Origin of the sequence: Candidatus Villigracilis affinis (assembly GCF_016705895.1) — a bacterium.
Classification (GTDB): Bacteria; Chloroflexota; Anaerolineae; order Anaerolineales; family Villigracilaceae; genus Villigracilis; species Villigracilis affinis.
The window spans coordinates 1-115343 of record NZ_JADJKT010000006.1 but is presented as its reverse complement, the minus strand read 5'-3'; the positions used below and the strand labels follow the sequence as shown (position 1 = coordinate 115343).

Annotated in this window: 113 protein-coding genes and 7 pseudogenes (1 of these 120 running past the window's edge); 51 read left to right on the top strand and 69 right to left on the bottom strand. The window is 49.9% G+C overall.

Features of this window, described 5'->3' with window-relative positions; genetic code table 11:
* Positions 1 to 25, bottom strand: partial view of a glycerate-2-kinase family protein gene (locus tag IPI86_RS04385; protein WP_345296767.1) — the beginning only. The gene continues 968 nt to the left of window position 1, outside the view; 25 of the gene's 993 nt are visible here — the first part of the coding sequence; its start codon is at positions 23 to 25; its stop codon lies off the left edge, out of view.
* Between the two features lie 86 nt (positions 26 to 111).
* Here IPI86_RS04385 and IPI86_RS04380 point away from each other — a divergent pair, with 86 nt between their 5' ends.
* From IPI86_RS04380 to IPI86_RS04370, 3 genes are read left to right on the top strand one after another with little or no spacing between them, the layout of a single operon-like run.
* The gene (locus IPI86_RS04380; protein WP_345296766.1) at positions 112 to 2487 is read left to right on the top strand and encodes a hypothetical protein; all 2376 of its coding nucleotides are present in this window, start codon (positions 112 to 114) and stop codon (positions 2485 to 2487) included.
* Entirely contained in the window at positions 2484 to 3431 is a 948-nt protein-coding gene (locus IPI86_RS04375; protein WP_345296765.1) for an ABC transporter ATP-binding protein, read from the top strand. Before IPI86_RS04380 ends, IPI86_RS04375 begins: the two co-directional genes overlap by 4 nt.
* 16 nt (positions 3432 to 3447) lie before the next feature.
* The gene (locus tag IPI86_RS04370) at positions 3448 to 4398 is read left to right on the top strand and encodes a hypothetical protein (protein ID WP_345296764.1); all 951 of its coding nucleotides are present in this window, start codon (positions 3448 to 3450) and stop codon (positions 4396 to 4398) included.
* Positions 4399 to 4472: 74 nt separating this feature from the next.
* Here the strand turns inward: IPI86_RS04370 and gltX are convergent, their stop codons facing one another.
* The 9 genes from gltX to IPI86_RS04325 form a co-directional block, all read right to left on the bottom strand.
* Positions 4473 to 5954 (bottom strand): glutamate--tRNA ligase, encoded by a 1482-nt coding sequence (gene gltX / locus IPI86_RS04365; protein WP_345296763.1) that lies wholly within the window; start codon positions 5952 to 5954, stop codon positions 4473 to 4475.
* An 80-nt stretch (positions 5955 to 6034) separates the two neighbouring features.
* Positions 6035 to 7162 (bottom strand): FtsW/RodA/SpoVE family cell cycle protein, encoded by a 1128-nt coding sequence (locus tag IPI86_RS04360; RefSeq protein WP_345296762.1) that lies wholly within the window; start codon positions 7160 to 7162, stop codon positions 6035 to 6037.
* 116 nt (positions 7163 to 7278) lie between these two features.
* On the bottom strand, positions 7279 to 7530 hold the full coding sequence (gene minE, locus IPI86_RS04355) for a cell division topological specificity factor MinE (RefSeq protein WP_345296761.1): 252 nt from the start codon (positions 7528 to 7530) through the stop codon (positions 7279 to 7281).
* 1 nt (position 7531) lies between these two features.
* Complete coding sequence (gene minD / locus IPI86_RS04350) at positions 7532 to 8329, bottom strand: septum site-determining protein MinD (RefSeq protein WP_345296760.1); 798 nt, start codon at positions 8327 to 8329, stop codon at positions 7532 to 7534.
* Positions 8330 to 8351: 22 nt separating this feature from the next.
* A complete protein-coding gene (minC, locus tag IPI86_RS04345) occupies positions 8352 to 9032 on the bottom strand; it encodes a septum site-determining protein MinC (RefSeq protein WP_345296759.1) in 681 nt (226 codons plus the stop codon).
* 95 nt (positions 9033 to 9127) lie between these two features.
* Positions 9128 to 11332 carry a penicillin-binding protein 2 gene (gene mrdA / locus IPI86_RS04340; RefSeq protein WP_345296758.1) on the bottom strand — a complete coding sequence of 735 codons (2205 nt, stop codon included), beginning with the start codon at positions 11330 to 11332 and terminating at the stop codon, positions 9128 to 9130.
* Positions 11329 to 11829 carry a hypothetical protein gene (locus tag IPI86_RS04335; RefSeq protein ID WP_345296757.1) on the bottom strand — a complete coding sequence of 167 codons (501 nt, stop codon included), beginning with the start codon at positions 11827 to 11829 and terminating at the stop codon, positions 11329 to 11331. The genes mrdA and IPI86_RS04335 overlap by 4 nt, the downstream gene beginning before the upstream one ends.
* A 17-nt stretch (positions 11830 to 11846) precedes the next feature.
* Complete coding sequence (mreC, locus tag IPI86_RS04330) at positions 11847 to 12683, bottom strand: rod shape-determining protein MreC (RefSeq protein ID WP_345296756.1); 837 nt, start codon at positions 12681 to 12683, stop codon at positions 11847 to 11849.
* 38 nt (positions 12684 to 12721) lie between these two features.
* A complete protein-coding gene (locus IPI86_RS04325; protein ID WP_345296755.1) occupies positions 12722 to 13795 on the bottom strand; it encodes a rod shape-determining protein in 1074 nt (357 codons plus the stop codon).
* 197 nt (positions 13796 to 13992) lie between these two features.
* Here IPI86_RS04325 and IPI86_RS04320 point away from each other — a divergent pair, with 197 nt between their 5' ends.
* The 10 genes from IPI86_RS04320 to IPI86_RS04275 all read left to right on the top strand — a co-directional run bounded on the left by IPI86_RS04320 (position 13993) and on the right by IPI86_RS04275 (position 22285).
* The gene (locus IPI86_RS04320) at positions 13993 to 14844 is read left to right on the top strand and encodes a DegV family protein (RefSeq protein WP_345296754.1); all 852 of its coding nucleotides are present in this window, start codon (positions 13993 to 13995) and stop codon (positions 14842 to 14844) included.
* A gap of 58 nt (positions 14845 to 14902) precedes the next feature.
* Positions 14903 to 15577 (top strand): Crp/Fnr family transcriptional regulator, encoded by a 675-nt coding sequence (locus IPI86_RS04315; RefSeq protein ID WP_345296753.1) that lies wholly within the window; start codon positions 14903 to 14905, stop codon positions 15575 to 15577.
* A 73-nt stretch (positions 15578 to 15650) separates the two neighbouring features.
* Positions 15651 to 15848, top strand: coding sequence for a DUF2892 domain-containing protein (locus IPI86_RS04310; RefSeq protein WP_345296752.1), 198 nt, complete (start codon positions 15651 to 15653; stop codon positions 15846 to 15848).
* Positions 15849 to 15898: 50 nt separating this feature from the next.
* On the top strand, positions 15899 to 16399 hold the full coding sequence (trxA, locus tag IPI86_RS04305; RefSeq protein ID WP_345296751.1) for a thioredoxin: 501 nt from the start codon (positions 15899 to 15901) through the stop codon (positions 16397 to 16399).
* 66 nt (positions 16400 to 16465) lie between these two features.
* On the top strand, positions 16466 to 17092 hold the full coding sequence (gene udk / locus IPI86_RS04300; protein WP_345296841.1) for a uridine kinase: 627 nt from the start codon (positions 16466 to 16468) through the stop codon (positions 17090 to 17092).
* Between the two features lie 28 nt (positions 17093 to 17120).
* Entirely contained in the window at positions 17121 to 17630 is a 510-nt protein-coding gene (locus IPI86_RS04295; protein ID WP_345296750.1) for a peptidylprolyl isomerase, read from the top strand.
* A 28-nt stretch (positions 17631 to 17658) separates the two neighbouring features.
* On the top strand, positions 17659 to 18369 hold the full coding sequence (locus IPI86_RS04290) for a VTT domain-containing protein (protein ID WP_345296749.1): 711 nt from the start codon (positions 17659 to 17661) through the stop codon (positions 18367 to 18369).
* A gap of 17 nt (positions 18370 to 18386) precedes the next feature.
* Positions 18387 to 19745 (top strand): M20/M25/M40 family metallo-hydrolase, encoded by a 1359-nt coding sequence (locus tag IPI86_RS04285; protein ID WP_345296748.1) that lies wholly within the window; start codon positions 18387 to 18389, stop codon positions 19743 to 19745.
* A 107-nt stretch (positions 19746 to 19852) separates the two neighbouring features.
* Positions 19853 to 21259, top strand: a complete 1407-nt coding sequence (locus IPI86_RS04280; RefSeq protein ID WP_345296747.1) for an S-layer homology domain-containing protein — start codon at positions 19853 to 19855, stop codon at positions 21257 to 21259.
* Positions 21260 to 21643: 384 nt separating this feature from the next.
* Positions 21644 to 22285 carry a CBS and ACT domain-containing protein gene (locus IPI86_RS04275; protein ID WP_345296746.1) on the top strand — a complete coding sequence of 214 codons (642 nt, stop codon included), beginning with the start codon at positions 21644 to 21646 and terminating at the stop codon, positions 22283 to 22285.
* Positions 22286 to 22367: 82 nt separating this feature from the next.
* Here IPI86_RS04275 and IPI86_RS04270 read toward each other — a convergent pair whose 3' ends face one another.
* The 19 genes and pseudogenes from IPI86_RS04270 to IPI86_RS04180 form a co-directional block, all read right to left on the bottom strand.
* Complete coding sequence (locus IPI86_RS04270; RefSeq protein WP_345296745.1) at positions 22368 to 22817, bottom strand: hypothetical protein; 450 nt, start codon at positions 22815 to 22817, stop codon at positions 22368 to 22370.
* Positions 22818 to 23164: 347 nt separating this feature from the next.
* Positions 23165 to 23623: a hypothetical protein gene (locus tag IPI86_RS04265; RefSeq protein WP_345296744.1), complete on the bottom strand. Its 459-nt coding sequence runs from the start codon at positions 23621 to 23623 to the stop codon at positions 23165 to 23167.
* Positions 23624 to 23649: 26 nt separating this feature from the next.
* Positions 23650 to 24063 carry a S4 domain-containing protein gene (locus IPI86_RS04260; protein WP_345296743.1) on the bottom strand — a complete coding sequence of 138 codons (414 nt, stop codon included), beginning with the start codon at positions 24061 to 24063 and terminating at the stop codon, positions 23650 to 23652.
* A 76-nt stretch (positions 24064 to 24139) separates the two neighbouring features.
* Positions 24140 to 24329, bottom strand: a pseudogene (locus IPI86_RS04255) (transposase); the annotation flags it as partial.
* 310 nt (positions 24330 to 24639) lie between these two features.
* Complete coding sequence (locus IPI86_RS04250) at positions 24640 to 25617, bottom strand: alpha/beta hydrolase (RefSeq protein WP_345296742.1); 978 nt, start codon at positions 25615 to 25617, stop codon at positions 24640 to 24642.
* A complete protein-coding gene (locus IPI86_RS04245) occupies positions 25614 to 26060 on the bottom strand; it encodes a hypothetical protein (RefSeq protein WP_345296741.1) in 447 nt (148 codons plus the stop codon). The genes IPI86_RS04250 and IPI86_RS04245 overlap by 4 nt, the downstream gene beginning before the upstream one ends.
* A 4-nt stretch (positions 26061 to 26064) precedes the next feature.
* Positions 26065 to 26805 carry a GNAT family N-acetyltransferase gene (locus IPI86_RS04240; protein ID WP_345296740.1) on the bottom strand — a complete coding sequence of 247 codons (741 nt, stop codon included), beginning with the start codon at positions 26803 to 26805 and terminating at the stop codon, positions 26065 to 26067.
* A 220-nt stretch (positions 26806 to 27025) separates the two neighbouring features.
* The gene (locus IPI86_RS04235; RefSeq protein WP_345296739.1) at positions 27026 to 28936 is read right to left on the bottom strand and encodes a serine hydrolase; all 1911 of its coding nucleotides are present in this window, start codon (positions 28934 to 28936) and stop codon (positions 27026 to 27028) included.
* A gap of 71 nt (positions 28937 to 29007) precedes the next feature.
* Positions 29008 to 30411: a DJ-1/PfpI family protein gene (locus IPI86_RS04230; RefSeq protein WP_345296738.1), complete on the bottom strand. Its 1404-nt coding sequence runs from the start codon at positions 30409 to 30411 to the stop codon at positions 29008 to 29010.
* A pseudogene (locus IPI86_RS04225) lies at positions 30408 to 31392 on the bottom strand (NAD(P)-dependent alcohol dehydrogenase). The gene IPI86_RS04230 and the pseudogene IPI86_RS04225 overlap by 4 nt, the downstream one beginning before the upstream one ends.
* Positions 31393 to 31454: 62 nt before the next feature.
* The gene (locus IPI86_RS04220; protein ID WP_345296737.1) at positions 31455 to 31859 is read right to left on the bottom strand and encodes a hypothetical protein; all 405 of its coding nucleotides are present in this window, start codon (positions 31857 to 31859) and stop codon (positions 31455 to 31457) included.
* Positions 31860 to 32077: 218 nt separating this feature from the next.
* Positions 32078 to 33376 carry a serine hydrolase gene (locus IPI86_RS04215; RefSeq protein WP_345296736.1) on the bottom strand — a complete coding sequence of 433 codons (1299 nt, stop codon included), beginning with the start codon at positions 33374 to 33376 and terminating at the stop codon, positions 32078 to 32080.
* A 160-nt stretch (positions 33377 to 33536) separates the two neighbouring features.
* Positions 33537 to 34184: a response regulator transcription factor gene (locus IPI86_RS04210; protein ID WP_345296735.1), complete on the bottom strand. Its 648-nt coding sequence runs from the start codon at positions 34182 to 34184 to the stop codon at positions 33537 to 33539.
* Positions 34185 to 34275: 91 nt separating this feature from the next.
* Positions 34276 to 35337, bottom strand: coding sequence for a PAS domain-containing protein (locus tag IPI86_RS04205; RefSeq protein WP_345296734.1), 1062 nt, complete (start codon positions 35335 to 35337; stop codon positions 34276 to 34278).
* A gap of 195 nt (positions 35338 to 35532) precedes the next feature.
* Positions 35533 to 35802 (bottom strand): hypothetical protein, encoded by a 270-nt coding sequence (locus IPI86_RS04200; RefSeq protein WP_345296733.1) that lies wholly within the window; start codon positions 35800 to 35802, stop codon positions 35533 to 35535.
* Entirely contained in the window at positions 35768 to 36694 is a 927-nt protein-coding gene (locus IPI86_RS04195) for a cytochrome c peroxidase (protein WP_345296732.1), read from the bottom strand. The genes IPI86_RS04200 and IPI86_RS04195 overlap by 35 nt, the downstream gene beginning before the upstream one ends.
* A gap of 51 nt (positions 36695 to 36745) precedes the next feature.
* Positions 36746 to 37228, bottom strand: coding sequence for a FixH family protein (locus tag IPI86_RS04190; RefSeq protein ID WP_345296731.1), 483 nt, complete (start codon positions 37226 to 37228; stop codon positions 36746 to 36748).
* Positions 37229 to 37355: 127 nt separating this feature from the next.
* The gene (locus IPI86_RS04185) at positions 37356 to 38027 is read right to left on the bottom strand and encodes a DUF2179 domain-containing protein (protein WP_345296730.1); all 672 of its coding nucleotides are present in this window, start codon (positions 38025 to 38027) and stop codon (positions 37356 to 37358) included.
* A gap of 617 nt (positions 38028 to 38644) precedes the next feature.
* Positions 38645 to 39190 (bottom strand): DNA-3-methyladenine glycosylase I, encoded by a 546-nt coding sequence (locus tag IPI86_RS04180; protein ID WP_345296729.1) that lies wholly within the window; start codon positions 39188 to 39190, stop codon positions 38645 to 38647.
* 680 nt (positions 39191 to 39870) lie between these two features.
* Between IPI86_RS04180 and IPI86_RS04175 the strand changes: the two genes are divergently transcribed.
* From IPI86_RS04175 to IPI86_RS04100, 16 genes are all read left to right on the top strand, one after another.
* Complete coding sequence (locus tag IPI86_RS04175) at positions 39871 to 42630, top strand: LuxR C-terminal-related transcriptional regulator (protein ID WP_345296728.1); 2760 nt, start codon at positions 39871 to 39873, stop codon at positions 42628 to 42630.
* Between the two features lie 177 nt (positions 42631 to 42807).
* Entirely contained in the window at positions 42808 to 43512 is a 705-nt protein-coding gene (locus IPI86_RS04170) for a DUF6326 family protein (protein WP_345296727.1), read from the top strand.
* A 24-nt stretch (positions 43513 to 43536) separates the two neighbouring features.
* Positions 43537 to 44235 carry a DUF4386 domain-containing protein gene (locus IPI86_RS04165; protein ID WP_345296726.1) on the top strand — a complete coding sequence of 233 codons (699 nt, stop codon included), beginning with the start codon at positions 43537 to 43539 and terminating at the stop codon, positions 44233 to 44235.
* Positions 44236 to 44366: 131 nt separating this feature from the next.
* Positions 44367 to 44804 (top strand): hypothetical protein, encoded by a 438-nt coding sequence (locus IPI86_RS04160; protein ID WP_345296725.1) that lies wholly within the window; start codon positions 44367 to 44369, stop codon positions 44802 to 44804.
* A 157-nt stretch (positions 44805 to 44961) separates the two neighbouring features.
* The gene (locus IPI86_RS04155) at positions 44962 to 45540 is read left to right on the top strand and encodes a DUF4386 domain-containing protein (protein WP_345296724.1); all 579 of its coding nucleotides are present in this window, start codon (positions 44962 to 44964) and stop codon (positions 45538 to 45540) included.
* A 179-nt stretch (positions 45541 to 45719) separates the two neighbouring features.
* Positions 45720 to 46202 (top strand): hypothetical protein, encoded by a 483-nt coding sequence (locus tag IPI86_RS04150; RefSeq protein WP_345296723.1) that lies wholly within the window; start codon positions 45720 to 45722, stop codon positions 46200 to 46202.
* A 10-nt stretch (positions 46203 to 46212) separates the two neighbouring features.
* Entirely contained in the window at positions 46213 to 46674 is a 462-nt protein-coding gene (locus IPI86_RS04145; RefSeq protein WP_345296722.1) for a hypothetical protein, read from the top strand.
* Positions 46671 to 47654, top strand: a complete 984-nt coding sequence (locus IPI86_RS04140) for an NAD(P)-dependent alcohol dehydrogenase (protein ID WP_345296721.1) — start codon at positions 46671 to 46673, stop codon at positions 47652 to 47654. The genes IPI86_RS04145 and IPI86_RS04140 overlap by 4 nt, the downstream gene beginning before the upstream one ends.
* 64 nt (positions 47655 to 47718) lie before the next feature.
* Positions 47719 to 50295, top strand: coding sequence for a tetratricopeptide repeat protein (locus tag IPI86_RS04135; protein WP_345296720.1), 2577 nt, complete (start codon positions 47719 to 47721; stop codon positions 50293 to 50295).
* Complete coding sequence (locus IPI86_RS04130; protein WP_345296719.1) at positions 50244 to 50489, top strand: LuxR C-terminal-related transcriptional regulator; 246 nt, start codon at positions 50244 to 50246, stop codon at positions 50487 to 50489. Before IPI86_RS04135 ends, IPI86_RS04130 begins: the two co-directional genes overlap by 52 nt.
* A gap of 328 nt (positions 50490 to 50817) precedes the next feature.
* On the top strand, positions 50818 to 51099 hold the full coding sequence (locus IPI86_RS04125; RefSeq protein ID WP_345296718.1) for a hypothetical protein: 282 nt from the start codon (positions 50818 to 50820) through the stop codon (positions 51097 to 51099).
* A 678-nt stretch (positions 51100 to 51777) separates the two neighbouring features.
* A complete protein-coding gene (locus IPI86_RS04120; protein ID WP_345296717.1) occupies positions 51778 to 52176 on the top strand; it encodes a DUF6326 family protein in 399 nt (132 codons plus the stop codon).
* A gap of 78 nt (positions 52177 to 52254) precedes the next feature.
* Positions 52255 to 52959 carry a DUF4386 family protein gene (locus IPI86_RS04115; RefSeq protein WP_345296716.1) on the top strand — a complete coding sequence of 235 codons (705 nt, stop codon included), beginning with the start codon at positions 52255 to 52257 and terminating at the stop codon, positions 52957 to 52959.
* Between the two features lie 87 nt (positions 52960 to 53046).
* Positions 53047 to 53982, top strand: a complete 936-nt coding sequence (locus IPI86_RS04110; protein WP_345296715.1) for an NAD(P)-dependent alcohol dehydrogenase — start codon at positions 53047 to 53049, stop codon at positions 53980 to 53982.
* Positions 53979 to 54962 carry an NAD(P)-dependent alcohol dehydrogenase gene (locus IPI86_RS04105; protein ID WP_345296714.1) on the top strand — a complete coding sequence of 328 codons (984 nt, stop codon included), beginning with the start codon at positions 53979 to 53981 and terminating at the stop codon, positions 54960 to 54962. The genes IPI86_RS04110 and IPI86_RS04105 overlap by 4 nt, the downstream gene beginning before the upstream one ends.
* A 310-nt stretch (positions 54963 to 55272) precedes the next feature.
* On the top strand, positions 55273 to 55752 hold the full coding sequence (locus tag IPI86_RS04100; RefSeq protein ID WP_345296713.1) for an FTR1 family protein: 480 nt from the start codon (positions 55273 to 55275) through the stop codon (positions 55750 to 55752).
* Positions 55753 to 55868: 116 nt separating this feature from the next.
* Here IPI86_RS04100 and IPI86_RS04095 read toward each other — a convergent pair.
* The 20 genes and pseudogenes from IPI86_RS04095 to IPI86_RS04000 form a co-directional block, all read right to left on the bottom strand.
* Positions 55869 to 55958, bottom strand: a pseudogene (locus tag IPI86_RS04095) (hypothetical protein); the annotation flags it as partial.
* Positions 55959 to 56057: 99 nt separating this feature from the next.
* On the bottom strand, positions 56058 to 56363 hold the full coding sequence (locus IPI86_RS04090) for an NAD(P)H-binding protein (RefSeq protein ID WP_345296712.1): 306 nt from the start codon (positions 56361 to 56363) through the stop codon (positions 56058 to 56060).
* Complete coding sequence (locus tag IPI86_RS04085; RefSeq protein ID WP_345296711.1) at positions 56344 to 57081, bottom strand: hypothetical protein; 738 nt, start codon at positions 57079 to 57081, stop codon at positions 56344 to 56346. Before IPI86_RS04085 ends, IPI86_RS04090 begins: the two co-directional genes overlap by 20 nt.
* Before the next feature lie 24 nt (positions 57082 to 57105).
* Positions 57106 to 57921, bottom strand: a complete 816-nt coding sequence (locus tag IPI86_RS04080; RefSeq protein WP_345296710.1) for a DUF6544 family protein — start codon at positions 57919 to 57921, stop codon at positions 57106 to 57108.
* A gap of 23 nt (positions 57922 to 57944) precedes the next feature.
* Entirely contained in the window at positions 57945 to 58685 is a 741-nt protein-coding gene (locus tag IPI86_RS04075; RefSeq protein ID WP_345296709.1) for a DUF4386 family protein, read from the bottom strand.
* Between the two features lie 158 nt (positions 58686 to 58843).
* Positions 58844 to 59683, bottom strand: coding sequence for a class I SAM-dependent methyltransferase (locus IPI86_RS04070; RefSeq protein WP_345296708.1), 840 nt, complete (start codon positions 59681 to 59683; stop codon positions 58844 to 58846).
* Positions 59680 to 60483, bottom strand: coding sequence for a 2-oxo acid dehydrogenase subunit E2 (locus tag IPI86_RS04065; protein ID WP_345296707.1), 804 nt, complete (start codon positions 60481 to 60483; stop codon positions 59680 to 59682). The genes IPI86_RS04070 and IPI86_RS04065 overlap by 4 nt, the downstream gene beginning before the upstream one ends.
* A gap of 1 nt (position 60484) precedes the next feature.
* Positions 60485 to 61747, bottom strand: a complete 1263-nt coding sequence (locus tag IPI86_RS04060) for a glycosyltransferase (RefSeq protein ID WP_345296706.1) — start codon at positions 61745 to 61747, stop codon at positions 60485 to 60487.
* Positions 61748 to 61749: 2 nt separating this feature from the next.
* Positions 61750 to 62382 carry a type II CAAX endopeptidase family protein gene (locus tag IPI86_RS04055; RefSeq protein ID WP_345296705.1) on the bottom strand — a complete coding sequence of 211 codons (633 nt, stop codon included), beginning with the start codon at positions 62380 to 62382 and terminating at the stop codon, positions 61750 to 61752.
* Between the two features lie 49 nt (positions 62383 to 62431).
* Positions 62432 to 62689, bottom strand: a complete 258-nt coding sequence (locus IPI86_RS04050) for a hypothetical protein (protein WP_345296704.1) — start codon at positions 62687 to 62689, stop codon at positions 62432 to 62434.
* A gap of 32 nt (positions 62690 to 62721) precedes the next feature.
* Positions 62722 to 62952 carry a flavodoxin domain-containing protein gene (locus IPI86_RS04045; RefSeq protein WP_345296703.1) on the bottom strand — a complete coding sequence of 77 codons (231 nt, stop codon included), beginning with the start codon at positions 62950 to 62952 and terminating at the stop codon, positions 62722 to 62724.
* A gap of 13 nt (positions 62953 to 62965) precedes the next feature.
* On the bottom strand, positions 62966 to 63475 hold the full coding sequence (locus tag IPI86_RS04040; RefSeq protein WP_345296702.1) for a hypothetical protein: 510 nt from the start codon (positions 63473 to 63475) through the stop codon (positions 62966 to 62968).
* Positions 63476 to 63488: 13 nt separating this feature from the next.
* Entirely contained in the window at positions 63489 to 64286 is a 798-nt protein-coding gene (locus IPI86_RS04035) for a hypothetical protein (protein ID WP_345296701.1), read from the bottom strand.
* A 327-nt stretch (positions 64287 to 64613) separates the two neighbouring features.
* Positions 64614 to 66122, bottom strand: coding sequence for a diguanylate cyclase (locus tag IPI86_RS04030; protein ID WP_345296700.1), 1509 nt, complete (start codon positions 66120 to 66122; stop codon positions 64614 to 64616).
* 741 nt (positions 66123 to 66863) lie between these two features.
* Positions 66864 to 68042, bottom strand: a complete 1179-nt coding sequence (locus IPI86_RS04025; protein ID WP_345296699.1) for a hypothetical protein — start codon at positions 68040 to 68042, stop codon at positions 66864 to 66866.
* 113 nt (positions 68043 to 68155) lie between these two features.
* A complete protein-coding gene (locus IPI86_RS04020; RefSeq protein ID WP_345296698.1) occupies positions 68156 to 68683 on the bottom strand; it encodes a cytochrome b/b6 domain-containing protein in 528 nt (175 codons plus the stop codon).
* The gene (locus IPI86_RS04015) at positions 68683 to 69003 is read right to left on the bottom strand and encodes a cupin domain-containing protein (protein ID WP_345296697.1); all 321 of its coding nucleotides are present in this window, start codon (positions 69001 to 69003) and stop codon (positions 68683 to 68685) included. Before IPI86_RS04015 ends, IPI86_RS04020 begins: the two co-directional genes overlap by 1 nt.
* 81 nt (positions 69004 to 69084) lie before the next feature.
* Positions 69085 to 69768 carry a Crp/Fnr family transcriptional regulator gene (locus tag IPI86_RS04010; RefSeq protein WP_345296696.1) on the bottom strand — a complete coding sequence of 228 codons (684 nt, stop codon included), beginning with the start codon at positions 69766 to 69768 and terminating at the stop codon, positions 69085 to 69087.
* Positions 69769 to 69771: 3 nt separating this feature from the next.
* The gene (locus IPI86_RS04005; RefSeq protein ID WP_345296695.1) at positions 69772 to 70857 is read right to left on the bottom strand and encodes a hypothetical protein; all 1086 of its coding nucleotides are present in this window, start codon (positions 70855 to 70857) and stop codon (positions 69772 to 69774) included.
* Between the two features lie 216 nt (positions 70858 to 71073).
* Complete coding sequence (locus IPI86_RS04000) at positions 71074 to 71250, bottom strand: hypothetical protein (protein ID WP_345296694.1); 177 nt, start codon at positions 71248 to 71250, stop codon at positions 71074 to 71076.
* Between the two features lie 36 nt (positions 71251 to 71286).
* Between IPI86_RS04000 and IPI86_RS03995 the strand changes: the two genes are divergently transcribed.
* The 8 genes from IPI86_RS03995 to IPI86_RS03960 all read left to right on the top strand — a co-directional run bounded on the left by IPI86_RS03995 (position 71287) and on the right by IPI86_RS03960 (position 81416).
* Complete coding sequence (locus IPI86_RS03995; protein ID WP_345296693.1) at positions 71287 to 72885, top strand: ATP-binding protein; 1599 nt, start codon at positions 71287 to 71289, stop codon at positions 72883 to 72885.
* Between the two features lie 7 nt (positions 72886 to 72892).
* Positions 72893 to 73552, top strand: a complete 660-nt coding sequence (locus tag IPI86_RS03990) for a response regulator transcription factor (RefSeq protein WP_345296692.1) — start codon at positions 72893 to 72895, stop codon at positions 73550 to 73552.
* A 160-nt stretch (positions 73553 to 73712) separates the two neighbouring features.
* Positions 73713 to 73865: a hypothetical protein gene (locus IPI86_RS03985; protein ID WP_345296691.1), complete on the top strand. Its 153-nt coding sequence runs from the start codon at positions 73713 to 73715 to the stop codon at positions 73863 to 73865.
* A 23-nt stretch (positions 73866 to 73888) separates the two neighbouring features.
* Positions 73889 to 74413 carry a cytochrome C oxidase subunit II gene (locus tag IPI86_RS03980; protein ID WP_345296690.1) on the top strand — a complete coding sequence of 175 codons (525 nt, stop codon included), beginning with the start codon at positions 73889 to 73891 and terminating at the stop codon, positions 74411 to 74413.
* Between the two features lie 11 nt (positions 74414 to 74424).
* Entirely contained in the window at positions 74425 to 76152 is a 1728-nt protein-coding gene (locus tag IPI86_RS03975; RefSeq protein ID WP_345296689.1) for a cbb3-type cytochrome c oxidase subunit I, read from the top strand.
* A gap of 81 nt (positions 76153 to 76233) precedes the next feature.
* Positions 76234 to 76899: a sulfite exporter TauE/SafE family protein gene (locus IPI86_RS03970; RefSeq protein ID WP_345296688.1), complete on the top strand. Its 666-nt coding sequence runs from the start codon at positions 76234 to 76236 to the stop codon at positions 76897 to 76899.
* A gap of 16 nt (positions 76900 to 76915) precedes the next feature.
* Positions 76916 to 79315: a cation-translocating P-type ATPase gene (locus tag IPI86_RS03965; protein WP_345296687.1), complete on the top strand. Its 2400-nt coding sequence runs from the start codon at positions 76916 to 76918 to the stop codon at positions 79313 to 79315.
* Positions 79316 to 79352: 37 nt separating this feature from the next.
* The gene (locus IPI86_RS03960) at positions 79353 to 81416 is read left to right on the top strand and encodes a 4Fe-4S dicluster domain-containing protein (RefSeq protein WP_345296686.1); all 2064 of its coding nucleotides are present in this window, start codon (positions 79353 to 79355) and stop codon (positions 81414 to 81416) included.
* A gap of 48 nt (positions 81417 to 81464) precedes the next feature.
* Here the strand turns inward: IPI86_RS03960 and IPI86_RS03955 are convergent, their stop codons facing one another.
* The 19 genes from IPI86_RS03955 to IPI86_RS03865 all read right to left on the bottom strand — a co-directional run bounded on the left by IPI86_RS03955 (position 81465) and on the right by IPI86_RS03865 (position 104467).
* On the bottom strand, positions 81465 to 81956 hold the full coding sequence (locus IPI86_RS03955) for a hypothetical protein (protein WP_345296685.1): 492 nt from the start codon (positions 81954 to 81956) through the stop codon (positions 81465 to 81467).
* 236 nt (positions 81957 to 82192) lie between these two features.
* The gene (locus tag IPI86_RS03950) at positions 82193 to 83626 is read right to left on the bottom strand and encodes an aminoacyl-histidine dipeptidase (RefSeq protein ID WP_345296684.1); all 1434 of its coding nucleotides are present in this window, start codon (positions 83624 to 83626) and stop codon (positions 82193 to 82195) included.
* The gene (locus IPI86_RS03945) at positions 83623 to 85068 is read right to left on the bottom strand and encodes a serine hydrolase (RefSeq protein WP_345296683.1); all 1446 of its coding nucleotides are present in this window, start codon (positions 85066 to 85068) and stop codon (positions 83623 to 83625) included. Before IPI86_RS03945 ends, IPI86_RS03950 begins: the two co-directional genes overlap by 4 nt.
* 107 nt (positions 85069 to 85175) lie before the next feature.
* Positions 85176 to 86741 (bottom strand): AMP-binding protein, encoded by a 1566-nt coding sequence (locus IPI86_RS03940; protein WP_345296682.1) that lies wholly within the window; start codon positions 86739 to 86741, stop codon positions 85176 to 85178.
* Complete coding sequence (locus IPI86_RS03935; RefSeq protein WP_345296681.1) at positions 86723 to 87439, bottom strand: TetR/AcrR family transcriptional regulator; 717 nt, start codon at positions 87437 to 87439, stop codon at positions 86723 to 86725. Before IPI86_RS03935 ends, IPI86_RS03940 begins: the two co-directional genes overlap by 19 nt.
* A 13-nt stretch (positions 87440 to 87452) precedes the next feature.
* Positions 87453 to 88640: a cytochrome P450 gene (locus IPI86_RS03930; RefSeq protein ID WP_345296680.1), complete on the bottom strand. Its 1188-nt coding sequence runs from the start codon at positions 88638 to 88640 to the stop codon at positions 87453 to 87455.
* Positions 88633 to 89613 (bottom strand): uroporphyrinogen decarboxylase family protein, encoded by a 981-nt coding sequence (locus IPI86_RS03925; RefSeq protein ID WP_345296679.1) that lies wholly within the window; start codon positions 89611 to 89613, stop codon positions 88633 to 88635. The genes IPI86_RS03930 and IPI86_RS03925 overlap by 8 nt, the downstream gene beginning before the upstream one ends.
* Positions 89610 to 90425: an agmatinase gene (gene speB / locus IPI86_RS03920; RefSeq protein ID WP_345296678.1), complete on the bottom strand. Its 816-nt coding sequence runs from the start codon at positions 90423 to 90425 to the stop codon at positions 89610 to 89612. The genes IPI86_RS03925 and speB overlap by 4 nt, the downstream gene beginning before the upstream one ends.
* Before the next feature lie 6 nt (positions 90426 to 90431).
* Positions 90432 to 91172, bottom strand: a complete 741-nt coding sequence (locus tag IPI86_RS03915) for an enolase C-terminal domain-like protein (RefSeq protein WP_345296677.1) — start codon at positions 91170 to 91172, stop codon at positions 90432 to 90434.
* Entirely contained in the window at positions 91129 to 91587 is a 459-nt protein-coding gene (locus IPI86_RS03910; protein WP_345296676.1) for a hypothetical protein, read from the bottom strand. Before IPI86_RS03910 ends, IPI86_RS03915 begins: the two co-directional genes overlap by 44 nt.
* A 67-nt stretch (positions 91588 to 91654) precedes the next feature.
* Positions 91655 to 92443 (bottom strand): enoyl-CoA hydratase-related protein, encoded by a 789-nt coding sequence (locus IPI86_RS03905; protein WP_345296675.1) that lies wholly within the window; start codon positions 92441 to 92443, stop codon positions 91655 to 91657.
* Between the two features lie 5 nt (positions 92444 to 92448).
* Complete coding sequence (locus IPI86_RS03900; protein WP_345296674.1) at positions 92449 to 94164, bottom strand: CocE/NonD family hydrolase; 1716 nt, start codon at positions 94162 to 94164, stop codon at positions 92449 to 92451.
* A 35-nt stretch (positions 94165 to 94199) separates the two neighbouring features.
* Entirely contained in the window at positions 94200 to 95150 is a 951-nt protein-coding gene (locus IPI86_RS03895; RefSeq protein ID WP_345296673.1) for an alpha/beta hydrolase, read from the bottom strand.
* A gap of 68 nt (positions 95151 to 95218) precedes the next feature.
* Entirely contained in the window at positions 95219 to 96541 is a 1323-nt protein-coding gene (locus IPI86_RS03890; RefSeq protein ID WP_345296672.1) for an MFS transporter, read from the bottom strand.
* A gap of 316 nt (positions 96542 to 96857) precedes the next feature.
* A complete protein-coding gene (locus IPI86_RS03885; RefSeq protein WP_345296671.1) occupies positions 96858 to 97970 on the bottom strand; it encodes a response regulator in 1113 nt (370 codons plus the stop codon).
* Between the two features lie 361 nt (positions 97971 to 98331).
* Positions 98332 to 99555 (bottom strand): pentapeptide repeat-containing protein, encoded by a 1224-nt coding sequence (locus IPI86_RS03880; RefSeq protein ID WP_345296670.1) that lies wholly within the window; start codon positions 99553 to 99555, stop codon positions 98332 to 98334.
* 933 nt (positions 99556 to 100488) lie between these two features.
* Positions 100489 to 101613, bottom strand: coding sequence for a M14 family metallopeptidase (locus tag IPI86_RS03875; RefSeq protein WP_345296669.1), 1125 nt, complete (start codon positions 101611 to 101613; stop codon positions 100489 to 100491).
* A complete protein-coding gene (locus IPI86_RS03870) occupies positions 101613 to 103061 on the bottom strand; it encodes an SLC13 family permease (protein ID WP_345296668.1) in 1449 nt (482 codons plus the stop codon). Before IPI86_RS03870 ends, IPI86_RS03875 begins: the two co-directional genes overlap by 1 nt.
* A 434-nt stretch (positions 103062 to 103495) precedes the next feature.
* Positions 103496 to 104467, bottom strand: coding sequence for a vitamin K epoxide reductase family protein (locus tag IPI86_RS03865; RefSeq protein ID WP_345296667.1), 972 nt, complete (start codon positions 104465 to 104467; stop codon positions 103496 to 103498).
* On the opposite strand from IPI86_RS03865, the gene IPI86_RS03860 reads away from it, so the two are divergent.
* Complete coding sequence (locus IPI86_RS03860) at positions 104442 to 104831, top strand: ATP-binding protein (RefSeq protein WP_345296666.1); 390 nt, start codon at positions 104442 to 104444, stop codon at positions 104829 to 104831. The two genes, IPI86_RS03865 and IPI86_RS03860, sit on opposite strands and share 26 nt — an antisense overlap.
* A gap of 17 nt (positions 104832 to 104848) precedes the next feature.
* On the opposite strand, the pseudogene IPI86_RS03855 reads toward IPI86_RS03860, so the two are convergent.
* A pseudogene (locus tag IPI86_RS03855) lies at positions 104849 to 105799 on the bottom strand (sugar-binding transcriptional regulator).
* Between the two features lie 219 nt (positions 105800 to 106018).
* Between IPI86_RS03855 and IPI86_RS03850 the strand changes: the two are divergent.
* The 13 genes and pseudogenes from IPI86_RS03850 to IPI86_RS03790 all read left to right on the top strand — a co-directional run bounded on the left by IPI86_RS03850 (position 106019) and on the right by IPI86_RS03790 (position 115280).
* Positions 106019 to 106801, top strand: coding sequence for a transketolase (locus IPI86_RS03850; RefSeq protein WP_345296840.1), 783 nt, complete (start codon positions 106019 to 106021; stop codon positions 106799 to 106801).
* Positions 106794 to 107762 carry a transketolase C-terminal domain-containing protein gene (locus IPI86_RS03845; protein ID WP_345296665.1) on the top strand — a complete coding sequence of 323 codons (969 nt, stop codon included), beginning with the start codon at positions 106794 to 106796 and terminating at the stop codon, positions 107760 to 107762. Before IPI86_RS03850 ends, IPI86_RS03845 begins: the two co-directional genes overlap by 8 nt.
* 3 nt (positions 107763 to 107765) lie before the next feature.
* A pseudogene (locus tag IPI86_RS03840) lies at positions 107766 to 108902 on the top strand (FGGY family carbohydrate kinase); the annotation flags it as partial.
* Complete coding sequence (locus IPI86_RS03835; RefSeq protein WP_345296664.1) at positions 108833 to 109276, top strand: FGGY-family carbohydrate kinase; 444 nt, start codon at positions 108833 to 108835, stop codon at positions 109274 to 109276. The pseudogene IPI86_RS03840 and the gene IPI86_RS03835, both read left to right, overlap by 70 nt.
* Complete coding sequence (locus IPI86_RS03830) at positions 109273 to 109488, top strand: DUF2291 family protein (RefSeq protein WP_345296663.1); 216 nt, start codon at positions 109273 to 109275, stop codon at positions 109486 to 109488. The genes IPI86_RS03835 and IPI86_RS03830 overlap by 4 nt, the downstream gene beginning before the upstream one ends.
* Before the next feature lie 161 nt (positions 109489 to 109649).
* Positions 109650 to 109964 carry a DUF2291 family protein gene (locus tag IPI86_RS03825; protein ID WP_345296662.1) on the top strand — a complete coding sequence of 105 codons (315 nt, stop codon included), beginning with the start codon at positions 109650 to 109652 and terminating at the stop codon, positions 109962 to 109964.
* Positions 109965 to 109967: 3 nt separating this feature from the next.
* Entirely contained in the window at positions 109968 to 111227 is a 1260-nt protein-coding gene (locus IPI86_RS03820; RefSeq protein WP_345296661.1) for a sugar ABC transporter ATP-binding protein, read from the top strand.
* Positions 111194 to 111565 (top strand): ATP-binding cassette domain-containing protein, encoded by a 372-nt coding sequence (locus IPI86_RS03815; protein WP_345296660.1) that lies wholly within the window; start codon positions 111194 to 111196, stop codon positions 111563 to 111565. The genes IPI86_RS03820 and IPI86_RS03815 overlap by 34 nt, the downstream gene beginning before the upstream one ends.
* A gap of 1 nt (position 111566) precedes the next feature.
* Positions 111567 to 112631 (top strand): ABC transporter permease, encoded by a 1065-nt coding sequence (locus IPI86_RS03810; RefSeq protein WP_345296659.1) that lies wholly within the window; start codon positions 111567 to 111569, stop codon positions 112629 to 112631.
* 175 nt (positions 112632 to 112806) lie between these two features.
* A pseudogene (locus tag IPI86_RS03805) lies at positions 112807 to 113691 on the top strand (D-ribose ABC transporter substrate-binding protein); the annotation flags it as partial.
* A gap of 78 nt (positions 113692 to 113769) precedes the next feature.
* Positions 113770 to 114645, top strand: a pseudogene (locus IPI86_RS03800) (D-ribose ABC transporter substrate-binding protein); the annotation flags it as partial.
* Positions 114646 to 114874: 229 nt separating this feature from the next.
* Positions 114875 to 115222 carry a D-ribose pyranase gene (gene rbsD, locus IPI86_RS03795; protein WP_345296658.1) on the top strand — a complete coding sequence of 116 codons (348 nt, stop codon included), beginning with the start codon at positions 114875 to 114877 and terminating at the stop codon, positions 115220 to 115222.
* A complete protein-coding gene (locus IPI86_RS03790) occupies positions 115206 to 115280 on the top strand; it encodes a hypothetical protein (RefSeq protein ID WP_345296839.1) in 75 nt (24 codons plus the stop codon). Before rbsD ends, IPI86_RS03790 begins: the two co-directional genes overlap by 17 nt.
* Positions 115281 to 115343: the final 63 nt, after the last annotated feature.

Genomic DNA, 115343 nt, shown 5'->3' with positions numbered 1-115343 from the left:
TTTTGAATCTTTCAGGGTCAAACATGTTTCAAGTATACATGGAGACCGCCCGTAAAGATACAAACCAAATATGATATGATTCCACCATTAACCAACCCTTGGAGAATACGCTTGAACCTTCAATATCGAACGGGAATCAAAAAACGAATAGCCATCCTTGTGATGTTTTGTTTGATTTCATTGATCACTCCTTTGGCGGGAATAAATGCATCTGCGCAAACACAAGGGGAAATCACGATCAATGCCAAAGCTGGACTCGTTAATTTCTGCAAGATCGGCACGTGGCTGCCCGTCAGAGTAATGGTGGAAAACACAGGCGCCGACGTTGAAGCACGTGTGCAAGCCGCCTACAAAAACGACATGAACGGGCAATCGGTATATGGGGTGGATGTTTCCCTGCCCGCCACTTCACGCAAGGAATTCTTTATTTATGTATATATTGACGGGTCGACTCGCAATTTCTCAGTGAATGTTCTCGAGGGGAATAAAACGCTCGCAAGAACAAATCTCAATGTGAATTGCTCATTCAACACAACACTGTTCATCGGTGTCGTGTCGGACAAACCGTCTGCATTTTCTGTTTTGAATAATATTTCTCCGCTTACAAATGATGTGCAAACTGCGCAGCTAAATATTGAAGACCTGCCCGATCAGGCGCAAGGCTGGGACGCAATGGATGCGCTGGTCATCTCCAATGTGGATACGGGCACACTCACCGCCGAACAAAAACAGGCCATGAAATCATGGCTGGCAAAAGGCGGCAAACTATTCGTCACAGGCGGAATCCACTGGCAGGCAGGCAGCGCCGGTTTGGATGGGATTTTGCCCGTCAAACTCACTTCCACCAAAAACGTTGCAACGCTAACCGCCCTTTCCACCTATTCCAAATATCCACTGCTCGAAGAACAGGAAACCGTTTTGGCCACCGGCCAGACTCTGGAAGGCGCGAGTGTGCTCGTTGAACAAAGCGGAATTCCCTTGCTGGTTGAAAAACAGATCGGTTTTGGCAAAGTCTACTTTTTTGCGGCGGACCCGGGCTTGAAACCGCTCAGCGAATGGGGCGGCATGGGAATGATCTACGACCACCTGCTTGGCTTCAAATCACCGCGGCCCATTTGGGCAGACGGCAACTGGGATTCGTATCAAGTCAATGACGCGCTGTCGGCGCTGCCCGAGTTGGCGCTTCCATCGTTTGTTTATATCTGCTGCTGGCTTGGGTTATATGTGTTCGTCATCGGTCCGCTAAACTACTTTTTCCTGCGCCGCATCAAACGGACTGAACTGGCTTGGATCACGATTCCTGTTTTGGTGATCCTCTTTACCGCCCTCGCTTACTTCTCAGGCTATGCGTATCGCGGTATTCGTCCCATATTGAATCGTCTCATGCTTGTACAAGGCTGGGAGGGAGTTGAGCAAACACAAGTCAGCGCCGTGGTTGGGGTGTATTCGCCGAGCCGTACCGCCTACACCGTGGAAACTCAGGAGCAATTCCTGCTTCGTCCGATCCAAAATACAAGCGGAAATTTACAAGGCAATGACAATTGGCTGTCCATTCAAGGTCAATCTGGAACCACCCTGCCGGATATGCGCGTGGAGATCGGCGGGATGCAAATCGTCGGCGCAAACGGATATATGCCCGCGCTGTCGATTCAAAGCGACCTGATCCTCACCCTCGGAAATCAGATCCCTGCTCTCTCTGGAACAATCCAAAATACAGGCGAGTACACCATCAAGGATGCAGTCCTCATTACCTCAAGTGCGTGGACCCCTCTCGGCGACCTTGCGGCGGGTGAAACAAAAAAAGTAAAGCAATCCCTGATAAACAACTCAAACACGGTTGCAACAAGTCAATACTCAATCCTGACAACGCTGGGAATGGATACCTATACTCCCTACTCAAATAGCGACCCTGACAAAAAACGACAGACTTCCTTCTTCCAATCAAATACGGGTACAAGCAACGGCAGCGTCCATGTCAATTCGGGTGTTTATCTCATGGGTTGGATCGATGAAATTTCCACGCCCACAGGCCTTCAAGATCAACAGCAGGAAGCGGTCGACACCATGCTCTTTTTTGAAAAGCTCAATCCCAAAGTCGAGACCGAGCCTGGAAAATTAATGTTGACCTCCAGCATCTTTTCGTGGGAATCCTCCCTCGGCGACACGATCACCACACCTTATTACAATATGTCCAACGAAGGCTACACCATGCGCTTCCAACCCACTCAAGCGGTGCGTTTCAGAACAGTGGAGTCGCTGGCATTGAACATCGAAGGATCGGTGACACCCGATAAAATCCAAGCCTCACTTTGGAACTTCGAAACCCAAACATGGACACTCATCCCACTGACTTTTTACTCCACCGACGTCACCGACCCGTGGCAATATGTAGGCATGGATGGTGAGATCAGAATAAATCTCAGCGGCGACCCAAATGACTACGTTGAGATCACAGCAGTCAACTTTACATTGACGGTGCAGCCATGAGTCACATTATCGAGATCAAAGACCTGTGCAAGCATTTTGGCAAACGTTTCGCCGTCAACAACATCAGCTTCAATGTCGATGGCGGAGAAATTTTCGGTCTGGTTGGGCCAAACGGCGCAGGCAAAACCACCACCATGCGCATGCTTGTCACTTTGCTGAAACCCGATAAAGGCGAGATCTTCGTCGGCGGATATTCCATCCGCAAACAACCAAACGAAGTACGCCGCATCATCGGGTTCATGCCCGATTCGTTCGGCGTCTACGGCGATATGACCGTGCAGGAATATCTCGATTTCTTTGGAGCCTGCTACAAGGTCCCGCCGAATCAACGTACACGTTTGATCACCGACCTGCTTGAGCTTGTCGACCTCGGGCATCGCCGCGATGACATGGTCGACACCCTTTCCACTGGATTAAAACAACGCCTCGGACTCGCCCGAGTCTTGATCCACGACCCAGGCATTCTCGTGCTGGATGAACCCGCCTCAGGTCTTGACCCGCGTGCGCGTGTTGAGATCCGCGAATTGCTGCTCGAAATCGCGCGCCTCGGCAAGACCATCATCTTCTCCAGTCATATCCTCGCAGATGTCAGCGAACTGTGCACACGCGTCGGCATCATCGAAGACGGAAAACTGGTGGCGATCGGGACCCTGCAGCAATTGAGTGAACGCGTCATGCCGCATCGCCAGCTCCGCATCGGTCTGCTTGACCGCGCCCAGGAAGTACAGATCGCCTTGCAATCCAGCGCGGGCGTTGCCGAAGCACGTCTGCTTGAAAACACCGACCGTCCCACCATCGAAGTAGATTTTGTCGGGGACGATGAAGCAATCCATCAATTGCTGGCGAAACTTCTGTCACAGGGATTTCCCGTGGTGCATTTCAGCGAAGAGACAAAAAACCTCGAAGAGGTATTCATGCGCACGACCAAAGGCATTGTGTCGTAGCACAAAGGGATCATCCATGGAATCATCCGCGCCGCCCGTACAAGACAAACCCACCCGACCGAATTTGCTCAGCAGTTTGCTGGATAATCCCGTCATTGCAAAAGAATTAAAAGGCCGCATGCGCGGCAGGCAGGGATTCATCCTCCTTAGTTCATATCTCGCACTGATCAGCTTTTTTATCGGCCTCGTCTATCTCTTTCTAAGCGTAGACGGTAGCTTATCAGCAGGTGACCCAGGCTATTTGCAAGTGGTGGGAAAGGTCATCTTCAGCACCGTGGTTTTGCTTGAACTGCTCATGGTAAGTTTTATTGGCCCCGCCCTCACTTCTGGCGCAATTTCCTCCGAACGCGAACGCCAAACCTTTGATCTGTTGCGCACGTCCCTGCTTTCAGGCAGCGCATTGGTATTTGGCAAACTCAGTTCGGCGGTTGTTTTTCTACTTCTGCTTATCTTCACCGCCATTCCCGTGCAAAGCATGTCCTTCTTTTTGGGCGGCGTGGGCATGGCCGAGATGGCAATCTCCATTTTGATGCTGGTGGTTTCTGTGTTTTTCTTCAGCGCATTGGGATTGTTCTTCTCAAGCTTTACAAATCGCACCCTGGTTTCGACCGTATCATCTTATGCAGCCATTATGCTTTCGTTCATTGTGCAGGTCTTGATATTCATTCTGCTGATCGTTTTCACAGGCATTCTCGATTCGTCGAATATTTTCCAAACCTCCGTCACAGAAAATATCATGAATGTCACGACATGGTTCCTTTTTTCCACAAATCCGCTCTTTGCGGCTGTCGTCAGTGAAGCGATCTTGATCAGCGATCAAAGTCTCTTCATGACCAGCAGCGGCATGTTCGGAACCATGTCATTTCCTCTGCCCTCCCCATGGATCATTTACACGGCCTTCCACGCCGTCATGACGGCACTATTGATCGCGCTAAGTATTCGCTTTGTAAACCGCCCTGATCGTTAGTTTGCATATCATCTCAAGAATAAAAGTCGGCAAATAAAAAGTCCCATTACGTTTGTAGCGGGACTTTTCGTCTCTTACATCTTTTCCAAAATATCGATCGCAGCTTTGATCCTCGCAAGGCATTTCTCTCTGCCGACAATCTCCATGCTCTCAAACAACGGAGGGCTGACTTTTTGCCCTGTTGTGGCTACGCGCAGAATACCGAAGACTTGATTGGCATTGAGTCCACTCTCCTCGACGTAAGCCCGCAGCGGCGGCTCGCATCTTTCGTGACTGATATCTGGTTGCGCCGCGAGAATCTCGTACGCCCTTTGAGCGATCTGCGCCGATTGCTTCGCATCCAATCCTTTGGCGATCAGGTCCTCTGGGTTGGGCGTCACATTCTCTTTGAAGAAGAAACTTCCAAACGACAGACAGTCATCCAGCGTGGTGAGGCGCTCACGAATGAGCGGCACGATCTTCAGAAGAACGCCGTCATCCACGTTGAGTCCCTCACGGGTAAAGTAAGGCTTGATGCGGGCGGCCAAGTCTTCGGTCGTGAAGAGGCGGATGTGTGTCGCGTTGAAATGATCCAGCCGTTGGAAGTTGACAGCGGCGGGAGAGGGAGTCAACGAGTCAATGGTGAAGCGGTCCGCCATTTGATCGAGAGTCATCACATCGTCTTCGGCAACGCCCCAGCCCATCAACGCACACCAGTTCAACACACCTTCGGGAGTGAAACCGAGGTCTTGCATGTCTTTGATGAAGACCGAATATCCATCTTTCATTGCATCGGGCGCATCACGTTTCGACATTTTGCCTTTGCCGCTTGGCTTAAGGAAAATAGAGAGGTGCGCCCAAACAGGCTCCTCCCAGCCAAAAGCGCGGACAATGTTTACGTGCAAGGGAAAAGTGCCGAGCCATTCAGAGCCACGTATAACATGAGTCACTTGCATTTCATGATCATCCACCATCGCAGCGAGATGATAAGTTGGCAAGCCATCGGTTTTAAGAATGACTTGATCATTGAGCTGCTTATTTTCGGTGGTGATATCGCCGCGCAGACGGTCATGCGCCACGGTGGCGCCATCATGCGGCACCTTGAAACGGATGGTGTACGGTTCGCCATTGGCAATGCGTTTTGCAGCTTCATCGGGAGCAAGTGCGCGGCAGGTTCCATCGTAGTGCGTATTTTCCTTGCGTTTCATCTGCTCCTGACGAACTTTGTCAAGGCGTTCGGCGGTGCAAAAACAGGGATAGGCATGGCCGCTGTCGACGAGGGCTTTTGCGTGTGCCTGATAGAGTTCACGGCGATCGGTCTGGCGATAGGGACCAAACTTTCCACCGATATCAGGACCTTCATCGTACTGAAGACCAAGCCAGCGCAAGCCGTCCATAATCTCCTGTTCGGATCCAGGGACTGTACGCTTTATGTCAGTATCTTCGATGCGCAATATGAATTGTCCGCCCGTTTTCTTTGCGAGCAGATAAGCATACAATGCGGTACGCGCGCCGCCAAGGTGCAAGTGTCCTGTTGGCGAGGGCGCAAAACGAGTGCGTGCGGGTTTAATGGTCAAGGGGAGGCTCCTTTGTAGTTGGCGAGGCTTGAATGAGTGAGGGTTTAAAAATTGGAAGGGTAAAAGTTGAAGGTTGAGGGTTAGAATTCCATTTGCTTGTGGCGCATGACGACACTTTCGACAAGGCCAATTCCAAGCATGAGTGCGGTCAGACCGCTGCCGCCATAGCTGATGAAGGGCAGCGGAAGGCCAGAAACTGGCAGCAGGTTTAAGTTCATTCCAATATTCACTGCCGCTTGAAAAAAGATCAAGGTCGCAACGCCCATTGAGATCGTGGCGCCTGCAACATCGCGCGCTTTTTGCGCGGCACGGATACAGCGCCAAACGATAACCCCAAGCGTAATAATGATTAACGCGCCACCTACCGTACCAAATTCCTCGGAACTGGCGGCAAAGATAAAGTCAGTATGGCGGACTTTCAAAAAGCGCAGCTGGGTTTGAGTGCCATGGCCATAGCCTTCGCCAAAAACACCGCCTGCGCCCACAGCGATCAAAGCCTGCTGCACGTTGTAACGATTGCCATAAGTATCGTTGGGGTCTGGCACTACAAAGTTCACGATACGTTCCTGTTGATAAGGCTGCAGGAACGGAATACGAACACCAAGCACAGAGAGAATCACCAGAGCCAATACAGTGACAGCACCGATCCCAACAGCGGAAAGCACATGCTTGACCTGTACTCCATTGATCCACAACATCACTGCAAGAATAACAGACAGTAACAGCACGTTACTCAAGTTTGGCTGTAAAAGGATCATAATGATGATGCCCGACGCCCAAAGGATCGCGCCAAATGCCCACCGTAGATCACGGGGTTGATATTGTGCAACTTCAAAATAACGTGCCAGCACGATGATCGCAACAATCTTGGCAAATTCCGTCGGCTGGAGAAATAGCACACCCACAGTGAACCAACGCTGGGCACCAAACGCAGACTGACCAAAACCAGTCAACGTGATCAGGAAGGCCATCATTCCAAAATAGATCGGACGATGCAAGGCCAGCCAGTAGCGATAATCCACTGAACCAACCAAAAAGATAAGCACCACACCAAGCAAAGCAAAATACACCTGGCGGACAATCAACGGCTGTAAAACCTCATTCCCCGCAACCGCGGAACGAATCATGGCCGTGCCAAAAGAAGAGGCCAGCACAATCGCGCCCAATAAAATAAAGTCAAAATTTCGCCAGGAAAAATCGCGGTTCATAATTTAATTCCATACCAAATGCGCTTCGACTACGCTCAGCGCGGGGATACAAAAAAGCACGGATTACAACCAAGGCACCCAGCCAGGTCGATCCGTGCTTTTCAGCAATCGTCAGATCAACCTGCGTGATGGCGGGATGCACTCCTCAAGGGAATATCCGCCACCAGCCGCTGGGAGCGGCCGTCGCGTTCCAATCCGATTTGCACGGCATCAGGATCAATGTCAATATAGCGTGAAATGGCCTTGAGCAGGTCATCCTTTAATTCTTCCAACTGGGCCGGGGTCAGGTCTGTGCGGTCATGGATCAGTACCAGTTGCAAACGTTCTTTTGCGCTTGTGGCGCTTCGTTTTCGCGTGAAGAAGTTCATCCTACTTCCTCCCAGTCAGTTTTTGTATGGCGCCCCAAATACCGCCCTGCTGTTCAAGGTCCATAAAGGGCACAGCCTCACCTTGAATGCGTTTTGCGATATTGCGGAAAGCCTGGCCAGCACGGCTTTTTGCATCGGTGACAACGGGCGCGCCGCGATTCGAACCAATAATAACGGATTCATCTTCAGGCACGATCCCGATCAATTGAATGCCAAGCAGGTCAAGCACATCCTCTGCAGAGAGCATGTCATTATTCCTGACCAAGGTTGGATTCAACCGATTAAGAATAAGCGCCGGGTTGCTTTTTTCTTCTGCTTCCAAAATTCCGACGACACGATCCGCATCCCGCACTGCGCTGACCTCGGGATTGGTCACTACTAAAACACGGTCTGCGGCGGCGATGGCATTGCGGAAGCCGCGTTCGATGCCCGCGGGTGAGTCAATGATAATGAAATCAGTATCAGGCCGCAGGTCATTGCAGATGCGCACCATGTCTGAAGGTGAGACCGCATTCTTATCGCGTGTCTGCGCAGCTGGGATCAGATACATATCCGGGTGGTGCTTGTCGCGAATCATCGCCTGCTTTAATTTGCAACGTCCTTCGATCACATCGACAATATCGTAAACGATCCGATTCTCAAGTCCCATGATGACATCGAGATTACGCAGACCGATATCGCCATCAATGCAGACAACCTTTTTGCCATCTGCAGCAAGTGCGGTGGCAAGATTCGCGACAGCAGTGGTTTTTCCAACGCCGCCTTTTCCAGAGGTAACAGTAATCACTTGAGCAGTCATATTATTTCCTAAAGTAGATTATTTAACCGACGTGCCAAAGTTCGGCCTGCAATCGTCCTTCACTATTGATGGTGGCTATTTCCGGCCGGGGATCTTTTTGAGGCTTCAACATGGCTGAGACTTCATCGGCAATACGGAGTTGATTCGCCGAAAGATCGAGTGCACAAATGAAAGCGGAGCGATTCCCTTTTGCTCCGGCGTGGATCATACCTCGCACCCTGCCCCACACAACCACATTTCCTTCCGCAACGATTTCCGCGCCAGGGTTTACATCACCAACGATGACGATGTGCCCCGGAAATTCGACCCGCGTTCCAGAACGAAGCGTTTTATTGATGAATAGGGCAGTGTCATCCGAAATCGAACCTGCGACCTGACGCTGTTCTTCCGGCCTCGGCTTCGAAATACGGGTGGCAAGGCCAAGCAGTTGTGAAGTCTGTTCCGTGGTTGGCGACTCGCTGACCACAGCCCAAAGGGCAATATTACGCTCTGAAAGGCGGTCACGTAAATCAACCAGGTCATTCACCTTCAAGACCTGGGTACCGACGTCCATTGCAAGCCGCGCGCCTTGAAAAAAAGAAGGCCGATCGTCAATTTGAGTCAGCAAGGCAACACATTGGTCCTCCCACGGCGCTTCTGAAAACGTCGCGAGGAGGCCATCACGAATACCTTTGATCTGAACCAGAGAAGTAATTTGCTCCATGTTATTCATTGACCAAATAACGTGTTGAATTATACCTGACGTGTCGAGTTAAATGAATTTATTGTTCTAGAAATGCAACTCAAGAGGACTCACTGCTACTGGCCTGATGAAGGATTTCCCTGTGCAATATCAAGCGCCTTGAACTCAAAATAAGCCTTGATGACACGGGAAACGATCGGGGCGGCCACACTGGCACCTTCCCCGCCGTGATATGCAAACGCCACGACAATGATCTCGGGGTCTTCATATGGAGCATAGGCTAATGTCCAGGAGTGTGTGGGCCATTTGCCGAAGTCGCATTGATCTGCCTTGCGCGCCACGTCATCGCAATATTCAGCGGTCCCGGTCTTGCCTGCGACAGCGATCGGGAAATCATTGAACACATCGTAGAGTGTGCCGAAAAATGGATCCGTCACTGCCATCCTTGTACCAGCACGTACTGCTGCAACCGACTCGGGACGAATGATCTTGAGGTCATTTTCATTCAGGTCACAATACCCGGCGTCACATGAATAACTTTGAATCAGAGGGGTTACAGTCACATCCCATTTCAAATTGGGTGTAAAGGGAGAAATCTGATAACTGCCTGGTACCTCAAATTCTGTTGCGATGAAAACTTCCGGGTCCGGGTTAAACCATGTTTCCACTGCCTTGCCATCACCATCCGTGACATCGCGGATGATCGTAGGCTGCATCAACTTGCCATTATTTGCGATCGTGGCACCAGACATCAGAATCTGAAGCGGAGTTGCAAGCACATACCCCTGTCCCACGCTCGCAATATAAGTATCACCCGTGGACCAGTTCTCGCCGGTGTTGATGCGCTTCCACTTCGGGTCAGGGATCAGGCCATCCTGTTCACCCTTCAACTCGATTCCGGAGGGCTGGTCATAGCCGAGTGCGCGGGCGTATTGTTGAAGGCGCTCGATACCCAAGCCCTGTTCGATCTCATCTTCATAACCGCCACCCAGTTTATAAAAACAAACGTTACTGGAATATGCGATGCATTGCAAAAAACTGATGGGACCAAAGCCCTCCGGCCTCTTTTCGAAAATATGATCAACGAACGGGCGTGTATTCAAGCCAGTGCATGGATCATTGGGGTTGAATTTTTCACACAACTCCAATTGCCCAGGAGCGTCGATGATGTCATCTGAATCGACCACGCCTTCATTGAAGGCGCCTGTAGCTGTGGACAGCTTAAACACCGAACCCGGAGGAAATTCTGCTGATATGGCGTTGTTCAACAAGGGGTGGCGCGGGTCCTGGCTTAGTTGTTCATAATAGTATGAAGGGATAAAACGCGCAAAACGATTATTCTCGTAAGAAGGATAGGAAACCATCGCCAAAATCTCACCCGTCTTCGGGTTCATGGCAATGACCACTCCGCTCGAAATGCGGATCGTGTCGAAAAAATCGTTCCAGAAATTGATCTCTTGAATAAGTGAGGCTTCGGCAACTGCCTGCAACCGTGTGTCGATGGTCAAGGTTACATTGTTGCCCGGCACGGCGGGAATGGGCGGTTCAAGGTTTCGAAGTTCCTGCCCGGCCACATCTACTTGCACAACCCGCAGGCCATTTCTACCTGCCAGCACTTCCTGGAGGGAATCTTCGACACCGGCGTAACCAATCTTGTCACGATTGGGGATAAAGCCTTGTGCGCGAAATTCCTCTTCCAGCGAGGCTGGGATTGGGCCGAGAAAGCCGACCAAGGCAGAGGTCAATGAACCCGTCGGATAATCGCGGATCGGTTCGATCTCAACGGTGACGCCAGGCCAATCCACAGATTTTTCTTCCACAACGCGGGCAATTTCAACTGAAACATTGCACTTAATTTTCACTGGGCTATATGGCGCCAGCGAATCCTGCAAGGCAACAAGCTGAGTAATACCCGGCCCCGGCACACATGGGCCGAAAAGCTTTGCGTCCTCAAGCAAGGTCTCATCATCCGCACGGCCACCTACCGGGACATCAAGAAGGTCTGATAGTTGACGGTAAATGGCTTGAATATCCGAAGCATCATCGGGCAGATTTGCGGGAGTGATGATGACATTATAAGAAGCAACATTACGCGCAAGAATGTAGCCGTTCCTATCGAAGATAATTCCACGAGGAGCAGGCACACTGACTTCAAAGGTGTAATTGTCAACGGCGCTGGTTTTGTAATTGGCCCCTTCAAAAATTTGAAGCCTGATCAACCTGGCAAGGAACGCTATAAAAACAAGAGCCACCACAACATAGATCGTTGCGAGCCGCCAGGTCTCAAAACGGACGGGGCGTGATGCAGAATTACTACTCATTCGTAAACCTCGGAAGGATAAACCCAGCGCGCCAGATCGCGCATCAGGGCATAGATCGGAATCGAAAAGAAAATATTCAACAATAAACTCGGTAGGGTGATCGAGCCAGTCACAGCAGAAAATGAAAAAGTAGTTCCAGAAAGGCTTAAGACTGCAAAAGACAAAAGGTGCATGAAAATCGTCCCAATGAGTGTAACACTAAACATTGCGAGCAATGGAGCCTGCCACACGCGCCTCTGCATAACTTGCGCTGTAAAAACCACCGCCAAATATCCGACAACCTGAACAGGCCACGGCATTTTGGAAACAAATCCAAGCAGGATACAGGCCAGCAGGGTCCAATGCCATGAGGATTTCACCCGTTCCTGCAATGCCCACGCTGCAAGGACAATCAACATCAGGTCAGCATAACCGTTAAGCAGTTTGATCTGACTAATGATGGATGACTGAAAAATGACCACCAGCACAAGCAAGGGGAATGCAATAAGATTTCGCATGCTTTGGATTTAATAATTTATGGGAGGGGAAGCGGTTCGAGCGGAGTAATATCCACCGGGCGGAAGTTGGTGATGACCAAAACAATGGACAAACGGGTAAAGTCCACGGCGGGTTGGAGGGTTGCCAGTTGAAAGAGTTCGTATTCAAGGCTGCGGAGCGTAATCACCTGCCCGATGGGAATATCCGCAGGATAACCGCCACCCAGGCCAGAGGTCAAGGCAAGATCGCCGGGCTGTACAATCGCATCCTGTGAGATCATGTTGAGTGAAACGTCGCCTGTGACAGAGCCCAAAGCCATGGCGGTCGTATCTGCATTTTGCAAATAGGTATTGACCGCCGACGCAGGGTCGGTGATGAGCTGCACGCGTGCGGCATCCGCAATGACAGCATCCACACGACCAACCAGACCTTGATTGGTCACCACGGGCATACCACGACGGATATCGTCGTTGGAACCGCGGTTAATGATGATGTAATGCAGGAAGGGACTCGGGTCACGGCCGATGACGGCAGCGGCCTTATAAGTGCTCTCTGGATTTGAACGCGAGAAATCAACCAGCGCAGCAAGGATTTCTGTTTCATTGACGCGCTGCTGCAATTCGATCACTTGTGCCTGCAATTGAGATACCTGCGACTCCAACTCGACATTACGTGTGCGCAGCGAAACGATATCACGCGGCGCAGTGAAAAAATCTTGAACGCCGAGATAGCGTGAAGAGACCCAGGTTTGAAATTCAACCAGCACGGAACTGAATTGACGGGAGGCCGGCCCAAAGAAGCCGCCAAATGCCAATGCTAATATCCCACCTATGACAAGAAAAATTATCGTCGTTTGTAAAGAACGGGAGTTCATGTTTTATTTTCCTCAGGCAATAAATGCCAGGGGAACCATTAACCAGTAATGTGACGCGTGCTGCCGCGTTCCAGACCGACCAAATAACGACTAAAGGTCGGAAGGTCCTCAAAGATCATGGCAGCGCCGCGCACAACACAAGTCAGCGAGTCCTCTGCCACCCATACACGCAATTTCAATTCATCAGTAAGCCGTTCGGCCAGCCCTTGCAAAAGCGCCCCGCCGCCCGCAAGACAAATACCGATATCCATCAAGTCCGCTACGATCTCGGGCGGGATTTCATCCAACGCATCGCGGACCGTATCAATGATGACTTGCACTGAACCAATCAAGGCTTCACGAATTTCGACTGAAGAGACTTCTACAGTTTCAGGCAAACCCGTGACAAGATTCCTACCGCGCACTTCCATTGTTTTTTCCGGCTGCAACGGATAAGCGGAACCGATCTGCCATTTGACCTGCTCGGCAATCCCTTCACCGATCAGCAGGTTGTATTTGTTACGAAGATATTGAACAATATCCTGATCCATTTCATCGCCTGCCACACGCAGGGAACGGGAAGAGACCACACCGCTCATCGACATGACCGCAACTTCAGTGGTACCGCCGCCGATGTCCACTACCATCGAGCCGCGAATCTCACCGATGGGCAGACCAGCTCCCAGCGCGGCCGCGATCGGTTCTTCGATCAACATCGCCTGGCGGGCACCGGAAGCCATCACCGCATCATACACAGCGCGCTTCTCCACCTCCGTTACACCAGTGGGAAGACCCACGATCACGCGCGGACGTGGAAGCGGCACCATGCTCTGTTCATGGACTTTGCCAATAAAATATTCAAGCATCACCTGGGTTACATCGAATTCGGCAATGACCCCGTCTCGAATTGGACGCACTACCATTACATTGCTCGGCGTTCGGCCAACCATCTCTTTAGCCTCAAGGCCAATTGCCACAGGTTGGCGAAGTTTTTTGTCAACAGTCACCCAGGAGGGTTCGTTAATGACAATCCCCTTCCCTCGAACGTGAACCAGCGTGTTCGCGGTGCCAAGGTCTATGGCAATATCCAGAGAAAAAAGGCCTAACAGCCAGTTAATTGGGTTGAAGGCCAAAATAGGCTCCTAAAGTGAAATTTCATGCAAAACTGGACTAGATAGTACTATTATACCATGCCAGCCACAAGCAAGATTATTTGGATGTAACCCTCGTTTCAAACTACCCGTAAGCTGATTCGAAAAATCCATGACTTAATCTCCCCGTTGGGATAAAATGCCTTGTCATCAAATCTCAATCGTTCGGAGGAAATCCCGTGTCCAAATTTGCACTTGTCACCGACAGCACTGCATACGTGCCTGCAGAGCTTGTCCAAAAGCATAATATATCTGTCGTTCCGTTGATCCTGGTTTGGGGTGATGAAATGTTCGAGGATGGGGTGGACATCCTGCCGAAAGAATTTTACACACGCTTGAAAACAGCCAAAGTAATGCCATCCACTTCACAGGCGACCCCTGCCAAGATGCAAGCCATCTTCCAGTCGCTTGTAGATCAAGGAATGGATGTGTTGGGCATGTTCATTTCTTCAAAACTTTCAGGCACCATGCAATCTGCTATGCAAGCCAAGGATACGATGGGCAGCGCGGGAGAAAAGGTCACACTGGTCGATAGTCAATGCACATCGATGGCCCTGGGCTTTCAAGTACTTGCTGCAGCGCGCGCAATGGATGCCGGGGCAAGCTTGCAAGAATGCGCCGCAATCGCAGAAAAAGCGCACGAAAAAGCCGGGCTTTTCTTCGCAGTGGACACTCTTGAATTCCTGCATCGCGGCGGACGCATCGGCGGGGCACAGAGATTTATCGGTTCGGCACTCAACCTGAAACCGATCCTTGCACTGAAAGATGGTCGTGTGGAAGGTGTTGAGCGCATCCGTACAAAGGGCAAGGCACAGGATCGCATCCTTGAACTGGTTTCTGAAAAGGTGAAAGGGAAATCCAATATCCGCCTCGCCACCGTGCATGCAAATGCCGCCGAAGACGCAAAGATCCTGCTGGATCGTGCCGCGCAGGCGTTGAATCCAAGCGAAACTTTTGTAACAGACCTTAGCCCCGTAGTGGGCACACATGCTGGCCCCGGCACAGTGGGTTTGGCTTTTATGACTGACTAATTCTTTTTTAAAATATTGAGAGCGCCCTAAAAAGCGCTCTCAACTTTGTTTCAAACCAATGATCGACGAATCTCAATTCAAACGTATTTCCCAAGCCCTTCCCATCCTTCAACAGGTTGATGAAGCCTTTAAGCGCGAATTTCAACAAGCGGCCTTCTTCGCGCGCATCCCCACCGGCCGCGATGTCTTTCTTGAGGGAGATCGCGTTGAAGCCATTGCGCTGCTGATCTCCGGTGTGGTGCGAGTCTACAAGATCGGCGAGACAGGCCGCGAAATCACCCTCTATCGTTTTGGGAACGGGTCATCCTGCATTCTGACCGCAAACGCAATTCTCAGCCAAAAGACCTTCCCTGCTATCGCAACCGTGGAGCAGGATGCTGAAGCGGTGATGATCCCCGCGGATAAATTCCGTGACTGGGTGCGAAATTACAATCTGTGGAGCGAATTTGTCTTTGATCTGTTATCACAGCGACTCTCCACCATGATGGCAGTTGTGGATGAGGTCGCTTTTCACCGCATGGATCGGCGTGTTGCTGCGCTGATCCTGAATCGAGCAAGAAAACAAAACCCACTTCAAATCACCCATCAGGAAATCGCAGCAGAATTGGGGAGTTCGCGCGAAGTCATCAGCCGTTTGCTGGAGGATTTCGTCAGTGAGGGCAGCATCCACTCAACGCGCGGAAAGCTCGAAGTCCTGGATTTCGAGCTATTAGAATCCCATTCGCTTGTGTGACATTGTCACGGACAGGAATTGGCATATCTCCTATACTGAGGGCATCACTTCAAACAACCAAAGGAGATTTACCATGAAACGCAATATGTCCAATATCGATCGTATCGCCCGTGTCGTGCTCGCTGCAGTGTTTGCCTATTTGTATTTTGGCGGAATCGTCACCGGAACGCTCGGCATCGTGCTGGTCGTCCTCGGCGGGGTATTCCTGCTCACAGCCGTTGTTGCCTTTTGCCCGATCTACTCCGTCTTCAAACTCAGCACAAATAATTAAGTACCCTCAACTGGAGCGGACGATCTCTCGTCCGCTCCAAAAACCAAGCCATGAACAAACAAGATTTCAAGAAAAAGATATCAGAAGCAGAAAAAACTGTCATTATTGATTTTTGGGCTCCATGGTGCAGTCCGTGTATGATGACCAAACCAATCCTCGAAAAACTGGCAAAGGAATACAGCGACAGGATCGAATTTATGCCAGTCAATGCTGATGAAGCACGCGAAGTCCTGGAGCAGTATCGCATCCTTGGCATCCCTACCGTGCTCACCGTCCGCAATGGTAAGGAAATTGGGAGAGTCACCGGTGCTCAAAATGAAGCAGGGTATCGTGCCATGTTCGAAGCGGTGGCGGAAGGCAGGGAAATCAAAGTTCCGCTCACTTCATTTGACCGCTCCTTAAGGCTGGGTGCTGGGTTGTTGTTCGTCATAATCGGTATCAACACAGGTAACTGGCTGGTCGCCGGGATCGGAGGGATCATTGCCTTTATGGGCTTTTATGATCGCTGTCCCATCTGGCAGGCGCTGACAGGAAGGTTCAAGCGCAACTAATGCCCTTCGTCGGCGAAACAGGCTCCGGGTCCACCCGGAGCCGTTTTGTTTGCTATAATCGTCGATATGAGTCATAACGTTCCATTGGTCATTGGCATCGCAGGCGGATCAGGGTCGGGAAAAACCACCGTTGCACAGGAAATCCTCAATCGAGTCGGAGCAGATCGAATAGCTTATCTTCAACACGACTCATATTACAAAGACCTGACCAAACTGCCCCCGGAATTACGCACCGACGTAAAGAACTTCGACCATCCGCATTCGCTCGAAACCGAATTACTGATCAAACATGTGACCGCGTTGAAAAACAGAGATGCGGTTGCAGTGCCCATCTACGATTTCACCACCGATAGACGGGGCTCTCAAACCTTTACAGTGAGCCCGCGGGATGTGATCCTCGTGGAAGGTATTCTCATTTTTGTTGAGGCAAAACTGCGGAAATTGTTCGATGTGAAATTATTCGTGGATACCGATTCGGACCTTCGCTTCATCCGCCGCTTGAAACGCGATATTACGGAACGTGGTCGCACAACAGAATCAGTCATCGCGCAATACCTGGCAACAGCGCGGCCGATGCATCTTGAATTTGTCGAGCCGTCAAAACGCTATGCCGATGTGATCATCCCTGAAGGCGGACATAATGTAGCCGCGCTCGACATGGTTGTGGCAAGGATCGAATCGTTACTAAAATAATCATATTTTATTAAAAGGAGAGTTTGGAATGGCAAAACAATGGAGTACCCCACCCGCAATGCAGATCGACCCGAAGAAGCAATACAAGGCGCACATGGAAACCGACAAAGGAACCATGGTGATCGAATTATTCGCCGACAAGACCCCCATGACCGTGAACAATTTCGTTTTCCTTTCACGCGAAGGTTTTTATGACGGCGTCATCTTCCACCGCGTCATTGGCAATTTCATGGCGCAGGGCGGCGACCCGACCGGTACCGGCAGAGGCGGCCCCGGTTATAAATTCGGCGATGAGTTCGACGCCAGTTTGAAGCACGACAAGCGCGGTATCCTCTCCATGGCGAATGCGGGACCTGCAACCAACGGCTCGCAGTTCTTCATCACCCATGGCCCCACCCCCCACCTAAACGGCAAACACACTGTCTTTGGTGTGGTTGTGGAAGGACTGGATGTGCTCATGTCCATTCCTGAACGCGACCCGGGCAACGTGAATGCCCCAGCAGTAAAGATTATCAGTGTCACCATCGAAGAAATCTAAGGGCTCAAAGGTTGACAAGTTAAAAGGTTTGAAATTTGAAAAATCAAAAAGTTTAAAAGCCAGGAAACCAAAAGAACCCGAACAAAGCCTTTCGAAAGGCTCAAAGGTCAAATCGGGTTCCCCAAAAAACGCAGCAATATCCAAAGATCAACCTGCGAACCTTCAAACCTTCAGACCTGAAAAACCTGCCCCATCTGCCAGCCTAGGCACAAATATCCTCCGCGCGCTTGCATTGCTTGTTGTCATCGGTATCACCGTTTACATTTACAGCATCCGTGAGCGCGTGGATGAGTTTTCGGCCTACGGGTATCCGGGCATTTTCCTGATCATGATGATGGCGAATGCGACGGTCATCATCCCCGCACCCGGAGTGGCGGTCGTTTTCGCGATGGGAAATATATTCAATCCTGCTCTGGTGGCGCTTGCCGCAGGGACGGGCGGCGCCATCGGCGAACTCTCCGGATATCTGGCAGGCTTCAGCGGACAGGCCATCGTGGAAAATACAAAGGTCTATGATCGCGTTTCGCCCTGGGTGCAGAAATATGGCGTCTGGGCGATTTTTGTTTTGTCTGCAATTCCAAATCCTTTTTTTGATCTGGCGGGAATCGCAGCGGGTGTGGCAAAAATCCCTGTTTGGAAGTTTCTGATCTTTTGCTGGGCTGGTCAAATCATAAAAATGGGAATGTTCGCCTATGCAGGCGCCTATTCTATTGACTGGATCGTAGGATTCTATAAATAATTCAAAAAGGAGTTCACATGACAACCTACAGGCAAATCGACTCGTATCTTGAAAAGAATCTCGACCAAAACCTTGAAGAACTCAAACGCTACGTAGCACAGCCAAGTATCAGCGCACAGAATATCGGGCTGGGCGAATGCGCTCAAATCGTAAAGGAAATGCTGGAAAAGCGCGGCTTCACAGCCATGATCAAATCTACAGCAGGGGCGCCGGTGGTCTTTGGCGAGCGCAAGGGCAAAAGCGACAAGACCCTGCTCATCTACAACCATTACGACGTCCAGCCACCTGAGCCATTGGAATTATGGGAATCGCCTCCTTTTATTCCAGAAATCCGCGATGGGAAAATGTATGGCCGCGGCGTGAGCGATGACAAGAGTCACCTCACCTCGCGTCTCTTTGCGCTTGATGCCATTCTCGATGAAGACGGCGAACTGCCATGCAATGTCAAATTCATTGTGGAAGGCGAAGAGGAAACCAGCAGTGTTCACCTGCATGATTTCGTCCGCGAAAATATGGATCTGCTCAAGGCCGATGCCTGCATTTGGGAATTCGGCGGCGTGGATCACCGCGAAGTGCCCATGCAATATCTCGGCTTGCGCGGCATTTGCTATGTTGAACTTTCGGTCGAGTCACTCGGCACGGATGTCCATTCGGGGTTGGGTGGCAGTATCTTCCCCAACGCGGCGTGGAGACTCGTTTGGGCACTGAACAGCCTAAAAGGTAAGGATGAACGGATTCTCATCCCAGGCTTTTATGATGGCATCATTCCGCCCACCGAACGCGAACTTGAATTGATGAAAAAACTTCCCGATGTTGCCGATGAATACAAGAATCGTTTCGGCGTGAAGGAATTCATCAAAGGGATCAAAGGTGGCAACGAATTGAAGATCGAAGAAGTATTCACACCCACCTGCACCATTTGCGGACTCAACAGCGGGTATCAAGGCCCGGGCTCGAAAACCGTTCAGCCTGCGCGCGCATCTGCCAAAGTAGATTTCCGCCTTGTGCCCGCGCAAATGCCCGAAGAGATCGTTAAGAAATTGCGCGCCCATCTTGATGCGCAAGGCTTTAGTGATATCAAGATCGATTTCCTCGGCGGCGAACCTGCCGCACGCACAAACCCCGATGACCCCTTCATCAAGTTAATCGTGGACACTGCCGCGGATATTTACGACGCGCCAATGGAACTTGTCCCCACGGTTGGTGGATCTGGCCCCAACTACCCGTTCGTCCATGACCTGAACCTGCCCGTTGCGACGATGGGCCTTGGTCACCCCGACACACGCGCCCACGCGCCGAATGAAAATATCCGCCTCGATCTGTATCTAAAACATGCCAAGCACATGGCGCGCGTTGTGAAAGAATTCGCAAAATAAACATCAAATTTTGCAATGCAATTGACATGAAATGAAATCAACAATAAAATGGTTTCATTCAGACAACGATAGTCGGAATAAATATCATTTTTTTTCGAGGAGAGACAATGAGCAAAAAGATTTTCACCGTATTGCTGCTGGCCGTTTTCATGCTGGCTCAGTTCAGCATTGCATCCGCCGCCACCGTGGCTGGCGATGCTTCCATCACCAATATCCCTGATTTCGCCAACGCCACTGACGTGGATGTGGACTGGTCGGTGACTGGCATGGCGGCCGGCACCAAGTACATTTTGATCTGGAGCCGCATCCAGGCGGATCCCCCGGTCGCTCTCTACACCGGTTGTATGGATATCGCCACCATCAATGGCTCCAGCGATGCGAGCGGCACCTTCCCCTATGACATGACCCTCATTGGTCCCATTAACGGCGATGTGGTGGAATTCATCGTCACCGTGGATAGCACTGCCTGTGCTGGCCTGCCTGACGTCCCCGTTGACACCGATGCCCCCATGGGTGAAACCACTGTCGACTCTTTAGCGCCGCAGTATTTCACCGCCAACCCGCCCAGCACTACGGGCCTGGTAAAGTCTCTTGACCCTGTGGCCTGCAATACCTTCGAGTATTGGGCCATGGCCACTGACCATTATGGCTTCCCGGCCACAGTTGGATATTCGGGCATTGGCTCATGGAATCTTCAGGTTACCGGCACCTTTGCTCCGCCTGCTCCTGTTGGCCCGGGCGAAGACCTGCTCTCCTGGGGATTCACATTCCCTTCCACCGCCAGCGGCGTATGGACGGTAACTCAGCAAGTGGAAGACCAGGCTGGAAATCAACTCGGTTTTCCGGTCTATTTCCGCAATGCCCTTGCCATCACACCCGCAGAATTGGAAGATTGCGAAACCTTCTCAGATGTGAACGGCCACGAACACGAAGTATATATCCGCTATCTTGCCACCCTTGGCTTGGTCAGCGGATTCGATGATGGCACTTTCGGCCCCGATACTACCCTCACCCGCGCTGAAGCCGCCACCCTTTTCGAAATTTCAAACGGCTATGATGCCACCCTGCTTCCCACCTCTGCCCCTGCTGGCTGTGACTTTACCGATGTCGCCGCCTCCGATTGGTTTGCTGGCTGGGTCTGGCAGGCTTGTTCTGATGGATTCATGAGCGGCATCGGCGATGGCAGATTCGACCCGAACAACCTACTCACCCGTGGTCAGATCGTCACCATTTTCAAAAATGTTGCCGATGTGATCCAGGCCAACCCCGGTGTAATCGGTGGATATATGGACACAAGAAACATTCTGGGTATTGCTTACCCGAGCGTCCCCGTCATGCGCACCGCCGCATGGATGGATGTTCCCATCGGCGCCTACTACGCCGAACCCGTTCAACTGGCTTATGGCTGGGGCGTTGCTGATGGCACCTCCGACACCACCTTCTCACCAGACCAACCTGCCACCCGTGGCGAGTACATCAAGATGCTCTACCGCGCCTTGAGCATCGTGCTATAAAATTTCCAATCAAGTTGACGGGCGAATCCGAACGGATTCGCCCGTTTTGTTTTTTAATGCAAGTTGCTACTATAAGATAAAAATCAAGTTCTAGCCGACGAAATACCATCAGGGGCTACTCGTATCCCCGCGCCCCCCCCCGCCCCCGGCGGGGGGGGGCTCCCCCCCCCCTTTGGGGGGGCGGCACCCCGCCCCCCCCCCCCCCCCCCCCCCCCGGCCCCTTTTCCCCGTTGGTTTGGACACTGAATTCATATGACATCCATGCATCTCGGCAAAGTGACCTTATTCACTCCAATTTAGTGACTTTCTTTTCGCCAATTCCTCGTATAATGTGTTTGTAATAAATTTCACAACATAGTTTTTTTCAACACCCTGGAGGCAAAAATGTTTGTCGGCGAAAGAATGTCGTCCCCTGTGATTTCAGTATCCCCCGAAACCCCGATCCATGATGCGTTGGTAATGTTCAAGAAGGAACATATCCGCCGCGCACCGGTCATCAAAGATGGAAAATTAGTAGGTATCGTTTCTCAAGGTGATTTGCTCAATGCGTCACCCTCTCCGGTAAGCAGCTTAAGCGTTTGGGAAATGAACTACTTGATCAGCAAAGTAACGGTCAAGCAGGTAATGACAAAAAAAGTGAAGAGCATTGATGTAAACACCCCGATCGAAGAAGCCGCCCGCATTATGGCAGATTCAAAAATTGGCGGCATGCCCGTGATGCGCTCCGGCGTAATCGCAGGAATGATCACCGAGACAGACTTATTCAAAATCCTTCTTGAGTTGATGGGGGCGCGTGAAAAGGCGATCCGCGTCAGTGCATTGGTTGAGGATAAACCAGGTCAGCTTGCCAAAGTAACAAAGGCCATTGCCGACGCAGGTGGAAACTTCGTTTCATTTGGAATATTCTCCGGACCAGACACAAGCTCGAAGATGCTCACATTCAAAGTGGCTGGCATGAAAAAGGAGACTGTCAAGACTGCACTCGAAAAAGTAGTAAAGAAATTCTGGGATATTCGCCAAAGCTAAATCCCTCCAACCTGACTTGAACAATGTAACTCGCCCGCGAATAAAAATTTCGCGGGCGGGTACGTTTTAGGACAATCTATCGCTACGAACCTGACGATCTTCGAACTGGTTTACCAGGCCTTTTTTGGATCGACCTAGGAGGTTTGTCCTTTGAATCTTTGTCTCTGGCCCAGCTTTTCTTCGGGGTAGATCGTCCGGTGAATTTTGCAGGAACAGGCCGCGGGTCTCTTTTTTCGCCTTTCAAATCGGAGATCTCGTCAGCGGTCAAATATCGCCACTGACGCGGTTTGAGCGAGCCAAGCTTCAATGTCCCGATCCTCAAACGGATGATTTTCACCACCGGCAATCCCAGTAGTTTGCCCACTTCGCGGATCTGACGTTTTTTGCCTTCGCCCATCACCACCCGAATCCACGCTCCTTTACCGGAAGTGGAAAGAAAATTTACTTCTGCAGGTGCGGTCTTGTCGCCATCTTCAAGCACAACACCACGCTGCCATGCAGAAAGTTGTTTTTCATCCGGGCGGCGTGCCACGAGAACACGATATTCTTTTTCCTAATCATGGAAACTCCACACTGGTCATAAATCACTTGATAAAGCTAAATCGATTACCTCGCAGTCGTATATTTAAAACATTTTGAAAACGATTCAATCCTAAAGTGGCATCTGAAGAGTCAACTTCTCTCCACTTTATTTCCAATTAGTTTCAAAATACACCCCACAACCAGATGCACATACAACCATTTCTCTTCAGTATCAATTTCTCTTTCAATCAGAATCAAACATAAAAGCACCTCCTATAAACTTACCAGGCGGTGCTTCTGTTTAAAAATCTGCTTCTTGAGTTTCAACTCAAGCAAGGAAGCTTATTATTTTCTGCTTCAACGACGTTTTGTTCTTGAACGATCTTCGCGTGTTCGTTCTGCTTTTTCCTTTGTGGGAGGTCGCTCACCGCGAGCACGGTCTAAAACACGTGCCTCTGTTTTAGGAAAACGTTTCGGGCGGTCTGTAGGATGAAGTCTTTTAACAGGAGTACGACCACTACGAACTTCTGCCATCGTACCCTTTTCCCCTTTCAACTCTTTTATTTCATCCTGTGTCAAATGTCGCCATTGACGCGGTTTGAGGTTGCCCAACCTTAGTGTACCTATGCGTAAGCGAATAATTTTTACTACTGGCAAACCAAGCAACTTTCCCACTTCGCGGATCTGACGTTTCTTTCCTTCACCCATAATGATACGTATCCAAGCCCCCTTGCCAGACATAGAAATGAAGCTCACGTCAGCAGGAGCGGTTTTTTCTCCATCATCCAAGACAACTCCACGTCGCCAGGTATCCATCTGTTTCTCGTCCGGGCGGCGTGCGATCAAAACGCGATATTCTTTTGATGCCCAAATTTTGGATGAGTTAATTTATTCGTCAACCCGCCATCATTGGTCATCAGGATCAGGCCTTCTGAATCAAAATCCAAACGGCCTACAGGGTACAAGTGACCTTCCAACGGAATCAGATCGCGGACTGTTTCACGATCGTCTTGACCCTCTGCTGCAGAAAGCACATTTCGAGGTTTATATAGAGCAATATAGGTATACGTCAATGATTCGGCTTTGGGTAAAGCCTTACCATCCAAGGTGACCTTATCAACGGACAAATCAGCTTTTTGGCCAAGAGTGGCCACCTGCCCATTCACCCGCACACGCCCTGCAATAATAAATTCTTCACAACGGCGGCGAGATCCATATCCGGCCTGAGCAAGCAGTTTTTGTAATCGTTCTTCCATAGGGATAGCATTATAACGGATTTCAGTGAGAGGCAGGACAATTTAGGGCAATCGCATTTAGGGCCTGTTATGGACTTTAGAGTATATAAGCTATAGTTTTAACGAGGGTTTGTGCCATCAAGGTGACAAAAGCCAAAAAGTGAAGGTTGCGAAAAGTTTCAGGGAGTCTCTCAAAGTCACGAGCCAGACGGCGAAAACGTGAAGTCCATGGAAAAACTACGCTCAACGACCCAACGCCTTGGCAAAAGAACAAACCGTTTCTTGGCATTCTGACTTGAAGCGGTTTCTTCCAGCATAAAGAATGCCCATGGACTTCCCTGATCGGCGTAACCGCCGGTGCAAAGGGACGTTGGACCTTGCTCAATGACAAGTGCCGCACCGGGTATCCCAAGTTCTTTCATTTTGGTGCTGATATAAGTGTCAACTGCATCAAAATTCGCAGGCACGATCTGGGCAAAAGAAGGCTTGACTCTGGCTACGGACAAGACCGCAGCCAGAATCGGTATACTTAGAAAGATGATTTTTCGAGCCGATACGGTTTCACATTGATTCACGCTAATGAGGAAGAAATCCAGATTATTCATGTCTTGACTGGCGAACCAGTTCCACCATTTTCAAAATCGCTGAGACCGCGGCGTCTGGCTGATCAAGCTGGATTACATGACCGCTGTTTTCGGCAAATAAATGCTCACTATTGGAAGATAACTGGAGCAATTCATTCTGCCACTCCGGCCAGCCTGGGTTGTCATTCAGCCTGGCAGTCAGAACGATCAGAGGCAGATCACCAAAGGACGTCACGGCAGCAGCCTCGGCCGCCGAGGCTGGCAACTCTCGGTATTCGTTAGCCGCAGTTTGAAAGGTTTGTGGACGGAACAAGAGCGGATAGTAGGCTTCATCACCTGCCGGTAAACTTGGAGCGATTGCAGGCAGTTTCACAAGCAGTCGTCCTACTCCGACACGCGCTACCGCAGCTTCAATCGAAGAGAACAGAGCTAGTTTATTCGACAGCGACTCAGTTACTTGTTTGGGGTTCATCGAATCAACCAACACAACCCCGGCGACTTCTGAGGCATAGTCGTGGGCAAATACGCGCACGATCAACCCTCCGAGCGAGTGACCGACCATAACATAGGGTCCTTGGACATTGGCGTTTTCAAGCAACGCATGCAGTTCCCTGGCGAATTGTGCTGCATCGCTCGGAAGTGGATTTGCTTCGCTCCAACCCATACCAGCTCGATCATAGGTACAGACCCGTGTTGTCTTCGCAACTTCTGGTTGTACAACTCCTCCCCACGAGGTTGACCAGTCACCCAACCCAGCCACAATGACCACTGTGGGACTCCCCGTGCCGGTGCAATTGATGTGCAGACGATACCCATCAACGTCCACCATTTGACCAGGCGGCGGATATGCCTTTGCATCCGCGGCTTCTGCCATACGCTCATAAACAGCCCCTATTAGCGCCAACCCTATCATCACGACCACAACTCGACCCAGCCAGATTAAACTTGTGTTCATTCTTCTTTTTTCCTTTTTCGTTGATAATGCATTCATGGTCTCTTCTCCTGTAGGTAATCTCCGGCACTGTTGGCACAAAGCCGACTTTGTTGAGCGGCGCCAGTTTCCATTAGCCACTCCTTTGCCTGGTCAATATCAGTAAACACCTTTTCGTTATGTCCACGATTGACCATGACGTTTTCATGAAAAACATAATCATCCAGGTCTTTTGCGACGACATTCGCCCGTTTGTAGAGCGATACGTTCATAGCAAAAGAGGTGAATATGTTCTTTGTGCGATCAGGCAATCTGTACATCTCTACCATCGGCAATTTTTGTGACACGTTACGAAAATCAATGAAAATCGATCGGCAATCTTTCTCTTTGGCTATTTTTGCGATTTTGGTAACGATTTCCTCGGCTTCACCTAAAGTCATATCGCCTTGCAATTTTGATTCAACAAGATGCAATTCTGAGTTGTAAATGACCGTATGGGGCATGATGTCACCTCTTCAAAGACGAGCGGTGACTTTGTGAAGAAAGAGCGATAATCCCATTGTTTGTTTTTTTGACTTCCTTCACACAGCAACAATCACTTTGGCTGGATTTTTGGGGCGGCCAGCATGAATCAACATCAGACTTTTCGGGATTCTTTGCAATCGTCCCTCCGCAGGACCAGCATGGAGCCAGGACCGATTCGATGAGGGGAACCTGTAACAGGTCCGCACCAATGCGGGCACGTTCGGTTGAATCTGCGTAGGGGGCTAGTCCTACTTCCCCATCCACTGTGAAAGAGAGCTGCCCTACGAACTCAAAACCTGCCTTGCTCATGCCGGCGCCGGAGGGGAGATTTTCTGGCGCATGGATGATCCAAAACCTTTTGGCGTTTTGGATTTCCTGTTCAAGGATGGATTGGAGCAAACGCGGATAAAGCCCGCGCCCCTGCCAATCTGGAAGAGTGGCGAAATCCCAGAGATAGCGATCATCCGGCGAGAGTTCGACATTGATATCGAGTTCGCCGATGGACACCTTGCTTGTGGCGAGCCAGCCATACGCAACCGGTTGACCATTCATTCGCGCAACATACGGGCGATGCCCTTTATTTATTCGGTCAGTGACTTCTGCGGGAGTGATGCGATTGATCTCGGCAAGCTCATCCCAGTCGGATGTCGGACCGGCTGTAAATCCCGGTAATGTTGAAATCGAGGGCAGGGTATCTTCAATCCAAAAGGTGGCGAATGACATTTTATTTCCTCTTTCTTCGTAGTTTTATTTCGTTCTTATTGTGTTGTTTCTCTTATGATATTTCATCCAACGAATCTACGCGTCTGCGACATGATGTATTGTTGCTAAAACAAAAGACTGTCATCTGAAACGGTCTTTTGTACGTCAAATGATGTATTCGTAGCTGCATGTGTAAAGTCGTTTCAGTTATCCGTCTACTTAGGAGTGGTTGTAGTTAATGTTAAAAGAGCATTTTCCAATAAATCAAGACCCAAATCAATGCGGCCGCCGAAAGGGTAAGGAGGGTGTAATGGATGCGCGCAGCCGCGGTCCAGAAGCGCCTGACCCAGCTGATGAGCATAAACAACGCCATCAAACCTGCCAGAATGACCATGACCGGCGGAATCGCCATCAGCAAGCCCAAGCTGGGCGGGTTTTCAAAGTACAGGCGTGGCACGCCAAAGGCGGGTAAATTATCTGTGATCAAGCTAACCAGGGTAAACAGCAAAACCAGGAGCGCAATCCCAAAGAGGGCGGCGATCCAGCGGGCCAGCTCGGGGAGCAGTTGGCGCTTCTCGCGCTTACGCAACCCGGCGAAGAAGGCAATCGGCCAGCCAATCAGAGAACCCAAAAACAGAAGCACCCCTCCGGCTGCCACCAGCTTATGGAAGGCGCTAGTCCCGTACCAAGGGGTTTTCACCAGCGCAAAGGGTTGATTGGTCAAGAGATAGGCTTGGCCCAGATCATCCGTTTTGAACACCAGGCGCGATTCCGGCTTGTTTATCAGCTGAAACAGCCCCGGTTCCACTTCTGTAGCCTGGTTCGTCACGCCGTAGGTTGTGATCAACAACCGCCCGTTGCGGCTCAGATGGACAGAAGTCGGGTTGAAAAGTGTCAGCAATTTTTCAAACGTGCTGAAGTTGCTACGCGCCGGGTAGTATTCCCCCAGATATAGCGCCATTCGGGCGGAAAAATCTGCGCCCGGTGTAGACACGGGTTGGGTTGCCGACGGGTAGTAATGGTCCATAAAAAGCTTGAAAATAATCCCGGAAGTGATTTCTCCGCGCACCGCATTAGTGGAGATAAAGACGCCTACATTCTGCTCGGGAATTAGGAACAATCCGCTGTGAAAAAGGAAAGTGTCGCCGGTGTGTGAAAGGACGCGCTGTCCGTTGATCTTGCTGCTGAAGAAACCATACGCCATCCCTTCCAGGCGCGGATCGTGTTGGAATAAGAGGCTGTGCATTTGCTTCGCACTAGCTTCGGATAGGATCTGGGCCTGTTCGTACCGGCCGTTCTGCAAGTGAGCGATCATGAACCTGGTCATGTCCGCGCCTGTGACGCTGAGAGAGCCGGCCGGGTACGGCCCCACAAACTCAAAACTGCCTTTGATGTATTCCCCGCTTACAAAATTATAGCCAGAGGAAAGATCCCCTTGGAGGTCGGCTGGCAGAGGTTGGAGGAAGGTAGCGTGGCTCATACCCAGCGGGGTGAAAATATTCTTTTCAACATATTCGGTGAAAGGCAGCCCGGAAACTCGTTCAACGATGTAAGCTGCCAGCGCTGCGCCGTAATTGGAGTAGGCTCCTAGCTTGCCGGGCGAAAAGACCCTGGCCGGGATGTGAGTTTTAAGGTATTGTCCCAAGGTTTGCATCTCTTCGGCCTTGAGCTTGAAGAGATCCTGACCGATATCTTCGAACCCGGCTGTGTGCGTCAACAGGTTTTTGAGCGTGATCGCCTGCGGGAAAGTGGTCGGAATTTTGAAATCCAGATAGGTGTTGACATCCGCGTCCAGATCCAATTTTCCCTGCTCGGCCAGTTGCATCACGGCGGTGGCGCCAAACAATTTCGCGACCGAACCCGCGCGAAAGAGCGTATGCTGCGGGTCGACCGATGTCTGGTTTTCCAAGTCAGCAAAGCCATAGCCCTTACTGAAGAGAACCTGCCCATCCTCGACCACACTCACCACCGCGCCGGGAATATGCCTAGCTGACATTTCCGCTGCCATTGCCCCGTCAAAAAAAGCCTCCACTTCAGCCGGATTGCCGAGACCGGCTGCAGCGGACGCTGAATGGGTTGGGAAAAAAACCGGTGCCCAGGTGACTGCAAGTACTAGGACTATCAGAATAGTTTTATGGAATAAACGTGTCATGGGTAGCTCTCTTTCATGGAAAATAATGTATTTACCACTAAGCAATAGGCGCTTGGGGTGGTGTGGTTAGTTCAAACTTGAGCCTGATCCATTACACCACCAACACGAGTCGAGGAGCGCCGATGCCAACGCTTGCTGATGAATATAGTGATTGCCAGACTAGCAAACCCGAATAGGAGCGGGCGTATCGTCAACCATACCGGCCAGCCAGAACCTTCAGTTAGCAACGTTCCTGGTCTGTATTCGAGGCGCTTGGCATCCAGTATTGCCGTGGCAATATTTTCCTGATGCGCCAGATCCTGTAAAGGTGCATCAAAGGCGAATCCATCGGGGTTGTCTGCATGAAGGAAAACAGTCTGGGCAGCATTTCCATTCGACTCCCACGAGTTGACTTCAACTGTTGCAAGTTGCCGAGCTTGGCTGCCTGGTACGATCAAACGGGCGATGGTCGGAACATCTTCGAAATCCCAACGAGGCACAATCTGCAAACCATATCGGGTTGTGATCCATCCTCGGGTTTCAGAGACACTTTGCAGCTTGGTGGAGTAGGTCGCGGCGTACGTGTCAAATATGGAAGCCAGTTCAAGCTCATCGACACCATCGTACAGTAATACGCCATCCGTTGGATGATCCCAGTGAAAAAGGATGTTCATTAAATCTAAAGGCGTCACGCTGACGGGAGGATATTGTTCAACCTGTGGGTTATTCACATATGCAAAGCTGGGATAGTGAATTTTCTGGGAGACGGCCTGCGCCACATCTTCCCCATTATGCCTGGCGATGTAATGAAGTACAGCGTCGATACCTGAAGTGATGCCAGCGGATGTCATGTACGTATCCCCATCCACATAGCGCACACCTCGCACCCAGTTTACGGCCGGATATAGTTGTTCTATACGTGCAATATCTTGCCAGTGTGTCGTTGCCGTGCGACCATCCAGCAATCCCGTCGCTGCGAAAACTTCTGCCCCTACACAAATGGAGAAAATGAACGATCCCTTCTCCGATTGTTGTTTGATCCAGGTTAGGACAGGTTGATTGTCCGAGCTTGTTACTTTGGGAAAAGCCGGTATCATCACAACATCGGGTGACTTGCCGAGCAGCGCATCAAGTTCAGCATAGGAGAAGTCAGGCATTACTTCCAAGCCGCCGCTGAGGGTGGTTAATTTGCGTTCGGGCGCTACGGCGTAAACATTGTAGGCTTCTGAAGCTGAGAATAACTCGTAAGGAATGAGAAAGTCAGTGATCTCGGTCTGATCGTTGCCGAGTACGATGGCGACGGTTGGTTTTGTCGGATCAAAGCTTTTTGTGACCAGTGTAGCACCATCCGCCTTTGGAACAACAGCCCAGTGTGCAGGTTTGGACGCCAGTCCTACAGTCGAACGAAACCCGATTGCTGCAAGAGCCACGATCGGTAAAATGAACGCTAGTATGTACACAACACTTCTTAGAACAACTTTGAAAAACTTTTTCATGAGGTTACTCCTGGTAAACGGCCTATGGTAATGACGACATTTCCCTTTTTGTGTCCTGCCTCGACATACTTGTGAGCCTCGGCAATCTGCTCCAGCGGATAGCTTCGATCAATGACCGCTTTTATCTTCCCTGTCTCGATCAGTCCATTGAGAAAAATTAATTCTTTGGTCTTTTCATTGGATGGTCTCAACCCTGTAGCTGCAATCCCTACCTTCTTTCCGCCTGTCATGGATGTCCACAACATTTGAAGCATAGTCGCTGGCGATGGGACCGTTGTCAGATAGATCCCATTTTCAGTTAGCGAGCCTTTACAGCGTGAAAACGGACTCTTGCCCACCGTGTCAAAAATGATGTCGTACGTCTGACCATTCTTTGTAAAATCCTCTTTGGTGTAATCAATGACCTTGTCAGCTCCCAACGATTTCACCATTTCCAAATTCGTGGTGCTGCATACCCCAGTGACATCTGCCCCGAAGTATTTGGCAAGTTGTACGGCAATGGTTCCTACCGCCCCAGATGCTCCATTGATAAGAACTTTTTGTCCGCTCTGAATATTTCCCTTATCTCTAAGGAAGGGCAAGGCTGTTAATGCCCCGTTGGGAAGAGCGGCGGCTTCCTCATAGGTGATATTGGCTGGTTTAATTGCAAGCGCCCCTTCTTCAGGCATACATATGTATTCGGCATATGTACCTAATAAGCCCAGCCCGGTATTTCCATACACCTTGTCGCTTTTCTTGAATCGTTTTACATCCTTTCCAACGGCTTCCACTTCGCCAGCCAGATAAAATCCGAGTATGGGATTTCTTGGGTTTCAAAAAACCATTAAGACCTGGGCGAGCACGTATTCCTGGATCCTCTACTGCCACTGTTGTCGCAACTATTCTTATCAATACTTCATTGTCCCTGGGGGTAGGCTTGGCTACCTCTTTTAGTTTAAGGACATCTGGTGATCCAAATTTTGTGTACACGATTGCTTTCATAAGTATTCCTCCGAGGTTGTTTTAATTTTGGCGTTATTTTTTATCGTATGTCTTTTCGAATTTCATTCTTGCGATTGAATTTTTTCGTTTCCATCTCCTTTTACAAACAATAAATTAGTCAAGATCGCGGCGACAGCAGAAGGTGAAACTCCCTTGATCAGGACCGCCTCTGCCAATTGAGGCAGCCATTTGATATCCTGCACGTCATCCACCAATAACACCCGCATTGTTTCGGGAGAAAGCGAAATGATTTGCTCCAAAAGTGCCTCGGGCTTTTTGCCCGCCAGGGCGAGATCCAGTAACAGGATCCTTGGTTTTATGTCTTCAATCCTTTGCACAACATGTTCCATAGTCCTCACTATCTCCACTTTTTCGATCTGGGGAATGGCTTTTAGTAAAGCCTCCAGTCCATCCGCCAGGGGAATTGAGCGGGTTGCAATAACGACGATCGAGATCTGTTTGTTCATTTTCTGATTCTGTCCTATGTTCAACAGTTTATCGTTTTGGGATTCATCCCACATCGGCGGATAGATGGACTTGGGATAGGACAAATGATGTATTCATCCCACGAAAACAAAAAACCACTTCATCGGTGGTTTTTTGTACAACAATGATCTTATTGGAGTCCGCTTGAAATTTTAGTAAAATATTTTCAATTGAAATTCAACCGCACGCCCAGCTCAACTCAATATTGGCTTGCAAACTTATAAAACAAGGTAAGCCATTCTTCCGTAGGGATGCCATACTCAATACCATTGCGGACAATTACCAAATTCTTTTGAGGTGACACATAAATAAATTGTCCCTTGTTTCCGTACGCTGTAAAGTCGTAGGAATCTTCGGCGCGCGTCATTCCCCACCACATATATTTGTAATATCCCTGCCCAGGTAAGGTTGCAAACCATTTGGGGTAATAATCAGTATAGTTTTTGGGCAGCAACTGCTGGGTTGATTCATTCACCCAGGCTTCTGGAATGACCTGGTTACCCTGCCAACGACCGCCATTGAGGAAGAGAACTCCAAACTTGGCAAAATCTATTGCACGGGCATTCACGCCCGTCTCCATCTTCTCGAAATCACTGGTTTTACTATCGATAGACCACGAACCATCAAACTCCATCCCCAGCTTGTCCCAGATCCTAGTTTGCATATAGGTGGTGACTGGCATACCTGTGGCGCGCTCAAGAATCATTCCGAGAAGCTGCGGATGATATTTGTTATATTGGAAATGCAATCCTGGTGGATCAATAATTTGAGTGTTCTCGAGAGCGATTTTACGTTGATCGGGATAATACGATGTCAGGATATCATCGCTGTTAAAGAGTAGAGGACGAAACTCCTTATACTCCAAACCTGATGACATCAATAGCAGGTCGCGGATTTTAATTTCATTGAAGCGCGGATCGCGTTTGGCGAGTTCAGGAAGGTAGGTTGTAATTGAGTCATCCACACTTTTGATATAGCCTTCTTGAATGGCGATACCGATCAATGCAGAGGTAAAGGATTTAGCGCCTGAGAAAGAGGTAACGATTGAATCCCGCTGCGTGTTATTGAAGTAGTTTTCATAGACGACAGTCCCATCTTTTATCACAATAAATGCCTGTGTGTGATTTGCTTCAAGAAAGCTATTCCAATTCGTGGCACCAGATAGCTGTTGGAATACTTCATCAACGCGCGGGTCCTGCTTAACATCGAAAAGAAAAGGTATTGGGGTAGCGTGAAGTGGGTGATCAGGGAATTTTTGCCAATCAAACACATCCGAAGCCTGCCAAAACAAAGTACGATAAACGTATTCAGGGGGATAAATTATTAAAGCCGCCGCAACGGCGAGCAAAATTACCCCAACAACAACGATGACCGATCTGCCGAACACATTATTTAAGTTCATATTAGTTTTTCCTTCACTAATGGTGCCAAAGCTCAGCCTTTTGTTTCCCAATATGGAGCGGAGTGCAATAACGACGATCGTGATCTGTTTGTTCATTGTTTATTCTGTCCTATATTCAACAGTTTATCGTTTTGGACTTCATCTCACATCGGCGAATCGTTGGACTTGGAATAGGACAAATGATGTATTCCTCCAAAACAAAAAAACCACCTCATCAGCGGTTTTTTTTTGTTTGATACGACAACGGTTTATGTCTTTACAGCGAAGCCAGTCCTTCTTTCAAAGCATACAATGCGGCCAGTGTGCGGTTTGCGAGCTGCAGTTTCGCGAGGATATGGCTAACATGCGTGCGAACCGTCTTTTCGCTGACCACCAGTTTCTCAGCAATTTCATCATTGGTCAGGCCCTGCGCCACGAGTTGCAGGATCTCCACTTCCCGTTCCGTCAGCGGATCTTTTGTGGGCGGTAATTTTGGCGGTTGGTTTATTTCGCGCATCACCTTTGATGCAATACTCGGTGAGAGGAAGCCCTCGCCGCGCGCCACACTGTGAATGGCTTGCAATAAATCCTGAGGGGACGATTCCTTGAGCAAATATCCCAAAGCGCCATTGCGAATCGCGGAGAATACCTTTTCATCATCAGAGAACGAAGTTAACACGATAATTTTCGCTTCAGACCAACTTTTCCTGATCTCGATGATTGCTTCCAATCCATCCATATGCGGCATGACCATGTCAAGCAGGATCACGTCTGGTTTGAGAGCGCGCACTTTACTGACAGCCTGCAACCCATCATTCGCTTCACCGACCAGTTCGAGGCTTGGTTCTGTTGCGAGCAGGGCACGCAGTCCCTCACGGACAATGGCGTGGTCATCGGCGATAAAAATTCGAATCGTTTCCGTCATTTTTCACTCTCCTTACCAATAATTGATATTTCGCAAAAGTGTGTAAATTACTCTTTCCATTATTACACCGCAACAAAGCCGACACATTAATTCAAGTAGGATCGACCACTATTTTGACACTCGTGCCCTTTTCTGGAGTTGATGCGATCTCCAGCCGTGCCTTAAGTTTCTGCGCGCGGTCTTTTAAATTTGCTAATCCCATTCCGCCCGTTTCACCGGTCGATTGAACATCAAAACCTTTGCCATTATCCACTACCTGGAGTTCTACAATTCCATCCTTTGCGCACAAAGACACTGTCATTTTTGTGGCAACCGCATGTTTCAGAGAATTATTTAACGCTTCGTGTGCCATGTAAAAAAGACCCTCTTCAACCAGCGCCGGCAGTCTGTCTACATTCTCAACGATCAAGTTTGCATCCACGCCTGCGCGTTTTTCCACTGCATCCAGGCGATGTTGAAGTGCTTTTGCCAATCCCTCCCGCTCCAGGACGGGCAGGCGCAATTCAAACAGAAGCAAACGCATTTCCTTGAGGGATTGCTGGGAGAGCTCGCCCAAGCGTTCTGTCTGGGCAATGACTTGATCCATCTGTCCGCTTTGAGCGAGGCGCCGGGTGGCTTCTGCTATCAGTGTGAGACTAAATAAGGTTTGCGTAACAGAATCATGCAAGTCACGCGCCAGACGCTGCCGTTCCTCGATGGCGCTTTGGGCTTGTGCTTCAGCTAAAACAACGCGGCTGGTGATATCCACCACGGCACCAATCTGGTGAAGCGGTCGTTTGTCGTTATCATCGTAAATAAAATAACCACGATCAATGACAAAAGCATAAGTCTCATCGGCGCGGAGAAAACGATATTCGTCAGTCCAGTAATCTTCTTTGGCAACGTGGGCGTCAGTAATACTCTTAATTACCCTGTCCTTGTCCTCGGGGTGAATATGCTCCTCCCACCAGGCATGTTTTTGAACACTATCACCTTCATAACCAAATAGGGAATACAAACCATGATTCCAGCTTGTTACCCCCGCAACCATGTCCCAATCATAGATCGCATCGGCAGACACTTTTGCAACGAGTACTAATTTTTCCTCGTCAGTGAGTGCCCGCTTTGATGCAAGCTCCGCTTTTCGTGTGGACGACTGTAATTTATTCCGCATTTTGGAGCATTATACTCCGAATAAACTTAACATTCATGTTGGCGAAAAAAAGACCGCTCTGAGAGCGGTCTTGCGTACGTCATTTGACGGAGAGATATGGACTAGGGTTTGTCAGCCATTTCGTATCAGCATTGATAGCACCATCCAGTGTTTTCAGAAAGGCAATGATCTGGGCGAGTTGTGTATCGGACAGCTTCAGAGGTTCCAATTCGCTGTGACCGGCAGGTGCTTCAGGCGCAGTGTTGTAATGGTTAACCACTTCCTCGAGTGTGGTGAATTGACCGCATGCATGAAAGGTCCACGTGCGCTGACATTGCGAAGTGAGGGTGGTTTGAATTGGCGTTCCTGTTGGTGTGCATCGATCACCAGGAAGTTGAGCTCAGAACATTGATCAGGCTGGGCATCGCTGTAAATACTCAGACAGTTGAATTCATCTGCAACGACTTGCTCTGGCACCTTTGGCACGACCGGCATCTTCTGGCAGATCCTGCGTGGATGGGACACCTGTGTTGTGAAAATCGTTGTTTGTGAACAAGGGCCCGTTATGGCAGTTGGTGCAGTGTGCTTCGCCGATGAAGAGTTTCAAGCCTGCGATTTCATCAGATGTCAGAATCTGGTTGGCAGACTTGTAATCTTCCTTGAGCACTGCATCCACGTATTGATCGAATCGAGATTCACCTGGGATGAGATGCCGTTCATACGCTGCAATGGATTTACCCATGTTGACGTAGATACGTGTCACCGCTTCTTTATCTTGAGGCGACATGGCATCCCAATTCACAGCGGCCTCCGGGTCCGCTACGGGACCGGCATTCAGCGGCAGGCTGGAAAGATCAGGCAGAGGTCCGAAAAGAGCCGTGTATTCATCCGCATAATATTCAGCGACGAGATGGGCATATAGAGTGCGGTTGCCGCCATGTTCCACAGCACTTTCCATCGGACCGAGCGCCTGCGCCCATTGACTGTCCTTGCGCCCATCCCAGAACAACCAGGGACTGTAGGCAGTGCCGATGATCGTCATTGTGCGGCGGGTTGTGGTGCCGACGCCGTGTGCCAGCGGTGTGCCATCCTGAAATTGTTTCTCGGGGAGGTGACAGGTGGCGCACGCAACTTCTCCGTTGGAACTAAAGCGTGTGTCGAAGAATAATTTTTGACCGAACGCCGCTGCTTCAGAATCATCCGCATATTTGTTGGATGGGTCGGCCGGCAGGGATGGCAGACTGCCGATCCACAAGCCGCGCAAGGTGGTGAGGTCGTCTTTGCTCCAACGCGTTTCACCGAAAGCGGTGCAGGCGTTGATGAACAACGAAATGCCGATGAGTATGAGTAAGGCGGGAAGATAATTTTTTAGTTTCACAGGAACACCTCTTGTCGAATCCCAAGGGTTTCAGGCTCTTGGGATTTTGACTTATTGCTTCAACATCATATTGAAATGCACGCTATCGGTTTGTCCATTTGCTGTGACGTTGAAATCCATCACCCACCAGCCGCCCATTTGGAATTTCATGCCATCCACGAGATAATCGCCATTCCCAAGATTTTTGGTAACGCGGGGCTGGGTTGGCAGACCATGCCCATGTTGCGGCATATCGCCATCCAAGGTGATGGTGGCATTCTCCACAGGTTGACCGTCTGGGGTTTCGATGTGGAGAGTCCATTGATGCAGCTGGTTGACGGGAACAGTTCCCGTGGAAGCGATGTACGAAACATTGAACAAGCCGTTTTCCGAAAAGCGCGTGGTGGAATAATCCAAATCGGTGGGAACTTCACTGTTCATTTGTGCCATCATCATATTCATGGCAATCATGTAGATGAGCACGAGTCCGCCGAGCGTGCCAGAGGTCCAGATCAGTGCCCGGACGAGTTTTGATTTTGAGTTGGGTTGTTTCATTTTGTTCTCCTGTAAATTTTTTCTTATCATACCGATACAGCGTCATGTACACATCGGCGTTTAGATGGAGTTCATATCAAACAAAAGACGCTTTTCTGGCGATCTTCTGTATGACAAATGTTGTAGATTACTTGCCTGTGCGATGGCCGCCAATCACTTTCCGTGTGTCGTCCACCGTAATGAAGGCACCGGGATCTACTTCATGGATATTCTTGAGCAGTCCGTCCAGATGCTTGCGTTCTGCAATCGTGCCGACAATGCACACGGGTCCTGATGCACCAATACCCTGAAACTGGGTCACACCATAACCAGCGGCGCGGATAGCCTCGGCTACCTGAGTGCTTTTTGTCAACGAAATGGTATGCACTTCCACTGACCCGAACGCCAGGCGGTTCTCGATCCACATTCCCAGCCAGGTGCCAACGCTGTATCCCAGCGCATATCCGGCGATATTCCATGGGTTATCGAGGTGACCCATGACTCGTCCCATTGCCGTGATCCAGATCGTGACTTCCAGTAGCCCCAACAGCGTTGCCCATGTTCGCACGCCGCGCACCATCAAGACCGTTTTCAGAGTTCCGATCGGGACATCCGTGAGACGCAGCCCAAAGATGAGAAGCGCACCTCCCATTGATTCCCATGGTGCAATCTGAAATACTTTTGTGAGCATACTGGCAATCATCTCTAGATTTGAAATGATGAGACTGACGGCTCCTAGTGTGACGACCATGCCCGATAAAAGATGTTTCTGTTTCCACATAATAGGATTGGCGATTGGTGATTTGATCATCTGTATCATTGTTTTTCTCTCCTTTAATTTTTTATTTACCCCTACGATACAATATTGGCGAAGGAAACACATCGGCGGAGAGATGGGATGTACTTAAAACAAAAGACCGCTTTCATAGCGGTCTTTTGTACGACAAATGATGGATACTAATCGGATGGTTACGAGGTGATTTCGAAGGTATTAGGACTACCCGACTGACAGTCGCGGCGGAAGGCCTTGCAGAAAAAGCAACAACAATCGATGTTATATGAATTGCTCCTGATTGGCACTAAAAAATGTAGACACAACTTATTGATTTCAGCGGTTCAAATTCAACCTCTTATTTCTAACAGAGCACGAAAAACATGTCTAATTGTGTATACCTCTGTCCTTAGGACTGTACACAATTGAATAAGGCTGTTATTTAAATTCGACCAAAATGTGTCTAGTCCTCCCAAAAGACATCATTTAAATTGTAATCACCATTTTTTATGGTGTCCAGTTTCATATATACAAAATAAGAGTTTGGCTATTCAAAGTAGGCTAAAGCAAATAAATAGGTTTTCTTCAAGACCTAAACACAATAACTACGGAAAAAGGATAGTTTTGTCAACTGATTTAATCCTGTAAGTATGTTATTGGAAAAATCAAACCGTAAACCAAGCCGGGCGCTCAGCAATGACAATATTATAAATTGGGCAATCAGGGGTATGAGCACCCGGCAAGTATCCCGTGCTCATTAGAAATTCTTTGACTATCTCCCCTCCGGTAAATACAAATGTATGTTTAAATAGTTTGGTCCAGTTTTCTAAAGTTTGTGGATGATGGCTATCTAACCACCTTTTGAAAGAACCATATTCATTACGCAAAACTTGGATGCGTCGAGCATTTTCAATAGCAGCGTTAACCTTCAGGCGGTTCCGAATTATGCCAGCATCACTTAACAACCGGAGCCGATCCGTTTCATCATAGGATGCGATTTTATCAATATCAAAAAGACTATACGCAGCACGAAAGTTGTCGGCTTTCTTCAATATCGTTATCCAAGAAAGCCCAGCCTGGTTGATTTCCAAGATCAACCGCTCAAATAATAAATTATCGTCTTGAAGGGGAAAACCATATTGTGTCTCGTGATAAACCTTATTAAACGTATCTTCAGCGTGAGAATTACAATATTCGCAGTAAGAGGTCATACTGTTATTTTACTATTACCCCGAAAAAACGTGGTATCGAGAATCACAAACCATTGTCATGCCAGGACCAAAAAACTGTTAAATTTCAGGTCAAAATTGACCCGTCGGCGCTTGAAAAGACACATTACGGGAATATTACTCTAAATTCTAAGAAAAACTTAGCCTTAGCAAGCGCGGCACCTGGTCGATGTTAGTTTTTAGCCTTGCTGCAAACAAATATTTTCCTGGAATTCAAACAACCATATTCCTGGAAACAAGGAGTATGGTTGTTTTGTTATAGATAAAAATTCTTTATGTGATTTAAATATAAAGGAGCAATTCTCGATTTTGTTTTCCATCAAGCTTGGAGCAATGAGCGGGAGAATTATTTTCCGGTCAATATTTTCACAGCACCTATCATTGTATACGGGTATAAATTCCCTTTACAATGATAGGTGCTGCGCTGAAGATATTATGTGATGCTATAGCTTTTAACATTTACCGAAACCACCATTTGGCTGGCGACGTTGTTATTTGTTTGTGTAAAATGACTCAACTGCCCGTTGGGCTGGTTGACTGTCATTGAGTAAAGCCCGCTCAAACTTGTGTTAATCATCTGGTTGCCTTGACATGACAACCCTGGCGATTTGATTTTTCTGGTAAACCCCAAAATTTTTGGATGTTAGTCTTATAATTGATTCATGTCTACGACAATTTTAGCCACAAAACTTTATACCCCCCTACCTCGGCCTAAAATTGTCCTGCGCCCTCGCCTGATCGAACGGCTGAACGAGGGACTCTCTTCGGGGCGCAAGTTGACTCTTATCTCAGCATCAGCCGGCTTTGGTAAAACCACGCTGGTCAGCGAATGGATCGCCTGTTGTGAGCGACCAGTCACCTGGCTATCACTGGATGAAGGAGATAACGACCCTGCACGCTTTCTGATTTATCTCGTCACTGCTTTGCAGTCGATTGTGGCGAATATTGGAACAGGGGTGTTGGGTGCGCTCCAATCTCATCAGCCGCCATCCATCGAATCGATTCTAACAGCCCTGCTCAATGAAATCACCACCATCTCGGACAATTTCGTCCTCGTCCTAGACGATTATCACATTATTGATTCCAAACCAGTAGACAACGCACTCACCTTTCTGCTTGAGCATCTGCCACCACAGATGCACTTGGTCATCGCCACCCGTGAGGATCCACAGCTACCTCTGTCCCGATTACGCGCCCGGGGCCAATTGACCGAACTGCGCGCCGCAGACTTGCGTTTTACTCCCGCTGAAGCCGCTGAATTTCTCAACCAGATGATGGGACTGAATCTCTCAGCTGAAGACATCGCCGCACTGGAAACCCGCACCGAAGGCTGGATTGCCGGCCTGCAATTTGCCGCAATTTCCATGCAGGGACATCAAGATACCGCCAGCTTCGTCAAATCGTTTACCGGCAGCCACTATTTTGTGCTGGATTATCTGGTGGAAGAAGTCCTGCAACAGCAGTCAGAAACAATCCAGACTTTCCTGCTGCACACATCCATCCTTGAGCGCCTGTGCGGTTCTCTTTGTGACGCTGTTCTGCTCAACCCCTCTGCTTCCGGGCAGGAAACCCTGGAATATCTCGAACGCGCCAACCTGTTCATAGTCCCTTTGGATAACGAGCGACGTTGGTACCGCTATCACCATCTCTTTGGCGATTTGCTGCGGCAACGACTACAACGAAGCAGCACTTTATCTAGTGAGAAAGAACAGGGGGGTGTGCACGAATTGCACAGACACGCGAGCGAGTGGTATGAGCATAATGGTTCGGCGGCTGATGCCATCCGCCACGCGCTGGCTGCAGAGGATTTCGCGCGAGCCGCGGACCTGATCGAGTTGGCATTTCCAGCCATGAGCCGCGAACGTCAGTTCGCAACCTTGCTGGGCTGGCTAAAGTTGCTACCCGACGAGGTGGTTCGTGTCAGGCCCGTACTCTGTTATGAGTATGCCTTCTCCTCAATGTCCTGCGGTGAAAATGAAAGCGTGGAGCCCCGCTTGCAGGATGCCGAACGGTGGTTCAACATGGGAGAGCGACCAGAATCTCAACCTGTGGGAATGGTTGTCGCAGATCAGGAGGAATTTCGCCGTCTGCCTGGTTTGATTGCCCTGACCCGTGGAGGACAAGCCTTGGGGCGGGGCGATATGCCCGAAACCGTGAAATATGCCCAACGGGTGCTCGATCTCGCGCCTGAAAGGGATTATCTGATGCTCGGTGGGGCGGCCGCGCAATTGGGTCTCGTCGCATGGACGAGTGGGGATCTCGACACCGCCCGCCGAATGACTGCCGAAGGTATGGAGAATTTGCAACTAGGCGGATACATCTCTCCCGTCATTGGTTGCGCCATCACCCTGGCGGATATACAGATTACGCAAGGCGATCTCCACAAGGCAATGACCACCTATGAGCGGGGATTGCATTGGGCAACGAGGGCAGGCGCGCCAACGCTTGCCGTGCAGGGAGCGGCCGACATGCATGTGGGCATGAGCAGCCTTCACTATGAACATAACGATCTGGAGACTGCCACACAATGCCTGCTAACAAGTCAGGCTCTGGGTGAGCTTGCCGGGTTGCCGCAAAACCCATATCGCTGGTGCGCGGCGATGGCACGCATACGACAAGCGCAAGGGGATTTGGATGGCGCGATTCAACTGCTCGAGGAGGCTGAGCGCGTATACGATGGCAACTTCTCCCCGAATGTGCGCCCGGTCGCGACGCGGAAGGTTCGGGTGTGGCTGGCGCAAGGCCGGTTGGGTGAAGCCCTGGACTGGGCGCGCCAGCAGGGATTGTCCGCTGAGAACGAACTGAGTTACCTGCGCGAGTTCGATCACATCGCCCTGGCAAGGGTGCTCCTAGCCCGCTATCAAAGCGACCGTGCAGATGTCTCCATTTCTGGGGCAGTGGGGCTGTTGGAGCGTCTGCTTAAAGCAGCGGAAGAAGGCGGGAGGATGGGAAGCGTGATCGAAATTCTGGTATTGCAGGCACTTGCCCATCAAGCACAAGGCGACCTCCCTGCTGCTCTTTTGCCTCTGCAACATGCTCTTGCGTTGGCTGAGCCAGAGGGCTACGTCCGGATGTTCCTTGACGAAGGCCCAAGCATGATGCAACTGCTTCGCGAAGCTTCCGCGCGTGAAATCATGCCAGACTACACAGACAAGCTACTGGCAGCATTTGAAGCTGAGAAGCGAAAAAGCGAAGACAAACCTGATCTACCTCCCACCCAGCCCCTTATTGACCCATTGAGCCAACGCGAGTTAAAAATACTACAACTCATTGCCCAGGGACTCTCGAATCGTGAGATTGGCGAGAGGCTTTTCCTCGCCCTGGACACGATCAAAGGGCATAACCGCAAAATTTTTGACAAACTCCAAGTTCAAAGCCGCACCGAAGCTATCGCCCGCGCCCGCGAACTGGGTTTGTTGTAAGTATCTATTTTCCTCGACATTTCCCCAATAACTAAATATAACACCGATAGCCCACACTAAAGTGTCTGTTCGTTAACACTGTGTTGGGCATATTATGCTTGTACATTCCCGTGCAAACATCGGGACCAGGAACAAGTGGCACGGACTGTAATGACCGGCCACAACAGGTACAAGGTGATGTCAAACGAACTCGAACCCAAACCAACTCCAAGTCAACCCGTGGTCTATCAGATCAGACTCAAGGGCCATTTGAGTTCTCAATGGGCGGACTGGTTTGAGGGCTTAACCATCACGATGGAAGAGGACGGCAACACGCTTCTAACCGGCCCGTTGGTTGACCAGTCCGCGTTACATGGGTTGCTAAAAAAAGTCCGTGATTTGGGAATGCCATTGGTCTCGGTCAGTCAAGTCCAACTCAATGAAACTCATCCATATCGTTCAAATAAGGAGATAAAAATGAACACGACCGAAGGAAGTCCCCATGGGACAACCAAATCGATTGCCGGAATAGACCCAAGAGTAAAACTTTCGTTGTTATGGATATTTGTAGTACTGCTTATGGTTTATGCGGATATTGTTTCTTTACTGGATCCCACGTCTCCAATCCGCGAAGTAATGGCGGGAGCTCCATTGCCTGCAGGCGGTTTGATGGCGGGCGCAATATTAATGATAACTTCAATTTCCATGGTTGTGCTGTCCTGGTTATTGAGCTACAAAGTAAATCGCTGGGTAAGCATCATCATTGGTGCATACATGATTGTTCATATCGTTATAGGCGGGCACGGTTTGTATTATGTATTGTTTGAAACAGTGGAAGTTGCGTGCATATTACTAACTATCTGGTTTACCTGGAAGTGGAAACCAGTAGTTGAACCTATTTGAGCAAAGTAAAAAAGGAGATACAAAATGAATTCAACTCGAAAGATTGCCGTGATTACAGGCGTGATTTTCATCATTGCGACTGTCCTGCCCATCCTGGCCTCGTCGCTCGTACCTGTCCTCACTGGTGCAGACTACCTCACTCAGTTATCTGCACATACGAACCAGGTAGCCGCAGGAGTGCTGCTCATTCTCATCGGGTACTTCGCATGTGCTGGCATAGCCGTCGTGATGTATCCAGTCTTGAAGAAGTGGAATGCGGGCCTAGCCCTTGGTTCTGTTGTTTTCAGGACCATTGAGACGGCCTTTTACATGGTCGGCCTCGTGTGCCTGCTGTCCCTTCTGACACTCGGCCAGCAGTTTACAACAGCGGGAGCTGCCGATCCTACGTCGCTTCAGGCTATCGGTAATTTGTTGGTGAGCGTACGCGACAACGCTGCGTTGGTGGCGGTATTCGCCTTCTGCCTGGGTGCATTTATGTACTACTACCTTTTCTTCCAATCACGGCTCATTCCCCGATGGCTGTCGGGCTTTGGAATCGTCGCGATCATCCTGATGATCGCGGCTTGCGTGTTAGCCTTGTTCAGCGGTAACCGTATTACCAGCTACATTCCCCTGGCGGCTCCTATCGCCGTGCAGGAAATGATTCTGGCGGTATGGCTGATCGTTAAAGGATTCAATCCATCTGTAATCGCTTCTCAGTCTGCGAAAACAGAGACGAACTAGCTTTTGAGCGCGGCATAGATTTGCACTAGCGGGGAGAGGGAGGGCTGAAAAACACTCCCTCTCAGCTATTTGTAAATGCTCGTGGAATAGACTTAAAAAGCGGGCACAACGCATTACAAGGAGAAAATAAAATGCTAAAAAAAGGTTCGATTGTTCTTTCAATATGGTGCGTCATCAACTTTATGCTCGCCTTGATCATATTGTGCTATGTCATCGTGCTCAAGAAAGACTCCCCAATTTTGCAGGTGGCGTCTTTTTCAGAAGCTGAAATTGCCAGCCTCAGTGCCAAGACCATTGCATCGCTCAATGCTTTTACGATCCTGTACAACTCTTGCTCACTGGTTGTCTCGATGCTGACGTGGCCGCTCATCCGCAAAAACCTAATTGCTGGTCAAAAATCGGCTTTCTGGACGTTAGTGTTTGTGATCGGCTTTATCGAAGTGATGGCATTTTTCGCTTCCGCATATATTGGGCATGGTCGCTGGCAGGTGAATGTCCTTCAGAGCGTTTTATACATTGTGGGCATTGGTCTGTCGGGCTATTCCCTATTCAATCGTAAATTGGCGTGAGCGTCTTGTTTACGCCAAAATCAATCACAATAAAAGGAGATAAAAAATGAATTCAATCAATAAGACCGCAAGAATGGCAGGGTTCCTGTATCTCATTTACATGGTGGTTTCCATCTTTGCAGATGTGGGGGTCGCTCCAAACTGATTGTCCTGGGAGATGCCGCCACAACCGCCAGGAACATCATGGCATCTGCGTTGCAATTCCGGGATCGGCTTTGTGGTCGATCTGGTTGGTGCGGTGCTTTTCCTTTTGACAGCCTGGGCTTTGTACGTATTGCTAAAGCCGGTCAATAAGAACATCGCTTTGCTGTTCCTGTTATTGAACCTGGGCGGTGTCGCCGTATGGTGTTTTAGTGATCTTTTTCTAATTGCCAGCCAGCTTCTTTTGAGTGGCGCTGATTACTTGAAAGTATTCCAGTCCGATCAACTGCAAGCCCTGTCCATGGCATGCCTGTATATCTACAAAAATGGGTTCTCAGGGGTCTCCCAGATATTCTTTAGCGCCTGGCTCTTTCCGCTGGGTTATCTTGTTTTCAAGTCCGGCTTCCTTCCCAGAATTTTGGGCATCGTGTTGATGGTTGAATGTTTTGGCTGGCTTTTGTTTCCAATTCAGTTCTTCTTTTTCCCGGGCAACTTAGTTCTGTTTTACCTGAGTTCTGCGGTTGGTTTTATTGGAGAATTTTCACTTATGTTGTGGCTTCTGATTATGGGTGCAAAGGATCAAAAACCAGCATGAGTTGAGGCTGGTTGCGAAAACAGCGACGAACGAGGTCTTGAACGCGGCATAGATTTGCACTATCGGGGGCCGGGGAGGGCCTTCAGCCCTTCCTAACCCGCTCCCCGCTCAACAACCATGTTTTGCTCGTGGAATAGACCTAGTAAAGCGGACACAACACGTCACAAGGAGAAAGCCAAATGTTAAAAAAAGGTTCGACCATCCTCTCAAAGAAGCTGTTCATACTAACTATTGGGGGCGGAGTAGTATTCTGGCTAACTACCATCGCAATTTCCCTGCTTCCCGTCGCAGCGGAGTATAGATCTGCCTTTTCAAAAGCGAATATTCAAACGGTTTGGGTTGCTTCTTTGCCTGCTGGTTTGATTATCGGATGCTGCGTCAGTTATTCTTTGCTTCGTTTTTTTGACAAGATTCCAACAAAGAATCCAATTCTAAAATCCGTGATAATAAGCCTCATCGCCCTAGTCATTATGACAATCCTAAACCTAGTTCCCTATAGTTTTCTTGGGCAGCGTGATATCTTGCATTACTTTCTCATCGGCATAATGCTTGACGCACCAAGGTTTCTCTTTCTTGGAATAGTTATTGGCTACCTCTACAGACGGCTGCACAAAGGATTCGATCCATCCGCAAATGCTTCCATGTCTCCTCAGGCGGAATAGGTGGATAACCATGGAAACCCAAGCCACAGGTCGAAGCAAGCGACAGACGTCACACGAGTTCTACAAGAAACTGTTTAAGTTGACTGGAGCGGGAGGCGCAGCTTTCTGGATAACTGACTTCGCAATCTCAGTGTCTCCCATCGCTGCGGAGTATAGAGCTGCTTTCTCGATTTCTAATCTTCCAATGGCTCTTGTTGAAGCTTTGGTTGGCGGTTTGATGATCGGATGCTGCGTCAGTTATTTCCTGCTGCGTTTCTTTGATAGGATCCCAACAAAAAATCCCATCTTAAAGGCATTGATTCTTAGCTTTGTCGCCATGTTGATGATCGAATTCCTTTCAACTCTTGTTGATCCAAACAATGCCTCTGTCTACCTTTTGATTGACACAGGAATGAACATGCCAAGGTTTCTTGCTCTTGGAATGGTTGTTGGCCATCTATACGATAAGCTCAATGGAGGCGCGCACTCATGAAAGCAATTGTCTGCACAAAATACGGTTCCCCGGATGTTCTTCAACTCCAGGAGGTGGAAAAACCTACTCCGAAGGATGATGAAGTCCTGATCAAAATTCATGCGGCATCCATAAATTCCCGTGACTGGCGTATGATGCGAGCAAATCCGTTTTTTATCCGCCTGGTGCCGGGAGGCTTTCTTCAACCCAAAAACAAGATACTCGGGGGTGATGTTGCCGGGCGGGTTGAGTCGGTTGGCAGATACGTCAAGCAGTTTAAGCAAGGCAATGAGGTTTTTGGGTACTTACCTAGTGCAACGGGTCGTGGCACTTTTGCTGAGTATGTATGTGCCGATGAAAATGCAATAACGCTGAAACCGGCCAATCCATCGTTTGAGCAGGCTGCAGCTGTACCGGTAGCAGGGCTGACTGCCTTGCAGGGATTACGCGACAAAGGAAGCATTCAGCCCGGGCAAAAGGTTTTGATTAATGGCGCCTCTGGTGGTGTGGGGACATTTGCCGTGCAGATTGCCAAAGCGTTCGGGGCGGAAGTCACAGCGGTGTGCAGCGCGAGGAATCTGGATATGGCGCGTTCGATTGGGGCAGACCATGTCATTGATTACACGCGAGAAGATTTCACTCGAAACGGTCAGCGCTATGACCTGATTCTGGCTGCGAACGGACATCATCCGATTTCAGATTATCTGCGTGCCTTAAGTCCTGACGGAATCTATGTCGTCGCTGGAGGTTCCATGCTTCAACTCTTCCAGGCTGCGCTCCAGGGACGACGGAACTCAAAGGCGGGGAGCCAGAAAACGTATGTTATTTCGCTGACGCAAAGCCAAAAGGATTTGATCTTTATGAAAGAACTCCTTGAAACTGGAAAGGTCGTCCCTGTGATCGATGGATGTTATCCTTTAAGTAAAACTGCTGAGGCTTTCCGATATTTTGAAAAAGTGCATGCCAGGGGGAAAGTAGTCATCACGATGGAAACTTCATAGCGAAACCTGACAAGGCGTGCGGAGAATACTTTTTGAAGTTTGATGAGCGTTGTATAATGGATTTATGTCTACGCCAATTTTGGCTACTAAACTTTATGTTCCCCCACCTCGGGCTAAAATTGTCCTTCGTCCCCGCCTGATCGAACAATTGAATAATGGATTACATCGCAAGCTGACCCTCATCTCTGCATCTGCCGGGTTTGGTAAAACCACGCTGGTCAGCGAATGGGTCGCCAGTTGCAGGCAACCGGTTGCTTGGCTGTCGTTAGACGAAGGGGATAACGACCCCACCCGTTTTCTAACTTACTTCATCGCTGCTTTGCAGAAGCTTGTCCGGAGCGAAGTCGAAGGGATAGCTCCAAATATTGGCGCGGGAGTATTGGGTGTACTCCAATCCCCTCAACCACCGTCAGCCGAATCGATTTTGACAACCCTGATCAATGAGATCACTACCATCCCCGACAACTTTATCTTTGTCATTGACGACTATCACATTATTGATTCCAAACCAGTAGACAACGCAATAACCTTTCTGCTTGAGCACCTGCCGCCACAGATGCACCTGGTCATCACTACCCGCGAGGATCCTCCGCTTCCGCTGGCTCGTTTGCGCGCCCGCAGCCAATTGACTGAACTGCGCGCCGCTGATCTGCGCTTTACCCCTTCCGAAGCTGCTGAATTTCTAAACCAGGCGATGAGCCTGCAACTCTCCGCAGAAGATATCGCCGCGCTGGAAACCCGCACCGAAGGCTGGATCACCGGCCTGCAGCTGGCCGCCCTGGCTTTGCAAGGATCACTTTCCATGCAGGGACACCCAGACACTTCCCGCTTCATCCAATCCTTCACCGGCAGCCATCGCTTTGTGCTGGATTACCTTGTCGAAGAAGTGCTGCGCCGACAGCCGGAACACATCCGCAGTTTCTTACTCCAAACCTCCATTCTCGAAAGGTTAAGTGGTTCTCTTTGCGATGCTGTCACTGGACAGAAGGATGGCAGAGGGATATTGGAAACCCTGGAGCGAGGCAACCTGTTCGTCATCCCGCTTGACGATCAGCGCCAGTGGTACCGCTATCATCACCTTCTCACCGAAGTTCTCCTCGCGCACGTGCTGGAGGAACAGCCCGGCCAAATCCCGCTCTTGCACAAGCGGGCAAGTGCCTGGTATGAACAAAACAACCTGCCAGCCGAGGCAATCCGCCATGCACTGGCCGCCAGGGATTTCGAGCGCGCCGCAGGGCTGATCGAAAAGATGTACCCGGCCATGGACAACAGTTTCCAGCACACCGCCTGGCTGGGTTGGGTCAGAAAATTGCCGGATGAAGTAGTGCGTGTCCGGCCGGTTCTCAGCGTTGACTATGCCAGGGCGTTAATGGATATCGGTGAGTTTGAGGCCGGCAAGCCCTGGTTGCAAAGCGCCGAACAATGGCTGGAAGGCTCAGCGGACGGGATGGTCGTGACGGACGATGAGCAGTTTGGAACCCTGCCAGGCATGATTGCCCTAGCTCGTTCCAGTCTTGCCCAATTTCAAGGAGATATCGAAGGTGCGGTGAAGTACGCCGAGCTGGCGCTTGAACTCAGCCCTGAAGAAGACCATATCAATCACGCCATGGCAGCCGTGACCCTGGGGACGGCCTACTGGGACCGCGGTGATCTGGACGGGGCCCAAAGGGCATTATCTGTTTGGATAGACTATTGTCAGAAGGTGGGCAACATCATTTTTGCCGTTGCCACCGGCGCCTACCTGGCAGAAATCATCGTTGCCCAGGGGCGCCTGCGCGAAGCAGAAAGAATCTACAAGCAGTCAATTCAGCTTGCCTCAACGCATGACCAAGTACGCCATGTAACTTCCAATTTATATTTGGGATTGGGTCTGCTGTGTCACGAGCAGGGCGATCAGCAATCCGCCGCCCAGCACCTGCGCAAAAGCGGGGAATTGGGTGAGCAGACTGCCTTAAATGACTGGCCCTACCGCTGGCGATTGGCCCAAGCCCGATTGAAAGAGGCCGAGGGAGATCTGGAGACTGCGCTTGACCTTTTGGATGAGGCCAGGCGTTTGTATGTCAAGACTTCCGTGCCAGATTTCCATCCCATCGATGCGTTGAAGGCGAGGGTATATCTCCGGCAGGGCCGGTTGAGCGAAGCCCTGGCTTGGGCGCGTGAGCGCGGCCTGTCTGTGGATGACGATCTCAGCTACCTGGGCGAGTTCGAGCATATCACGCTGGCCCGGGTACTCATCGCCTCGCATCAAAACGACCTGCTAGCTGGTTCCATTCATCAGGCATTCGCTTTGCTGGAGCGACTCCTGCAAGCGGCAGAAGCAGGCCGAAGGATGGGCAGCGTGATCGAAATCCTGGTGGTGCAAGCGCTCGCATTCCAGGCACAGGGTAATGTCTCCCAGGCTCTCGCGTCACTGGAGCGTGCTTTGGCACTGGCCGAGCCGGAGGGCTATGTCCGCATCTTTGTGGATGAGGGCGAGCCAATGCGATTGTTGATTGCTGATTTTCGATTGATAATTAAGAAACAATCGCCCCAGGATGCTCATCCGCTGTGCGAGTATGTGGAGCGACTTCTGGCGGCTTTTCCACAGTCATGCGCAGCCAATCCAAAATCCAAAATCCAAAATCTGAAACCCATCAGCTGATTGAGCCTTTGAGCGAGCGTGAACTGGAAGTGCTTCGGCTTCTCCGAACCGAATTGAGCGGCCCGGAAATTGCCCGCAGACTGATCGTGTCCCTGAACACCTTGCGCACCCACACCAAAAACATTTTCAATAAGCTTGGGGTGAATAATCGCCGGGCGGCTGTCCGTCGCGCAGAAGAGCTCAATTTATTCTAAAAAACAAAATTGAACAAACCCAGCCCTGACAGGAGTCTCAAACACCTGTCAGGGCTTTTTATTTTCCTCTCTACCGTACATCTCTCCAGATAATGCAGCGAGCTGCCGTAAATGCTCTTAGGCGGCGGGAAGCTTCTTGATCTGAAATTCCTAAACCGTTGCTCCCTGCCCGCAATGACATTTCAGGGATTTTCCACAACCTCCATAAAAATCACCACCTCAATCACCACATGATGTGATGACGTCTCACCACATTCTCTTGTATCCTTGGGTCGAAGCAAAGAACGAAGCCAGCGCTTTTGAAATCCATCCGCTCAAGAGGCACAGAATGAGTGAAACACCCACACCAATAAAAGCTCATCCCGAGCCTGAACTTTACGAAATCCGCGTCAGGGGACACCTGGATGCCCGCTGGGCCAACCAGTTTGAGGGCCTGACCATCACGCTGGAAGAGGACGGCGACACGCTTTTAACTGGTCCGGTGATTGACCAGGCCGCGTTGCATGGCTTGCTCAAAAAAGTGCGTGATTTAGGTTTGCCGTTGGTTTCGGTCAGTCCTCACAAACACGGCCCCTCAACTACATTCGGGACAGGCCAGGCGGACGCGTGAGCGGTCAGACGTCAAATAGTAAATGGATATAAGCTACTTGGAAAGGAGGTTTGCCTTTGATAACATTCCCAGCCCATTTCAACCCCCGCTAACCGGGTGGCGACCGCAATTTTATTCAAGTCCAAATTAATGAAACCCATCCATATCGTTCAAAAAAGGAGATAAAAATGAATACGACAAAAATCGCGAAGCTTGTACCCATGGACAAACCAAGCATTTGCAAGAAATCTGCTAGATGTGAGGATAATCCTAGCAGTGCTTTGGGTGGCTGGAATGTTAAGTAGTGTAAATGGAGATACGTACCGCTTATCTGCGGCTACCGGACCCCTCGGAGCAAATCCCGAATTCTTGTCGGTGTTCGCGGTGGTGATAGTGGGTCACATTTTTATGAGTGTCTTGACCCTGATGTTGAAGGCTCCCGTGAGTCGTTGGGCAAACCGCATCATGGGCATATTCTATGCATTGATTATTCTTGCTTTTTGGGTTTCAACTTTCGTATCGCGACTCCCTGGATATGAGATAGTTTGGGCCACAGGCCAACTTGTGTGTGCCTTACTGGTTGTTTGGTACGCTTGGAAGTGGACTAACTACCCTGAAGGTTAGCCCGGCAGACGCGTGAGCGGACCGATGTCAAATAGTAAAACTCATCGATAGCATTCAAAAAAAGGAGTAATAAAAATGAACTCAATCAAAAAGACCGCAGAAAAGATGGATACGAAAGTTCTGCTCTCAACATTATGGATCGTTGTCATGATTAATATGGCTTTTGCGGATATTCTGGGATTATTTATCCCTGGGGCCCTAGAGGAAGTGGCGAAAACCTCAGTCAGCACCGGCACCACGATTCCCCAGCTTATGCTGGGCGGCGCAATAATGTTGGAAATTCCGATTGCCATGATTTTACTCTCTCGAGTATTGAAGTTTAAGGTGAATCGTTGGACAAACATCATCGCAAGTGTATTTACTATTGTGTATGTTGTTGGTGGTGGAACACTATCTCCCTCATTACATATTCATAGCAACTATAGAAGTTGTGTGTATGTTACTCATTGTTTGGTTTGCATGGAAATGGACTAACCCTGATGTTTAGTCCTGCAAATGCACCAGATGTCAAATAGTAAAACTCATCCATATCGTTCAAAAAAGGAGAAAAACATGAAAACCTTGCAGAAATTAGGCGGTTTCGCCGCCCTGTATATGGCAGCCGCCCACTCGATCGGAATCGTTATCTTTATCGTCATCTTGGATGTTCTCAGTATCACCGACCCGGCTCAAAAGCTCGCCATGAACATCGAAAAACAGACGGTCATCTTCTCGACCAACCTGCTCATGTACGTGTTCTTTGGCTTTGCGCTGATCATCCTGTCGCTGGCGTTGTATGACCGCTTGAAGTCCGGCGCACCGGCGCTCATGCAGGTGGCTACTGCGATCGGAATCATCTGGGCTGGCTCGCTCATTGCCAGCGGCATGGCCGCAAATGCGGGACTCGCTACTATCGTCGCGCTCTACGCCAAAGACCCGACCCAGGCTGCGTTGACCTTTCAGGCGATTGAGGCCATCACAAACGGGCTGGGCAACGCCAATGGCGAAATCCTCGGCGGACCTTTGACGCTGTTGGTCAGCCTGGCGGCGATGCGGACAGGCGGGCTTCCCAAGGGGCTGAACATCCTCGGCGTGTTGGTCGGCGCGGTGGGCATCATCACGATCATCCCAGCGCTGAACGCTTTAGTTGCTGTGTTCGGCCTGGGTCAGATCATCTGGTTCGTCTGGCTGGGGATCGCCATGCTGCGCAGCAACCCAAGCACGGTGGCGCAAAAAACAGATGCGTTCATGTCGCGCCACAGCACAACAAACATCTAGACTTCAAGTTTCAACAGCAAACAAGAGTATCAGAGAGGGTGAGAGTCAACCTCTCCAATTTTGAAAAGTAATCCAGGAGGAATACTCATGAAAGCGATTGTATACACAAAATACGGACCACCTGATGTCCTTCAGCTAACAGAGGTAGAGAAACCTGCGCCCAAGGACAATGAAATACTGGTGAAAGTATATGCGACAACAGTATCATCAGGGGTGTTGTGGGCTCGAACTGGCAAACACCCAGATTCCAGATTTTTTACCCTCGCGGTGCGAATGGTGTTTGGTCTCACAAAACCCAAAAATAACATACTGGGGTATGAGGTATCCGGTGAAGTTGAAGCTGTGGGCAAAGATGTAAAACTGGTTAAGAAGGGTGACCAGGTTTTTGGAACTACCACTGGGTTGGAGGCCGGTGCTTATGCCGAGTATGTATGTCTGCCTGAGGAATGGAAGCAAGGAGTAGTAGCCAAGAAACCTGCGAATATGACCTATGAGGAAGCCGCCGCCGCTCCTATCGGAGGTATGGCAGCGTTATATCTTCTTGGAAAAGCAAATATCCAGAGGGGACAAAAAGTCCTTATCTATGGCGCTTCTGGAAGTGTAGGTACTTTTGCGGTGCAGATTGCCAAGCACCACTTTGGGGCAGAAGTAACCGGAGTGTGCAGTACTTCGAATTTAGAATTGATACGCTCTCTAGGAGCCGATAAAGTAATTGATTACACCCAAGAGGATTTCACCCGGAGCGATGAGAGCTATGATGTTATTTTTGACGCAGTGGGCAAGATTTCGTCTTCACGCAGTAAAAGCTCCCTGAAGAAAAAAGGAATATATCTAACCGTCAAATCCCCGACAAGCGAAAAGGACGAATATCTGATCTTGCTCAAAGAACTTATTGAGGCGGGAAAGATAAAGACGGTCATTGATAGACGCTATCCATTAGTACAGATCGCTGAAGCTCACCGGTATGTCGAAAAAGGACACAAAAAGGGAAATGTGGTAATAACTTTGGAGGAACCTTTATGAAAGCAGTTATATACACAAAATTTGGCTTGCCCGAGGTTCTTCATCTTCAAGAGGTGGAAAAACCCACGCCTAAAGATAATGAAGTCCTAATCAAGATATCTGCGACAACCGTCGTAAAAGAAGACCCAGACATGAGGGCTTCCCCAGGTTTTAATGGATTCCTGAAACCCAGAAATCCGATCCTGGGGCAAGAGTTGGCTGGGGAAATTGAATCTATCGGCAGAGATGTGACCCGATTCAAACCCGGCGACCAGGTATTTGGCTTCGACATGTTTGGCGCGTATGCTGAATACAAATGTATGCCGGAAAACGGGGCATTGGCTATCAAGCCGGTCAATCTGAGCTATGAAGAAGCTGCAAGCATCCCGAATGGGGCATTAACCGCACTGCCTTTTCTTCGAGACAAAGGCCAAATCCAGAGCGGACAAACCGTGCTGATCTATGGGGCTTCCGGCTCGGTTGGCGCGGCAGCGGTGCAACTTGCCAGATACTATGGAGCGAAGGTCACCGGGGTATGTAGTACTGCGAATTTGGAATGGGTCAAATCTTTGGGAGCCAATCAGGTCATTGATTACACCCAGGAGGATTTTACCGAAAACGGCAAGACCTATAACATTATTTTTGACACGGTCGGCAAGCGTTCATTTTCAGAGTGCAAAGGCTCGCTGACGGATGAAGGCATCTATCTTGCTACGGTCCCTACTCCGGTAATGATGCTTCAAGCGTTATGGACTGCAAAGAGCGGCAGCAAAAAGGTAAAGTTTGTGGCTGCGGGTTTGAGGCCAGCAAGTGAAAAGATCAAGGACCTTGTCTTCCTCACCGAGTTGATTGAGGATGGGAAGCTAAAACCGGTCATAGACAGGTGCTATCTGTTGGAACAGATACACGAGGCGCACCGCTATGTCGAGCAAGGCCACAAAAAGGGCAATGTGGTTATCACAGTAGGAATTAACCACAAAGAACAAGGAGAGAAAAAATGACCAATCGAAGTTAAATCTTTATCAGGTTGTTGGAAATTTGGTTTTAATTTGCAACAGTTGAAATATAAAGGAGAAATACAAATGAATGAGTATTATTTAGTTTTCATGGTCATAATAGCCTGGATAATCTTCCGTTTATTCTTTTGGCAACGGAAAAACTACGGTTATAAATGTCCCCATTGCCACGCTGAGTTCCAGCCAACGAGTTGGTCAGTCTACCTGGGACCTCACATCATTTTTCGTAGGTACGTCAAGTGTCCGCAATGCCATAAACTAGGATGGGCTTCGGTGATACACAAGTAAGCAAGCCTTGTTCGCGCTGGCATTTCTAGCTGTGTTCCGCGAAGGTATCGAGTTGGCGTTATTCCTGCTCGCCGCAAGGTTGACATCCAGTCCGTTGCAGACGATAACGGGCGCATTGCTTGGATTGATTAGTGCAGGAGTTTTGGGATGGATATTGTTTACATCAACAATGAGACTCAGCCTGCGTAATTTCTTTGGTGTAACCAATATCCTTCTGATTATTTTTGCGGCGGGTCTGGTTGGGTTAGGAGTTCACGAATTTAATGAATCAGGCGTTATCCCTTCGGTGATCGAGCATGTCTGGGACTTCAACGGAATTCTGAGCGATAAGAGTGAGATGGGGTTGCTTCTCAAAGCGCTGGTCGGGTATAACGGCAATCCATCTCTGACGGAAGTCGGCGCTTACATTAGTTACATGGCGGTTCTGGTTGTCCTACTGATGACCCAGAGGAGGAAACGAAACTCAGCGAGTGTGACAATAAGATAACAAAATGCCTTTAGAATGAGGTGCTTTCTATTCGTGTCTCGCTTTAGAGGTTTAGTTCATAATAGCAGCGGTCTTTTTTCTTTACCCCATCATCAACTTCAGGTAGTACTACAACGCTACAACGCCTCCGCCAGATGCAGCGATCGTATCTCTTCACTGCCCGACATGTCTGCGATAGTGCGTGCCAGTTTTAGGATGCGGTGATATGGCTCGCGCGTACAAAAAGATTACGCCCTCCAAAATTGGAGGGCGTAATTGCACTACATAGAAAATCAATTACCAACCAACGGTAATTTTTTCAGCCATTACTTTTCAACCAATTCCTTCAAGACAAAGTCCGCACCATCCACACGAGAAAGTTGTGTGCCTGAATCTTTGCTGACATACCCAACCTGATATTTACGTGTATGGTCACCATTCACTAGACGCGGATAACGCACAACTGTCCAATCCAGGTCTGATATCTGGATCACCGTTACATTTTCTGCCGAATCCAACACTACATCCTTTGCCAATACATTAAGTAGAAAGCCAATAAAATGGTCAATTAATTTTAGTTGATGTTCCGATTGAAAGATCTGCGGCAGCCGATCATGCAATTTGCTTTTCATTCAGTTGACGTTTGAATACAATACTCAACAGGACACTATTGATGATCAACACCAGCCAATCAATGGAAATGACCGCGACTTCAAAGCGATCCTGTCGATCTAGCCCATAATTGATCGAGATCAGGGTCAAGGCAAACATGGTCAAAAGGAAACTGATGACAAATACCCAGCGGACAGCAACTTCCAGACGGTTCTTGTTGACAAACACAGGCGCCATGAACAGGAAAGAGAGACTCATCAACAGATAGCCCAATTCCTCCATAACAATGAAGACCCCGTGTGCGTTGTATTGGGTCAACAAGGTGATCCCTTCCGTTTCCCCGCTCATCAGGCTGATCGGGACGACCGAGAACTGCACAAAATAATCGCCCACCAGAACCATTGTCGCCAGGAGCGCAAAGGACAATCCGATCTGGCTGAAGATCTTCCTTTGGCTGGAGGCGTACACATGAATGGAAACCATCAGCACCAGATAGGATAGGGTTAGGATGATCGCAAGCGGCATCCAGAGATAGTCCTTCGGAAATTGCGACAGGGTGTTCAAGTACGGATACTCGATGCAGAGATCGCCGCAGTTTGCTCCGGAGATGGGAATGGCGGTGATCGCAAAGCCGAAGGTGACCACCGTCATGAACACAGTGAAGATCGCCGTATAGAATCCAACCTGGTGGGAAATTGTATGTTCAGAGCCGTTGTCGGAAACTTGTGTAGTTGCCATCGTTCCTCTTTTCTTTTTGAATACTCACTGTCCTCGAGCGCGAATATATTCGCTGACATCCACGTTGTAAACTGTTTCTTCAAGTGAAAAATATGCCCAGGGACTGCCCTGATCCAGCCAGGTGGCGGAGCTGACCGCGCTGATCTTCATATCCGGCAGAGTATTCCCTGGTTCATTACGCGTGATCCACAAGATCTTGGATTTGCCCTCGCCAGCTTCGCGGTAGCGCATGGCTTCCATTGTGTCGATCAAACCGGTTTGTGGATTGAAACGCACGACGAAGTTCTCGACTTGATCTTCGAACGGCACGAACAACAAAGCGGTGTTCTCATCCACCGCCTGCCAGCGGACCCGGGAATCGGTCAGCCAGATTGAAGGGAACCATCCCGCCTCCGCCCAGACCGCCAGATTCGCGCCTTGGTTGGTGTTTGGGTCATCATGAAATGTACCCATTGGGCTCTCAAAGAAACTTTCGCCTTCCAGATAGCCTTCGTTTACCTTTAGGAAAGGCAGTCCCAAAAAGGTGGCTTCGATGTAGTGGCGATAATCTTTTCCAGCATTATGGACAAAGACGAAGCGCGCCGGAAGCCAGACACCGAATGGACGAATCTTTCCGCGCCCGATGAACACGGCAGTCTCGATTACGGGAATCTGGTCACCATACACAGTGCGATAAAAGCGCTCAACGGGTGCAGGCAAGCCGCCTGGAAGTGAAACAGTTTTCGGGTCCGTTTTTTGAAGTGTGGGCATAGAAAAGGATTTGGGTTGTATGTTCAATCCGATCCAGCCGATGAGAATAAAGGCTGCGAAGATAGCAGCAAGGATATATAGGATTTTCATTTTCTCTCTTCATGAACAGGTGGCTAGACGCCATCCCTGGAATTTCCCAAACGGAACAGTCGGATGGTGAACATGACCATCCAAGCCATAGATAATAATCCGCCTGGCATGGCAAAGGCTGTTGCTGTATCTTTTATGTTGGGTGCAAAAGTCACCAAAATAATATAGAGTAGGATTAAGGTACTACCAGCAATCCCCAAGTACGAAGTAGCTTTGCTAAAAACCTTCCCTGTTAACATGGTGAATGACATGATCAGACCTGCGATGTTTGGCAATAGAAAGCCTATAAATACTCCTAAACTACCATGTGTACCCCTTGCAAGCATGGCTTCACCTGCGGCGGCAAGTAAAGTTTTTTGGGACTCTGTTGTTGCGGCGGCGTATTTATGACTTAGTTCAAGCATGGGCAGGGCAGTATTTGTTGTGACAAAAATTGTCGTCCCTACCAGAAAAATGATCAAGGCAAGCAAGGCATACGCAATATTTGTCTTGCGATGGGCGGCAAAAAGCGCAAAATAAGCGGGAATAAAAATCATTTGATTGATGATGTTCAACAGGTCGAGATTGTAGAGACCAAGTAAGGGATTTATTTGAAATTGTGCAAATCTGTCAACGGCTGTTTGTGGCAGAGCGGATAAATTGCCACCCGTCACAGAACCAAAGATTACATCCAGCACAATCCCGATTAATGCAATGATGGTGGCAATACCACCAAAGATATGGACACTTTTCCATTGACGTTCATTTTGATTAAGATCAGACATTTGTATTTTCCTTCTTCAGCAGATTTACTCCAGAAAACGAATGACAATCGCGATCAGGATTGCCAGTGATGCGCCCAGGTAGATCTAACGAATGTAGGTCAAGGTAATCTTTCGGGGAACATTTACAGCTCGCGCCACAGTGTTGCTCATCCTGTTCGTTAATTTTTTCGCGCGACAATACCAATCCACTCGGTATCTTCTGAGAAGGGGGTCCCAGTGAGATCGTTCCAGACGCTTTCCACCGTAAAGCCGCCAACCTCCAACTCGCTTGTGATCGTTTCGCGTGTGAAATCCTGAAACCAATTGCGATAAACCGAAACGTTGCCGCCTTCCTCGATCACGATGGCTTGATCCAGAAAGATGGATCGTTCGGGATAGTCGTAACCTTCCTCCAAAACCAGGTGCGGACCTGGCTTCCAGAATCCTGTCTCAACTGCGTACCATCCATTGCGATTGCCATGTTTTTTACGATGGGTGGGTGTGGTTACATCAAGGACAAAGTATCCGCCGGGTTTGAGGGCGCGGTGAACATTGGCAAGCAGCCTTTCGCGTTGTTCAGGCGAGAGCGGACAGAAATCGCCATAGATCAAAAGGGCGGCATCGTATTGATTTTCATCTTCGATGGTCAGGTAATCCTGATAGCGGTAACGAATATCCAGATTGTTCTGTCGGGCAAATTCTGTTGCATAATCAATCGAACGGCGGGAATAGTCCACACCCGTGACGCGCAAGCCCCGTTCCGCCAGACGGGCTGAATAAAGCCCAGGACCGCAACCCAGGTCCAGAATGGAGTCACCAGCCCGAAGTTCGAGGGATGCGATCAGCCAACTCACCGATTTTTGAATCGTTTCCGGTCGGCGGCTGGCAACGTCATTTTCCGGATTGAGATGCCATTTCAACATCTGCGCCGAAATATGCGGGTCATCCCAAAAGAGCGGTTCGCCGGGGGTGAAGGGCTCAGGTTTTTCCTGCAGTTGTTTGATGATCTCGATATTCATTTTGTCTCTGCTCTCTCGATGAACTCTTCGATGCCATAGCCGCTCTCGACCATTTCCTTCAACCTTTGGATGAAGCGGGCTGCGGGAGCACCGTCGACAATGTCATGGTCGATTGTGATGGTCATACACAGGAACTCGTGGTTTTCCAGTTGACCGTTATTCAGCACAGGCTTCTCTGCCATGCCGCCCAACGTGATCTGAAGCGTGTGATTGGAAACGGGGATTCCCCAACCGCCGCCGTTACCGAACATGCCCACAGCGGTCAAAGAGACTGTGCCGTTCATTTCCTTCAACATCTGCGGGTTCTTGAATAGAATCCCCAAAAAGAATCTGCGGATGAAGGCAGGCAGAAGAACGAAACTGTCAATAAACTTCGCTTCCCGTCCATGCTCGTGATCGCTTTGAAAGGCTCTGATCTCGTCATGGATTTCGCGCAGGGTCTTTCTATTGACCGCCCGAATGATGTGCGGGCGGATGATCTTGCGACCATCGACTTCGACCTCAAACATCGTGTTCACATCCACGTCATCGAAGAGCGCCAGTTTTTCCCGCCAGGTGCGTACGGCTTGCATGTGCTTGTTCCTATCCACAACCTGTCCAAGGCACGCGGCGATGAAAGCGGTGAACGATAACACCTGTCCTGTCCGCGCCTTGTGTTCGTGGATCATCCGACGGGCGTGAGTGACGTCCATTTCCACCAAGCCGTGGATCAAATGCTTCTGGCGCGCCATGTATCCGCCATCCACCATCAAGCGGCGGATTTTGGGAAAGGGGACGAGTTGATAACTCTTGTCGCTCATATCATGCTCCCAAATACTGCGTGACGATTTTCACCGCATTGCCGATGCCATCCTCCGAGCGGATCATCCTCCCAAGCGACTCGGCTCTTTGCCTGATCTGCGCTGCGCTTGTCGCCCGGTGAATTGATTCTGCCAATTTATCTGCCGTCAACCCTTTGGCTGGAATCGGCTTCACCCCAACGCCTATGTCATGCAACCGCTCTCCCCAAAAGCGTTGGTCCACGATAAACGGAACGATCACCGTCGGCGCACCTGCCCGCAAACCTTCGGCGGTCGTCCCTGCGCCGCCGTGATGCACAATTGCCGACATGCGTGGGAAAAGCCAGTCGTGCGGTGCAGAGTCCAACATAAACACATGCTTTGACGCGTTCGTGGCGTTCAAGCCGCCCCAGCCTGTCGCAAGCACGCCGCGTTGACCGCTCTTCGACAACGCTTCAAGCACAAGCGCGGTAAGACGTTCGGGGTCGCGCCCTGCCATACTGCCAAACCCGACATACACAGGCGGTTCCCCTTGCGCGAGAAAATTTTCCAACTCAACAGAAGGCTGCCAGAAGGATTGCGAATCTTGAAACCAATATCCTGTGATATGGACGGTATCCGACCAATCGCGCGGACGGGGAATCACGTTCGGGCTGTAGGCGCTCAATAAAATAGTGGATGCCAGAATGCGATGAAAGCCGGAAGCGTTCATCCGCCGCAAGCCAAAGCGCTCTCGAAATTCGTTCACAAAGGGGCGATACCATTGCCAGATGACGTTCAGCATGGCAAAGCCTGATAATCGATTGTGTATCCCGCCCAGATCCTTTTGCACGATCCATCCTGGGGCGGGAAAGTTGCGCGTCGGGAGCACGGGCGTCGGCTCGACAAGGATGAGCGGGATATCGCAGATCTCGGCAATCGTTTTTCCAAACGGGGCAAAGACCGCCAGCGTAATAAGCGCGTCAGCATCGCGGCACGCTTCCAGTAAACCCTCCGCCATTTGAATGGCAACCTGCCCAACCATGTCGCGCATGTCGCGGATCGATCTCAGCGGATTGGCACTGCCTTTTTCCATGAAGGCTTGCCCCGTCTCGCCCGCCATGATCTTTTGCACATCGCCACGCAAGGAGTGAAATGGCACACCTTGTTCCCTGATCAGGTCAGCAAAATTCTGCGGAGCCGCCAAAAGCACCTGAAAACCCGCGCCTTGCAGGCCTTTCCCTAATCTCAGGCAGGGTTGGATGTCGCCCTGGGAACCTGCGCCGAAGATGGTGATACGCATCATCGTCAGACCGAAGCCAAAATGATCAACCCAAAAATATCGCCCAACAGGTGAGCCAGCCAGACGACCCACAGGTTGTTGCGGCGGGCAAACAACACGCCATAAAAAAGGGAGGAAACAACGATCAGACCGACATCGGTCAACACGACGATTCCCGGTCCCGGCGCAAAGTGCGCCAACCCAAACAGAAGCGAAGCCACGCCAATTCCCGCCGGCGTTCCAATGAACTGAGCCAGCCGCCCCTGGATCAGCGTGCGATATGTCATCTCCTCGCCGATCAGTGAAATCGCGAGCAACGGCAGGAGGATTCCCCAGCCCAGCCCATTCTCGAAAGGAAGCCGCGCCTGGACGTGCGCCAGGAATTCAGGAAAATATGTTTTTGCCCATAGCGCTGTGGCTGGTTGGATTACGAACCCCATGAACACGAACAAAATCCAGTTTGCGCGTAAATCCGCCCAAATGGTTCGACCCTTGAAGCCCAAATCGCCCCACGTCCGTTTGCGGAGGCGGTGTTCGATGAGCAGGTATGCCACCGGGAGCAGAGCAAAAAGGAGTTTTGCGGACGGAATGAACAACATACCCATCAGGGTGATGATGGTGACAATGATGGTTTCGAACAAAACTCGGCTAGATTGCATATGCATCCTTTCCATCTCGTTTGAATTCAAGGCGTTTGTGATTCCCTTATCATTTTGTCAACAACGGATTCAATTCCATTGCCCACTGACGGATGGCATTCCAATTGCGATGGTCGCCTTCCTTCCAAACACCGAACAGGACGCTCAATCGGAATTTCAGGCGGTCGCTGAACGAGGGAATTTTGTGGATGTCCAACCCACCTGCGAACAAACCTTCACTTACGGGTCTCACCAGCGCGCGGACAGGATCCAGCCATGAGGACACATGACTGCGATATTGCTCGCCGTTCTTCATGGTCAGTGTCATACAAACTAAAAATGCTGCAAACGGCTTGTGCTTCAACTCGGCTTGATGTCCGGTACAAACTGCATGGCTTCGGGCAGCCACGCTCCGCCATTGACCGCGCTTCCCGCCACCACCGCATCATACGGGGACAAGTCTTTGACGTCGCGCATCGGCAACACATCCACCTTCGCGCCATTTTCAGCAAGGGTTTTACCGATACTTTTTGCGACACCTTCGGTGGAGCCAAAACGACTGGCATAGGTTACAAGGATTTTATTATTCATGTTCCATGTCCTTTTATGGTCGAACAGACAGGTCTGTTCGTTTTTTTGTGCGGTAGTAAAAAAGGATGGCTGCGGTAAGAATCACAAGATCGAAAATGGTCATGAAAAGCAAACCAATACCTGAATTTTCCATGCCGAGTCCAACCAGTGGTGAACCTTTGAAGAACAATGGCAGGTTGGAGTGCATCAGGAAGTCGAGCAGCCAGTGGCTGAAAACCACCAGCCCAAGGAGGATGCCGCTGCGACGGTCTTTGTAAAAAAGAAAGCCCATCAACGCAATTGTCAGCGACCAGACCACGGACATAAACAAACCATGCGACCAGGGATTCAAAGCGGGTGTCAAATATTTGACACCCTGGTTGAAATCCATTGTCATCACCGCTTTATGCTCAAGCCCAATGAACGCAAACAGGAAATATAGAATGTCGTTTGTTTCGCTGGCAACCAGCAAGACCCATAGCGGTATTTTGAGTTCAACTGGTTTTGCGGCAAAACCCGCTGCAAGATGACCGATGCCTGACATGATTTATCCTTCCTTACTGATGCAGGTTTCGATAGAAAAGCCCGCAGGCCATCAAACCCAGCACGGTAAGTACGACCCACAGTGGCACTTGACCTGCCACGTCCGGCACACCCGCATTCGCCGCCCAAAGCGAGCCAGCAGTCAACACGATTGTGTATAAAGGTCCCTTGATCGTTAATATTCCTGCCAGTACGAATCCCCAGGGCTTGCGCCTTAACAACAAAATTGCGCCCAGAATCAGGAAGGGAACAAGCAGGGTCAGATCGAGTGCAAAAACAACATTGGTGGGGTGACCTGTGTTGGTAACAATTGCTGGAACATCGCCGGTGAAAATAAACCCGATGGACTGTGTAATATAGATCAGGGACAGACCCGTGGCTACGAATAACATATAGGCTGCGATCCACCCAACAGGCATTCGTTCGTGGACATGCCGATTGATCTCATTCAAGTCGAGATGGATCAACCCGAAGATCAGTGCAAAGATCGAAAGTCCCAGAAGGGCAACATAGAGTAAAAAGAACCAATTGAACGCTGAACCAAAGAGATAGAATGCATAATTGTAGAGCATGTAATCCAGCGTGCCCATCCAGACCAATTGCGCCTTGAGCGAGCCGTGTTTGGAAAATATCATTGCCATGACCAGGATCGGCACAGCCAGGAACAGGGTGATGACATCGTTCCCCATCCACGCAGAGGTGACGAACATGTTGTCACGGTACAGACCGGGTAAAAGCAATCCACCAGCGGATGCGATTGTCGCGAAAACAGCAATGAGGATGGAGAGGGTATAGGGAGTTTTCGATTTCATGCTTAATCCTTGAATTGGAACGGGTAAAGTTAAAAAAACATCCAGCAACGAAATGCCGGATGCACAAAGAAGTCCGATCCTGAATTGACACTTCATAATTTGATGTGCCAGGAATGGCCCCGCCTAAGGCGGTCATTGAAGAATACAGAATGGGTGCGGGTAGGTCGGATAGAGAAAGAATCCTGAATTTCATGCCGGGAAAGAATTTTAGATTGTCCGACAGGTGATGTAAGGGATGAATGTAACAACTTTCTGCGCAAACAGTCACCCCACAAAATTCCATAAAATCTATATCGACTGGTGGTTCTTCAATTCAGGAATAGATTTTTAGGCAAAAACACAAACACGATTCCGCCCCGCTTCCTTTGCTTCATAAAGCGCATGGTCGGCATGATTGATTAAATCCAACAGAGAATCTGATTTAGGGTTTAGCAGAGCAACTCCCAAACTGGCAGTGACACGAAACTCCAGTGAATCCTCGCCAGTAAAATTAATTTTTTCAATCGCAGCGCGGATCCGCTCTGCCACAACCACGGCCCCCTCCAGCGCGGTTTCAGGAAAAAGGATGACAAACTCCTCCCCACCGAAGCGACCTACGACATTTTCCGATAGTTCTTCTTCCGCATATCGACCGACTGTATCTGTTTTACGGATCTGTTTTGACACCTCCTCGGAAATAGTACGTAAAACAAGATCTCCTGTGGCATGTCCCCAGGCATCATTTACATGTTTGAAATGATCCACGTCGACCATGGCAACGCACAAGGGGCTCTCAAACCGAAGGCAACGCTGATATTCGCGTTCTCCGATCTCCAGCACACTTCGGCGATTATGCGTCCCGGTTAACTCATCGGTCGTTGCCAGTCGATTCACTTCCTGATAGAGCCGTGAATTTTCCATAGCCAAGGCGATACTTGCCGCCAAACGTGTGGCAGTAAGTATATGCTCCTCATGGAAAGTATAACCAGGCCGGTCGCGTGTCAATCCCAGCACTCCAAGGCATTTTCCTGCGATCAAAATGGGAATGGCGGCTGCAGCATGAAACACTTCCCCCTCATAAATTCTGTTGCGCTGGGGCCAGGTGGAATAATCCTCCAAAATGGCCGGTAACCCAGAATCGAAGGCTTGCCAGCTCAATGGTCCCGAACTACGGGTGAAACGATTGCCGGAAAGGAACGGATTATTACGGGTAAACGCCTTGGCTACCAATTCCTCCTTATCCGGCAACAGAATCTCACAATAACTCACCTCTAGTAATTTAACTGCCTGATCCACAATGAACTGTAACAGGTCCTTGATATCCCTACGATTCAAAAGATCCAGAGTGATCAGATGGAGGGTATTCAACGAGTCGTACTGGCGAATGATTAGGTTTTCAAGGCTGATACGTCCGCTGATGTCCCGCAGGATGGCAGAATAGTAATCTTTCCCACCAATGTAAATATGCGAAATCGAGGTTTCCATTTGAAATTCCTCGCCACTTGCCCGCAACCCTGTAAGTATGCCCAACGACCGCATGGTTCGAGAAGTTACACCGGTTTCACTAAAGCGTTGAATATGCCGTTGATGACTTTCCCGAAATCGTCCGGGCATAAGCATGCCAAGCGGCTGCCCGACAACATCCGATTGGCTGAAACCAAAGATTGTTTCTGCAGCCGTGTTGAATTCCAAAATTCTCTGTTGAGAATCCACCAGAATGATGGCGTCCATCGCCGTAGACACAAGGCTGGAATGAAGCGTCTCCATCAGTGCTCTATCAGTTTTCAATGCGACAATTTGACGAAGCGTGTCCAATTCTTCGATCAATTGAACCCTGTTTTTTTTTCGATCGTCCATAAGTTGTGTCCTTTCCCAACGGTTACACATTAAATATACACCAAACAAAGTTTATTCGGATTGGAAGCTCAAGTTGAGGGCCATTTTCTTATTTCTTCAACCAACCTCACTACTTACACCTAGAGAGCAAAAAAGGAACAGTACGACATTTAAGCTTATCCCGATCAGCAAAAAGAGCAAACTGCCTGTGAATCACGCCATTAGCACAAGAAGCATGCTAACGATATGGAGGGTAAATTTGCAGAAAGCCAGCTCAGTCCGAATTGCAACTCTACCGAAACCGGCAAGAATGGGCAGAATAGATTGGAGGTCAAAGTCTGAATCAATAACCTGATCATCTGATGTAGTCTCCCAAAACCGAGTGCAGGCAAATGGTAGTCACGGCGAGTACAATTCGAATCAAGTCAGACATGAAAACATTTCAAATTCCCCTGATACGTTGGATATTTATAACCTTTTGTTTTAATCCTTTGGACCAAACCATTCAATAATCCTTGTTTGTCTTCTGGTTCGGAAATTTCCGAACCGAACTGCGAGATCATCTTTTTGGTTTATGGTGTGGCTTTCTTTCTGATGCGGTTTGCAATTCCCATACCCGTTGTGTTCATCGCATCTTAGCCTAGCGCGCAGTTGGTGCTGGATATTCGGCGTTACGACAGAAGCGACCTGAAACAGGAATATGGAGATATATATTATGGAAAAGCGGGTCACCTTGAAATCAAGGTGACCCGCAACCATCGACTATACCAAGTCGTATCTCTTCAACCCATCACGCGCGATCTCTGCCAGTTCCCTGAGCGGATGGATCAGCGCCAGCGTGTAGAACACAAACGCAATGCCATAGACAATTCCCTCGGCAGTTCCGCTGAAGATGCTGACCCAAACGAGGACACTGCCAAGGTTCGCCAGCGCAAGACTGGCCCAACATCCGCCCAACTGCGGCTTCTCATCTTTCAGGAAGAAGCGGCGGGCAATGTATGGGATGAGGGCAATGCCAAATTGCAGCACCCAGCCATAAATTAAGGCTTGAGGCGCGGTTGATTCGATAGGGCCCGCTTCAAGGATGCCGAGCAGCAGCAATGGCGCCATCATCACGGGCAGTAAAATCCAAATATAGGAAGAGACGAGATGCCATCCGCCTGCGCTGTTCAGGTTTCCGCTTTGCTTCAGAGTGCGGATCATCGACACGAGCAGTACGACGGTGGCAGAGATGTGCAAGACCAAACCCGCCACGGTGGGAGGCAGACTTCCGCCCAGCCACGGGCCGAGGACAAGCCCGAACGCGCCGAGGGTCATACCCCAGAAAATATACGCGGTTGCATTTTTAGAGGCGAGCGGTTTGCCTGTGACCATTGGGATAAAGTCCACGAGCAAACCAGCAAAGACCAGTGACATGAAGCCCCATGAGTTGGCGTGGATGTGCGCTTCAAGCGGCACTTTGATGTAGAGCGCACCGCTCCAGTTGAGGAATAAGCCTGTGCCGATGATGATACCGACCATCAGATAAAAAATACCCGTGATGTAAAACTTGAGGCTGACTGGCGCATCGCCGCCACGAATGCTCCAGAGTTGAAGCATCAGCAAGAGTGCAGCAATAAAGATGAGCGTGCCGCCTGTGAAGATCATCGGGTGGTTCATGCCGCCAAAGCCAGCCACCAACGCCACCAAACCCGCATTGATCGTGAGCCAAATATCCCAACGCATGGATGGGCGTACTTTTTTGGAAAGCGAAGCCGTGAGCAATGGCAGCAGACCGAATACCACCTGCGAGAGAATCCCCAATGTAATGAAATGAACACGAACCCAGCGCAAGGCAGGGAAGGCGCTGAAAACACTCATGCTGACGAGTGAAGCATCTGCCGCGGCAAGCAAAGCGACGAAGGTATAAAGCAAAGTAGTGAGTAAATATGGGATTGGCATTTTATTTTCCTTTTTTTGTACACGGATCACACGGAAGTGCTCGGATTTTTTATTACTTTTCAAATGGGTGTCCGTGAAATCCGTGACTTCCGTGCACAAAAGTTTTTCCTTTTTTATTTTCCGTACCACATGCGCGCGAGAAGATTATCCTTGAGCATGAATTGATGATAGAGCGCCGCGCCGACATGTAAAAAGACAAGCAGCAATAAAGCAGGCACAATGAAGCCGTGCAGCATTCGCGCCGTGAAATCGAAGAAGTCTGCGGGGAGTGGGGAACCTGAACCGCCGAAAACGATCGGCACCAGCCCAGCCTGCATCGAAAGCGACATGCCGCTGACCGCAGTCAGAAAGACCAGCAGATACAAGGCATAATGCACCGCTTTACCGATCCAATCGAAGAAAGCATTGCCCGCTGTAACATGCTCAGGTTTGGGGAGTTTCATGCGTGTGATGAAACGTGTCACGATCACAACCAGTGTAAAAATTCCCACGCCCATGTGCAACGCCAACGGCGCAAGTTTGTTCGCATCGTTCGGCAGCCCGCTCATTGATTTGCCCATCACAAAGGCGGCGACCACCAAAAGCACAACCAGCCAATGCAATGACACTTGAACAGGATGATAGCATTTGGGAGCATTCATTATTGTTCACCCTTCGCGCCCAAAAACACCACGCGTGTTTTTGCGTTCATGCCACGTTTCGCGCCGCTTGGCACCACCACCGTCACGCCGGGTTTGATGGCAAAAGTTTCATCACCCACCGTCATCAGCCCTTCGCCTTCGAGAAAGTGATACATCGCCGCCTCGCCAGGGTGAACGGGAATTTGCCCGCCCGCCTCCAGCCCAACGACCAGTGACTTGAACTTTGGCGTGTCAATTAAAAACTGCGGCTTTGGCCCATCTGCCGCAAAGACCGCTTTTGATTTTATTTCTGCAAAATAGATTTGACTTGTCTCAGACATATCGTCTCCTTTGATATGTCTGACTTTACTGGAAGTCCCCGCTTCATACCCCGACTTTTGTCGGGTTTTTCAACCCAAACTTTAATCTCCCTGTAACATGGCTCGCTCCGCCAGGCCCGCACGGTTCAGAATGCGGATGTGCTGCTTATCCATCTCGATCAACCCCGCCTTCGTCAATTCGCGGATGACGCGGCTGAGTACATCGGGCACGGTTCCCAAGTGCGCCGCCAACTCCGTCTGATTCGTCCAGCGGCGGCGTTCGATCACATCGCCCTCGGCTGAATCCAATAACAATTTGGCAAAACGCGCTTCAACCGTCTTCAACGATAGATCCGCCGCCAACGTGACCAGGTCGATGATCTTATCTGCCATGTTGCCGATGATCTGCAACGCCGTCTGCGGATATTTCATCACCACCTCTTCCAACGCATGGCGCGGAATGAGCCAAATGCCCGACTCTTCCAATGCCACCGCCGTCACAGGGTTGGGACGTTTCGCCAGCACGCCGATCTCATTGAAGATCTCGCCCGCATCCAAAAAACGTAACACCTGTTCCCGTCCATCAGGCGCAGTCCGCAGAGCTTTCAACGAACCATATTGCAGGTAATACAAATTTGACTCGGTATCGCCCTCCCAAAATACAACCCCATGAGGCGCGAAGACCTTCCATACTGCACTCTTTGCAAGTGCCTCAATGGTTTCATGATCCAGTCCGCGCAGGAATTCAAAATCTTGCAGGCGTTTTAGAAGAATGTCATTTTTCATGGGCTATGCTTTTGCCAATATACTATTGCGAATGGATAAAACCGTCATGGCGATAAACAGCAAAATTGCCGCCTCATTCAACAGCCCGCCCCACATGCGCAGGGTGTGCAGGTTTGCATAATCTGCAACGACACGCAGCAAAAGCGAAACATGCAGCAAACCCAGATGGATGTAAAATGCGGGCTGAAAATTGATCGGCACACCAAGAATCGCAGGGAAAATGATGGGTGCATGACCGAAGATCATCGAGATGACGAAGCCAACGAAGACTGCGTGCAATGCCGCATCATATCTTGGACCTGCCGCCTGTGCGCCAAACACGAGGCTTAATCCACCGCCGAAGCCGAGCCAGATAAAGCCGAGCGCGAGGCACCAGGCAATATAACGTGTGAGCGGAAGTTTATGCCGAATGTTGCGCCAGGCGATGTCGTTGCGCAGTGACCAAAGTGGCAGCAGAAGTAACCCAAGTCCACTGAGGCGTGTGCCGAGTTGCAGATTGAACAGGGCGAGAACGATGCCAGCTATAAAAACAGCAACGATGCCTCCGAAGAGCATCCGCTGCATTTGTGTAGGGCGCAGAACGCGGCTTAGCTCAAGTCTTTCGCCCGCAATGGTCAGCACGAGAAACGCCATCCAGAAAAAGACGACTTGATAAATTTGCCAGCCGAACGTCCACAAGAGATTTCCTGTCAGCCACGCAACCGCGCCGAGGAACATGGTTACAGTATGCAATGCAAATTCACGACGGACGATCTCTGCCAAAATGGCAACTCCGCCGAGGCTGGCAAGCGTTAGGAGGATCATGCCAAAGTGGAGTTTCGGCAAAATGGTGGCGATCAGCCAACCCAGTCCAGAAAGAAGCGGGGACAGGTACATCCATTTTTGATTCATCGCCTCCGCGCGTTCCAACGTGATGAGTGTTCCTAAAAATCCAGAGATCATTACAGGACCATGTAACATGGCAAGCGATGGGGTGAGTGCAGGTAACTGCCAGCCGAGGCGCATAAGCCCTGCCCATAGTGCAGCGAGCAAACCAAGGATAGCAAGGAAGAGGAAAGGCAAGGGGAGACGATTTGGAAATGCTTTCATGGGGTTATTCTACCCTGTGTTTTTGTACCATTTTCAGGGTTGGCGATGCGTCAAGCCTGGGGGGTATAATTTCAAGACAATGATGTACCAAAGAGGATTTACATGTTAAAGAGTCTTCAAAGCAGGTTGAGTGCTTTATTTTTTGCATTCGTTCTACTTGTGCTTACGTCGGTAGGTGCAACGTTTTGGGGCGTAAAGACTCAGCAGAATGATGCACTAATCATCAACCTTGCCGGGCGGCAGCGGATGTTGGTTCAACTTATGGTGCGGTTTGCAGTTGGAGAGCAGGGAAATGGGACCGCGAGTGAAATGCTGGTGGATGCGGAGAATACGTTTGAGCGGACGCTCACGGCGCTTGAGCATGGCGGGGTCACTCTCTATATACCAGATCATTATGTCTCAATCCCTAAAACGAGCAACACTGAAATATTGGATGAATTGCGCGACGTGCGCCAAAGCTGGGAGAAATTCCATGCGGCGATTGATGTTGTTGGGGGGATGTCAGCGAGTGAGATTGGTTACTCGTCAGCCATTGAGGAACTTGAAAAGCTATCTACGATTCTTGCACGGCAAGCGGATATAGTTGTGCAATTATACGAGGCAGACTCAACAGCGAAGTTAAATATTTTGCGTAACATTCAATTTGGTTTTTTATTCTTTGCGTTGGTATTGCTTGCCGGTGGGGCATGGGTGACACGTCAGTCTGTGCTCAAACCGCTGGCTGAGTTAGGAGTGGTTGCCGGGCATTTGGGCAGGAATGATTTGGAAACACCGGTGCAGGTGCATGGTCCCGAAGAGATGCGGAAGTTGTCTCAATCTTTTGATGGGATGCGCCTTGGATTGAAATCTGCACAGCGGGAGTTGATTGACCTGAACGATACGCTGGAGAAACGGGTTTCTCAGCGGACGCGGGAATTGGAAGCGCTCAATGTCGTCACCCAGGAAATCACTTCACGTCTTGATATTCAGCAAGTATTAAGTTCGGTAACGAAAAAAACAAGCGAACTTTTGAATGGGGATGTTTCATTTTTGTGCTTATTGGATGCCAGCCAACCTTTGCTTAAACTTCAAACCTTTAGTGGGCATGCAGATGCAGCGGTTGATGATACGACCATCATAAAAAAGCATGACCTGACAGATTCCATTCTTAACAGTAATAGGGCTGTGGTTTGCGGTATTGATACCTGCCGTGAAGGCTGCTCTATCCTGTCTGATAAATATCGCAGCAGTCATATGGCAGCTCCTTTACGAAGCAATGATCAGATCATTGGCGCATTATGCGTTGGTAGTGCCAGCCCGCAAAGATTCGGCTATGAATCCACCGATCTGCTCACCAAACTTGCAAATACAGCCGCAATTGCCCTTGAAAATGCCCGTTTGTATGAACAGGCAGAGCGTATTGCCACACTTGAAGAACGCCGCCGTATTGCGGCAGATATGCATGATGGATTGGGGCAAACATTTAGTTATCTGGGTTTGATGACAGATCAAGTTGTTGAATTGCTCTCCAACGGAAAGAATCAGGCGGCATTGGAAAGGTTGAAATTGACTCGCGAGACCATCGAAAAGGCCACAGGAAATGTGCGCAAAGCCATTAATCGTTTGATGGACGAAAATCCGATCAACTCTGAACTTTGTGGTCAGTTGCAGGAAGTGGCAAAGGAGTTTTCTGCCCAACATAGCACCATCATCGAGTGGCGCTGTGAAGCCGAGTCTCCATGCAATTGTCCCCCACATGTAAACGAACAGGTTATTCATGTAGTGCGTGAAGCGTTAACCAATGCAATTTCCTATGCTCACCCAACCCAGATCATTGTGCAATTTACTAAAAGAGATCAGACTTATGAGTTGCTGGTTGCAGACAACGGAAATGGATTTGACTCCTCTCAGCCCAGCCCGAATGGACATTTTGGCTTGCAGATCATGAAAGCAAGAGCGTTGCGAATTAACGGACAACTTGAGGTCAAATCCATACCTGGAATGGGGACACAAATTATTCTATCGTTCCCTTTGAGCAATAAGGAATAAAATTCAGATGAAGAAAATACGCGTTATGCTGGTAGACGATCATGCCTTGTTTCGTGAAGGGCTTGCTGTAATTATCGGTTCTCAACCTGATATGGAAGTCGTAGGCAATGCGAATGATGGGCTTGAAGCGGTGATCAAAGCGCAGGAACTAAAGCCAGATCTGATCCTGATGGATATTCAAATGTCTACCATGGATGGGCTGGAAGCGACGCGCCAGATCAAGCAATCTTTACCCGACACGACCATTGTGGTGCTTACTGTTCGCGATGATGATGAAAAATTATTCGAGGCCTTGAAAAGCGGCGCACAGGGATATTTATTAAAGGATATTCGATCTCATATCATGGTGGAAATGTTGCATAGCGCCTTGAATGGTGAAGCTGCCATCACACCGTCGCTGGCAGGGCGGGTTCTTGCCGAGTTTCGGCGCATGAGTTTGAATCAAAAAAGTGGCACTGATCTTCCAAATGAAGATAACTCGTTGACTGAGCGTGAATTGGAAGTACTGTCTTTGGTTGCCAAAGGCGCATCAGATAGGGATGTGGCTGAAAAATTAACTGTCAGCCTGAACACAGTCAAGACTCACATTCGCAATATCCTTTCCAAGCTTAGGGTCAACTCACGTAGAGAGGCTGCCAAACTGGCGCAAAGCAAAGGGCTGTTGTAATAAAAAAGAACTAATTCTTTTGTAAAAAAGAGTGATTGAAAAATCACTCTTTTTTCATTCCAATTGTTACGTATAACAAATACGTTAATCGGGGTAATTAAAGTAATATGAACGATGAAATTCAAAATTTTCGCACCTATCTTTTATGAGGAGAATCGCCATGTCCGAAAAAGAAAAGGAAGAACAGCAACATCCTGGTCAAAAGATATTTGACAACATCTGGCTGTTGTTTATTTTGTCCTTGTTGATCAGCACATTGATCTACAACGTGTGGGGGATTATTGATCTGTTAAATGTGCCTTTGGCCCCATAAATTAATAAATTGGAGAATGAATTATGTTAGCGCCTGAAAAAAATTGGTGGAAGCCCATGGGCCGTATGGAAAAAAGCTGGCTCACTGTTGCCTTTGTTTGGTGCGTCTTTCTTACGGTCATGATGCCGCTTTGGTATTTCTATGGCAAGCAAAATGTGCCCACTGAAACCTACAGAACCACGCCCGCCGATTATGGGGCGAAGGTTAATGCTTTTGTGGAGCAGTACACCGTCGGCAAGGATGAAGCGAGCGGCTTCCCGATTGTCGCCGCCCCTCCCGGCAGCGATGTGTACATCCGCGCCAGCACCTGGCAGTGGTATCCGATTCTGCAATTGGAAAAGGGAGAAGAATACCGCCTGCATATCTCTTCCTTGGATTTACAGCACGGGTTCTCTCTTCAGCCAGTCAACATCAACCTCCAGGTCATTCCCGGGTATGACTATGTTGCAACCATTACACCCACCAGTTCAGGTGAATTCACCATCGTTTGTAATGAATATTGCTTTGTCGGCCATCACACGATGGTTGGTAAAGTGATCGTGAAATAGGAGAAATAAATATGGCATCACTTGCCCCTACAACTGCATGGACAAAAGGCGCAAAGGACGATTACCGTGACTGCCCCGTAACCACCCTCAAAGTGGATATGCACACCGAACGTCTTATCATCGCCAATGCGGTGATGGCTGTAGTGACCCTCGCCCTCGGCGGCATTGCAGCGTTGCTGATCGCGCTGACCCGCTGGCAAGCGATTCACCTGCTTCCTGCTGTCTGGTTCTACCGCCTGTTGACACTGCACGGTATTGACATGCTAATCGCCTGGATCGTTTTCTTTGAGATGGCAGGGCTGCATTTTGGCTCCACCATTTTGCTCAATGCGCGGCATGCTGCACCAAAACTTGCCTGGACAGGCTTTATCATGATGACCGTTGGTGGCTTGATGGCCAACGCTGTTGTCTTGATCGACCCCAATTCAAATGTCATGTTCTCGGCATATGTCCCCATGAAGGCGCATCCACTGTTTTACCTGAGCTACATCCTGTTTGCGGTTGGCGCGTTGATTGCAGTCATTACATTCTTCATTAACATCGTGGTTGCCAAACGGGAAGGGCGTTTTTCAGGCTCCCTGCCATTAGTGGTTTTTGGTTTGATGACTGCCGCCATTCTCGCCACCTACACCCTGCTTGAAGGTGCTGCCGCAATTGTGCCTGCTTTCTTCTGGTCACTGGGTATTCTCAAAACGTACGATCCTGGAATCTATCGCAATTTCTTCTGGGGTTTCGGACACCCCGCACAGCAGGTCAATCTTGCTGCAATGGTATCTATTTGGTACGCGCTCGCACAGATGACTGTTGGCATTCGCCCGGTCAATGAAAAGTTCTCACGCCTTGCCTTCATCCTCTACCTGTTCTTCATTAACCTTGGTTCGGCTCATCACCTGCTGGTTGACCCTGGTCTTTCATTCGCATGGAAAGCGGTCAACACATCCTATGCGATGTATCTTGCAGTACTTGGTTCCATGATGCACGCCTTCTCCATCCCGGCCGCTTTGGAAATTGCCCTGCGTGCCAAAGGCTACAGAAAAGGTTTGTTCGGATGGCTTCGCAATGCCCCGTGGGCAGAGCCTGGTTTTAGTTCTCTCGTTCTTTCCATGTTCCTCTTTGGCTGGATCGGTGGCGTGACCGGCGTAACCATCGGCACCGAACAGATCAACATGCTCGTTCATAACACCTTGCGCCTACCCGGTCACTTCCACGCAACCGTGGTAAGCGGTACAACGCTTGCCTTCATGGGATTCACCTACTACGTCATTCCGCTCATCTTTCGCAAGGAACTCAAACTCAAGAGCTGGGCAAAATGGCAGCCTTATGTTTTCGGAACTGGCATGTTGTTGACCTCCATGGGCATGATCGTCAGCGGCTTGCAGGGCGTCGCCCGTCGCAACTGGGACATCACCTTTGCAGGTGTGGTTCCTGGCACCGTTGAAATCTCACTGGCGGTCTTTGGCATTGGCGCATTGCTCGCAGTCGTCGGCGGCATTATGTATGTGACCATCGTGCTCACATCCATTTTGACTGGACCTCGTCTCGAAGCATCCAATCTTTTGCTGCTAACCGGCACGCACAACCCGATCATTGATTCCACAAAATTGACCGATCATCAAATGGAAGACAAACAGAATCAACCCAAAGGCGCGCTGGTACTTGTCTTTGCCTTCCTTGTCTGGTTCGCTATTTATTACTTCACCAACTGGTGGCTGTTGGGGCGTACCTGGTTCATCCGCTAGACGGAAATTCTCCCTTGAAAACCTGCCCGGGGATCGCCACCTCGGGCAGGTTCAAAGTTCCAGGACTGGTAATTCAACAAAATGACAGCATCCTTTTTACTTGGTATCCTCGGAAGTCTTGGGCATTGTGTGGGCATGTGCAGTGCGGTCATCATTCTTTTTGATCGCCAGCCGATCTTCCAAAATAAATTTGCCTGGGTACTCGCGCATGTGGGGCGCATCACCACTTATTCCATCCTCGGTTTCATCTTCGGCGCCTTTGGTCAAACCCTCTGGGCTTTCGATGGCTTCCAATCTGCGCTCTCCATTCTGTTTGCAATCATTGCCTTTTACATGGCATCCGCATTTATTGGATTAACTCCCTCGCCAGAATCATTATTTCCTGGATTGGTTCAACGCTGGGGCAGCGCCATCCGTGGATTCAAATCCGCTTCACTCTGGACCTCGTACCTGCTCGGTCTTCTTTGGGGACTCCTCCCCTGTGGCTTGGTTCTGACTGCGCTCCTTACGGCGGTCACTTCCACCAATGCGTTTCAAGGCATGTTGAATATGTCCATCTTTGGCATTGCCACCATTCCAAGCCTGTTTGCCGTCAAATGGCTGGCGTCAAAATCTCTTCCGCGTTTCTGGTCACGAAGCCTGGCTTCCATCGTCATGATGTTCTTCGGCTTTCAATTCGCCATGCGCGGATTTGCCTCCCTCGGACTCATTGAGCACTTCATGCTGGGCTCGGTCATGCTTTGGTAATCATCAAGTTATAAATATGAATCTAGCCTCTGCTTCTCCTGTAAAAGCCAAAACACTCTCCGCCTGTTCGCTCTGCGGATTGACTACTTTACATCCCCTGTCAAACGACAATGGGGATGTATTTTGCTGTCCGTCGTGCAGGGAGGTGGCGGCGCTTCTAGCGGAGAGTCCAGCCGTTGAGCAGAATCAGGCTCAAGTCCCGGAAGGAAGTGGAGAAGTTATCCTCACGCTTGGCGGCATGTGGTGTTCATCCTGCGCGTGGCTGGTCAGCGAACAGCTTCGCCGTACCAGTGGTGTGGTCAGCGCGGATGTGAGTTTCATTCAGAGGCAAGCCAATCTCACATTCGACTCTGCGATTACAAATCCGAAAAAACTAAAAAAGCGCGTGCGCTCGCTTGGGTATCAAGCCACGCTTCCAGATGAAAAACCGCGCGACGAAGAAGAATCTTTTTTCACACGTTTATTAATCGGCGGCGTGATGGTCTTGCACGACATGATCGTGGGCGGCGGAATTTATGTGCGTGAGTTAATGGGTTGGGCAACCCCAGAGACGGCGTGGCTCGTGCATTTCTTCCAGATCATGATGTTGGTTTCAAGCCTGCCCGTTTTGATCTTGCTTGGGCTGCCCATTTTGCGCGCAGGGTTTGCAAGTCTCTTGCGCGGACAACCCAACATTCACACACTAATTATGATCGGAACATTTTCCGCATTTGGGTTATCGGTTCGTAATTTTATTCTGGGGCATGGCGGTCTATATTTTGACACCGCCACCATGTTGATCTTCCTCGTTTCGATCGGGCGTTGGCTCGAAATGCAGGCTCATAAATCCAGCAACAAGGCTGTCTCGCGTTTGCTCGAACAGATTCCCGATCAAGCAACGGTGGTTACAAATAATCAAGATAGCGTTGTGAATGTTTCGGAACTCAAGCCTGGAATGCGCGTGCGGGTTCGCCCTGGCGAACGCTTTCCTGTGGATGGGTTAATCGCCATCGGCGAAGGGGATGTGGACGAATCGTTATTAACTGGCGAACCCAAGCCTGTAACCCATCACGAAGGCGATAAGGTGCAGGCAGGCACGGTCAACCTTGACGGCAGTTTTGAAGTGATCGCAACGGCTGTCGGCTCATCCACCACGGCGGGGCAAATCGGACGTTTACTGCACGAAGCCTTGTGGGCGCGTTCTCCGCTCGAAAGAATGGTGGATAAACTCTCAGCGTGGATGACTCCGCTGGCGTTGGCGCTGGCGACGATTGCATTCTTGATTTGGTATTCCATTGCTGGGCTTGAAACGGGTTTGATGGTGGCGCTGTCTGTGCTGCTAATTGCCTGCCCATGCGCACTGGGGCTTGCCACTCCGCTGACATTGTGGCTTTCGCTGGAACGGGCTGCGGGATCAGGCGCAATTTTACGCAGTACATCCGCGCTTGAACGGCTTGCCAAAGTGGAGCGAATCTTCTTCGATAAAACGGGAACGCTCAGTCAATTGCCGATGAAGGTGCAGGGCGTTGTCAGTTATCAGTTGGCGGTTGACAATGAACAATTTCTACAAATTGTGGCATCGGTTGAGAATGAGTCGGAACATCCGCTTGCAAAGGCAATTGTAGAATATGCCAAAGCGCAGAATATTGAAATTATTAAACCAACATCTTTTAAGATCATCCCTGCTATGGGAGTTATCGCTCAATCGTCAATCGTCAATGGTCAATCGTCAATAAGAATCGGCTCATCCCGCTTTATGACTGCTGAAGGGTTGAGCATATCCACGGATATAGAGAAGCAGGCTGAGGCGTGGAAAGAAGCGGGGCACATCGTCGTCTATGCGGGCTGGGATGGTCGAGTCACGGGTATCTTTGCACTCGGTGAAAAGGTTCGCTCAGAGGCAAAAGATGTTTTAAATCAACTGCAATCGCGTGGTTTGGAACTTGGCGTGCTGACAGGTGACGAAGCGAGTGCGGGCGCGCGTTGGCAAAAAGCGTTGGGCATTCCTGTCAATGCCGCGCTTAGTTCGGACGAAAAAATGAAGCGGCTCGGTACGAACTCTGCAATGGTCGGCGATGGCATCAACGACGGCCCCGCACTCGCCGCCGCGACAATCGGTCTAGCCATGAATCATGGAACCGATGTTGCCCGTTCTGCCGCCGATATTGTGCTCGTGCGCGACGATCTGCGCGTCATCCCGTGGCTGGTGGATCTGTCGCGTGAAACGATGAAGCGTGTGAAACAGAACTTAGGCTGGGCTATGATCTATAACCTGCTCGGCGTTGGGCTTGCAATGGCGGGTCTCTTACAGCCAGTATTTTCCGCGTTCGCGATGGTGGCGAGCAGTATCTTCGTGACAGCCAATGCCATGAAGATGAATAAATTTCCGTTATTAAATGAAAACAGTGAGCAGTCGTTAGTAGACAGTGGACAGTAAATCGTCGATTTACCAATTACCAATCTCAGGAATCTCAATGACAAATTACAACCCGTACGCACAGCGTAAACTTTTACGCACCTTCGAAAAACTGTGGGCAAAATTCGAAGGCTTTATCAATCGTTTCACCAAATCGGATTTCAATCCTTTTTATCATCTCGGCACATTGACGATTTTCATGTTAATTGTGCTGATCGGAACAGGCGTTTACATCACCCTCATTTATCGCCCAGGGTTGGATGTCGCTTATCAGACTGTTGAGAAAATTGACTCTACTTGGTTCGGTTCGCTCATGCGTAGTATGCACCGCTACGCATCCGACGGCATGATCGTGCTGATCGTTTTGCACATGCTCAAGATGTTGGTCAGTGACCGTTTCTCGGGTCAACGCTGGCTGGCGTGGACGAGCGGCTGGATCATGCTCGCGATGGTCTGGCTAACGGGCACGATGGGCTACTGGCTCATTTGGGATCAGCGCGCGCAATGGATGACCGAATACATGATGGAATATCTCGCGGGCACATCGGGTCTCACCTATGTTGCGCCCGATCTTGCCTCGCGTACATTTTCCAATTTCGTCATCATCATCTTTTTGCATGTCTTCATTCCGCTCATCGGCTTTCTTGGCATTTACATTCACAGCCTCAGGCTCTCGCGTGAGCGCTGGTGGTCGCCGCGCTGGGTTAGTATCCAAGCCGTGGTGGGGTTGGCGGTCCTGTCCCTTTTGAAACCTGCCCAATCCGCGTTACCTGCGGATCTATCTCAACTGATTCAATCTGTGCCGATGGACGCATTCTATTTGGGCTTTTTGCCTTTGATCGACTTATGGGGTAACCTGATCTTTTGGGGACTGGCGATTCTCGTCGGCGGAAGTTTGTTCCTGCTCCCCTGGCTCGCCTCTGGACGTAACCCTGGACCTGCTGTTGTTACCGATCCAAAGTGTACTGGCTGTAACATTTGCTACGCCGAATGTCCGTTCGACGCGATCCGCATGAATGACCGCAATGATTCTTCGGGCTATCACAAACTGGCGATCATCAATAACGCGCAATGCACAGGCTGCGGAATCTGCGTGGGAGCGTGTCCCACCGATGCGATTGACTTAAAAGGCGGCTACAGCGGCGAGCAGGTATTCGGCGCGGTTAAAGGCACACTGTCACAAGTAAAACAGAATGGCACTCCTGTGACCGTCTTGTTTGCAAGCCACAGAGATGAAGCGTTGGGCGGCTTGCCAGTCGAATTAAACTTCAGCAAGGGAGATGCTCCCGTCGCTGTGGCAACTGTCGGCGGGGAAGAGGCGGCGCGTGTCATCACGGCGGTATTGCCAAGTATCAGCGCGGTCAATATTGAGTGGATCAAAATCCTGCACACCGCTGGCGCACGCGATGTCGTCCTGTTATCTCATCCATACGATGATGGCGTGTACCGCGAAGACGCGCATTGGATTTTGAACCGCCTGCATTCGCGTCCCGCGCTGGTGACAAAGGAAGTGCATTGGCTGGAGACAACGCCTGGGAATTCGAAAACGGTTTTGAATTTTCTAAATGATTTGCATCGCAGTGAAACGCAGGCGAAGAAGATCACGCCTGTTTTGCCTTCCGTGAAGGAACGCAATAAACTGATTCCATCCATTGTTAGCGCGTTGATTGGAACGGTTCTGTTGTTTGGTATCTTTGCGCTTGCCATCCCGTTGGATGTTCGCGTGGGCATGTCCGCTGCGGATGGCTCTGCCATTCGTGTGGCGCTGGATCTGAAAGGCAAGATTTCTGTTGCGGCAATTCCCCCAGGTGTGACCCTGCCCGAAGGCGCAGATGTGGAGAAAATCTTTGGCGGCGAGCATTATCCGGTGAGCGTGATCGTTGTGATGGATGGCAATACGATTTTGGATGAAACCTATCAGCCTTCAGGCGTCGGCAACAATGGACGTATTTCGGCGCTTGAATTTCTTTCCATTCCGGCAGGTTCACATCAAATTGAAATGCGCTTGAAGGATGATGAAAACGATTACCGTGTAGTGTATTCAGATACACTTGACCTGAGTGTGGGGCAGGTCGTGGTGTTTAGTTATGATGATAAAAGTGATATGGTGATCGTGCGATAGACGCTTAAACAAAAAGAGCGCACGGCTTTTGCCGTGCGCTCTTTTTGTTTACTTCGCTTGCTTGGGTTTCATTTGATACGCTACAAAAAAGCCGATCAGCAGAACAGCCAACACCGCAAAGGGAATCCATGTCAGCCGCGCATCTTCGGCCAGAATGGCACGGAATGGCTCTTCGATCTCGGGATTGGCGATATACCATTTGCCGCCATCCTCAGAAAAGCCGTTGACAATGCCGTCGTAGTATACATACCCTGTGTATGGATAGTAATGCAGTTGATCGTAGGGAATGCCTTTGCTGCCATCCGCGTGCATTCGCACGATCTGGTACCCCTGCCCAGGTTCTGTGGGCGGGTTGACATCTCCTTTTGAGAAGTCTGCAAACGCAAAAATATCCTGTGTCAACACCGGGTTGGATACATTAATATCGCCTGTAATGCCTGGCCCTTTGATAACAATGTAGTCAAATTCACCGTTCGCATGTGCGATTGCTCCAGGAATAAACAGAGCGAAAATCAGAAAGAAGAAGTATATTTTTTTCATTTTTTCTCCAGGTCATTTTGTCTGATTATCCCAGAAATATTTATTATTTCTTTGCTCCAGCACAAAGAAGAGTTGCAAGAACTTGCTCCTGCATAATCTTCGAACTGCAGTGCAATACTTCTGTCAATTCAAAGCTTAAACCACTTCACCCCTTTCTACAAATCCGTGATGGTGCAGGACGACCTAAGAGGGAATGCAATTGACCATACGTAGGTGGAAACATTACAAGATTGAATTTATAAACCCAATATTCCTAGTAGTAATTTCCAGGTCTTTGCCAGCGACGGAACAAACAACCGTTCCTCTGGCGAGTGCAAATCTCTGATGGTCGGTCCCATTGAGATCGTATCCAGCCCGCCGCAGCGGTCGCTGATGATGCCGCATTCGAGTCCGCCGTGGGTGAGCTCGATCTTGGGGTCTTCTTCGACGATGCCGCGATACGTGTCGACGCATTGCTTGAGGAGCGGGGATTCCATGTTTGGCTGCCAGGGCAGGAATATCTTCGTTCTTTCGGTCTTTGCGCCTGCCAGCCATGCGACGGTTTCGACTCGTCTGGTAATTTCTTCCAATCTCGAAAAGACCGAACTGCGATGGTTCGAGATAATGGACAGCCCATCTTCTTTCAATTCCATCACGCCGATATTGTTGGACGTTTCAACAAAAGTAGGCATATCCGCAGACATGGATGAAACGCCATGCGGCAATGCCATCAACAATCGGATCGCCGCTTGAGTTTCTGATTGGCTAATGACACGAATAGATTTACTGTTGATCTCGTTCAAAGTGAGCACAAGCCCAGTCTCTGTTTTGGCAAGTTCACTTTGGACGGTGTCTTGAATGGCTGAGAATTTTTCCTTGCATAGTGCCACATGTTCCTTCGCACAGACGAACACCGTTTCCGCATCACGGGGAATGGCGTTACGCGCCGTCCCGCCTCTGAGCGTGGATAATCGAATAGGGGTGTTGCGTTGAATTTCATCCAGCAGACGAGCGATGAGTTTATTGGCATTGGTGCGGAATTTGTTGATGTCTTCGCCAGAATGCCCGCCCTGCAAACCGCTGACCTTCAACCCAAAAGCCACTTCATCCTGCTTCTGCATCTCCCATGTAACTGGCAATGTGATGTTCACACTTCCACCACCCGCACAACCAACAGTAAACACACCTTCGGTTTCCGAATCGACATTGATAAGCGTTTTGCCCGAAAGCAGCGACGGGTCAAGGTTATCCGCACCAACGACACCCATTTCTTCTTCCACGGTCAGCAGCAATTCCAGTGGCGGGTGCTTGACGGATTCATCTTCAACCAATGACATCATCAACGCAATGCCAATGCCGTTGTCCGCGCCGAGGGTGGTGCCGTTGGCGCGGATCCAATCACCGTCACGGATGAGTTGAATGGGGTCTTTTGTGAAATCATGCGTAGACTCAAGTGTCTTCTGGCAGACCATGTCCATGTGACCTTGCAAAATTAACGTCGGGCGGTCTTCATATCCCTGGCTGGCAGGGGCGTAGATGACGAGATTCCCCGCCGCGTCTACCCTGGAAGTGCAGTTGTGTTCTGCCGCCCATTCGATGAGCCAGTTGCGAATCGCCGCTTCGTTCTTTGAACCGCGCGGGATGGATGATACTTTTTCAAAATTCTTGAGGATGAGTTCGGTGGGGTTCATGATAATTTCCTGTATTCGGCTCGGTCATTGAGCAGGGTCATGGTCTTGCCATCAGGCGAGAACGCAATCATTGAGTCATCGAGGAAGGCTTTGAGATTCCAATGCGCGAGGAAGGTATCACCTTGCCAGTGTTCGAGGGTGGCGGTGTTGGCTCCGTAGGTGAGTTGCAGGGAGTCGTCTTTGTGCGTCACGGTCATCTCGCCGAAGAGGTCGTTGGAAAATGTCCCAGTGTAGGAATCCAGTTTATTGGACGGAGGCAGGTTCGGGTTACGAGCGAGGCGCATTTCATCCACCTGACCTTTGACTTCTGCCATGTATCCCTGCGCCACCATCTGAAATTCGGATGACCAGTCGCGGTCTTGCTTATCGAGCAGAATATCGGAGATGGCGTAGAAGAGCGCGGCGTGGGCGAGGGTTTGATGGACGTTGACCATGACGGCGAGCGCGAGTTTGCGCTGCGGGAAAAAAGCGACGGCGGAGTTGTAGCCAGGCATTTGACCGCCGTGCATGAGAACTTTTTCGCCGCGATAATCCATTGCCCACCAACCGAGCGCGTACGTCCAGAAATGCGTGGCGGGTTGAAGATAGGCGAGCGGCGCGAGTTCGGAGTTGAGCACATCTTGCATGACGATCTGCGGCGTGGTGAGTTCGTTGAAGGTGTTGGGTTGAAGGAGCGGCGCGCCGTTTTGCAGAAGGGCTTTGAGCCACTGCGCGAGATCGTTGGCTGTGGTGTGAATGGAGCCAGCGGGTTCGTGGACAATTTTGAATTGATCGGTGGACTGTTGATAGCCGAGGAAGCGCACACCCGCAGGATAGGTTTCATCGGCAACGGCATGCGGGGACGCAAAATTTTTGTGGTCGGTGATTCGATCATAGCCGCTGAACGAGCGGGACATGTTCAGCGCGTTGAAAATTCTTTCGGTGATGAAATCGTCCCATGACTTGCCAGTGACCGCTTCGACGAGCAGACCCGCCACGCCGTATTGTTGATTGGCGTATTGAAACTGCGTGCGGAAATTGGATGTGGGTCTGAGGTAGCGCATGCGGCGCATGATTTCGCGCTGGTCGTATCCGCGATGATAGTAAAGTTTTTGGGCGCGTTCCAAGCCGAGACGGTGACAGAGCAGATCGCGCACGGTGACGTTCTTGGTGACCCAGTCATCGTAGAGTTGAAAGTCGGGCAGGTGCTTGACAACGGGGTCATCCCAGTTGAGTTTGCCTTCGTCCACCAACATGCCGATCAGCGCGGAGGTGAAGGCTTTGGTGGTGGAACCGATCGCAAAGATGGTGTCGGCATTCACGGCTTCGGGCTTGCCCGCTTCGAGCACGCCGTAGCCTTGCGCGAACATCTCATCGCCTTGAGCAACCGCCACCGCCGCGCCAGGGATGTTCCATGCGGTGAGCGTTTTTGAAATTGTTTCGTTGAGTTGTTGTGTGTTCATTTGATTCCTTTTTTAAACACGAAGGGCACAAAGTACACAAAGGAAAACCAAAGAGCCGATCTATTTTTTTTACTTCGTGCCCTTAGTGTCCTTTGTGTTTAATTGCTTTATCGCCAAACCTTGTCAACCGCGTCGTAACTTCCAACACGCAGATCCGCTTTCAATTTCACCAACTTATGTTTTTCGACTCGTTCCGATGGCGTGCGCGGAAGATCATCGGCATACTCAATAAATCGCCGCACTTTGAAATACGCCAACTGCTCGCGCGCATAATCCAAAATGGATTCAGGCGGCGTATCTTCCTGGGTATGTCCTGCCTTCAACACGATATACGCCTTCACTTCTTCGCCGCGCAACTCGTCAGGGACGGGCACCACCGCCGCCACTTTCACAGCGGGATGTTCCATCAACACGCCTTCCACTTCCACCGATGAAATATTTTCACCCGCGCGTCGGATCGTATCCTTCAAGCGCGCCTGCCAGTGGAAATATCCCTTCGCATCTTTCGTGACCATGTCACCCGTGTGCAGCCAGCCATTCTTCATTGTTTCAGCAGTCGCTTCGGGTTTGTTCCAATAACCCGTCATCATCGGCTCGCCGCGCAGGATCAACTCGCCCACACTTCCATCGGGCACATCGTTTCCATCCGTGTCCACTACCCGCGCTTGCTTCGTGGCAATCGGTTTGCCCATCGCGCCGCTGCCCACACTGTCCGCATCATCGAGCGGAACGATCAAGTCCACGCCCGTTTCGGTCATGCCGAACGCTTCACGCCACGGCACGCCCCAGCGCCGCTCAAACTCGGCATGGAACTTCGGATGAATCCCCGAACACAGGATCATGCGCAATTGATGTCCGCGCTCCAAAGCGGCATCCTCTGGCATCTTCAATAAAAAGAACGGCATCGTACCGATCAAATACAACACGGTCACGTTATGTCGAATCACTTCGCCCCAAAAATGCGACGGCGAGAATCTCGGCAGGATCACCAGCGGCGCGCCGCCGATCAAACTCGCCACCGTGTTCCACTGCGGGTCCATGTAATAGAACGGCTGCGCGGTCAGGTTGCACTCGGCGGGCGTCAGCCCAAAATAATCCGCGGCGACCTGCCCGATCTGCATCCAATATTTTTGCTGCAACATACAGCCCTTCGGAAAACCCGTCGTGCCAGATGTGTATTGGATGTTGAGCAAATCTTCGCCCGTGACATTGGATGACTCGAACGAGTCGGATGACTCATCCACCAAACGCCTCCAATCGGACTTTGAGCCTGATTCAGTCACGAGAAGCGTTTCCTTCACCGACGGCAAGTGCGCCCGCACCCGCTCCCATTGCTCCAGATAATTTTCGTGGACGACAAAGAATCCCGCCTGCGAATCATCGAGTGTGTAAGTCAGGTCATGGTCGTGGTAGTTGATGTTGACAGGCACGATGACCGCGCCCAACTTCGCCAGCGCAAACCAGACGATGGGGAAGTCCACGCCGTTGGGCAGCATCACCGCCACGCGCTCGCCCTTCGTCACGCCGACGGATCTCAGCGCGTTCGCCGTCTTGTTCGTCAGCCGATCCACTTCCGCGAACGAAAGCGGCTTGTCTTCAAAGATGAATAACGGTTTCTCTCCAAACCGCTCTGCCGCGCTCTCTACCAAATGACCTAAACTCTTCCACTCCATGCACGCTTCTCCTTTGGCTTTTTCATTGGACACAGAACACAGAGGGTTTCAGACCTGTGTCTCCGGCCTTTGTGGTTAATTTTTTTCAACCGCTTCACAAACATCTCACTCAACTCACGGCTGGACTCTTGCAAATCCACTGCCTTCGGGTCAAAGACCCATTGCAGCATGATTCCGTCGATTGCGCCTTGAATGATAGACGCCATGCTCTGCTCATCGAACTTCGCAAATTCCTTCTGCTCCACGCCAATGCGGAAGATCTTCTTGAGATGAGCGCGGCACGGGTCATACGCCGAGTCACTGAATGCTTTCTTCTCTTCAGGTGAGGTAAAACTGCCCCACAGATCCACCAGCGCCACGAACTGCGAACGGTTCTGCGAGATGTACTCGAAACTGGCTTCGATGTAGGCGCGCAGTTTGGCGCTGCCTTTTGTCTCTTCTTCCACCCGTCCACGGATGTATGCGCCCTGTCGATTCAAGATCGTATGAATGGCAGAAGTGATGAGGTCATGCTTGCCGTTGAAGTGATAGGCAATCAGTCCCTTGGTGATTCCCAGACTCTTGGCGATCTCCGCAAAGGACGTTTGGGTATAGCCTTGCTCGGCAATCGTCTGCAACGCCGCGTCGATGATCTGTTTGCGGCGGGCTTCTTCAATGAAGGTCTTCTTCTCTTCTACAGGTTTACTTTTGGCTGGCATAGTTGCTATCCTTTCACCATTCCACCATGAGTTTGGGCACGGCGCGAAATTCATGTCCATGCGGCGCGGAAGGGTGAGTTGATTTTAAGTGCAAATGCGGCAAACGCTCGAATAACACGCGCAAGCCGATCTCACCTTCCAAACGCGCCAACGACGCGCCGAGACAGTGATGTCGTCCGCGGGCAAAGGCGAGATGGTGAGAAGCATTCGCTCGGTGGATGTCGAAGCGGTCGGGGTCGGTGAAAAATTCGGGGTCGCGGTTGGCGGCTCCCAACATGCATTGAACGGTATCGCCCACTGCAAAATCCACGCCGCGGACGGTGATGGGTTGAGTCACATGGCGGGTGGCGGTCTGCACGGGAGATTCCCAGCGCAGGGTTTCTTCCACAGCGGACTTCATCAACTTGGCAGGGTCGCGTTTCACTTCGTCAAATTGGTCGGGATGATTGAGCAACGCCCAAACCGTGTTTGAGAACATGGCGGCGGTTGTTTCCAACCCGCCGAAGATGATGACGAAAATATTCGAGATGATCTCGCGCTCGCTCAAGTTTGTGTTCGGGTCATGGATGAGATGACTGAGCAGGCTGTCATCAGGCTCAACGCGTAGATGGGCGATGTGCTCCGCAAGTTGTGCGCCAAATTCCTTCGCCGTTCGTTGACCACGCTCCCGCACCGCAGGGTCGTGGCGGAAGTTGCTCAACGCAGCGGCAAAGTCATCGTACCAGTGACGCAGTTGGGCAAAGTCCACGATGGGAACGCCGAGCGAAGCCGTGACCGCGTACAACGCTATCGGGTCGGAGAAGGATTTGACCAAGTCCGTTTCTCTGCCTGCGATGAATCTATCGATCAGTTCATTGGCTTTTTGTTCAATGAAAGCAGAAGATGACGCCCGCACTACTTTCGGAACATACGCTCCTGCGAACGGACTTCGCATCCGCTGGTGCAGGTCGCCTTCGGTGGAGAGCATCATCGTGCCAAAGGTTTCATCCAAAAGCGAATGCGGCGATTGGACGGTGTAGGCTTCCGCATTATCGAGCACAGCGATGACATCATCGCGCCGAGTCACGTACCAGAGATTCACTTCGGGAACCCAGGTGACAGGCTCACGGTCAAGTAAGAGGCGGTAGTGCGGGTATGGGTCAACGCTCAACTGGTCGAGAGTCAACTTTGCACCGAGAGGGAAGCGGGAGGCATTAGTCATCAATCCCTCCCTGACAACGAAAATATTCGCGCAAGGCTTCGGGATTCATCCCAGGGTAAATGCTGTTGCAAGACGAGATCATGTATCCGCTTTTGCCGCCTTGCTCATAACTGCGCTTCACATCGGCGCGGATGAGTTCGAGGTTTGGTTCAAAGAATAGATTGATATCCACGTTGCCGATCAGAATCAGTTTGTCGCCATATTGGGCTTTGACTTCATCCAACTTATTGCCAGATAGCGTTTCGAGTCCATGCACGCCAGCAAAGCCAGCCTCAACGGCGAAGGGCAGCAACTTGTCCATCTTGCCATCGCTATGCCAGATGACAGGCACAGAAAGTTCCCGCACCACGCGCTGATGATAGGGCAGCACCAACTCGCGCCACATCGTCGGGGAAATCATCGAGCCGCCGCGGTGGGCAGCGTCATCACCCATCACGATCAACTCCGCGCCGAGTTCTGCAGCGCGTTTGTATATTTCAATGCACCAATCTGTGCGCGCTTCCATCACGGCATGGACAAAGGACATATCCTTCTTGAACATGCGGAACATGTTCTCCATGCCCATTGCCATATACGTTCCCATGAATGGACCGATATGCGTGCCGAAGAAAAGGCAAAGGTGTGGATAATTCGTCCGAATGTCAGCGACCCGCTTCACGTCGAAGAAACGATCCGCATAACTCAATGAAGGCGTGTACTGCTTGAGGTCATCCGCTGTTTGCACGGCGCCGTAAAAATACATCCCCTTTTTCCACACACGCCCGAATTCATCCACGCCATCTTTCCAGGCGTTGCTGTCTGTTGGAGTTTGGTATGGCATGAGGATTCCATCCTGACCCAATTCGGCATATGCGCGATAAGGGTCAGTGACACCGAGTTCATCGAACATGCCATCGATCCAAACCTCGAAGCGCGGCACGCGGTCTGGAGTTTTTCCTGCAAGCACAGCGTGGACTAATTCGCGTGAGTTCATAACATCTTCGCAACGATCTCTTTGAACACTTTCGCCGCCACCATCTCAGTGACACCCGAAACATCTTGTGTGGGGTTGAGTTCCACCACATCCGCGCCGATGATGTTTGCATTGAGCGACTGAATCACGCTCAACGCTTCGCGCGTGGACAGCCCGCCAGGTTCGCGGTGCGATATGCCAGGCGCGAAGGCGGGGTCGAGACAATCCATGTCGAAGGTGATGTAAAGCGGCGAGTCAAATTGCAGGTTGAAGACATCGCGCCAACGCTGCATGGTCAGCACTTCCACGCCGAAACGCTTGGCTTGCTCGCGTTGATGTCCGTTGATGGTGCGAATGCCCACTTGCACGAGCCGCTTTGCCAAGCCCGCTTCCATAATCCGCGCAAAGGGACTGGCGTGTGAATGCGGATTGCCTTCAAAGTCATCGTATAGATCGGGGTGCGCGTCGAAGTGCAGGATGGTGAGATTGGGATGATTCTTCGCTGCGGCTTTTACCAGCGGATAGGTGACGGAGTGGTCGCCGCCAAATGCCATGACCTTCAGCCCCGCTTCATATAATTTACCTGCGGCTTGTTCGGTCTCTATGGGCATTCTCTCCGCTGACGGTGTGATGTCGCCCATGTCTGCAAAGAGTCCATCTGCGCCGAGATAGGTTTCGTTCTCCGTCCACAGGTTGGATGAGTCACAGAAGAAGGCTTCGCGGATTCTCTGCGGTGCCAATGCCGAGCCGCGTTTGTATGATGAGTTTTCATCGAATGCCACGCCGAGTAATCCAATTTTTGCAGGAGAAGGAAAGAGAGGGAATTTATTCATAGTTTTTTATCCACGAAGAACACGAAGTTTCACGAAGGAAAACCATTCACTATTCTCACTTATCACTACTCTCTTGCTCTTCTCCATCCACTCAGGACTCACATCCGCGCCGTGACCGTGAGCGTCGGAGAGAGTCACCGTGCCGTTGGGTTGGAAGTCCACGCCGCCGATGGAGGGTTCTTCGGCAAAGTGGAAGGGAGAGTCGAGGTCGTGCAGAGCGATGTTCGGGCAGGCACAGACCAAATGCGCGCCCGCGCTGACTCCGATGAGCGACTCGGACATGCCGCCGAGCATACATTTGATTCCAGCCGCTTCGCCGATGGCGTTGATCTTCAATGCGCCATGAATGCCCGCGGACTTGGCGAGTTTGATGTTGAAATAATCCACGGCACCGAGAGAGGCGAGACGGAAAGCGTCGTGCGCGTCGAAGATGGATTCATCTGCCATGATGGCGATGGGACTGCGCTCGCGGACTCGCTTCAAGCCTTCGATGTTCCAATACGGCAGCGGCTGTTCGCAGACTTCGATTTCGTATTCTGCCAGTGCTGTGAGGACGTTGATGGCGGTGATTTCGTCCCAGGCTTGGTTTGCGTCGAGCCGCATGGGAACGCCGCTACCGACTGCTTCACGGATGGCGCGAATCCGCGCGAGGTCTTCATTACGTCCCGTGCCGACCTTGACTTTCAATGCCTTCACGCCGTTCTCAACATGCTGTTTCGCAGTTGGCAGCCATTTTGTTGGGTTCATCAATGCCGATGGTGCGGTTGGAGTAAAGGACTTGCTTTGTTCCGCCGAGCAAAGCATACAATGGAAGTTTCGCATGTTTGGCAAGCAGGTCATAGAGCGCGAGGTCATACGCACAGCGGATGGCGGGATTCTTGAGCATGAACTGTTCAAGTTCGCGCAGGCGTGTGTCAATCTCCAACGGATTTTTGCCGATGAGCAGTTGCGCGTACAGTTTGGCAGATTCAAATCCGTTGTCGGCGTCTTCGCCTGTCACAAAGCGCGATGGAACGCCTTCGCCTACGCCAATCAATCCGTCACTGTCATGCACGCGGACGATGATGTTGTGGGCACTGTTCATCACCGCCAATGCGATTTTGAAGGGGTGATTGAAGGGGATGTTGAGGTCGATGATTTCGATTTTTGTGATGGTTGGCATAAGACCTTTAAAGTTTTCCACGGAGAACACAGGTTTTTCTTTTATCTCCGTGCTCTCTGTGTATTGGTTATTTTCCTTTATACACAGGCACGCGCTTCTCCAAGAAAGCCGTCACGCCTTCTTTCAGATCTTCGCTGGCGATACATTCGAGCGTGCCTTCGGTTTCGAGCGTCATGACCGACTCCAGATCGAGGTCATACGATTTATGCAAGACCTGTTTGACCAAGCGCATGGAGATGGGGGCATTCGCAGCCAATGACCGTGCGGTTTCCAATGCTTCGCGCATGAGCATTTCAGTCGGCAGCACGCGCGTGACCAAACCCATGTCCATTGCCGATTGCGCAGAAATTCTTTCGCCTGTCAACATCACTTGCGCGGCGCGTCCCATGCCGATGAGACGCGGCAGACGATGCATGACTCCGTTGGTCTCGAACAGTCCGCGTTTCACTTCGGCGAATTCGAACGACGCCATTTGCGATGCAATGCGGATGTCACTGGAGATCGCAACTTCCGCGCCGACGCCCACCGCCACGCCGTTGATGGCAGAGATGATCGGCTTCGGCATGTTCACCATGCGGCGTGTCAACTCTTGCATTTCGTTCAACTCGGCGCGCGCCTGTTCCATTGTCATCGTGCCATCGAACAGGTGCGATACTTCATCGAGGTCAATGCCTGCCGAGAACGCCCGCCCCGCACCCGTCAACAAGATCACGCGGATGGAATCGTCCTTCTCAATTTTCTCGAACAGGTTGAGCAACGTTTGGAACATGCTGCGCCGAAACACATTCAACACTTCGGGGCGGTTGAACGTAATGACGGCAATTTGGTCTTGGGTTTCGTAGAGGATGTCTGTCATGTTTTTTATTTTGAGGATTGGGACTCTGGTCTGACCTTTAGCAGAATCTCGATGAAGGAGGCTTGTTCTCCGCCAAGCATTATCTCCACGCTCGGACTATTCGTGAGCGGGATTCTGGCAAAGGTGTCTTTGTCTGCGCCTGAGAGGGATACTCGCAACTTCCATCCGCGGCGAATCAGCGCCGAGATGGGATTCAACCCGAAGGTGATTTCTGCCACTTCGCCAGGGATAAGCGGCATGGCGTCCTTCCGTTTGAAGGAATGATAGGGAACGAATTGTTTGTAGGGCGGCGTGTCCGTTGAAACTTTGCGATGGATGGCACGCAGCATTCCTTCGGTGAGGTAATGCGCATTGCCTTGTTCATCAATCGCTTCGAGATAGACGAAGAAGTTGCCATCGTCGTGAGTGGATTTGACGAACAACGTCACGATGGGATAGCCTGTGATTTCGGTATCCTGTTCAAGCGGCGCGGATGTGTACGCGAGTTGTCCTTTGATGGGCGCATACTTTACAGGTCGCTGGTCGAGTTCAGTTTGCCAGCGGTTGTTGAGTCCTGTTGAGGCGTTGAAATCTGTCTGGTAGCGGTCAGCAGGCGCGGGCGGGGGAAGAAGCGAGGAGAGTCCGCTTTGGGGTTGGAAAAAGAATCGGGTGGAGGTCAAACCCGCAGGTGGAAACTCAGGCGTCGATTTCCATTCATTTTCAAAGATGGTGAAGTAATGCAACTCGCGGGTCGCGGGTGGATTGTCGAAGAAGCGTAGGGACTCTTTCATTTGCGCGAGCAATGGAAATGGATTTTCCTTCGCGCCGATGTGTTGGGTTGCGCCGTGATTCCACGCACCGATGACCGCGCGCTGCGGGCGGGGATTGTTGGCGAAGCGATGAATGACGGCGTTCGCGGTGGCGGCGTCGAACCAACTGCCCCAATGGTCGAGGGTGTGATTGGTTGGACGATTGAACATGCTGATGTCATCCATGCGGATGTTGAGCTCGGGGTCGAGGTCATCGCGGAAGGTCATGTGACGCAGTGCGGAATCCACTTGCTGGTTGGTATGTTTGGGAATGGCATGGTTGCCAACGGGCTTGACACCTTTGACAAGAATCTTTTCGAGCGTACTCATGCTTTTGGGAAGTTGATTCGCGTCGAGGGCGCGGTTGTAATCTGCCCATTGCGTGAGCATGAACTCGTTGGGCACGCCACCAGGGAAAGCGATGTCGGTGTAAACGTCGAACTCGTTGAAGCGCACAAGCGCGGAGGTGACGGCGCGATGTACGCATGCGCCGAGCATTTCAGCGGTGGTGGCTTGATACGAATTTCCGAAGCCGCCAACCTGCCCGTTGCTCCACGGTTGTTGGGTGACCCATTCGGTTAAATCGTAAAGGTCGGTGAGGTCGGTCGCTGACCACGGGTGGGGATGATTCCCTTCCGATGCGCCCGTGCCGCGCATGTCAATGCGGAGAATGGCGTAACCAAAGGCGGTGAAGAAGTTACGAGCGGAGTCAGGCAGAGAGAGAAACCAAGAGAACGGCGCTTTGAGTTGTTGCGCACGCCAATATCGTGTGGCGGCGAAGAGCGCGGGGATTTTGGTTTCGGGCGTGAGTCCGCGTGGGAGGTAGAGGTCAACGGCGAGGCGAGTCCCATCGCGCATGGGAATGTAAAGCGTCTGCTCGGTGGAGCCTTTGTATTGCGGAGGGCGGAGGGGGGAGGTGGAGGGGAAGGTCATTTTGGAATGAAGAATGCAGAATGATGAATGCGGAATTAGGGATTAGGAAGTAGGAAGTCACGAATGACTTGCTGAAACTTTTCTGGTTCTTCGAGGAATGCCCAGTGTCCGCTTTGGGTGAATTCAACGGATTGGCAGTTGGGGAGTGTGGCGCAGAGTTCATCCGCGACGGGTTTGCCTGTGTAGGGTGAGTCCGCTGTGCCGTAAATGAAGAGGGTTGGGACTTGTAATTGGCTGAGTTCTTTTTTGTAATCGTAGCCAACAAGTGAAAAAGAAATTTCACGCCATGGGGCGAATGAGAGTGTACCAGTGTCTTGGAGAATGGCTATATTTGATTTGTTGAACATGCGGTTGGGATTATCTTTTTCAGATGATTTGGTAAACCATGCGTCTGCGGATTTTGAATCCGCGGGAGGGAAGCCGAGGGCGGTGGAGTATAGCAATCCGCCAAAATATTTCCACACGAAACGGTTGCTCATGCCGTTGTTGATTCGAATCCCGCCCGCGATAACCATCTTCTCGACGTGTTCAGGATATTTGAGTGCATAGCGTTGAACCAAGGCGCTGCCGAAGGAATGACCGACGAGGATGACCTTATCCGCTTTGACCACGTCACGACGCAGGGTTTCGAGTTCTTCTACCAGTTGCTCGATGGTGTAGTCTTCTGGATTCGGCTTGATCTGCGAATTGCCTGATCCGCGCTGGTCGTAGAAGATGACGCGGGTCTGCTCGGCGAGGAAGTCGAATCCGTTCTTGAAACTCAGGCTCGAGTGACCAGGTCCGCCGTGGACGAGGATGACGGGCGGCAAACCTTTGTCCGTGCCGAGTTCTCGGTAGTACAAGTCATAGCCGTTGACGCGGACGGGAGTCGCACAGTCCACGCAGGGGCGGGATTGAGGCAGGACGTGGTTGTAGGCGTGGTTGGCATATACCACATAAATGGTTAGTAAGATGAGAATGGCAAGAACGACGTAAAGGGCAATCATGTTGGAAGGTTTGAATGTTAGCAGGTTTGAAAATTAAAACCTTCAAACCTGCTAACTTGTCAACATTACTACAACTCTTTCTTCGCTTCACCCTTCGTCACAGGCAAAATGGCAACGGTGGCGAGGACGAGGAAGACGAACATGATGAGCCAGACCCAGCGGTAGTCATTGCCCATGGCTTCGACGAGAGTCCCGCCGAGGATGGGTCCGATGATGAAGCCGAGGGTCACGGCGATCTGGCGCAGACCTGTGTAGGTTCCCATCAATGTTTCGACGGGAGCACTGTCCACGATCATGGCGACTTGGACGACATTGGCGAGGGGCCAGGTCAGACCGCAGATGAGCAAGCCGACGTTGAGCATGGTCGCGTTGGGGAAGAGGTAGATAACGAGGGCGCCGATGGCGTACCCGACCAAGCCGATGATTTGGGTTGTCTTGCGTCCGATTTTGTTAGAGATCAAACCAGAAGGCACAGCCATCACCATGAACGCCAGCGCAGGGATGGCAACGAGCATGGCGGCGGAAGATTCTTCCATGCCGAGGGAGAAGACACCGTAGGAGCTGAGGAAGGCTTGCATTTGGGCGAGTGCCACATATGCGAGCAGGTTGCTGAGGAGTAAATATTTCAGACTGCTGGCGTGCTCTTTGGGAAGTCCGCGCAAGAAGGCAATGATGCCTTTTAGGTTGAATGGTTCACCCGCAAGTTCCTTGGCACTTGCAAGTTCTTCAGGTTCTTTGACAAATGCCCAAGTGAAGATAAAGATCAGAAGCGCAAGACCAGCTGCGATCCAGAAAGGAAGCGGTCCGTACACGTCATAGAGCGCCGCGCCAGCCAGGGCGGTGATCACAACGAGCAGACCTGCGATCGCTCCTGCAATCCCGTTGGCAGTGGCGCGTTGGGGTGACGGCGTCACATCGAACATCAATACATCCGCTACCGGGCGGACAACTGCGAACGCAATCAATACAAGGAAGAGTGAGATGATGAAGGGGATGAGCAAGCCTGTCAGTTGACCCGTCTGCCCATTGAGTTCAGGGGCGATGCCCATAGGGATGAGCGGGATAAAGATGAATGCGGCGACTGCAAGTGGTAAACCAAAAAGTATGAACGGCATACGGCGCCCCCATTTTGAGCGCAGACTGTCGCTCCACGCGCCAACGATGGGACTGATGAACAAGCCTGCGATGTTGTCAAAGACGAGGATAAAACCTGTTAGCGCGGGTCCAAGCCCGAAGCCGACGGTGGTGGCTCCCGCTTCGGTGAAGGCGGGGTTACCTGCCTGTAAATAGACAGGGACATAGGTGTTATACAACTGCCAGATAACTTCCATCACGGCGGGCAGTGTCGCGGCGATGATGATGTTTCGCCAACTCAACTTGATGTGGGACATGGCTCTCTCTCTCCTTTTTTTTGTACAATTGTTCAGTTTTTTGTTCAATCGTTAAAACAGAATACATGAAAAAAAGTTACGAGTCAAGAGGCAATTTGGGGAATCAAAAAGAATACCCTCTTAACGCGTTTTCCATCCCATCATTATGGCCATCCTCAGCATTTAAAAATAATTCCCTCATCTCCCCCGTACACGTGTCTGTGTCAAAAACAACATCGATCGAATTGCAATACAGTGATTTTGAATGTCTTTGGCGATGCGACCACAATTAAAAATGGGTTCGCATGATTTTTGAATTTATTTTTTGCCAATATCATTATTGAATCAACCGCTCCAGTATTTCGAGGAGGTTTTTCAGGCCGGCAGGTTTTGTCATATATTCGTTTGCACCTGCCTCGAGGCAGCGTTCACGGTCACCAGGCATGGCTAGGGCGGTGAGTGCAATGATCGGGATGGATGCCAATTCAGGGTGGGCGCGGAGACCCTTGATCGTTTCAAGCCCATTCAGGCGCGGCATTTGAATGTCCATCAAGATCAAGTCTGGTTTTTGCTCACGTGCCTGTTTCAGGGCCTCGAATCCGTCCCAAGCTTTGATAATGGTATAGCCATTTTCGCCCAGGAAATCACTTATCACCATCATATTGACGGCATTATCCTCGGCAATGAGAATGCGCTTGTTTTTCTCTTTTGGGGCAAAGTCGTTTTGAGGCGGGAGGCTTTCGACTGCTTGTGCGCCTTCTTTGTCGGCTATGTCTGTAGCGAGGATGGGAATTGTGAATTGAAAACGACTGCCTTTGCCCAATTCGCTTTCCACGCTGACGTGGCCGCCATGCAGCTCAACCAATTTCTTTACCAGAGCCAACCCCAGCCCTGTGCCTTCATATTGACTGGTTTGGACTGTGACCGCTTCGCCATTGGGCGCAATCAATACGTTGGGGGCCGCCGTGCTGGTGACAAAACCTCCCTGATCGACCAGCTGAGCAGCAAGAGATGGTTCAGATAATGATGGACTCAAGATTAATTCAATGCTTGTCGTTTCATCCTTTTTCATTTGCTCAGGCTTATTGAAGGCAATGTTTCCTTTTAGCGAATTTTTGAGTTGACTATCTATGTCAGAAAACGCTGCCTGAAGAATTTGAGTTGGATTCGGCGTTATAAGCGAGAAAGGCGTTGCTGAAGGCTCAAACGTATAGGTGGGTAAGAGAGTTGGCGTCTCTGTGGCAACCTGCGAGGAAGTAACCGTCCATGTGGCATCAAGTTGAATGGGTGTAAGTGTGGGTGTTGAAGTTGGCAAATCGTTCAACTTTGCATACTGGAATAAAGAGATGAGTATTACAGCCACAGATATAGTAGCGATCAGCATCGCGAATACTAACTCCCTAACACCACGGCTGTCTGAACTGGACCTGTTGTTTTGAAAGCGGCTCATTTATTTTCCCTATGCGATGGTTGCTATCCCAAGCGCGAGTTATACAGAATCGATACTTGATGCAACTACTTGTTTGATTTCAAACATGGTTCAGGTCTCCTCAACGAAATAATCATCCTGCCCATCGAAACAGAAAAATCTCACAGCTGATCTTCCCCCAAATATGCACTCTATTTGGGGGAAGTGGCCAGAGGCCGATAGGGGTCACACCCTCACCTACCTACTCGCCACATCACACCACAATTGCTTCCTCACAATGTCTTATCCACATAATCCCGCAGGGACTCTGTCACCTGTTCCTGCGCCTTGACAAGCCTCAACTTATTCCGCATCTCCACGGCTGGATCAATGATCCCAGGCCTCAAGCCGACATCAACGTCTCAATCGAGTCATAACTCCTCGTCGGCAACACCCAGGGATATTTCTTCTGGAGATCAACCATCATTGCAAAGGGACTTTCGCCTTCTTGAATGATCGGCACAAACGGAATTTGATAATCAGGGACAGTTGCCTGCAACTCCAGCGGAGATGATTTGGGGTTGGTCACATCTGCAATGACAAAATAGGAGATACCTGCTAGGGTTTTGATCGTTTCTGTAAAATCTTTATCTGTGGGGCGGTCAAAATCAAAGACGATTGGTAAAAGATCGTATCCACGCAGTTTATCTCTCAGAGTATCCAAAATTATCTTGCGCTCTGGCAGAGCGAAGCGCCCGAGAATCAAAACAGTTTTCGATGTCAGAGTGTTTATCACATCCCGAATATTCTTGTTATTCAGAATGAGATAAATGAATTGTGCAATTTCAATGTTGTCAACGGTGATTGCCGATTGACCATCGGGCGTAATAACCAGATCTTTTTGTTCTTTGGTTTCACCTTGCAAATCCCAGGCACTAATGCCATAAACACGACTCTTGTAGAACTTTGTATTCGTAATATTGGTTCCTATAAGACTGGAAGAACTAAGGTCAGCTTCAGTGAGATTAGCTCCAGTAAGGTCCGCTCGATTAAGATTGGCTCCCGTGAGGTTGACTCCGGTGAGATTGGCTTCATTAAGTTTGGCTTTATAGAGATTTGCCCCAGTGAGGTTGGCGCCGCGAAGATCTGCTTTACGAAAGTCGGCTTCATAGAGGTTGGCATCACTAAGATCAGTTTCACAAAGATTGGTGTCACGAAAATTGGCTGCACTCAGATCGGATTGATGGAGCGAGGCATTACTGAGATTTACACCTTGAAAGCGAGTTAAAACAAGGTTGGCCGCCTTAAGGTAGGCAAAACGTAGATCGGCTTTGGTAAGGTCAGCTCCAGAGAGGTTAGCTCTTTCAAGCGTTGCTCCATACAGGTTAGCCCCATAAAGATTCGAATGATAAAGGTTGGCCCCCCAAAGGTCAGCGCCATACAGGTTGGCATTGCGAAGATTGGCATCACGGAGGTTGGCTTCTCGAAGATGTGCAGGACGTAGTTTGGCGTCACGGAGTATGGCTTTTAGGATAACGGCTCCTAGGAAATCAACTTCGCAGGGCTCCATATCTTCCTCGTCATGTTGCTCCCGCCATTTATTCCAGCCCTCAATGTCTGCCTTCAATAATTCTAGTTGTTCAGCATTTGCCTTGGATTCACCTTCTAATTGCTAGATTTTTTTCTTCCAAGACCATTGTGTCAAACCAACATAAGCGTAGCTCAGAGCACGGGGCATGTTTCTCTACTCAACCTCCTATTGTGGACATCACCGCCACCACCAGCCTCCCCCCGCTCACGCAAAGCGTCTGCAGGCTGGAGCCACGCTTCCAGCGCATCACACATCCATATGACCAGTGAATTCTTCATATTCGTCTGCCCTCTCTCCATTTTGCTTCTATACGGAATGCCCTCTGCCCTGATGAAGAGATGCTCACTATCACCGAGATTCAGCTTGTGACCTCTGTGAAGGAGATCGTTTCACATTCCGGCGTGCGCGCCAATTGTAATATGTGCGACGAGGAAATCATGAACGAGAGGGAAATTCTTCGTGTTGGTTCAGTTTTGTATCAGAACTGCGCAGGACATAGGTGTTATCAGTTAAATATTACTATATGCCTTAAGAATCAACTTGTTGCTCATAATTAAACACCAAAATAAGTTCGATTGTGCGCATCCTTATCCTGAGATTGTAAGCAATCGGAAATATTTTTTCTGCGCATTAGACAAAGTTAGCATAATGCACACTACCACAGGCATAAACTTAACGGAAGATTCTGTCTAAAAATATGATTTATTTTACTGGCTGCTTTTCATGAAGTACAAATGTTATTTTTACAGAATAAGAGTTTTGGCTATTCAAGGTAGGCAAACACAAGCAAACTACCGCCGCCAGAAGCGGCGGCTTTGGGATAAAGCGCCTGGAAAGGGCACTATCACTATTTTATTGAACAACCTTCCCTTCAAACAGAATGAAGAAAGAAGCATAGGGATTAAACAGAATACCAAGTTTCTTTTTTTCACATACACAATCTATATCCAAAAACGGGTTAGTCCCAAACTATGACGTAGTTAATATACCGTATGCAGAAAACACTCCTTCAAAAGCCTGTCTGCAATCTTGCATGGCTTTTTGGCGCCATTTGGATTCGGCGGGAAAGAACAACTCTACATATTCTTTTCTTAATGCATTGCGAAGTGCATCTGATCTTGCGCCGTGTTGAAATAAACGATTTTCCAGAATGGTGATGCGCATACTGCGGATCTGCATTGGAAGCGAAGCCCCGAATGTGCCGAATTCAAAACAGGTGGCGAATAATTTTTTGGATGGGTATTTCTCGTCATGCAGTTGATAGAAATATTCGGTGATGTCGCCGCTGACGCTGTAGAAGTCGGAGGGGGTGGCGGCAACGATCAGTGGATAGTTAAACCGCCGCGTCAATTCCTGACTGGAAGCTGGTTCGCGCGTCGAGTTAACGAAACTCATCTGATAGCGCGGACCGTAGCCCGTGTGCATGTCGAGATGAATGACTTGCTCATACTCATCGAATGCGCGTTGGAAAAGTCCGCGCATGACTTGGGTGCTTTCCTGTGTGGACTGCCCGCCAAATTGCACGCCGCGCGGATGGCGGTATTGTCCGCTCAACATGCCTTGTCGAATGCGAAGAATGCCCAATTTGACGATTCTTCCGATCAGGCGTGATAGAAAAGCAATATCGCTGGCGAATAGGTTTGTAATGGGGCGCGCAGGATTCAATAGCGGGGCCAACAGTTCGTAATCGGGGTTGATTTTTGGATCGAAGTTTTCGTCCCAAACGAAGTTGCGATTTAAGTCGGCGTTGTTTTCGTTGTAGCGGCGGATGTTCTTCATGCCCCACGGATTGATGGCGTGGACAAGGAGCAAGCCTGTATTTTCTACATTGAGTCTCGGCGCAAACTCGTCCATGAAAATTTTTAGCATGACCGAACCAACATAGCCTTCAATGCCGTGCAAGCCTGTCGAGATGACGATGAGATTCTCTTTTTTGCGCGGCTCTGCCCAGGCGTAGTCAATGCTCAAAGCGGGGTCGGTTTTTAGTGGAACAGACTCAAGGCGAGAATCCGCCCATTGGGGACGCAGCAGTTCAAAGTCACGAATGAAGCGCGCGCGGGAGTCTTCGTAAGATGAGGGGAAGGTAACGTCCATTAGAAAGGTCCAAATCCAATCGCCACAGCGATCCCTAAAAATGCAATCGTTGCAAGAATAACCCATAGCCACAGTTTGGCTGTCCAGCGCAGCCACTTGGGATAACTGACGACGGTGAGACCGAGGCTGATGAGCAGGACAGGGTTGGTGGGATAGGCGAGGTTGGAAAAACCGTCGCCGAAGATGTAGGCGAGTACGGCGGTTTGGCGGGTGACGCCGATAAGATCTGCGAGGGGTAAAACGATGGGCATCATCAGGAAGGCTTTGGCGGAACCTGATGCGATGAAGAATTCGATGCTGAGTGCGAGCGCGTAAATGACAATCGCGGCGGGGAACGCGCCAAGTTGTTGGAATGGATCAGCCGCAGCGTGCAGGATGGTATCGGTGACGCCGCCGCTGTCAATAATGAAGCGGATGCTGGCTGCCATCAGAATCAGCGGGACGGAGGGAGCGAGTCCGCCCCAACCTTCGACCAGTCCCTGCCAAACTTTTTTGCCGCCTGCGCCTGAAATGAATCCTGCCCCCAGCCCGCCGATGAGGAAGAGGATGCCAACGATGGGCAGGGAGTAATCTGCAATGGCGGGAACGAAGGGACCCATCAGCATGACTGCAAAAATAAAGAGCAGGAAGAAACCGAAGAAAGACATGGCGCGATTTTGTTTCGGGTCTTCGGCGGTGAGGGAGGCGTCCACGCTTTTGTACTTTTCGCGTTCGGCATTATCTTCGCCATGCACGAGAGAGTCTTTTGGATTTTTATCTATCTTGCGGGCGTATGCTGAAAGGAAAAATCCGAAGATAAGGTAAATGACGATAAAGATAATGATGCGAAGCCACGCACCAGAGAAAAGCGGCAATCCTGCAAGTTGCTGTGACACGCCCAATGTGTATGGATTTGAAATCGCAGCAGAGAATCCCATGTTGGTCGCAAGGATGGACATGCCGAGTCCAACCAGCGCATCCCAACCGAGAGAGTAGGAAAGCGCGATCATCACAGGCACAAGCAGGACAACTTCTTCAAACGTACCAAGCGTTGCGCCGAGGAACATAAAGGCGAGGGAGACCATCCATAGGAGTGTGTATTTTCGTCCGCTGAAACGGCGCACGATTCTGCCAATGAAGGCGCGCAGTGTGCCAGTCTTATCCATCACTGCGAATGCGCCGCCCGCGAAGAACAATACGATGATGATGACGATGACGGTCAATCCGCTGGAACTACCGAGGACTTCAAACGGCGCAATGAACCAGCGCCAGATGGGATAGTCGGGATGTGCGACGAGTTGGAACGATGCGGGGTCAATGGTCTCGCGTCCATCCACTTGTATGCGGGAATACTGTCCAGCGGGGATGACGAGGGTGAGAATTCCCGCGACCATCATCAAGACAAATAAAATAACGAGCGATTGAATGAACGCTCGTTTGCCGATCTGTGCGCCTGCTTTTTGTTCCATGAAGAGGCTCCTGACTGGGATTTTAAATCACACTTTACCACAAAACCCAATGATTATTGCATATTAATTATGTGGGTGTGCAAAATTCAAAAAGGCAGAGTGTCTAAACCTGTAGGTGGTCGCATTTCAGCAGGATACCCATTCTCTTTCGGTTTGGGCGTGTAGTTCTTACCACACTCATAACAGCGATATTTCTGACTGCCCGATGGATTGAACCCTACCTTATTTTGTTTTTCTTTGGCTTGGCATCTTGGACATTTCATAAAAATATTTTAGCTCGCCTTTGACTTTAGATACTCTGTTGTATTGAAAAGCCGCTTTCCACCCTGAATTCAGCCACAGATTATGAGGCAATCAAAACAAAAGCTGACCGGAGAGTAATCTCAAGTCAGCATAGAAATATTTATGGTCAAATCAGCAGCTTATTTTTCACATCAATGGCGCACCCGATCAAATAGTTTTTTGTGAAATACAGTTTTTGCATATCGCACAGCAAGGAGCATAAGAACGGTTATTAATATGGCTGAGGTTAAACACCAAATGCAGGTCGCGCCAATGACAAAAGGCTCCAGGAAGGTGAGGTAAATCGAGAAAAGTGTGCCAGAAACGGTCAGAAACAGCATGGCCAGAACAGCCAGATTGGCAAGTTTATTTTTGGCGAATTTGGCTATGAACCAGGAAACAAGAATAGCAATATATCCAAGCAATCCCAATACACCAATCGGAAGTATGCCAAAAAGCCTTGCATATTCACTTTGCTGGACAGTATTACAATCCCCAACCGGTCCGCAGACCGCAGTTGTTTGGGCGGTTTCGACAAAAGCCAGATACCCGGCAACGCCAAAACCAATTACACAAAGCATCGGAATGATCCGCGCCCATTCTGCTTGCTGTGTTGTACGCGAATCCCCTTTTCTAAAAAATGCAATTCCCCATCCCAGTGACCCAAGCATTCCCAAAAGAACGATTACTGAAAGTGTGTTCCCTACAGGATCGCGCATAAATTTTTCAGTCCATCGAATATCCCCGCCATTAACGTCAGGCATCACTGTCGGCGCGGGAAAAGCTGGGGCGGTTGAAGCAGGCAAAGGCGTAGAATGAAGCGTTTCCATTTGAAGTGATGCATCCGTGCTTATTGCTTCTTGCAATCCTGGGATGTTGGGAAAATCCACCCCACCTTGTGCAAGGTAAGTCTGAACCAGCGTCTGAACCAGCGTCGGAAATTGTTCCGGGATATCAGTAGAACCGATCAAGTAGATATCGTCGATCACGAGGAATGGCACACCTACCTGCTTAACATTGAAGGCTTGCATAGCAGATATAAACAAAGTGTTCCCATCCTGTGTTGTGACATCCACACCAACTACCTGCAACTGCCCCATGGTGACCAAATACCAAAAACACATCTCCGGTCTCCTGCTCGACCGCATTGACATTCACATCGAAGTGCCGCGCGTTGATTATGAAAAACTCAGCAGTAACAAAGTCGGTGAAACCAGCGAATTGATTCGTCAGCGGGTTCAATTTGCAACAGATATCGTCAGCAATACCGATATGCTCATCGGGGAGGTACGGCAATTTAGTCAGTTACAGCCCGAAGGTCAGAGTCTGAAACGGGCGGTGATGAGTCAACTCAATTTGTCGGCGCGTGCCTATCATCGCATCCTGAAGTTATCACGCACGATTGCGGATTTGGCGGGTAGCGATGAAATCCAGTCCACGCATTTGGCGGAGACGTGGCAATACCGCCCAAAGATCATGATGGGGTAAGTGAAAGAGATAAAAGTTTATTCGTTATTCAGTCGCTTAGCAGTAAAGTGATCTGTTACGAGGATATTAATCCAATGTCCGCGTAATGCCCCCAAAATGGCGGAATATTTTCTTGAGCCGCCCGCCACGCCAATTGCGCGGCTTACTTTGTAACTGTTCCAGGCTCATGGAAATGACCCGCTTTTCCAACCCGGTATCTACCAAATCCCCATTTTGATCAAAAAATCGCAATAAGATATCTCCTACTGCATTTGCTTTTCGTAACAGCTTCATCTCTTGGGGAGCAAAGATATTACCACTTTGCGCGAGCAATGGTGATGGTTCTATGGAACCGATCCCACCAGTGCGGTTGTGACATGATCAAACAACCTGATTGCCTGTTGTGCTACTTCGTCTGCCGCTAAAATGTCTCGCGCGGCTTCAGTAGCAAGCACACCAGATACCGGCAAATAAACGGCTTCTCCACTAACCAGCTGCGCGATGCGTGATGTCAGTCGAGTAGCGTGGGCTTCTGCTGATGGATTGCCAATTCCACCTAGGATTTGAACAACTTTTACACCGGGCTTGCGTGGTGCAGGATGAAGGGCATCCACCATCGCGAGCAGGGTGGCGCTCCAGGAAGAAATGCCAATCACTTCGTTAGGGCGAATCGCTGACTCCAAAAAGTAAGCAGTGGCTGCGCCGAGGTCACGCTGAATCAACTTTTCATTATCTTCCAAGCTATCCACAACAATGGCATCCCGCAGACCGAATTTCTTGACGAGAGTTTCCTCCAGCTCGGTATAGACCCCACCGGGGAGATTGATCGAAATTCGAATAATCCCCTCTTCTTTTGAGCGGCTCAATAATCTTGAAACAGTTGCCTGAGATAAGCCAAGCTGCTTTGCGATCTCAGACTGGCTTTTTTCCCATTCATAATACATACGCGCCACGCGCGCAATTAAGCGTAGTTCGTCAATTCTGGGCATAATGTTTTGTTCTCCGTGAATGATTGTACTGCACTGAATAGTTATTCATATTCTATTGATTTATTCATCAGTACTATGTATTATACCTCTAAATGAATTATATTACACAAGTGAATAATTATTCAAAACCATGACAACTTCCTCCACTCCCTTCTTGATAAACAGAAAATCTTAGGCTTAAGGCGCAAATCCATTTTGTGCCGTAAGACTTTATTGGAAATGATCTATAAGGCAAACGCCGGACATACAGGCGGGAGCCTGTCCTGTATTGACATTCTAAACGTTCTTTATAATCATGTTATGAACATCAGCCCTCAGAATTTCAATCTCATTGATCGTGATCACTATATTCATAGCAAGGGGCATTCGGTTGAAGCCTTATATGCGGTATTGGCAGATAAAGGCTTTTTTTCCTATGATCTCCTGGATACGGTCGAAAAATACGCATCTGATTTTATTGGTCATCCCACCCGCAGTGTCTTAGGTATCGAACAAAATACAGGCGCACTTGGTCACGGGCTTTCCGTTGCCATAGGTATGGCTTTGGCAGCAAAAAGGGATGGACGCTCAGACCGGGTCTTTACCATTATGGGCGATGGCGAGCTGACAGAAGGCTCCATTTGGGAAGCATCAGCCAGTGCGGCTCACTACAGACTGGATAATCTGGTTGCCATTGTGGATCGAAACACCCTGCAGATCAGTGGACCCACAGAAAAAGTCATGAGCATGGAGCCCCTTGAGGGAAAATTTTCTGCATTTGGGTTTGCTGTTCGTCATGTAAATGGCAACAACATAGAAGAATTAACTGCCTTATTTGAAAAACTTCCATTTGAAACAGGAAAACCCAATCTAGTCTTGGCACATACCACCAAAGGAAATGGGATAAGTTTCATGGAAAACCAAATTCAGTGGCATCATCGGGTACCTACTGAAGAAGAATATGCCGCAGCCTTATCGGAATTGGAAGAAGCAGAGAAAAAGTTGGAGAGACCCAATGGGTAACTCTAATCTACCAAATGGAAAAACCAATCTCGATATATTTGCCAGCACTTTAATAGAACTGGCTACTCTTGACCGCGAAGTTTTGGTTGTTACAAGCGATTCACGCGGGTCAGGGCGTGTGACACCTTTTGCCGATAAATTCCCTGAGCAGATCGTGGAAATTGGTATTGCCGAACAGAATTTGGTAGGCGTTTCGGCAGGACTCGCTTCCGTGGGCAAGAAAGTTTTTGTGGTCTCCCCAGCGTGTTTTCTGACAGCGCGCGCTTTGGAGCAGATCAAAAATGATGTCGCATATTCAGATCACCCTGTGAAAGTGATCGGTATTAGCGCAGGTGTCAGTTATGGTTCTCTCGGCACCACCCATCATTCCTTGCATGATTTTGCCGTACTACAAGCCATTAATAACATTGACATCGTGGCTCCAGCGGATAATTTCGAAACGATTGAGGTGATCCGGGCAGCCATTCATCACCCCCGCCCCATTTACATTCGGTTCGGCAAAAAAGTCATGCCAAACCTTCATACCGCTGATGTAAATTTTGAGATCGGCAAAGCCATCCAATTAACTCAGGAACGTGAAAAATATGATATTGCGTTGATCGCCATTGGAGAAACCGTTACTCCCTCTAATCTTGCCAGTCAAATCTTAGGGCAAAAAGGCATTACAAGTTGCGTGCTAAGCTTACACAGCCTCCGCCCATTTGATGAAGAGGCAGTGAGTCAGGCTACGGAGCGCTCCAAGGTGGTCATTACGGTTGAAGAACATAGCGTCAATGGCGGTTTAGGGAGTCGTGTAGCGTCCTTTTTGATGCAGGTGGGAATCTTTCGCCCGTTGCGTATCGTTGGCATTCCTGATGAACATACGATTACAGGCAGCCAGACCGAGATATTCAATCACTACGGCATTTCAGCCGATGGCATTTCGCAAATTGCTTTGGATATTCTTGAAAAAGGAAGTTGACCCGTGAAGTCTGAGAACATATTTCTCGTGATCGATCAGAGCACTTCTTCTACGAAAGCCATGCTCTTTACCCCTGATGGACGCCTTCTGGATCAGGAGTGGCTTTTGCATCGCCAGATCTATCCAAGCGCTGGCTGGGTGGAGCATGATGCTGAAGAAATCTTCAACAACACATTAAAAGTTGCTTCTACACTGTTGCAAAGACATCCTGAACAGTGGAACAATATAATGGCGCTTAGCATCACCAACCAGCGTGAGACATTCGTTATCTTTGATCGTGAAACGGGTCTGCCCTTACACAATGCAATTATCTGGCAATGTCGGCGGGGGGATGATATTTGTAAACAGTTGGTATCTGCTGGTAACGAGGAAATTGTCCATAATCTTACCGGATTGAAAATCGATACATATTTCCCAGCAAGTAAATTACGCTGGCTTCTGGACGCAAGAGCCGATCTACGGATAAAAATAAAAGATGGTTCAGCTTTATTTGGCACAATCGATACCTATTTGATCTATCGCCTGACCGGCGGCAAGGTCTATGCCACCGACCATACCAACGCCTCGCGCACCTTGTTTTATGATATTGAAAAACTGGGTTGGAGCGAGGATCTATGTAAAGTTTTCGGGTTGGAGTTTGGTGTATTACCAGACGTCCGCGAAAGTACAGCCTGGTATGGCGATACAGATTTGAATGGCAGCCTTGATCGGCGCATTCCGATTTGCGGTGTGATGGGAGATTCGCAAGCTGCTTTATTTGCCCAACGTTGTTTCACACCAGGTAGCGCAAAAGTAACCTTTGGCACAGGGTCTTCGATCCTGCTAAATATCGGACACGAGAAAAGATTATCAGCACAGGGTACGGTGACGGCTCTCGGTTGGGTATTGCAGGGGCAACCCACCTATGCATTTGAAGGCATCATTAATTTTACCGGGGCAACAATTTCATGGATGCGCGATCAGTTGCAGTTGATTAAAAATCCCGGCGAAACAGAAACGCTAGCACGCTCGGTCTCCGATAGTGATGGCGTTTATTTTATTCCCGCTTTTGTAGGTCTGAGCGCACCTTATTGGCGAGCAGATGCGCGAGCCGCCATTTTGGGAATGACTCCTTCCACGACCCGCGCTCATATTGTTCGGGCGGCCTTGAGTCCATTGGGTATATTGTTACAGACGTCCTTAAGGCAATGGGAGAAGATGCTGACATTAAACTCAGTATGGTTCATGCAGATGGAGGCGCAGTTCGCAACGCTTTCCTAATGCAATTTGTAGCAGACTTGAATCAGCTAAAGGTACGAGCTGCCCAAACGCCAGAACTATCGGCTTTAGGGGCTGTCTTTAACGGCTGCCTTGGAATGCAGATCCACAATTCACTCGAAGACCTTGAAAAACTTCCCTTCGGTTTTGTTAAATACACCCCCTCCATGGAACCCGATCAGGCAGAGGCACTGTTTGCAGGCTGGCTCTCAGCCGTTCAACAGGTTTTATATCAACCCAAAAGGATGAAGGCATGAAACAAAAAACGATCACGATCATCGTTGCAATATCGACTCTGCTATTCCTGCTGCTGGTGGGACGCTATGGCTTCACGGTTGTCAAGATCGAGGATGTTGAAAAAGCCGCTCAAAGTGAAGTCTTTGATCCTATTGCCTATGTGGATGGGATCTGGGACGACCAGCCTTTGATAAAAGTGCGATTGATCTCTCCAAGATTCTGTCCGAAATAAAAGTGAATCCCGACGGAGTGACTTCTAAAGAAGATCTGATTGACATCACCAACAAATATGGTTTGATCACCGTAGGTGAGGCGCATGTTTATATGGTGAAGGCAGCGGCAAGATCGTCTCTATCAACACGGATACCAGTTTAGGCACGATTGGAAGTGGCCTTGGATGGATATGACGGTCTTATTAAGGTATTGATCTATGTAGGCACGCGCATCCCCAGTGATGAAACTTCGGTGCGTGATGCAGTGGGCTTCATCAGTTTCGGTGATTTCAAAGAAAAAAAAGAATATGGCAAAGTTTCCTCTGAAATAAACAAACGGGTTCTATCTGAGGTACTTGGTGGTGTGGATACAAGCAGCTTGATGGGTAAAACCATTACTTTCAAAGGTGCTTTCAACATTCGTACATTCAATTTAATACAGATCGACCTGAAAGAGATCAAAATCGTACCAGTTGAGATCGAGTTGGGAGATTAATCCATGCCCGCCATGACCACTGTTCTTGACTCTGCTTCCAATTCGACATTGAGCGCTGAAGACAATGGCGTCATCCTGTCCGCACAAAACATTACCAAGATATTTCCTGGAACCGTGGCATTGGATGATGTGTCATTCAATGTATACAAGGGCAAGGTCAATGTTTTGATCGGTGAGAACGGCGCAGGAAAATCCACCTTGATGAAGATCCTAGCTGGAGTTGAGCGCCCCACTCACGGGAAGATCCAGCTTGATGGGCGGGAGATCCACCTCAAGTCTCCGTTGGATGCGACCCGTCTTGGCATTGGCATTATCTACCAAGAGTTAAATCTATGCGCCAACCTAAGCGTAGTGGATAACATCTATTTGGCACGAGAAATTCGTAAGAATGGATTGATTGCCCAAAAACAGGAAAAACAGCAAGCCATTGAGTTAATCAACCGCCTAGAGCAGAAGATCGACCCAGACACCTTAGTTGGTGATCTGCGTATCGGACAGCAACAGATCGTTGAAATTGCAAAAGCCCTGGCTCAAGATGTGCGCATCTTAATCATGGACGAACCAACCTCTGCATTAAGCGCTTCGGAAGTGGAAGTTTTGTTCCGTGTCATTCGCGAGCTAAAGTCACGCGGCGTTGCCATCATTTATATCTCACACAAACTTGAAGAACTGCTTCAGATCGGTGATTTCATCACCGTATTGCGTGATGGAAAAAAAGTTACTGAAGCTGAAGCATCCAAAGTAAATGTTTCCTGGTTAATAGAAAACATGGTGGGGCGCAATCCAGCGGCGTTGTTCACTCGTAAAGAACGTCAATTGGGGAATGTGCTGCTCAAAGTGGAAGATCTCACCTTGCCACGACCTGGCGGTGGATACATCCTTGACCATGTCTCATTCGAATTAAGAGCAGGTGAAATACTCGGCTTCTATGGCTTGATGGGTGCCGGGCGTTCTGACCTTGTAGATTGTCTGGCTGGGGCAAAGCCGCAGACCAATGGGAAAATCTGGCTTAATGGGGAACGAGTTGTAACAACGACGATCTCAGAGCGCATCCAATCGGGGTTTGTCTTGGTGCCGGAAGAGCGCCAAAAATTTGGATTGGTGCAAACGCTCTCTGTCATGGATAATATGCTGCTTGCCAGCTTGAAAAATTATCTCAAAGGGATCTTTTTGCTCATAAACAAGAAAAAGAATCCACAGCACATCAGATCAAGGAACTATCCATTCGAGTGGCAAATTCACAGCAACCCATTACTTCATTAAGCGGCGGAAATCAGCAAAAAGTCGTTGTGGCAAAGGGTCTACTTACCCACCCCAAGGTCTTATTGCTAGACGAACCGACTCGTGGAATTGATGTCGGTGCAAAATCAGAAATTTTTGAGATCATGAACCGTCTCGCTGGGCAAGGCTATGGTGTGGTCTTTGTCTCCTCAGAATTGAAAGAAATTCTGGCGATGTCTGATCGAATTTTGGTGATGTCGAAAGGTGCAATTACAGGCGAGTTTACCCACGCTGAAGCAACAGAAGGGAAACTGGTCGCCGCTTCTGCGGTCGGGCATGGACCACTATCTGGTAATAAACCTCAAGGAACAGGTAAATAATATGAATTCAGCCAACGTTAATCCCTCTCGAAGTTTAACCATCACTGATATACAGCAATTCCTATTACGTGGACGGGCTTTCATCGCACTAATTCTAGTGCTCATTGTCTTCACTTCGCTCGCTCCACAATTCTTAAGCCCGGAAAACATCGTGATTATGTCCAAGCATGTGGCGATAAACGCCTTATTAGCGATCGGCATGACCTTCATCATTTTGACAGGTGGAATCGATCTTTCTGTCGGCTCGATCGTAGGGTTGACTGCCATGATCGCCGGAGGATTGATCAACGAGGGGATCATCCTTCCGCAGTTTGGGGTTATCGCTTATCCGCATACATGGCTGATTGTTGTCATTTCACTGGCATTGGGTACTTTGATGGGAGCCATCAGTGGGTTCATTATTACCCGTTTCAATGTAGCACCTTTCATTGCCACGCTTGGGATGTTGTACGTAGCCCGCGGCTTTGCAGGTCTGCGTAACAATGGCTATACCTTTGCAAATATCGTCGGCAAGCCCGAGCTTGGCAATACCGGTTTTGAGATTCTGGGAGCCGGGAGCTTTCTGGGAATCAACTATTCCATCTGGATCATGGGAATTTTTGCACTGGTTGCTTACATTGTGACCACACGCCTGCCCTTTGGCCGCCATGTGTACTCCATCGGCGGCAATGAGCGTGCGGCAGAACTTTCAGGCGTGCGTCTTGCCCGCACAAAGATCATTGTCTACAGCATTAGCGGGTTTTGTTCGGCGATGGTTGGTTTCATCATTGCCTCACAATTAGTCGCTGCCCACCCTGCCACTGGCGATAGTTTTGAATTGAATGCCATTGCTGCGGTGGTGCTTGGCGGTACATCCCTAGCAGGTGGACGCGGCAGTATCGGCGGAACGTTGATCGGCGCATTCGTGATCGGCGTGCTGGGAGATGGGTTGGTTATGTTAGGTGTCTCATCCTTCTGGCAGCAGGTCATTAAAGGTGCGGTTATTGTATTTGCTGTAATTATCGACCAGGTACAGGCGCGGATGCAGGAAAAAATCGCGCTTCAGAAACAACAAGCGATTAAGTAATTACAGCAAAATCTTTGAGGAGAACCTCAGAAAGGAGCTATGCGTCAGTCATCCAATTTGTTCATGTGATCCCAGTACTTCAGATTTTTTAGTCACACCCTAATTAACTAAGGAGAAGAAAATGTCTAGTAAAAAGTTCATTACCTTCCTGAGTTTGCTTGCCATACTTGGCTTGATGCTCAGTGCCTGTCAACCTGCGGCTACTGAAGAAGCGCAGACTACGGGCGGCTTGATGTGCGTCATCGTGCCACCTGTGGAAAATCCGTTCTTCGGCACCCAACAGGAAATCGCAGCTGCCAAGACAGAAGAACTCGGCTATACAGCCCTAAAGCTTGTGCATGACGATGATGCCAACAAGCAAAGCGAATTGATCGATAGCTGTATCGCACAAAAGGCTGTTGCCATCATCCTCGATAACGCCGGTGCAGATGCCAGTATTGCCGCCATCCAAAAAGCAAAGGATGCCGGAATTCCAACTTTCCTGATCGACCGCGAAATCACCCAAGAAGGTGTAGCTGTCTCTCAGATCGTTTCCAACAACTTCCAGGGCGCAACCTTGCTTGCCGAAGATTTCGCCCGGCTGATGGGCGAAGAAGGCGAATACATCGAACTAACTGGCAAGGATACGGATACCAATGCCCATGTCCGTTCCGATGGTTATCACCAGGTTCTGGATGCCATGCCGAATATGAAGATGGTTGCCCAGCAGACTGCCAATTGGAGCCAAACCGAAGCTTTTGATGTGATGGAAAGCCTGCTCCAGGCGAACCCGAATGTCAAAGGTGTTATCGCTGGTAACGATACGATGGCGCTCGGCGCACAAGCCGCCTTGAATGCTGCGGGGCGCTCTGATGTGGTCGTAGTTGGTTTTGACGGCTCCGATGATGTCAACGAATCCATGCTGAAAGGCGAGATCGATGCAGGCGCGTTACAACCCGTCGCTGAATTAGCCACCCAGGCAGTTATCCAAGCTGATCTTTACATCCGTACTGGTTCCACTGGCAAACCCGAGAAGCAATCCATCGACATGGTTCTGCTCACCCCTGAAAACGCCTGTCAGTACACGGGCTTTGCCCCCAACGGCAAGACCGATCCTTGTACAACCACATCTTCTGAGCCTGCTGAACCAGTTGCCGGTGGTTTGATGTGCGTGATCGTGCCGCCTGTGGAAAATCCGTTCTTTGGCACCCAGCAGGAAATCGCTGCTGCCAAGGCAGAGGAACTTGGCTACACAACTCTGAAACTCGTTCATGAAGATGACGCCAATAAGCAAAGCGAAATGATCGATAGCTGCGTTGCTCAAGGCGCTGTCGCCATCATTCTTGATAACGCTGGTGCAGACGCCAGCATCGCCGCCATTCAAAAAGCAAAAGATGCAGGCGTTCCGACTTTCCTTATTGACCGTGAAATTACTCAGGAAGGCGTGGCTGTTTCCCAGATCGTTTCCAACAACTATCAAGGCGCAACAGTTCTCGCTGAAGAATTTGCCCGCTTGATGGGCGAAGAAGGCGAATACATCGAACTGACTGGTAAAGACACTGACACCAATGCGCACGTCCGCTCACAGGGTTATCACGATGTTCTGGATGCGATCCCGGGCATGACGATGGTTGCTCAGCAAACCGCCAATTGGAGCCAGACCGAAGCCTTCGATGTAATGGAAAGCTTGCTCCAGGCGAATCCCAATATCAAAGGCGTGATCTGCGGTAACGATACGATGGCTCTCGGCGCACAGGCTGCTTTGGATGCCGCTGGACGTTCCGATGTGATCGTGGTTGGTTTCGACGGTTCCGACGATGTCAATGAATCCATTATCGCTGGTAAGATCGATGCAGGCGCTTTACAACCCGTAGCAGACCTGGCGACTCAAGCTGTCATTCAAGCTGATCTTTACATCCGCACTGGCAGCACGGGACAGCCTGAGAAGCAATCTCTCGATATGGTTCTGTTGACTCCTGAAAACGCCTGCCAGTACACGGGCTTTGCACCCAATGGCAAGACGAGTTGTCCCTAAGTATTAACATTCTTGTTGTTACCATGAAGATATAACAACAGAAGAGGTGGCGGGCGGTTTCACGACCGTCCACCACCTCCAATGGGGGCACCTGCCACATGGAACAGGTTCGCGACCAGGTTCATGCCGGGCAAGGTGTCCCCACCATTATACGTCTGTTGATGGATCGGATACAGTGAAAGACAATGCAAATATAACGGAATCAACTTCCGGCTGGGAATGAAGCGCAATGAAAAAAATTGGAATTATCAACGCATCGATATCCACCGTCATCGCCCATCTCGAACACTCCGATATGTTGACTGTCGCGGATGCCGGGCTTCCCATCCCTGATTCGGTTCAACGCATCGACCTGGCGCTTAAACCCGGTGTCCCCGGTTTTCTTGAAACGCTTGAAGTGGTTCTGACTGAAATGTTCGTGGAAAAAGCGTATGTCTCGGAAGATATTTTGACGAAGAGCCCGCACATCTACGATGGAATTCGAAAATTATTAGGCGATACGCCTATTGAAACCCTCCCGCATCTCGACTTTAAAAGGTTTATCTGGTTCTACAAAAGCAATCATTCGCACCGCTGAATTTACGCCCTTTGCCAATGTCATTCTTGTAGCTGGAGCCTGGGGGTTCAAGTTATAACGATCTAAATTTTCTAAACGAATTGAAGGAGATACGATGAAAACTACCTTGGGAGTCATTTTC

Excerpts from the sequence above, each read along its gene's own strand:
- IPI86_RS04375 (WP_345296765.1), top strand. The coding sequence starts at position 2,484 with ATGAGTCACATTATCGAGATCAAAGACCTGTGCAAGCATTTTGGCAAA.
- IPI86_RS04370 (WP_345296764.1), top strand. The coding sequence starts at position 3,448 with ATGGAATCATCCGCGCCGCCCGTACAAGACAAACCCACCCGACCGAAT.
- IPI86_RS04360 (WP_345296762.1), bottom strand. The coding sequence starts at position 7,162 with ATGAACCGCGATTTTTCCTGGCGAAATTTTGACTTTATTTTATTGGGC.
- minE (WP_345296761.1), bottom strand. The coding sequence starts at position 7,530 with ATGAACTTCTTCACGCGAAAACGAAGCGCCACAAGCGCAAAAGAACGT.
- minD (WP_345296760.1), bottom strand. The coding sequence starts at position 8,329 with ATGACTGCTCAAGTGATTACTGTTACCTCTGGAAAAGGCGGCGTTGGA.
- minC (WP_345296759.1), bottom strand. The coding sequence starts at position 9,032 with ATGGAGCAAATTACTTCTCTGGTTCAGATCAAAGGTATTCGTGATGGC.
- mrdA (WP_345296758.1), bottom strand. The coding sequence starts at position 11,332 with ATGAGTAGTAATTCTGCATCACGCCCCGTCCGTTTTGAGACCTGGCGG.
- IPI86_RS04335 (WP_345296757.1), bottom strand. The coding sequence starts at position 11,829 with ATGCGAAATCTTATTGCATTCCCCTTGCTTGTGCTGGTGGTCATTTTT.
- mreC (WP_345296756.1), bottom strand. The coding sequence starts at position 12,683 with ATGAACTCCCGTTCTTTACAAACGACGATAATTTTTCTTGTCATAGGT.
- IPI86_RS04315 (WP_345296753.1), top strand. The coding sequence starts at position 14,903 with ATGATCGACGAATCTCAATTCAAACGTATTTCCCAAGCCCTTCCCATC.
- IPI86_RS04310 (WP_345296752.1), top strand. The coding sequence starts at position 15,651 with ATGAAACGCAATATGTCCAATATCGATCGTATCGCCCGTGTCGTGCTC.
- trxA (WP_345296751.1), top strand. The coding sequence starts at position 15,899 with ATGAACAAACAAGATTTCAAGAAAAAGATATCAGAAGCAGAAAAAACT.
- udk (WP_345296841.1), top strand. The coding sequence starts at position 16,466 with ATGAGTCATAACGTTCCATTGGTCATTGGCATCGCAGGCGGATCAGGG.
- IPI86_RS04295 (WP_345296750.1), top strand. The coding sequence starts at position 17,121 with ATGGCAAAACAATGGAGTACCCCACCCGCAATGCAGATCGACCCGAAG.
- IPI86_RS04285 (WP_345296748.1), top strand. The coding sequence starts at position 18,387 with ATGACAACCTACAGGCAAATCGACTCGTATCTTGAAAAGAATCTCGAC.
- IPI86_RS04280 (WP_345296747.1), top strand. The coding sequence starts at position 19,853 with ATGAGCAAAAAGATTTTCACCGTATTGCTGCTGGCCGTTTTCATGCTG.
- IPI86_RS04275 (WP_345296746.1), top strand. The coding sequence starts at position 21,644 with ATGTTTGTCGGCGAAAGAATGTCGTCCCCTGTGATTTCAGTATCCCCC.
- IPI86_RS04265 (WP_345296744.1), bottom strand. The coding sequence starts at position 23,623 with ATGGATACCTGGCGACGTGGAGTTGTCTTGGATGATGGAGAAAAAACC.
- IPI86_RS04260 (WP_345296743.1), bottom strand. The coding sequence starts at position 24,063 with ATGGAAGAACGATTACAAAAACTGCTTGCTCAGGCCGGATATGGATCT.
- IPI86_RS04250 (WP_345296742.1), bottom strand. The coding sequence starts at position 25,617 with ATGAATGCATTATCAACGAAAAAGGAAAAAAGAAGAATGAACACAAGT.
- IPI86_RS04245 (WP_345296741.1), bottom strand. The coding sequence starts at position 26,060 with ATGCCCCATACGGTCATTTACAACTCAGAATTGCATCTTGTTGAATCA.
- IPI86_RS04240 (WP_345296740.1), bottom strand. The coding sequence starts at position 26,805 with ATGTCATTCGCCACCTTTTGGATTGAAGATACCCTGCCCTCGATTTCA.
- IPI86_RS04235 (WP_345296739.1), bottom strand. The coding sequence starts at position 28,936 with ATGACACGTTTATTCCATAAAACTATTCTGATAGTCCTAGTACTTGCA.
- IPI86_RS04230 (WP_345296738.1), bottom strand. The coding sequence starts at position 30,411 with ATGAAAAAGTTTTTCAAAGTTGTTCTAAGAAGTGTTGTGTACATACTA.
- IPI86_RS04220 (WP_345296737.1), bottom strand. The coding sequence starts at position 31,859 with ATGAACAAACAGATCTCGATCGTCGTTATTGCAACCCGCTCAATTCCC.
- IPI86_RS04215 (WP_345296736.1), bottom strand. The coding sequence starts at position 33,376 with ATGAACAAACAGATCACGATCGTCGTTATTGCACTCCGCTCCATATTG.
- IPI86_RS04210 (WP_345296735.1), bottom strand. The coding sequence starts at position 34,184 with ATGACGGAAACGATTCGAATTTTTATCGCCGATGACCACGCCATTGTC.
- IPI86_RS04205 (WP_345296734.1), bottom strand. The coding sequence starts at position 35,337 with ATGCGGAATAAATTACAGTCGTCCACACGAAAAGCGGAGCTTGCATCA.
- IPI86_RS04190 (WP_345296731.1), bottom strand. The coding sequence starts at position 37,228 with ATGAAACAACCCAACTCAAAATCAAAACTCGTCCGGGCACTGATCTGG.
- IPI86_RS04185 (WP_345296730.1), bottom strand. The coding sequence starts at position 38,027 with ATGATACAGATGATCAAATCACCAATCGCCAATCCTATTATGTGGAAA.
- IPI86_RS04180 (WP_345296729.1), bottom strand. The coding sequence starts at position 39,190 with ATGACCTCTTACTGCGAATATTGTAATTCTCACGCTGAAGATACGTTT.
- IPI86_RS04175 (WP_345296728.1), top strand. The coding sequence starts at position 39,871 with ATGTCTACGACAATTTTAGCCACAAAACTTTATACCCCCCTACCTCGG.
- IPI86_RS04170 (WP_345296727.1), top strand. The coding sequence starts at position 42,808 with ATGTCAAACGAACTCGAACCCAAACCAACTCCAAGTCAACCCGTGGTC.
- IPI86_RS04165 (WP_345296726.1), top strand. The coding sequence starts at position 43,537 with ATGAATTCAACTCGAAAGATTGCCGTGATTACAGGCGTGATTTTCATC.
- IPI86_RS04160 (WP_345296725.1), top strand. The coding sequence starts at position 44,367 with ATGCTAAAAAAAGGTTCGATTGTTCTTTCAATATGGTGCGTCATCAAC.
- IPI86_RS04155 (WP_345296724.1), top strand. The coding sequence starts at position 44,962 with ATGCCGCCACAACCGCCAGGAACATCATGGCATCTGCGTTGCAATTCC.
- IPI86_RS04150 (WP_345296723.1), top strand. The coding sequence starts at position 45,720 with ATGTTAAAAAAAGGTTCGACCATCCTCTCAAAGAAGCTGTTCATACTA.
- IPI86_RS04145 (WP_345296722.1), top strand. The coding sequence starts at position 46,213 with ATGGAAACCCAAGCCACAGGTCGAAGCAAGCGACAGACGTCACACGAG.
- IPI86_RS04140 (WP_345296721.1), top strand. The coding sequence starts at position 46,671 with ATGAAAGCAATTGTCTGCACAAAATACGGTTCCCCGGATGTTCTTCAA.
- IPI86_RS04135 (WP_345296720.1), top strand. The coding sequence starts at position 47,719 with ATGTCTACGCCAATTTTGGCTACTAAACTTTATGTTCCCCCACCTCGG.
- IPI86_RS04130 (WP_345296719.1), top strand. The coding sequence starts at position 50,244 with ATGCGCAGCCAATCCAAAATCCAAAATCCAAAATCTGAAACCCATCAG.
- IPI86_RS04125 (WP_345296718.1), top strand. The coding sequence starts at position 50,818 with ATGAGTGAAACACCCACACCAATAAAAGCTCATCCCGAGCCTGAACTT.
- IPI86_RS04120 (WP_345296717.1), top strand. The coding sequence starts at position 51,778 with ATGAACTCAATCAAAAAGACCGCAGAAAAGATGGATACGAAAGTTCTG.
- IPI86_RS04115 (WP_345296716.1), top strand. The coding sequence starts at position 52,255 with ATGAAAACCTTGCAGAAATTAGGCGGTTTCGCCGCCCTGTATATGGCA.
- IPI86_RS04110 (WP_345296715.1), top strand. The coding sequence starts at position 53,047 with ATGAAAGCGATTGTATACACAAAATACGGACCACCTGATGTCCTTCAG.
- IPI86_RS04105 (WP_345296714.1), top strand. The coding sequence starts at position 53,979 with ATGAAAGCAGTTATATACACAAAATTTGGCTTGCCCGAGGTTCTTCAT.
- IPI86_RS04090 (WP_345296712.1), bottom strand. The coding sequence starts at position 56,363 with ATGAAAAGCAAATTGCATGATCGGCTGCCGCAGATCTTTCAATCGGAA.
- IPI86_RS04085 (WP_345296711.1), bottom strand. The coding sequence starts at position 57,081 with ATGGCAACTACACAAGTTTCCGACAACGGCTCTGAACATACAATTTCC.
- IPI86_RS04080 (WP_345296710.1), bottom strand. The coding sequence starts at position 57,921 with ATGAAAATCCTATATATCCTTGCTGCTATCTTCGCAGCCTTTATTCTC.
- IPI86_RS04075 (WP_345296709.1), bottom strand. The coding sequence starts at position 58,685 with ATGTCTGATCTTAATCAAAATGAACGTCAATGGAAAAGTGTCCATATC.
- IPI86_RS04070 (WP_345296708.1), bottom strand. The coding sequence starts at position 59,683 with ATGAATATCGAGATCATCAAACAACTGCAGGAAAAACCTGAGCCCTTC.
- IPI86_RS04065 (WP_345296707.1), bottom strand. The coding sequence starts at position 60,483 with ATGAGCGACAAGAGTTATCAACTCGTCCCCTTTCCCAAAATCCGCCGC.
- IPI86_RS04060 (WP_345296706.1), bottom strand. The coding sequence starts at position 61,747 with ATGATGCGTATCACCATCTTCGGCGCAGGTTCCCAGGGCGACATCCAA.
- IPI86_RS04055 (WP_345296705.1), bottom strand. The coding sequence starts at position 62,382 with ATGCAATCTAGCCGAGTTTTGTTCGAAACCATCATTGTCACCATCATC.
- IPI86_RS04050 (WP_345296704.1), bottom strand. The coding sequence starts at position 62,689 with ATGACACTGACCATGAAGAACGGCGAGCAATATCGCAGTCATGTGTCC.
- IPI86_RS04045 (WP_345296703.1), bottom strand. The coding sequence starts at position 62,952 with ATGAATAATAAAATCCTTGTAACCTATGCCAGTCGTTTTGGCTCCACC.
- IPI86_RS04040 (WP_345296702.1), bottom strand. The coding sequence starts at position 63,475 with ATGTCAGGCATCGGTCATCTTGCAGCGGGTTTTGCCGCAAAACCAGTT.
- IPI86_RS04035 (WP_345296701.1), bottom strand. The coding sequence starts at position 64,286 with ATGAAATCGAAAACTCCCTATACCCTCTCCATCCTCATTGCTGTTTTC.
- IPI86_RS04030 (WP_345296700.1), bottom strand. The coding sequence starts at position 66,122 with ATGGACGATCGAAAAAAAAACAGGGTTCAATTGATCGAAGAATTGGAC.
- IPI86_RS04025 (WP_345296699.1), bottom strand. The coding sequence starts at position 68,042 with ATGCCAATCCCATATTTACTCACTACTTTGCTTTATACCTTCGTCGCT.
- IPI86_RS04020 (WP_345296698.1), bottom strand. The coding sequence starts at position 68,683 with ATGAATGCTCCCAAATGCTATCATCCTGTTCAAGTGTCATTGCATTGG.
- IPI86_RS04015 (WP_345296697.1), bottom strand. The coding sequence starts at position 69,003 with ATGTCTGAGACAAGTCAAATCTATTTTGCAGAAATAAAATCAAAAGCG.
- IPI86_RS04010 (WP_345296696.1), bottom strand. The coding sequence starts at position 69,768 with ATGAAAAATGACATTCTTCTAAAACGCCTGCAAGATTTTGAATTCCTG.
- IPI86_RS04005 (WP_345296695.1), bottom strand. The coding sequence starts at position 70,857 with ATGAAAGCATTTCCAAATCGTCTCCCCTTGCCTTTCCTCTTCCTTGCT.
- IPI86_RS04000 (WP_345296694.1), bottom strand. The coding sequence starts at position 71,250 with ATGATCTGGTATATAGAGAGTGACCCCGCCATGCTCAAGCGCCGTGAG.
- IPI86_RS03990 (WP_345296692.1), top strand. The coding sequence starts at position 72,893 with ATGAAGAAAATACGCGTTATGCTGGTAGACGATCATGCCTTGTTTCGT.
- IPI86_RS03985 (WP_345296691.1), top strand. The coding sequence starts at position 73,713 with ATGTCCGAAAAAGAAAAGGAAGAACAGCAACATCCTGGTCAAAAGATA.
- IPI86_RS03980 (WP_345296690.1), top strand. The coding sequence starts at position 73,889 with ATGTTAGCGCCTGAAAAAAATTGGTGGAAGCCCATGGGCCGTATGGAA.
- IPI86_RS03975 (WP_345296689.1), top strand. The coding sequence starts at position 74,425 with ATGGCATCACTTGCCCCTACAACTGCATGGACAAAAGGCGCAAAGGAC.
- IPI86_RS03970 (WP_345296688.1), top strand. The coding sequence starts at position 76,234 with ATGACAGCATCCTTTTTACTTGGTATCCTCGGAAGTCTTGGGCATTGT.
- IPI86_RS03965 (WP_345296687.1), top strand. The coding sequence starts at position 76,916 with ATGAATCTAGCCTCTGCTTCTCCTGTAAAAGCCAAAACACTCTCCGCC.
- IPI86_RS03960 (WP_345296686.1), top strand. The coding sequence starts at position 79,353 with ATGACAAATTACAACCCGTACGCACAGCGTAAACTTTTACGCACCTTC.
- IPI86_RS03955 (WP_345296685.1), bottom strand. The coding sequence starts at position 81,956 with ATGAAAAAAATATACTTCTTCTTTCTGATTTTCGCTCTGTTTATTCCT.
- IPI86_RS03950 (WP_345296684.1), bottom strand. The coding sequence starts at position 83,626 with ATGAACCCCACCGAACTCATCCTCAAGAATTTTGAAAAAGTATCATCC.
- IPI86_RS03945 (WP_345296683.1), bottom strand. The coding sequence starts at position 85,068 with ATGAACACACAACAACTCAACGAAACAATTTCAAAAACGCTCACCGCA.
- IPI86_RS03940 (WP_345296682.1), bottom strand. The coding sequence starts at position 86,741 with ATGGAGTGGAAGAGTTTAGGTCATTTGGTAGAGAGCGCGGCAGAGCGG.
- IPI86_RS03935 (WP_345296681.1), bottom strand. The coding sequence starts at position 87,439 with ATGCCAGCCAAAAGTAAACCTGTAGAAGAGAAGAAGACCTTCATTGAA.
- IPI86_RS03930 (WP_345296680.1), bottom strand. The coding sequence starts at position 88,640 with ATGACTAATGCCTCCCGCTTCCCTCTCGGTGCAAAGTTGACTCTCGAC.
- IPI86_RS03925 (WP_345296679.1), bottom strand. The coding sequence starts at position 89,613 with ATGAACTCACGCGAATTAGTCCACGCTGTGCTTGCAGGAAAAACTCCA.
- speB (WP_345296678.1), bottom strand. The coding sequence starts at position 90,425 with ATGAATAAATTCCCTCTCTTTCCTTCTCCTGCAAAAATTGGATTACTC.
- IPI86_RS03915 (WP_345296677.1), bottom strand. The coding sequence starts at position 91,172 with ATGAACCCAACAAAATGGCTGCCAACTGCGAAACAGCATGTTGAGAAC.
- IPI86_RS03910 (WP_345296676.1), bottom strand. The coding sequence starts at position 91,587 with ATGCCAACCATCACAAAAATCGAAATCATCGACCTCAACATCCCCTTC.
- IPI86_RS03905 (WP_345296675.1), bottom strand. The coding sequence starts at position 92,443 with ATGACAGACATCCTCTACGAAACCCAAGACCAAATTGCCGTCATTACG.
- IPI86_RS03900 (WP_345296674.1), bottom strand. The coding sequence starts at position 94,164 with ATGACCTTCCCCTCCACCTCCCCCCTCCGCCCTCCGCAATACAAAGGC.
- IPI86_RS03895 (WP_345296673.1), bottom strand. The coding sequence starts at position 95,150 with ATGATTGCCCTTTACGTCGTTCTTGCCATTCTCATCTTACTAACCATT.
- IPI86_RS03890 (WP_345296672.1), bottom strand. The coding sequence starts at position 96,541 with ATGTCCCACATCAAGTTGAGTTGGCGAAACATCATCATCGCCGCGACA.
- IPI86_RS03885 (WP_345296671.1), bottom strand. The coding sequence starts at position 97,970 with ATGAGCCGCTTTCAAAACAACAGGTCCAGTTCAGACAGCCGTGGTGTT.
- IPI86_RS03875 (WP_345296669.1), bottom strand. The coding sequence starts at position 101,613 with ATGGACGTTACCTTCCCCTCATCTTACGAAGACTCCCGCGCGCGCTTC.
- IPI86_RS03870 (WP_345296668.1), bottom strand. The coding sequence starts at position 103,061 with ATGGAACAAAAAGCAGGCGCACAGATCGGCAAACGAGCGTTCATTCAA.
- IPI86_RS03860 (WP_345296666.1), top strand. The coding sequence starts at position 104,442 with ATGGTGACCAAATACCAAAAACACATCTCCGGTCTCCTGCTCGACCGC.
- IPI86_RS03865 (WP_345296667.1), bottom strand. The coding sequence starts at position 104,467 with ATGTGTTTTTGGTATTTGGTCACCATGGGGCAGTTGCAGGTAGTTGGT.
- IPI86_RS03850 (WP_345296840.1), top strand. The coding sequence starts at position 106,019 with ATGATCTATAAGGCAAACGCCGGACATACAGGCGGGAGCCTGTCCTGT.
- IPI86_RS03845 (WP_345296665.1), top strand. The coding sequence starts at position 106,794 with ATGGGTAACTCTAATCTACCAAATGGAAAAACCAATCTCGATATATTT.
- IPI86_RS03830 (WP_345296663.1), top strand. The coding sequence starts at position 109,273 with ATGAAACAAAAAACGATCACGATCATCGTTGCAATATCGACTCTGCTA.
- IPI86_RS03820 (WP_345296661.1), top strand. The coding sequence starts at position 109,968 with ATGCCCGCCATGACCACTGTTCTTGACTCTGCTTCCAATTCGACATTG.
- IPI86_RS03810 (WP_345296659.1), top strand. The coding sequence starts at position 111,567 with ATGAATTCAGCCAACGTTAATCCCTCTCGAAGTTTAACCATCACTGAT.
- rbsD (WP_345296658.1), top strand. The coding sequence starts at position 114,875 with ATGAAAAAAATTGGAATTATCAACGCATCGATATCCACCGTCATCGCC.